A 115,343-nucleotide genomic window follows, 5' to 3' on the forward strand; every position below is an offset into this window, starting at 1 on the left:
GTCCATGAGAGGATCCTTTTTAGTGGATTTTGGACAGTAACTACCTGACCATTCCATTATAAAGGATTTTTTTTGTTGTCTCTTAAATCTCAATATTCTGAATTTATTTATGCAACGCTAGTGGCATCGTATAAAAGAATTTGATCCCGCCTGATCTGAACTCCTCTTCCAGCTCCTGCAGATCCACCCCGTTCACCGTACGGGTGATGCCGCGAACCGGTATGCCCTCTTTCTCGAGAAACCGCAAATACATATCATAGCCCGGCTGTTCGACCAGGATGACCGAGTGGTTATTCGGAAACGGCATTCTCGCCAATCGTTCCAGCGCCGGCTGCACGCCCGAAGTCACAACAATCCGTTCCGCCTTCGCGAATACCTGATACCCGGCCAGATGGGAAGCAAGGGTATGGCGCAGCGACTCCAGCCCTAACGCATCCCCATAGGTGAAGAGTTGGTGTTTATATCGATCGATCGCCTTGTTCAGGCAATGCTGGAAATCCAGATAAGGAAACACCTCAACATCCGGCAGCACCGAAGCGAAGTCAATGGTGCCGCTTTCGCCCGGAACCGGATCATACATCGGTCTCTCGACTACGTAATACCCGCTTTGCGGGATCGAGTAAATGACGTGCCGCTTTTCGAGCTCCCCGTAGGCATGGATGACCGTACTGATGCTGCATCCGTACTGCTGCGCGGCGCTGCGGATGGAAGGCAGCTTGTGGCCCGGACGGTATTGTCCTTCCGCGATGCTCTCCTCGATACCGGCAACGATAGACATATATTTATTCATACGGCCCCCCACTTCCCATCTACCTTCATCTCCCTTCATTGTACATGAGTAAGCAGACTGTAACGGTACAGTTGTTCGAATCCGTCCTTGTTCGCGCCGCCATTCCGCCCTATCATAAAAGAACGGATCAATGGCCGCCAATACGAATGAGGAGGTATGATTTATGAGTGAGCTGAGCGCTTTATTTCGCCGGAGACTGGATCTTCCGGTGAACGGAACGATACATTTCGAAGACTTGAATCAGGTACTGTCCCGAATGGCCAAGACCATTCCTTTTGAAAATTTATGTATTATCGGCGGTACAACCAGCGCGATTACCAAAGAACATCTGGTCGACAAGATCTTAGTCCGCCGGGAAGGCGGGCTTTGTTACGAAATCAACCCGCTTCTCTATCTCTTCTTACTTGACAATGGGTTCGATGTCGTCCTAACGCGGGGGATTGTCTATAGCCATCAGCTTCAGGCGTATCCCGCCTCGGGGAGAACTCATATCACCATTCTTCTCACGCACAAGGAACAAACCTATATCGTCGATTCGGGCTTTGGAGGGAATTTACCTTTACTCCCTGTCCCCTTATCAGGCGAAACCGTTAGCTCCAGCAATGGCGAATTCCGGATTCGGAGAGAAAACAGCGAGCATGGCGACCATGTTCTCCAAATGAAATTGAAGCATAAAGACACCGAGTGGAAGACCGGATACGCTTTTTATTCCCATACCCCGCTGACCGGCCTATTGGAATGCAATGACGTCCAAACCATCATCGCAGAACACCCGGATTCCCCTTTTAATAAAGATCCGTTAATCACCAGACTGACCGATCGCGGCAATATCACTCTTACTCACACTTCGTTTACGCAGTGGCAGGATGGCATCGTAACCAAGGAGAATGTTACCCCTGCGCGTTACAAGGAGTTGTTGAAGCGGTATTTCGGGAGGTAAGCCCGGCGCCCATTCGCTATGGAAGTATATTATCCAAACCCCAGGCTGGCTGGTTTCCGCTGGAGCCTGAGGAATAACAGAGCCGGCTTCTGCTTTTTTGTCATCCGGGTGCTTTTACTTTAGATAAAGCTCCTTGGCCGTCTGAATGAACAGCTTAACGGCAATGGAAGCCTCGCTTATCGAGGGAACCGCCAAGTTGATTTGTCTGACCGGCTGCGGCTCCAGCGTACGCATACGAACACTCCGCGGCAGCGTCGATAAGGTCAGGGAGATCCGGGATACGATCGATATGCCCAGCCCCTCCTGGATCATGCTCAGAGCCGTATTGATGTTATGAACATCGTACTTGGTCCGCAGGTCGGCCCCATGCTGCTCGAACAGCTCATAGATCGGCGTTTCGAAGCCGCCCTTGCAAAGAATCATGGGCTCCCCGCTCAAATCGGCGATATGCACCTGAGGAAGGTCCGCCAGAGCGTGATCGTCCCGAATCAGCAGGCACAAGGGATCTTCGTAAAATGGGATGATGCTAAATTCATCGTTCGGCGGAATAATCCAACCGATATCAATCATGCGGGAGGTCAACCATTCTTTGATCTCGGTAATGGTCCCCTCATAGAGTTCAAATTGTACCCCGGGATATCGCTCTCCCATCACCCGCAGAATGGCCGGCAGGAAATTCGTGCTGATGATGGGGAAAGATCCAACGCGGACCGTCCCGATTTCCCCGCCCTTCTCTGCGGTCACCTCCTGCTCGACCTTCTCATAACCATTCAGAATCTCCCGGAAGAGAACGAGCAGACGCCGGCCGATGTCCGTAAGAATCATCCCTTTCTTCCTGTCGCGAAGAAGGAGGGTGACCCCAAGCTCGGATTCCAGCGTCGAGATGGCACGGCTGACGGCAGGCTGGGTCATATTGAGCTCCTGCCCGGCTCTGGTGAAGCTGCCGTTTTCTGCAATTTTGACGAACAGTGAAAGTTGGGATGGTGTCATAACAGTTGCGTTATACCCCCTATGATAAACATGCATTTTATTTATTCCAGTTGATATTGTATCATGAGAACAATTCAACAACAACTGGAGTGAATGAGGATGGAACACCAACCATTATCACGTATGCGCACTGCCCTTTATCTCTTGTTTCTCGTCACGGTATGGGGAGTGAATTGGCCGTTATCCAAATATGCACTGGGCTTCTCCCCTCCCTTGCTCTTTGCTGGTCTTAGAATCTTCATGGGTGGAGTGCTCCTTGTTCTGTTTGCCCTTCCGCATTATAAGAAGCTCCGTTTGCAGGCAACATGGCACATCTATCTCCTATCTTCCCTGCTGAATGTTATTTTGTTTTATGTGCTGCAAACGTACGGCTTGAATGTGCTGCCGGCCGGCATGTTCTCGGCCATTGTGTTCCTGCAGCCTGTGCTGCTTGGGATCGGGGCTTGGATCTGGCTGGGAGAGGATATGTTCCCCATGAAGATCATCGGCCTTGTTCTCGGGTTTCTAGGCGTCGCGGCCATCTCCTTCCATGGTCAATCGGGCTCCTTCTCCACGGCCGGTGTCCTGCTAGGCATAGGCAGCGCGGTTAGCTGGGCGTTAGGTACACTCTATATGAAGAGGACGGCTTCCCAGGTAGATGCGCTCTGGGGGATTGCGCTTCAGATGTTCATCGGCGGAGCCTTCCTGCTCATTCTGGGCTCTTCCGCTGAAAGCTGGCACGATATCGCATGGAATGTGCCGTTTCTTTCAACCCTTCTGTTTATTTCGATCTTCGTCACGGCCCTTGGCTGGCTCGTCTTCTTTCGTCTTGTCGCATCGGGCGAAGCAAGCAAGGTGGGCTCCTTTACCTTTCTGATCCCGCTCACTGCGCTGGTGATCAGCGTCCTCTTCCTGGGGGAGACCGTGTCGTATCATCTGCTCGCGGGATTGGTTCTGATTCTTGCCAGTATCCTCCTTGTGAATGCCAAGCCGAAGTCTATGCGTGCCGGTCAACGCGCCTATGCCAACAGCCGTTATCGTTATTCCAAGGATTGACTCCATCTCACGTTAGCGTTGAGCGGGCTGGCGGTATGATATCGGGTCGTACAGCGTGACACTCACCAAGAGGTAAGTACCTGTAATAAAGGTGCATACTTACCTGATCAGTGGTGATCGCTATATACTCAAGGAGAAGATCATACCGAAGGAGGCCCGCACCGTTGAAAACCCTTGTTATCGTCACACATCCGAGCATGGAGACATCCGTTATCAATAAACGATGGGTAGAAGAACTCAGAGCATACCCGGAAAAGTATACCGTCCACGAACTGCATAAGGCTTACCCGGACGGAACGATCGATGCGGTCAAAGAACAGCAGCTTATTGAATCGCATAGCAGCCTTGTGCTGCAGTTCCCTATCTTTTGGTTCAATTGTCCTCCTCTCCTCAAAACATGGCTTGACGAGGTGCTGGCATACGGCTGGGCTTATGGCTCTAAAGGAGGCGATAAATTAAAAAACCGCAAAGTGGCTCTGGCTGTATCTGCGGGGATTAGTAAAGAAGATTATAGTGCAGAGGGAAGATACCGCTATACGCTCCGGCATTTATTATCTCCTTTTGAAACGACCTTCCTCTACTGCCACGCGGATTATCGTTCGTTCTATGCGTATTATGGTCAAGAGAAAGAGCCGGGGGAGAATGTGCCCGGTGCCGAGAACGGGGCGCTTGCAAGCGAATTAGAAACAAGCGTTCAACACTATTTGGCGTTTCTGGGCAGCCTGTAATCGGCAGCTTCCATTCCATAGCTATATAAAAAGAAGTATCTCCTTGGGTAGGAGATACTTCTTTTGGTTAAGAGGCACTTGTATGGGACGTAAAACCAAACTCGGGGATATAAAACCAAACCGCTGGGCCTACCCCTGCACGGGCGCCAGAGCCGGTACGCCGTTTTTCTCTCCCCACTCGCACATCAGATGCAGCAATGGAATGAGAGTAAGACCGCGTTCCGTCAAAGAATACTCCACCTTCGGAGGGACTTGCGGAAACTCCTCGCGCAGGATCAGGCCATCTGCTTCCAGCTCTTTTAACATGATGCTCAGCGTCTTAAAGGGGATGGTGCCGATGCTTCGCTTCAATTCATTAAACCGCATCACCTTATGTTCAGACAGCCAATACAAAATGATCATTTTATATTTGCCGTCCAGTACGGACAGCGTATATCCGAAGCCCGTATCTTGAAGCTTCACACCGGTCGGAACACAGGTTTCGCTCACAAGCCGCACTCTCCTTCGGGTTGTTCATTACCTTCAATCCCAAACCCTTGGCCGCTCCAATCCGGCTGTTCTCAAATAATCTAGAAGCTGGCCTGAGTGGACGGCTTCATGGTATGCAATTCTCATAAGCATATCGCCTAACGATCGGATGTACCCGACGTCGCTTCGATCGATCTGAATTCGCGTTAGATCCTCTTGTGCGTATGATGTTACCGTATTCATGAAGGCATTGCGATACTTTTCTGAAAAGCGGAGCTCCTCTTGAAGCGTTGTAAAAGCACGCGTCTCGTACGGGGATTCATAGGCACTCAGACTTCCTTCATTCAGCAGGGCAAGGTGGTAATAGTGTTCACTATCCAGGACATGGCGGATCATCTCTTTCATGCTCATCGCCTCCGAATCCGGTCTCCAGTCCAAAAATTCGTCAGGGATGCTCTCCCAAATCTTGATGCTTCTGCGCCGGACTTCACTCAAATTGTGAACAATAGCTTCGATTGCGTTCATAACAGCTTCCTTTCGCTTTCCATTTATTGCTTTATTATATCAGAACCTACGTTCGTTAAACAGTTGTTTTATTCTCTCATCCTGTATATTTGTTTATTCTCCATAATCCTCAGAGGCTGCGTCCACTCTTCCGAATCAGGCATCGAATCGAGCGCATCCTCAACAGCCTGAAGCTTTGCATCCAGCGTATCGATATAATGCAGCGCAACAGCCTCGGGTATTTGCGGCTGCACCGGGCTTCCCCATTCGCCGAGATTGTGATGGGAAAGAACCAAGTGCTGGAGTATAACGACTTTCTCACTCGAGATATCCATCCCCAGAGCGATAGCCCCTTCCATAATCCAGTTTGCCGCAAGCGAAATATGCCCCAGCAGCTTTCCTTTAAAGCTATAATCCGTTACAATCCCGAGCTCTGCATTCATCTCCTCAGGCTTCGCTATATCGTGAAGGATAATCCCGGCTTTGATCAGATCAAGATTCAGGAAAGGACGCTGCTTGGCCACAAATTCACCGAGTTCAAGCATCCGGCAAATATGATAAGCCAGCCCCGCATAGTAAGCATGATGCATACCCTTCGCCGCCGGATAATGCAGAAGCCTTTCTTCTACCTTGGAGATACAGAACTCGACGACGTTTCGATATTCGCTATCTTGAATACTTGAGGCCGTTTGTTTGATGATATGTACTAGATCCACCGGTTGAACCGGTGCTGATCTGATAAAGTCCGTCAGCGTATACCCGTCCTCTTCCGTAACCTTCCGAATTCGATTAATCTTCATCTGAGGCTTTTCGCGATACATTTGAATAAGTCCGTGTACCTTCACCAACATCATCGGGAAGTAGGTCTCTTTATCTGCAGGAGAAACATCCCAGAGCTTCGCTGGAATTTCGCCACTGCGATCAGCCAAGACAAAGTCAAAGTAATCTTTCGGATTTGTCGAATTCGTTTGCTTGATATCCGCTTTCTTCAGCAAATAAAATCCGATGATTTCGTCGCCTTCTGTGAAAGTTCGAATTAAAGTCATTGCGTTGTCGCTCCTAAACTGTGTGATATATGAGTTATTCGACAACATACGCCTTATTGCCTTCTATTCACACCGCGGAAATCCGGCGGGATTACTCCCGCGAACAGTCGGTCTGCAGGGTACCCATTCAACGGAACGGGAGAAACCGGCCATGCGGCATCCTTGGGCTGAGATCCGGTCAGGAGATTATTTCTTGTGCTTCCACTTCTCCCACTATATGATAACTACCATACGACCATACGGGGGATGAGAGTGATCGCGTGAATACGGAATTTTTGAAGGGATTTATGGAAACGGCCCGGACCAAAAGCATCTCCAAAGCAAGCGAGGCTCTGCATATCTCGCATACCGCGCTCAGCAAACAGCTCCGAAGCTTGGAGCAGCAGTTTGATGTCCAGCTGTTTGCCCGTTCCTCGCAAGGCGTTGAATTGACCGATGCCGGGAAGGTCTTGTACGACTCCTCCCAGCTCCTGCTCGATCAGCTGGCTGTACTAACAAGGTCTCTTGAGCCCTATAAGGGATGGCGGCATATTCGAATTGGAACGATTCCGGATATTGCTTCCCAGTATCTACTCGCTTCGCTGCACAAATTAGAAGAACATGGCCATGAAGTGGAGTTGGTATGCCGGCAATCCACACCTGAGATCTACAAGATGCTGTTGAATGGAGAGGTGGATGTGCTCGTTGCCGAACGAATCTCCATGCATCCATCGATATGGATGGGTGATCTGCATCAGGAGCCTTTATTGGTGGTAATGCGCACAGATCATCCATTCGCAGCCAAACCGGCTGTTACCCTGGCTGAATTAAGCAGCCAGCCCCTCGTCCTGTACGCGGAAGGATGTACGATCCGCGCCAAATTGACGGATTTATTCGCAGCGGTGAATTATCCTATGCATATAAAAACCGAGGTTAACTTCAAAGAAGTTATCCTCGGTTATGTGGGCAATGGCGGGGGACTCACCGTGCTGCCTGAGCCCTACCTTGCACAGCTGCCTACCGACCGGTTAGTCAGCGTGCCGTTGCATCATCCGGATGCGAAGCGGACGATCGCCGTGTTCAGCACCAACCGGGCGAAAGGCCAGAAGATCTTCCGGCTGCTGAGTTAACGGGCAAGAGCCGCTTCCTTGGTTTTCACCACTTTGGGTTTCGGCATGGGGATTGAACCGCCTTGGCCGCAGTATCCATTCATCCTTATGGCGGTTTATTCGCAGAAGAGGAGCAGGTGCCGTGGTGGCAGCCTGCTCCTTCGACACTTACGCCTAATTCACAATCTTAAAGGTTGCATCCTGTTTGTCCTGATCGGTGCTGAGGGGATCCAGTTTCAACAGATAGCCGCTGTGCCGGATGTACCGGGCCGGGAAATTATAGGATTGGAACGAGGACCAGGCGGCATCCTTCAGACCGGGAACCTTCTTGAACGTCGCATCGGCCTTAAAGGCTGCCGTGCCGTCATCCTTGGCCAGCACAAAGTCATAATCGGAGTGCCGGAGATAGTAACCGGGGTAGTAGACGGACTGGAAGGACACATACTCCGACCCTCCGTTAGCAAGTCCTGGAACGATCTTCCAATACTGGTCGTTCGCCGGCGAGACGTTCGCGTCAATTTTGACATCAAAGCTGGCATGCCGGACGAACATATTCTGGAAATTATAGGACTGCAGCCGCTTCTTCTCCCCATTCACGCCGGTAGAGGTCTGAACCAGCGTGGGAATGGTGCCGTCGGCGTTGTACGAGAACTTCTCGACCGCCACCGACCGTCTGTAATCTCCTCCAGTCGGCAGTGCCCCCGTATGATAAATGAATACGGCTGACCCTTAAATTCGATGATGGATTGGTGGTTCGTTCCGCTTGTGCCGGTCGGCGCCATAATGACCCCCCGATACGTCCAAGGGCCGGCCGGGCTCGTGCTGGTGGAGTAAGAGATCGCCTCCGGCCAGCCGGAAGCGTACGACAAGTAGTAGAGTCCATTGCGCTTGTGGAGCCAAGGCGCCTCGGTAAACTGCGTAGGGCCGATCGAAGCTTGCGTCAAGGGGACATTATTAATGGAACCGCTGTACGATATCATATCGCTGTTGAGCTTGACATACATCAGGGCAGTGTTCCCCCAGTACAAGTAGGCCTGCCCGTTATCATCGACAAACACGGTCGGATCGATATCATCCCAGGAGTTGCCCGAGAACTTCGTCATATTGTTCGTGATCAAGGCGTGGCCGAGCGCATCCCGGAACGGACCTGTCGGGCTGTCTGATACCGCTACCCCGATGGCTTTGCCCGGAAGGGTCTTATGCTCGGCGCAGATATACCAATAGAATTTGCCGTTGCGCTCGATGACCTGGCCAGCCCAGGCATCTCTCTTCGCCCAACTGAATGCGCTTACAGCCATAGGCGTACCTCGATCCGTCCAGTTCACCATGTCCGTGGAAGAGTAGACCTTCCAATCCCGCATGACATACCCTGTGCCGGGTGCGGAAGCCTCGTCGTGTCCGGTGTACAAATACACCGTATTGTTATACACCAAAGCCGCCGGGTCGGCCGTAAAGGTGCTGCGAACTACCGGGTTGTCCGCGAAGCATGCAGCTGCAGACATCCACAACAGAAAGCGATGGATAAAGGTCTCCATAGGTTTGTCATATCATCGTCGCCTCCATTACTGATTCATTCAAGTCCATATCCTGCTGTCGTGCCCACAAATAGATTAATTTGAGTAAAACGTGTGATTTCGTTATGAGAAACCGAGGCTGCCCTGTGGTGATCGCAGATAAACTCATCTCCCCATAAAGATGACAGGTTCGAGCCCTGGCGAGATATGAATTCTTAGGTATGGCAAAGAGCCGCTGTACCGCAGCGGCTCTTCCTGTAGAATCCTCTTAGGTGTGCTCCCCTTCAGGCTGGAACGGACTTTATGAAATGAGCCGGAGCCACAGATACAGTCCCGATAAGGTAATGAACAGGGTCGGAAGGGTAAGCAGAATACCGATCTTGAGATAGTAGCCCCAGGTGATCGTAATCCCTTTGCGGGATAGCACATGCAGCCACAGCAAGGTCGCCAGCGAGCCGATCGGTGTAATTTTGGGGCCAAGATCGCACCCGATCACGTTAGCGTAGACCAGCGCTTCCCGGATGACGCCCTCGGTTGCCGTTCCTTGGATGGCCAAGGCATTGATCATCACCGTAGGCATATTGTTCATGATCGACGACAGGATGGCTGCGATGAAGCCCATGCCTGCCGCAGCCGCGAACAATCCATGATCGGCGACCGATTCAATGAGGCTGCCCAGATAATCCGTTAACCCGGCGTTCCGAAGTCCGTACACGACCACATACATCCCGATGGAGAACACAACGACGGCCCAAGGCGCTTCTTTGATAATCCGCTTCGTTTCGATGGCCGGACTCCGCCGGGCAGCCAGAAGGAAGAAGACCGCCACCACCCCGGCGACCATAGAGACCGGGAGGGATGTGAATTCGCTCATGAGATACGCAGCAAGGAGAACGCCGAGAATAACCCAGGATAAACGGAACAGCCGGAGGTCTTTGATCACTTCCTTTGGCTGCTTCAGCTGCCCGACATCATATTGCCTTGGGATTCCCCTGCGGAAAAATAAATACAGCACAAGAATACTCGCGGCCAGGGAGAAGAAATTCGGCACAACCATACGGCTGGCATACTCGACGAATCCGATATCAAAATAATCCGCCGAAACGATATTGACCAGGTTGCTTACGACGAGCGGCAGCGAAGCGGTATCGGCAATAAACCCGCTAGCCATAATAAAGGGCAGGATCATCCGTTCCTGGAATTGCAGGGCCCGTACCATCGCAAGCACAATAGGGGTGAGAATCAGGGCGGCGCCGTCATTGGCGAACAGTCCGGAGACCGCAGCGCCCAAGAGGATGACATACACGAACATCGATACTCCGTTCCCTCCGGCGAGCCGGGCCATATGCAGCGCCGACCATTCGAAGAGGCCGATCTCGTCCAATAGCAGAGAGATCAGGATAATCGCCACAAAAGCAAGCGTGGCATTCCAGACAATGAGCGTCACATCTTTGACATCCGCAAAGCTGACCACACCCAGCAGCAGCGCAAGAACAGCGCCGCCCATAGCAGACCAGCCTATGTTCAGGCCCTTGGGCTGCCATATGACCAGAGCCAGTGTAATTAGAAAAATGAGACTTGCAGTATAAACCATATGTACCCCCTGCCCATTCAGCTGCAGCATCCATCCGGTATACAGCCCATCGTGTCCCGCTACGTACAACGATCTCTCCTGGAGAAGGAACCTCAACCAGTATATTATTATATAGCTATTCGCTTATATGTAAAGTCGTATATGATTCGATGTCCATCGAATGATCCATGGTATATAATTACGGTAACAAGGATAGAGGTGATACGATGGGATCGAATCCGGATATAGCCCAGGTGGCAGCGCTGATCGCAGACCCTTCCCGCTCGGCCGGACAAGTAGGGATTGCGCTGACGGAACACTGGATCGCGCTCGGCTGGCTGGAAGCAAGGGAAGGCGATTTCCATTTGACTCCCCAAGGGATGGAAGGATTCGGAGCTTGGGGTCTGGAGACCCGGCGGTTGACAACCGGAAGAAGGCACGTCGCGAGGAAGTGCCTGGACTGGAGCGAGAGAAAGTATCATGTAGCCGGGAAGCTGGGAGAAGCCGTGGCTCATAAGCTCTTCGAGCTGGGCTGGATCCAGAGAAAGCCTAAGGGGCGGGCTGTAACCGTAACGGAGCAGGGCTGGCTGGGGTTGTTCGAGGTGTTCGGTCTGGAGCCATGGGACAGAGAACATGAAGGGTGGATGTGATTCAGCCGCATCAAATCAATTAATGTCAGTGGCCACCTTAAGCACCGCAGTCACCCGGTCATCCTGGAATACCGGCATATAGGTCGCTTCAAGCCAGATCAGGCGGCTATCCTTGGTCAGACGCTGGATCTTCTCTTGAAATTGAATGCCTTGGCGCAAATTATTCCAAAGAACTGTATATTCCGGACTCTCCGCGTAGTCCTTGGTACAGAACTGACGGTGCTTCATTCCCTTGATCTCGCTGACCGAATACCCCACGGCGTCGGCAAAATTCCGGTTCGCCCATAGCACGTTGCCTTGAGCATCGAATTCAATCATGGCCAGGGTGTGCTCCATAGCTCCAAGTACTGCCTCGCTGTCTAAGACCTGTGTACTCCGGTTCGGATTCGTCATGTTGTGCCCTCCAAGATATCAATGGAATCAAGATTGCTCTTGAAGCGGGAAGTCTCCATCCAAGGTTACGCGCCAAGGCTTACGTGTACATTAATTATCCATCCCTTCCTAATGTAATCTACACAGCCGGGCAGTATACGATACTATTCCCTTGGAACACGCTTGTACCGGCACCGGGATTAGATGAGATCCACTTAGCCGGAGCCCCATCACTTGGAGGAAGTTAATAATCCCACTCGAGCAGATCCTGCAGCAGTTCCCGGGAGAATGCCAGCTGTTCGGGCGTATATTTGTCCAGAAAGCGCAGGAACTTCTCTTCCATCTTCCGGTGCAGCCGGCGGTGGATTTCGTGCAGCCGCGCTCCCCTGTCCGTTAACCGGAAGTATACTTCCTTCTTGTTATCCGGAAGCTGTTGTCTTAGAATCAGCTCCAGCTTCAGCAGTTTTTTGCTGATCCGCGTCACCGATCCCTTCGTCAGGCCGGTCTTCTCCGAGAGGGCTGTGACATTGACCGATCCGCAGTCGCCGATGCAGGCGATCAGGTGGATTTCGGATAAATTCAGATCAAGCTGGAAGCCCAGTTCCGTCTCCATCTTCCTCTTCTCTTCCTCGAAACGGACGGAAAAGGTGCCCTCCCTCATCTCCTGTTGAGTGAGAAGCTGCAGGAACAGCTGATATACCCGCTGCTTGGATTGCTCTTTTTTCGGCATAGACTTGCGCTCCCCTTCTTGTGCCACTCCCCCTATTATACAATAATGGTTTCGTAGAAAACCATTCGCTGTGTCTGCCGGAGCCGCCTCGGTCCGTCTGCTGCCACGTACCTTTGCCAAAACCTGCGCCGGAGGCGGACCAAGCCTCCGGCATCGCTGATTTTGTTTCGAGAAAAACAATATAGTTATAATGTTCTCAATCGTTATACAGTTACCGGTTCCCCGCACCAGCGGGCCAATCCCTGCCTGACCGCCTCCCACGGCTCCGGTGCCGAGCGGCATACCGCCCACGCGATATATCCGTCCGGACGGATCAAGGCCGTATGGACCCCGTCCCAATCCGGCGCCGCCGCAGCGGCCGAGGCACGCACGACCCGGAGATGACGGTCACGCCATCCTTGCGCGAAGCGCTCCAGCCGCTCATCCGCAGCCAGATGGAGCAGGACGAAGCGCCCCGGATGAAACAGCTCGTAAGCCATCCGCAGGGTGCCGTCCTCCAGCCGAAGCTTCAGCTCCGTGAACCGGCGGCCGTTCAAGGCATGCGGCATTGCCGCAGGGTCCGGCGCATACCGGATATGGAACGCCGAGATTCCGCCCGCAAGCTGCGCGTTAGCCTCCGGGATCTGCAGAAGGCTGGAGAGCATGGAACGCAGTTCCTGCATGCGGGGCGAGAATTCGGAGCCCATCAGCATCGTCTGCACGCCGGTGTTGCGCAGCAGTTCCGTATTGACCGGGAAGCGCTCCTCGTGATAGCTGTCGAGGAGCCACGCCGGCGCCCGCCCCTGTAGTTCGGCAGCCAGCTTCCAGCCCAGATTCATCGCTTCCTGCAAGCCCACGTTCAACCCCTGCCCGCCGGCAGGGAAATGAATATGCGCCGCATCGCCCGCCAAAAAGAGCCGCCGGCTCCGGTACTGCGCTGCCTGGCGTGCCGCATTGCCGAAGCGGGACAGCCAGTAAGGCCGGCACATGCCGAGATCGCTGCCGAGGATGCGGATGAGCGCGGCACGCAGCTCCTCAAGTGTCACCGGCTCCCCCTTGGGGACGCCCGTACGCTCCGGGTCGATCACCACTACACGGTGCATGCCGTCCGGCAAGGGCACGATCATCGCCAGCCCCTGCTCGGTATAGCGGGACAACACGCCCGGGCCGGATCGCTCCGCCAGCACCACATCGCCCAGCATGGCGGTCAGGGTGTCCCCCGTCCCTTCGAACGCGATCCCCGCCTGCTTGCGGACGAGGCTTCCTGCCCCATCGGCTCCCACCGCATAAGCGGCCGAGAGGCTGAAGGGTCCCTCCGCGCTGACGGCACCAATCTCCATCCCCTGCTCATGCTGTTGTACCGATACCACCTCCACCCCCCGGCGGATGTCCGCGCCCAGTTCTCTCGCCTTCTCTTCCAGCACCCGCTCCGTGGCATGCTGCGGAATGAAGAGGCTGAAGTTCGATGCGGAATCCAAGGCCGAGAAATCCAGCCGGGTTTCGAGCGCCGCAAAATGGCCGGTATGGACAGGCTGCCCCAGATTCATCAAATCGGCCTTCCAGCCGCGCATATCCAGAAGCTCGAGGCTGCGGGGATGCAAGGTGAGCGCGCGCGAATACGGCGTCGTCTCCTTCAAGCGTTCCAGCACGCAGACCCTAACTTCCGCCAAGGCCAGCTCCGCAGCCAGCAGCATCCCGACCGGTCCGCCTCCGACAATCACCACTTCATAATCCATTTGTATCTCTCCTTTGGGCTCGGATGAAGGACTCAGGTCCGCCGGTGCTTGACATCCATCCCCCTTATTTTGTTTTGAGAAAAACAATATAGGATTAATATTGTTTTGTACGAAACAATATTAACGTATCATATCTCCCTCCCCTGTTCAAGCAAAAGCTGGAGGGCACAGTAGAGCGGCAGCCCCCAGCCCCGGCGGCTGGGAAAAGGATTGACAAATTCAGGATTCGGTACTACCATACAGGGATTGTCAATTCAAGCTTGACCCATCATTCTATATCCTCATCCGATATACTGAAAGGAGATTCGTTAGATGCAAGATCCTCAAATCGATTCGGCTGCCCCTGCGGCCGAAAACCGTCTTCCTCTGCACTCGGACTGCGAAAGCTGCTTCGGCCTCTGCTGTGTGGCGCTGCCCTTCGCCGCTACGGCCGACTTCGCCATAGATAAAGACGCCGGACAGCCCTGTCCCAATCTGCGGACGGACTTCCGGTGCGGAGTTCACAGCAATCTGAGAGGGCTCGGTTTCCGCGGCTGCACGGTATTTGACTGCTTCGGCGCCGGACAAAAAGTTTCGCAGGTTACCTACGGCGGGCGCGACTGGCGGCAGGCCCCCGAAACCGCGAAGCCCATGTTCGAGGTATTCCCGATCATGCGGCAGCTCCACGAACTGCTGTGGTATCTGTCCGAAGCGCTGACGCTGCCGGCGGCACGTCCGATCCACGAAGAGCTGCGCCTTGCGCTCGGCAAGACGGAACGCTTCACGCATCTCGGCCCCGACGCCTTGCTGGAGCTCGACGCTGCCGGTCACCGGGCCGAGGTCAACGAGCTGCTTCTGCGGACCAGCGAGCTTGTGCGGGAGGATGCCCGCCGCCGGCAGAAGGGGCCCACCGGCCGGCAGAAGAGCTACGGCCGGGGAGCGGATCTCATCGGTGCCAAGCTGAGAGGCGCCGATCTGCGGTGCGCCAACCTCCGGGGCGCTTATCTCATTGCGGCCGACCTCCGCGGAGCCGATCTGCGAACGGCCGACCTCATTGGGGCGGACTTCCGGGATGCGGATCTTCGAGGAGCGGACCTTACCGGCAGCCTCTTCCTCACGCAGGCCCAGCTCAACGCGGCGAAGGGCGATGCCGGCACGAAGCTGCCGCCTTCTCTCACCCGCCCGCTCCACTGGTCATCCTAAGGAAAACCTATAGAAGCCAAATGAAGCGCTGTCGTCCTTGGAAGGACAACAGCGCTTCTGTCTTGTGGCAGCCTGGTACATGTCAGCCACTATGCAGAATAACGATCCGCTGTTTTGTGACAGCGCTCTCAGTGACCAGCTTCCCCGGGCAGACCTGCGGATACGCCAACATGTTCGCCCAGCCACGCGCCCTGCTCCACGAGCAGCCGCTGCAGCTCAGCAACCTCAATGCTCCGCGAGGAAGCCGATGCGCTAAGGGCAAGGGCAGCAGCCGTGCCGGAAGCCTGCCCCATGGCGAAGCAGTTCGGCATCACCCGCAGCGAGCCTTGCACGACGCGGTCCGAAGAGGCCGCACGTCCGGGTACCCACAGGTTGTCGATCCCGGCAGGAAGCAGAATGCGGTAAGGTACGCCGTGGGACTGGCCCGGCGGCAGGTGGGTAACCGTCATGCCCCCTTTGCTGTTCGCCATATGGATATCAATATAGTAGGCATTGCGGGCGATATCATCCGGGAAAGACCTCGCCCCCATGAAGTCTTCGGCGGTGAGCACATAATCCCCTTGGATGCGGCGGGTCTCCCGGATGCCGATCTGCTCTCCAGTAGCCACCACCTGGGCTTTCCCGAAACCCGGCACACGCGTCCGGAAGAACTCGACCTGACGCGCAGCCAGCCGGCGTCCTTCGATGGCGCCGCGGGTCAAATCCTCGGCCTTCGTGCCGTCAATACCGAAAATATGGCCGAAGTTGACCCCGACGAGATCATCGTCCAGCCAGGCAAGCCCGGAGACCGAGGTACGCCCTTCCGGCAGCACGCCGTCCGCGATGGCCTTCGCTACGGTACGGTGCAGCTGGGCGGTATCGCCGGATTCCGCCAAGAACCGCTGGAATGCCTGTCGGTCGACTTTGGCAAGCAGATAACACATGCTCCCCGGCTGCAGTTCTCCCTCTTCCCCTCCCTTCTGGAACGGAACACCCGCCATCGCGGCAAGATCCGCATCTCCGGTAGCATCGATCACATAGCGGCAGCGGACCGCCGACCGTCCTGATTTGTTCACGATGACGAGGCCCTCGATGGTCTTCCGGTCCTCCGCGAGAAGCACCTCGCTGACCACCGTGTGATACAGGAGGCGTACTCCGCTCTCGGCTGCGGCGTCGTCATACACCCGCTTCAGCACTTCCGGATCGATCGGCACCCAGTCCAGCGACCGTTCGTACATCTGCCGATACTCTGCGCTGCAGGCCGACTTCATCCGCTCCATAAGCTCCAGCCCGATCCCGCGGACAACCGGCTTCACTTTGTCCGTGAACGGACAAAAAGCGGGCACCAGCGAGACGGTACCCATCCCGCCGAGGAAGCCTCTCTGCTCCAAGAGCAGAGTGTCCGCTCCGTTCTTCGAGGCGCTGATCGCCGCTGCGATACCCGAGGCGCCGCCTCCGACCACGACCACATCGACATCATAAGAGACAGGAATGCGGCGTGACGGCAGCGTCACTTCGTTCCGATGGTTCTCCATCCTTCCACTCCCTTTCCAGACAGGCGAATACTATATCAAAGTCTATTCGTCATCGTCTGATCACAGTATTCTCGCTGGTTAACAAGACCACTCGGCAGGAACAATACGCGGGTGATCCGCATAGAAGTGAACGCATTATGTGAAGGCATCATGTTAGACGGGTCCGTGCAGCGGGTAATTTCCAGTTGAGCTTGTAAATTTTTACAGGGAAAGGAGCAGCGCCCATGTCCTAACGGCCATCCCTATCGGACTCTGGCACGTGCACGCTGTCCAGGGCTGCCGCTGAGTTAAGCTTCGCAGTGTCCTCGCCAGTTCCGAATCGCTTGGCGGAACGGGCCCGGGCCTTCTCCAGCTCCACTTCCCGGCTGCGGGGTTCGGCTTGGGTGACCAGCGAGTCCATGAGCTTCCCGGCGATCGCCGCCACTTCGTCCACCGCGAGCCGGAAGGCTTCCGCATTGGCCTTGGATGGCTCTTGGAACCCCGAGATTTTCCGGACGAATTGAAGCGAGGCGCTGCGGATCTCCTCTTCCGTTGCCGGAGGATCAAAGTTAAACAAGGTTTTGATATTGCGGCACATAGCATGCATCCCCTTTGTGATTGAAAATGGTCCGGCTCCGCCGCCTGAATGCGTAGGTGCGACGATCACCCTGGACGCGCAGGCCATAGCTTACAAGCCGCCGCAGAGCTGCTGCAAATGCTGGTCGATGATGCGTTCGATCCGGTCGGCAGGCAACCGTCCGGGGCGCAGCAGCTGGTGTATGGCCAGCCCGTCCACAAGCGCATAGAGCTTCTCCGTCTCGAGTTCGGGGTCGAGTCCGCTCCTGGAGAGCCCGTGCTCCTGGAGGGTATGCACCACCAGTTTGGAAGCCTGGAAGAGCTCGTCCTGCATCTCTTCGCTGAGCGCTTTGAGTTCCGGATGGACCAGCGTCTTGGCGTTGAAGGACAGCCACACCTCCATCTCCTTGCGCCGGTCTTCATCCACCGGCAGGAACTGCAGAAGCAGCTCCTTCACATCATGCAGAACCGGCCCCTTGTTATCCATGAGACCGATCCGGCGCTCGATTCTGCTCCGGAACAGGTTCATGCAGAAGGCGAACAGTTCCGCCTGGGTAGAGAAATAATGCCTCATGGAACCTACGGACAGACCCGCTTCCGTAGCTATGTTGCGTACCGTAGCGTGCTCGAGTCCATACTTGTGGATCAAACGCAGCGCCGCTTCGGCCACCAGATGTCTTTGTTTTTTATGATCTACAATTTTTGGCATAGCCCCATTATAACCGCTTTGCTTTTTTGAATACAGTGTGCTATATTGCTCTTGTATTAGTACAGTGTATTAAATAAACAAAGGGGGCGAATGACTACTCCAGCATGAAAGGACAGGTTTCCCGATGATACCTACGAATAAAAGTGAACATCAGCGGCCGTTAAGACGAACCTGGACGAAGATCGTCTTCGCCGTGCTGTCTATCCTGTTAGCCATCCTCATCTCTGGATCCACATACGAATGGTCCGCCGCCAAGCGGGCACGGGAGAACTTCCCTCCCCCCGGCAAGCTGGTGGATGCGGGGGGCTTCCGGCTCCATCTGCATAAGCTCGGCAGCGGCTCCCCCACGATTCTGCTCGAATCGGGAAGCGGGGAAAGCAGCTTGTCCTGGAGAGAAATTCCGGAGAAGCTGAGCTCCTTCGCCACCGTGGTCGCTTATGACCGGGCAGGCTATGCGTGGAGCGAAGCTTCGCCGAATCCGCGAACGGGGGAGAACATCGTCCGCGAGCTGCACACCGCATTGAAGAATGCGGGGATCAAGGGACCGTATCTCCTGGCCGGCCATTCCCTTGGAGGCATGTATTCCCGGCTGTTCGCCCAGACCTACCCGGAGGAAGTCGCAGGGATGGTCCTCATCGACGCCAGGCCCGAGAACGACGCCCGCCGTACGGAACCGATCTATGCCCGGGAGAAGCCGAAGAGCAATCCTTCTCCGAACATCTCGATCCTGCTCAAGGAATCCGGCGCTTTCCGGCTCCTCCCGAACTTCCTGCTGACCGGACGGGTAGATAAGCAGGACCGTTCAACGTTTGTCAATGTCGTCGCATCCCCCAAGTACTTCCAGGCCGTATCCGAGGAAGGCAGCCTCGCGCACACCACGGAGGATGCGATCCGCGGACAGAATCTGGGCGATCTTCCCGTCCGGGTCATCGCACGGGGCGTCCGGCAGGACCTTACGCGCTTTGGCATCAGCCAAACCGCGAATGAAGAGATCGAGCAGAGCTGGCAGACCGGCCAGCGGGAGGCACTCGCCATCTCGACCAACAGCCGCCTCATTGTGGCCGAGAAGAGCGGCCACTACGTGATCCATGACCAGCCCGAACTGGTGATCCAAGTGATCCGCGATTTGATTTCGGAGCTTCACCCATAACCAGCGAGCTTGTGATCCAAGTGATACCCGATTTGATTTCCGATATGAATCCATGATCAGCCCGAGCTGGTGATCCAAGCGATCTACGATTTGATTTCTGATCTGAATCCATGACCAGCCGGAGCTGGTGATCCAAGTGACCCGCGATTTGGTGTCCGATATGAATCTATGACAGGCCCGAGTTTGATTTCCAATATCGGCTCCACTAGCCGGCCGCTTCCGAGACAAGGCACATGAGAATAAGGTGTCTTGTTTGTTTTTGCATGGGACTATTTTTACATTTCATTCTATATGAGGTGAATATTTCATGATATCGAGGCATTTGAAACGGTTAGCGATTCCTATGACCGCCAGCGCCCTGCTTGCCGGAAGCACGATGCCTTCGGCATACGCCCTGTCTTCCGCTGAAGTGCAGGCCCCATCGGTTCAGGATCATAACGGCTCTCCCTCCCGCTTGACCGCCGAATCCGTTGCGGCCCCTGTTCTCTCCCTGGAGGACGACACGGAGGATACATCCGTTGAGTCGGCTGCTTATCATCCTTCGCGCTTCCTCACCTTGTTCGAGCCGGACCGGATCGTACGCAACTTCCGTTCTATGAAGAAGGTATTCCCGAGCCACCGGATTCACCCGAACAAGCGCGGAATCTACACATTCAAGCAGGCTCCGCGTTCCCTTCCCGAGTTCAATTACACGTTCGGCGGGGAGTCCCTGTCCTTCCAGGAGCTGCTGGAGCGCACCGGCACGACCAGCCTCCTGGTGCTCAGCGACGATACGCTCTGGGTCGAGAAGTATTTTCGGGGCAACACCCGCGATTCCTTGGCTACGTCCTGGTCGATCTCCAAATCGTTCACTTCGGCGCTCATCGGTATCGCTATAGACGAGGGATATATCGGCAGCATCGAAGATCCGATCACGAAGTACCTGCCGGATTTGTTGGGCTCGGGGTATGACGGCGTGCCGATCAAACATATTCTCAACATGACCTCCGGCGTGGATTATCCCGTGTACCAAGAGCCGTACATCAGCCAGTGGTACCGGGAGCTCTTCGTGGAAGGCCGATCGTTCAACAAGAAGATGACGACTCTCACTTCCGCAGCCCCTCCGGGAACCTTCGTCTACAAAGGCTCCGACACCCAGGTGCTCGGGATGCTGCTCAAGAAAACGACAGGCCGGCAGCCGTCGCAGTATCTGGAGGAAAAGCTGTGGAAGCCGCTCGGCATGGAGAGTCACGCCTTCTGGAATACGGACCTGCACGGGGATGATATGACCTTCGCCTATCTGAACGCCACATCGCGGGATTATGCCAAGTTCGGCCGCCTGTATCTGCATAACGGGAATTGGAACGGCAAACAGCTCATTCCCGAAGCTTGGGTAAAGGAAACGTATACGGGCAGCGAGGGAGCGCCGTTCTATAAGAATCAATGGTGGATTCCCGCGGACGGTCTCAACACCAACGAGATTTTTGCCAGCGGCATCTACGGCCAGACGATCTATGTGAACCAGAAGGAGAACATCGTCATCGTCAAAACCAGCGTGGCTACGAAAGAAACCGAAACGTATGAGGAAATTGTGGCATTCCGTGAGGCCATCCGCCAGTTGAAATCCGCCCCGGCTTACTGATCGCTGCCTGACCTGACCCCTCCCGGGTCTCTCACCCCATGTCCGTGGTGTCTGGATGCCGCCGGTCGGAGGTACAACAAGGCCGCTTCCTTGGCAGAATGTCTGCCAAGGAAGCGGCCTTGGGGCGCGCGCTGATGCTTCTTCGGTCAAACCAACCAAACAAGGGATGCCCCTCCGTCATCAATGATGACTAGGAAGGGCATTCCTTCAGCTTGCGGTGTTATTGAAAGTAGTACTGCAGGTTGTTGAGCGTCAGAGCGGGACCCCCGACGATGATCTTGTATGTACCATAAGGCAGATTGGATACGGTACCGTTGATCGTTCCGGTTCCGCCGGAAGCGGAGAATGCACGGTTGCCTACAACTTGTCCGCTCTGGTTGATGACGACATACTCAGCCGTGCTTCCGATGAAAGTTCCCTTAATCACAAGCGTACCTTGACCCGTAATCTGGACGTTCGTCGCTGCCGATGCGCTCGAAACCGGAAGCAGGGCGAACAAGGCGAAGCAGATAAAGAGGAGAGCTGCCATTCTGTTTTTCATATAACACACAACCTTTCTATAATTTATATTACAATATTTAAATTATCATAAAATATTCACGCTGTAAATCTTTATCTTTGCTGCATGGACCGATGATCCAAATTATCCATTAACCCTTGATACTAAAGGAAATTTTAATGATATAGAGCAATATTATTATTATATAACAAATGTGATCAGCTACACTCCTCTTTCTTACTGATACAGACTTCTAACCTATGATACTAGACGAGATAACGGCTTTTCCGTCCTTTAAGGACGATGCCCGTTTATAAGTTATATAAGATTACAGGATCGGGCCCTGGCGAGATATAAATTCTTAGATATCAAGAAAAACGTCTCTCCGTGTCCTTTTGATCCCACCAAAAAAAGAAGACATCCGTCCTAAAACTAAGAACGAATGTCTTTTTTGCGGGTTGTCCGTGCTACCGAAGAAAAAATGCAAGTTGCTCAGAGGCCCGGTATACACCGGCGTACCCTCTTTCACCTCTTTATACGATCCCGTACCCTCTTCCTTCGATGGCATCCCGGATCGAGTTCATGCTTACACGGTCTTCATCATATTCGACCCGTACGGTCTGACCTGCCAGATCCACGTGCCCCTCAGCCCCGGCGCTCCGCAGGGCACCTTCTACGGAATCCGCACAGCTGCCGCAGGTCATGCCCGCGACCCACTGGGTTACGCTCCTATTGTTTTGTTTCTTGTGCCTATACCAAAAAACAGGTGGAACCAGCGCTGCAGCCCGCCCTCTCACTCCCGCGCCCGCTTCAAACGCACAGTGAACACCGTCCGCTCGTGAGGAACGGAATTCACCTCAATCGTTCCCTGCTGCCGCTGCACTAGACGCCTTACGATGGCCAGACCCAGTCCGCTTCCCCGCCGGGTACGGGTCCGGGAAGGATCGGACGTGTACAGCCGCTCGAAGATGAAGGGCAGCTCGCTCTGCGGAATCCCGGGTCCCCGGTCCCACACGGTGAAGCCATAATGTTCCTCTTCCTCCCGGATGCAGACGCCGACCGCCCCTCCCGAAGCACCGTACCGGAGCGCATTGGATAACAGATTCGCAGCCACCCGTCCCATCAGACCCGGCTCTGCCCAAACCAGGGCGGGCATAGAGGGCAGCTCCACCTCAGGCTCCAGGCCGATCCGCTCGAATTCAGGATACAGCGTGAGCAGCCACTCCGGCAGCAGTTCCGCCAGGTCTACGGCCTGCAGCCGGATCGGCGTGTCGTCGGACTCCAGCTTCGAGAGCTCGAAGAAGCTGAGCAGCATCGCGGACAGCTCCCGTCCCTTGCGCGAGGCAATGTCCAGATAACGGACGCGCTGCTCTTCCGTGAGCCGCGAATCCTCCCGGACGGATTCGATATACCCGAGCATACCGGCCAAGGGCGTCTGGATATCGTGCGCCAGATTGGCCAGCATCCGTCTCCGGGATTCATCGAGCCGTCCAGCCCGCACGGACGCTTCCCTCCAGCGGTCGGCGAGCAGGCCGCACTCGGCCCTCAGGCCTTCCAGGTCCCGGTCCCCCACGGCAACGCGCAGCTGCCGGCGGTCTTCTTCTAGCCTCATCAGCTTCAACCCCGCCGTCAAGGCACGGATCTCCCGCTTCAGCCGCAGCCATAAGCAGAACAGGAGGCCTGCCGCCGCCATGCTTAGAATCATAAGCCAGATCAAACGCGAGGTCCCTCCCCGCAGCCGCCCAGCTTGTAGCCGATGCCCCATACCGTCTGAATATATTGGGGCTGGGACGGCTCCGGCTCGATCTTGGATCTCAGCCTCCGGATATGCACCATGACCGTATTCTCGTCATAGAGATAAGCCTGCTGCCAGACCGCTCGGAAGAGCTGGGCCTTGGAGAAGACGCGTTTGGGCTGGCTCATAAGCACCTTCAGAATCTCGAATTCCTTCGCGGTTAACGCGACCTCGCTGCCGCCTACGAAGACTTCGTACGTCTCGGTGTTCAGGCGGATCCCATGCTGCTCCAGCCATGGATTCGGCTGCTGCGGAGCGCCGAAATCCAGATACCTGCGCAGCATGGCGTTCACCCGGGCGGAGAACTCCCCAAGCCCGAACGGCTTCGCCAGATAGTCGTCGGCCCCCATCCGCAGGCCGACGATCTTGTCCGTTTCTTCCCCGCGGCAGGACACCATCAGCACCGGAAGGCCGCCGGCCTGGCGGATGATACGCAGGAGCTCCAGTCCGTCCGCCCCCGGCAGCATGAGATCCAGCACGGCCAGATCAAATCCGCCCGTGCCGCCCCTACTGCCCGTAAGCCACTGCTTGGCCTCGGTTCCATCCCGGCACCACCGGACCTGCAGTCCGTCCCTTTCCAGCCCGTCTCGCATCAAGGCCCCCAGATCCTCGTCGTCTTCGACGAGAAGTATGCTTTTCTCCCGCTCCCCATACCGCATTCCCTGTTCCACTCCCATATCCCGAAGCAGGTCCTCCGCACAGCCTGAGGACCTGTCCAATTATTGGGTTTATTGTATCATGCTGTTCGATTCGGCGTCATCTCTGGGCCGTTACCCTTCATGCGCATGAATATCCATCCGCGACAGCTTCCTGAGGCTCGCCGCGAGGAACACGGCGAAGATCACCAGCAACCCCAAGGCTCCTTGCAGGAGCCCGGCGCTCCCGGCGGTCCGCGATGGAATATCGAGCAGGCTGCCGACAAGGATGCCGGGATACGTGAAGGGGAACCGCACGGCGATATCCAGCATATCCCACACGACTTCACCGGCCACCGCTGCGAAAGTGCCCGCCGCCATGTTCGCGATATAACTCCGGTAGGCGAGCGAGATCCAGGCGAATAAGGGAACGAAGGCGAACGAAATGAGGATGAGCAGCAGCCCGCATTCCGCATAGCGCAGCCACATCGTCCACGGAACCGGCGGCAGTCCGAACAGCAGCCCGCCCGCCGCCTTCATTCCAAAGTCAAGTCCGTACACCAGGACGGTCAGCACGAAGACCGCCGCATACTTGCCCAGAAGAAAGGTGCTGCGCCGGATCGGATAAGTCAGCATCCCGGTCACCGTATTGTGCTGAAACTCCCCGATGAGCACATACCCCACCATGAGGCCGGAGATGATCGGCATCAGGCCGAGGGCGAACTGGCGGTAATGCGTATAATACGTCCAGCTCCAAGTCAGCCGTGAAGGAGAAAAGGCCAGATCCTGGTAATAGACAGTGAACTCAATGACATGTTTGACCAGCAAAATAAACAGCAGCAGCCACAGTCCCTTAGACCTGCGCAGCTTCAGCCACTCGGCATATCCTACGCCCCTCATGCCCCTTGCCCCCCGATCAGCCGCAGGTAGTAATCCTCCAGGGAGTCATGCCGCACCTTGAGCTCCATGAGCTCCATCCCTTCCATCACCAGCACGCGGGCGATCTCGGCTGACTGCCCGGACTTCCCATACACCCGGACCGTCCGGTTGTCCCGCAGCTCATAATCGATCATCCCAAGCTTCTGCTCCAATATCACGAGCGCCTGCTCGAGCGGCTCCACCCGGAGCTCGATACAGCTTCGGAGCGTCCGCTGCAGATCGGCGGCGTCCCGCTGCTCCAGCAGCCGGCCATCGTGCATAATGCCGATCCGGTCCGCGATCTGCTGCACCTCGCCCAGCAGATGGCTCGAGAGCAGCACCGCCATGCCGCGCTGCTTGGCCAGGTCCAGCAGCAGCTGGCGCAGCTGGTGCAGCCCCGCAGGGTCGACCCCGTTGGTCGGCTCATCGAGGACGAGCAGCTCCGGACCGTGGGCTATAGCGCGGGCAAGACCCAGCCGTTGGCGCAGGCCCAGAGACAGCCGTCCGGCCCGGACATCCCTGACTTCGCCCAGCCCGAGCAGGCGCAGCGTCTCCTCCGTTCGTTCAGGCCCCGCATAGCCGGTAAGCCGGCTGTGCAGCCGCAGATGTTCGGCTGCCGTCAGCTGCGGATAATGCCCCGGCACCTCCGGCAGGAAGCCGATCCTGGCGAAGCCTTCACCTCCGCCGGTGAGCCTCCTGCCGAACAGCTCCACCTCCCCGCTGGTCGGCAGCACCAGACCCATAATCATGCGCAGCGTCGTCGTTTTCCCCGCCCCGTTCTGGCCGAGAAATCCGTAGATCTCCCCCGGCGCCACTTCAAGCGAGACATCTTCCACGGCAGGCTTCTGCCGGTTCGCATAGCGTTTGGTCAGTCCATTGGTTCTTAGCACCCAGCTCACAACGCATCCCCTCCTGCTCTTCATTATAAGAAGGAAAGTGCGCTCCCCGGCTTACGGAATTCTTACAAAAGTCTTACATCCCGCCAGAAAAAAGATCATCCTGCTCCCCCGCCTTGTCTCTAAGAGCGAGTTCCATCGCGTTGGCATCCTCATTGTCCCATACGACCCGCCCTTTCCTATCTCCTGCGAGCCTTGGGGATCTCTCCACCGGCTCCAGCGGGGAGGCGATATGGCTCTTACCTCGACGGGACTTGCACCGGCTCGTTGTGTCCCACCTGATCAGGCGAGCTGTGTCTATAATAAAGAAAGGGTTGTCCCACCGTCATCTGCGATGACCTGAGGGACAACCCTACTGGCATTCGGCGGGATCCGCCGTGTCAGCTTATTCCATTGCTCACTTAAGACAATACGGCTTTGCTGTGCGGCTGACTCTCCAGGATCGTACGGAGGATCTGCTTCAGCACCTTCGCGTTCTCCCCGACATAACCTGCGTCGAGCAGCACATCGTGTGTGCCGATCACCTCATATTCCTCGTACCCGCCGAGCGCCGGCTGCTGCCAGAGCAGCTTGTCGGACGGCGTCTGCGCAGGACCTGCGGAAGCGCCCTCCGCGACCAGCGCGTGAATGGCGGCCCGAACTTCACCCGAGTTCACGAGTTCGTTGCGGTAGAGGGAGTAGACGAGCATTTTGTTCTTGACCCGCTGTCTGTCGTCCGGTTCGGCCAGGAAAGCCTTGTACTGGTCCGCAATGCTGTCCAGTACCGCTTCCGCCACTTCTTCGAGCTGCTCCGGCGTCGACTCGTCCCGGGCTGTTTTCCGGAGGGCATCCACCATAATCAGATCGCTGACGCGGTGTCCGCGGCTCTCCATCGCCTTGGCTACCTCGAATGCTAAGTTGCCGCCGAGCGAGTAGCCCAGGAAGACGTATGGCCCTTCACCCTGCAAGCCGGTGATCGCCTCCACATAGCGGTCCAGCATCTCCTGCCCCTGGAACCGGTCACCGATGAATTCGAGTCCGATCACTTCGGCCAAGCCTTCCAGCTCACGTGCCATCTCATAGTAGCCGAGCGCATAGCCGACCCGCGGCGGGAAGCAGAACACCTTGAGGTTTCCTCCTCCAGGGAAGCGGAGAATCTCCATATCTTCCCCATTCGCGTCCTGCTCGGCCTGCAGCTTGGAAACCTCGAAAGCCATCTCTTCCACAGTAGGCCGGTTGAACACGGTCTGAAGCGGAAGCTGCACACCCATTACCGATTGGACCTTCTGGATGAGACCCAGCACCTTCAGCGAATGGCCGCCGAGCTCGAAGAACGAATCCTTGACGCCGAGCTCCTGCACCCCGAGCACTTCGGACCAGATGCCCGCCAGCTGCGCTTCGGCCGGCGTGCGCGGCGCCACATAGTCCGCCCCGCTCCGCAGCAGGCTCTCCGGTGCCGGCAGCGCCTTGCGGTCGAGCTTGCCGTTCGGGTTCAGCGGCATCTGCGCCAGCTGGACGAAGGCGGTCGGGATCATGTATCCCGGCAGTCCGCCCGTCAGCGCCCCGCGCAGCTCGCCGGCAGCCAGCTCCCGTTCGGCTGTGAAGTACGCGCAGAGCTGATGGTGGCCGGCAGCGTCAGGCAGCGCCAGGACGACAGCCTCTTGGACGGCTGGCACCTTGAGGATCTGCGCTTCCACCTCGCCGAGTTCGATCCGGTAGCCACGGATCTTGACCTGGTGGTCGATCCGGCCGAGATACTCGATGTTGCCGTCCGGCAGCCACCGGGCAAGGTCGCCCGTGCGGTAGATCCGCTGTCCGGGCTTGTACGGATGGGCGATGAACTTCTCTGCCGTGAGGTCCGGACGGCCGTAGTAGCCCCGGGCCACCCCTTCGCCGGCGATGCAGAGCTCGCCCGGCACGCCGACCGGGGCGATACGTGAAGCCCCGTCCATCATCCACACCTGGACATTGGCATACGGCTTGCCGATCGGCACGTGCGTCAGGGACGCCGTTGCGCGGGTCGTCGTATACCGGGTCGCATAGACGGCTGCTTCCGTCGGTCCGTAGATGTTCTCGAGCACGGCGTTCGGCGATACCTGGTAGTACGCTTCGACCAGCTTCGCCGGCAGCGTCTCCCCGCAGGCGAACAAGTATTTCAGGGTGGTGAAGCCTTCGATACCCGAGTCCTTCAGATGCTGTACGAGTACGCTAAGCATGGACGGCACGAGGTTGAGATGCGTAATGCGTCCCGCATCCACCGCGGCGAGCAGCGCCGCCGGATCTTTGTCCGCGCCCTGCGGCAGGATGACCAGTGTTCCCTGCCCGAAGAACCAGCAGAAGAGCTCCGGTACCGAGAAGTCGAAGGTGAACGTCGTCTTGAGCAGGAAGCGGTCGCCCGCCAGCATCGGGTATTCGGCTTCGAGCTGGCTCAGCGTATGCACCGCCGCCCGGTGCTCAATCATGACGCCCTTCGGCCGTCCCGTCGATCCCGAGGTGTAGATGATATACGCCAGGTGCTCCGGCCCCGCCGCCGGCTGCAGATCCGAGCCGTCCGGATCATAGGCCTGCGGATCGTCCAGGAGCACAAGCGCGCCTTCGAACGGGAAGCGGTCCTGCAAGCCGGCCTTCGTCAGGAGCAGCTTCGCCCCCGAGTCTTCCAGCATGTAGCGGATACGGTCCTCCGGGAATTCGGGATCGATCGGCACATAAGCGCCGCCCGCTTTGAGGATGGCATGGATGCCGACGATCATCTCCGGCGACCGTTCGACCATGATGCCGACCGGCTGATCCGGTACGACGCCTTGGGCGCGCAGCGTGCGGGCCAGTCGGTTCGCCCGGCGGTGAAGCTCGCCGTATGTCATCTCCTGCTCCCCGTAGACGAGGGCTGTACGGTCAGGCGTGCGCGAGGCCTGGGCCTCGAACATGCCGTGGATGGTCACCTCCCTCGGATACGGCGCCGCCGTATCTCCCCATACGTCCATAATCTGATCTTTCTCCTCCGGCGTGATCAGTTCGAGTTCGTCGACGCGTATGCCCGGATCCGCCGCCACGCCTTCCAGAATTTGCGCCAAGTGCCCTTGGATCCGCTCCACGCTCTCCCGCTCGTAGACCCGGGCGTTATAGCGGTACAGCACTTGCATGTTCGCACCCGGAAGCACGATCAGGTTGAAGTCGTAATTCGTCTGCTCGAACATCTGCACATCGGTTATCTCGAATTCGGCGCCGTCGCCGGCTCCTTTTTCCTCCAGGTGTTCTTCCACCGGATAATTCTCGAACACCATGATATGCGAGAGCAGATCCTGCTTCTGCTCGCTCTGCGCCTGAATCTCGTAGATCGGATAGGAATCGTGCGCATGGCCTCCGAGGAAAAGCTCCTGCTGCCTCCTCATGACCTCGGCGAACGTATCCCCCGCCTCGGTGCGCACCCGGACCGGCACGGTGTTGATGAAGAGGCCGACCATGCTCTCAATGCCCGGGATCTCCGCAGGCCTTCCGGATACGACGCTGCCGAAGACGACGTCCCTGCTGCCGTTGTAGCGCTGGAGCACGAGACCCCAGGCCGTCTGCATCAAGGTGTTCACCGTCACCTGGTACCGCTTCGCGGCGGCTTCCAGGCCGCGGGTCAGCTCCGAACCCAGCGTGAAGACCAGCTTCTCGGAGAGATACTCCCCTGCCGTTCCCGGCGTCTGCGGCAGCGCTTGAGGCAGCTTCGTCTGCTGCTCATAGCCTTCCAGATAGCCTCTCCAGTAAGCCGAAGCCGCCTCGTCGTCCTGTGCCTCCAGCCACTCGATATACCGGCTGTACGGCACCGCCGCAGGGAGTTCCGGCACACGCTGCTCCCGGAGAGCCGCGTAAGTCTCGAACACTTCCTGGATCACGAGCGGCATGCACCAGCCGTCCATGATGATGTGGTGGAAGCTCCAGAGCAGCAGGTATTCCTCGTCCGCCGTCCGCAGTACCGCCACTCGCAGCAGCGGATCCTCGGCGAGATCGAAGCCCTGCTTCTTATCCTGGAGGGCGAACGCTTCGATCTTCGCCTCCTTCTCTGCCTCGCCCAGACCGCGGAGGTCTTGGGTGAGGAAGCCGACCGGGCGTTCGCGGAAGACGGCCTGTACGGGGTGTTCGCCCCAGCCGGCGAAGAAATTCGTGCGGAGCACGGCATGACGCCGGGTCAGCTCCCCGAAGCTCCTCTCGAAATCCGCCGCGTAGAAGCTGCCCTTGATCTCGAAGCGCGCCTGCTCGAAGTAAGCTTCGGAGCCGGGCTCCAGGAGGCTGTGAAACAGCATGCCCTTCTGCATCGGCGTCAGCTTGTAGATGTTCTCGATGGCGCCGATATGCCGTGTCCGCTCCTCCAGCTCGATGAGCTTCTCTTGCGTAACTTCGCGGAGCAGCACGTCGCTTGGGGTCAGCTCCGTCCGCTCTTGGCGTACGCAGTGGCCGATCACCTCGCTCAGGGCTTGTTGAAGCAGCCCCGCGAACCGGTCTGCCGTCTCGCGGAAGAACTGCCGGTTGTTGTAGCTTACCGAGAGCTGCAGCTCGCCGTCCGCGATGAGGCCGTTGATGCTAAGAGCCTGGTGCTGCTGCGTCCGGCCGCTGACGTCGGAGCCTGTAGGGTAAGGGGATACCTGCAGACCGCTGCCGGCCAGATCCTGGTCGAACTGCCCCAGGTAGTTGAAGGTAATCTCCGGCTCGGCCTGGCCGAAGGAATCCCCGGCGGCTCCGCTTAGATACTTCAGAATGCCGTACCCGACGCCCTTATTCGGGATGCGGCGCAGCCCTTCCTTCACCCGCTTGATGCGGTCGCCGATCGGGAGTCCTGCCTCCATGTCCAGCACGACAGGGTATTGGCTTGTGAACCAGCCTACCGTGCGAGAGATGTCCAGCTCCGGCACGACCGGTTCCCGCCCGTGCCCTTCAAGGGTCACGCCTACGCGGCTGCTGCCGGTCCATGCCTGCACCGCCATGCCGAGCGCGGTCAGCAAGAGATCGTTCGCTTCCGTCGTATAAGCGCGGTGCGCGCCTCTTAAGAACTGCTCCGTCTCTTCGCGGCTCAGACGTACCGTGACGGCCTCGCTGTCCTGTACGAGCCGCTCGCCGTCAGGTCGATCCTTCGGCAGAGGCTCGAAGCCTTCGCCCAGGGCGCTCTCCCAGAACGTCCGCTCAGCTTCCGCTTCCGGACGGGACGCATACCGCACAAGCCCTTCAGCCCAGGCTTGGTACGAATCGGTCTTCGGCGGCAGCGACACCGGCTCACCCCGCAGAGCTTGCCCATAGCCTTCGGCGAGATCCTCGAAGAGAATCCGCCACGACACGCCGTCGACCGCCAAGTGATGGATGACGATGAGCAGGTGGTCCCCGTCATGGCAGCGGAACAGACCAAGCTTGAGAAGCGGCCCTTCTTCAAGGGAGATGCTCCGCTGGATCGCATCAGCATAGGCGGAGACCGCCGCCCCCGGATCTTCCTCCGTCCGCAGATCATAAGACGCGAGGCTGTAGAATTCGCCCTCGGCAAGGCCGCGGTTCCACGCTTCATAGCCGTGCTCCCCTTGCCGGAGCACAAGACGCAGGGCGTCATGATGTTCGGCAAGCTTCCGGAGCACCGCAGCCAGCGCTTCGGCGTCGAAGCCATCAGGGCTGTACAGCATCACCGATTGGTTGAAGTGATGCGGCTCGGCCGGTGCTTGGTCCAAGAACCAGCGCTGTGCCGGCGTCAAGGTCACTTCCCCGCTCACCGGGCCTTGGTCGGCGATCCGGAGGACGGCTTGAACCCGCGGAGCGAGCTCCGCGACCGTCGGATGGGCGAACAGATCCTTCATCTCCAGCTTGTAGCCGGCCTGCAGCAGCCGGGAGGAGACTTGAATCGACTTGATCGAATCGCCGCCGAGCTCGAAGAAATTGTCATGGATGCCGATCTGCGCCGCGCCGAGCACGCCCTGCCATACGGCGGCCAGGATACGCTCGGGCTCTGTACGAGGAGCGGTGTAAGCCGCCCCGGATCTTACGCCCGCGCTCGGCGCCGGAAGCGCCTTGCGGTCCAGCTTGCCGTTCGGCGTCAGCGGCATGGCTTCCAGCTGCACGAAGTACGACGGGATCATATAGCCGGGGAGTTCGCCGGCCAGCCGGCTTCTCAGCTCGCTGACGGCCAGTTCCCGGCCGGCCGTGAAGTAGGCGCAGAGCGCCTTCTGTCCGGCTTCGTCTTCCCAAGCGACGGCGACCGCTTCTTCCACGAGCGGAAGCTCCAGCAGCTTCGCCTCGACCTCGCCGAGCTCGATCCGGTAACCGCGGATCTTGACCTGGTGGTCGATCCGCCCCAGGTATTCGATCGTGCCGTCCGGCAGACGCCGGGCCAAGTCGCCCGTGCGGTACATGCGGGTTCCCGGCGAGAACGGATTCGGTACGAACTTCTCCTCCGTGAGCTCAGGCCGGTTCCAGTAGCCGCGGGCTACGCCATCGCCGCCGATATACATCTCTCCGGCCACGCCCGCCGGCACGAGGCGGCGCTGCGCGTCCAGGATGTGGATGTCCACGTTGGCGGCAGGCACACCGATCGGCACAGACTCCCGCGTATCGGCCTGGGGATCGTAGCGGTGAATCATGCAGCCGACGACCGTCTCGGTCGGGCCGTATTCGTTGTAGATCTCGACATGGCCGCCGAAGAGCTCCGTGACCGTCCGCGACAGATGCGTCGTCAGGTTCTCCCCGCCCACGATCAGCTTGCGGATGCGCGGGGCTGCCGGCAGGCTCATCTCCTTGAGCAGGCCCAGATGGGTCGGCGTCAGCTTGAGGATGTCGACGGCATTCTCCCGCACGATATGCTGGACGATCTCCGCCTTGTCGATGCCTTCGTAGATCCGCACCGTTCCTCCGCTGAGCAGCGGAGTGAAAATCGAAGTCACCGTCAGGTCGAACGAGATCGATGAGTAGAGCGGGAACGTCAGCGGCTCACCGCCGGTGTAGGCATCCATCGCCCACCAGATGTAATTCACGAGGCCCTGATGGGTGATCATGGTGCCTTTGGGCCGGCCTGTCGTACCCGAAGTATAGATCAGATACACCAGATCGTCCGGCTTCACCTCGGCCTCTGGGCTTACCGCCTCGCCGACGTACATCTGCGGATCGTCGAGCTCCAGACGGACTCCGTCGAATGGGGCCAGTCCCGCCAGATGGCTCTGGGTCAGCAGAATCCGGGCGCCGCAATCCTCCAGGATATACTGGATCCGATCCTGCGGGTATTCCGGATCGATCGGTACATAGGCTCCTCCTGCTTTGAGCACGCCGAGTATGGCGACGAGCAGCTCCAGGGAACGGTCCGCGAGCAGGCCGACGGCCTGTTCGCTCCGCAGACCTTGGGCCCGCAGCGCAGTGGCCAGCCGATTCGCCTGTTCGTCGAGCTCGCGGTAGGTCATTCGTCCGCTTCCGCTGACGGCGGCAAGGGCATCCGGCGTCCGGCGCGCCTGCGCTTCGAACAGACGGTGAATCGCCTGCTCCCGCGGGTAGGCCGCACGGGCTCCCGAAGCGAGGCCGAACAGCTGCGCGCGCTCCTCAGCAGTGACGAGCTCGAGCTCGCCCACCGGACGCTCCGGCCGTGCCGCCGTCTGTTCCAGCATATGCAGCAGATGCCCACCGATCCGCTCGATGGCCGCCGGCTCGTAGGCAAGCGCATTGTACCGGATGCATACCCGGATGTCCCCGCCCGGGATGACGATCAGGTTGAAGTCGTAGTTCGTCTGCTCGAACATGCGGAAGTCTGCTACCTCCAGCGACTCGCTGTCCGCGCCGCCTTGCTCCACCTGCTCTTCCAGCGGGTAATTTTCAAAGATCATGATATGCGACAGCAGATCCTGCTTCTGGGCGGTCCTGCCTTGAATCTCGTAGAGCGGATGCGTGTCGTAAGCGCGGCCCGCCAGGGACTGGGCTTGCACGCGCCGGAGCACGTCGGCGAAGGCTTCGTCTTCCGAGGCCTGTACGCGGACCGGCACCGTGTTGATGAAGAGGCCGACCATGCTTTCGATGCCCGGGATCTCCGCCGGTCTGCCCGACACCACGCTGCCGAAGACGACATCCGTGCTGTCGTTATACCGCTGGAGGATGATCCCCCAAGCCGTCTGCATGAGCGTGTTGACGGTCACCCCGTGCCGCTTCGCGGCAAGCTCGAGTCTGCCCGTCAGTTCCTCGCCGAGACCGATGGCATGCTCCTGCAGATCATAGCTCTGAGAACCGGCCTGCGCCGCCTTGGCACTCCCTGCCGGCAGCGCCGTCTGTCCTTCGTAGCCTTCGAGATAGCGGCTCCAGTACGATGCCGCTTCTTCGCTGTCCTGCGCCTCCAGCCATTCGATATACCGGCTGTACGGATGGGCCGCAGGCAGGGCGGGCTGTCTGTTCTGACGCAGCGCGGAGTAGTGCTCGAAGAGCTCCTGCGTGATGATCGGAATGCACCAGCCGTCGACGATGATGTGGTGGAAGCTCCACAGCACGCGGCAGCGGTCGTCCGCCGTCTGCACAACCGCCACCCGCATCAGCGGGTCTTCGTCCAGCCGGAAGCCGCGGGCCATATCGTCCGCCGCATAGGCGGCGAAGGCCGCTTCCTGCTCCTGCGGAGTCTGCCCGCGCAGATCCAAGACCGTCTGCGGGATCGGGCGCTCCTTGAATACCACTTGCAAGGACTGATCCCCGAACCCGCTGAAGAAATTCGTCCGCAGGACGGCATGTCTGCATGCCAGCGCCTGGAAGCTCTCCGCGAACGTCTGCGCATCGAAGGCGCCGTGAAGCTCGAACGAAGCCTGCTCGAAGTACGAGGAAGAACCCGGATGAAGCAGGCTGTGGAACAGCATGCCCTGCTGCATCGGCGTCAGCTTGTACACATCCTCGATCTCGCCGAGATGGGCCGTCTCTGCGGTCAACCGCTCCAGCTCGCCGATCGACAAGCCCCGGAAGAGAACATCGCTCGGCGTCAGCTGCGGCTGCTCCTGCGCCGCGCAGTGGCGGATCACCTCGCTGAGACTCGACTGCAGCAGGGATGCCAGCGACTCCACCGTCTCCCTGCGGTATTGCTTGCTGCTGTAGGTGATCGACAGCGAGAGCTCCCCGCCGGCGATCATGCCGTTGAGATCCAAGGCATAATGCAGCGGCGTCTGATCTCCCAGCGCTTGGCCTGCGGAGTAAGGAGAAAGCTGCAGGGCATTGCCGTCGAGATCCTGGTCGAACTGTCCGAGATAGTTGAAGGAGATCTCCGGCTCGGCCGTGAAGCCTGCATCGCCGGTTCCCGGTGCGGCCAAGTACTTCAGAAGCCCGTAGCCGATGCCTTTGTTCGGTACCGCCCGCAGCCCTTCTTTCACCTGCTTGATGGTGGCGGAGAGCTCCCCGGCATGCCCGAGGTCCAGCAGGACCGGATACTGGGTGGTGAACCAGCCGACGGTACGGGTGGTGTCGAGCCCCGGAACGATCGGCTCGCGTCCGTGTCCCTCGAGATTCACGAGCACCCGCTGGAGGCCCGACCACTCCCGGACCGCCATGCCGAGCGCGGTCAGGAGCAGGTCGTTCGTCTCCGTATGGTACGCCCGGTTCGCCCGGCGCAAGAGCAGCTCGGTCTCTTCCGCGGACCATGCGACCGTCACCGCATCACTGTCACGGATCGTCCCCGCTTCCTCCGCCGTATCCTTCGGCAGCGGGGCAAGCTCTGCCTTCTCCGTGGTGCTCCAGAAGGCCCGCTCCCGGTCAAGCGCCTCGCCAGCGGCATACTGTGCCGCCTGCTGCGACCACAGCAAGAACGAATCGGTCTTGTGCGGAAGCGCAATCTCCTTCCCGGCCAGCGCCTGCTCGTAACCCGCCGCGAGATCCTCGAAGAGAATGCGCCAGGAGACGCCGTCGACGACCAGGTGATGAATAGCGATCAGCAGATGGTCGCCGTCCGCGGCGCGGAACAGACCCAGCTTCAGCAGCGGCCCCTTCTCCAGATGGAAGCCCCTCTGGATCTCGTCCGCCTTGGCTTCCACGGCGGCTGCGGCATCCTCGCAACCGCGTACGTCGGTCACCTCCAGGGTATAGAGCTCCCCTTCGGCCGCTCCCCGGTTCCATGCCTCGTACCCGCCGTCCACGGCGCGGAACGACATGCGCAGCGCGTCATGATGCCAGGCAAGCTTCGTCATCGTCTGCCGGAGCGCCGCTTCGTCGAACCCGTCCGTCCGGTGCAGCATGACGGCATGGTTGTAATGGTGCGGCTGCGCCGTGTGGCGCTCGAAGAACCACCGCTGGATCGGCATGAGCTCCGCCTTGCCCTGGATCTCGCCCTGCTCTGCCATGCGGCCTGCCGCCTGAAGGAACGGGCTCAGCTCCGCAATCGTCGGATATTTGAAGAGATCCTTCATCTCCAGCTTGTATCCGGCCTGGAACAGCCGGGAAGACACCTGGATCGCCTTGATGGAATCCCCGCCGAGATCGAAGAAGTGGTCGTGGATCCCGACCTGCCGCACTCCGAGCACACTCTGCCATACGGCTGCCAGCGCTTCTTCGGCCGCCGTCCCGGGCGGCGCGTAAGCCGCGCCTGTCGCGAGGCCGGCGCTAGGGGCCGGCAGCGCCCTGCGGTCCAGCTTGCCGTTCGGCGTCAGAGGCATCTGCTCCATCTGCACGAAGTAAGATGGAATCATATATCCCGGCAGCTCGGCTGCCAAGGCTTGCCTCAGCTCGGCCGGCGTCAATGCCCGCTCCGCCGTGAAGTAGGCAGCGAGCGCCTTCTGTCCGCTGCCGTCTTCGGCCGCCAGCACGACGGCTTCCCTGACCGCCGGGGCGCGGAGCAGCTTCGCTTCCACTTCGCCCAGCTCGATCCGGTAGCCCCGGATTTTGACTTGCTGGTCGATCCGGCCCAGGTATTCGATCGTGCCGTCCGGCAGCCACCGCGCCAGGTCTCCGGAACGGTATACCCGCTCACCCGCCGCCAGCGGATGATCGGTGAACTTCTCGCTCGTCAGCTCCGGCCGGTTCAGGTAGCCGCGCGCCAGGCCGTCACCGGCGATATAGAGCTCTCCCGGGATGCCGACCGGCTGCGGACGCCGCTGTCCGTCGAGAATGTACGCCTGCAGCGTCGGAATCGCGGTCCCGATATTGCTGCGTCCCGCCGCGATCTCGGCTTCCGTGATTTCTTTGTAGGTGACGTGCACGGTCGTTTCGGTAATCCCATACATGTTGATGAGCTGCACATGCGGGTACTTCGCTCTCCAATCCCGCAGCAGGGCCGGGCTCAGCGCCTCCCCGCCGAAGACGATCATGCGCAGGCCGAGCTCGGCTGTGCCGCGGCCCAGTTCCTCCTGCATGAGCTGGTAGAAGTACGTAGGTGTCTGGTTGAGGATCGTGACCTTCTGCTCCTGAAGCAGACGACGGAACCCTTCGGGGCTCTTCGCGGTCATGGCCGGCACGATCACGAGACGGCCGCCGTTCAGCAGCGCGCCGTACATCTCCCAGACGGAGAAGTCGAAGCAGAACGAGTGGAACAGCGTCCACGTGTCCTCCGGACCAAAATCGAACAGATTGCGGTCGTTGAAGAGCAGCCGCACCACGTTGCGGTGTTCGATCAGCGTCCCCTTCGGCCTTCCCGTCGTGCCGGACGTGTAGATAACATACGCCAGGTTCTCCGGTCCGGCCGCCACTTCCAGGTTCTCTGCCTCCGGGCCTTCGGACACCGTGCCGGACAGATCCAGGATGGTCCCGGTGAAGAAGGACACAAGGTCCGCCTGATGAGGCTGCGCCAGCAGCAGTCCGGCCCCCGAATCTTCGAGCATGAAGCGGATGCGGTCTTCCGGATAGTCCGGATCGACCGGAACATAGGCCCCGCCGGCCTTCAGAATAGCCAGAATGCCGACGACCGTCTCCACGGACCTCTCCGCAAGAATCCCGACGAGTCCGTCCGGCTGGAGGCCGTGTTCCTTCAGCCTGCGGGCCAATACGTTCGCCCGTCCGCTCAGCTCGCCGTAGGTTAACGACACTTCTTCGCAGACGACCGCCACCGCCTGCGGCGTACGGGCGGCCTGTTCCTCGAACAGCCCGTGGATCGTCTTCTCCCGCGGATAATCTGCCGGAGCGGCGCTCCAGAATTCGGCCAACCGCGCTTTCTCCTGCGGTGTGACGATATCGATGGCCGCCAGCGTTCCTTGCGGATTCGCTGCCGCGGTACGGAGCAGCTGTGCAAAGTGGCCGGCCATCCGCTCGGCCGTCTCCCGCTTGAAGATGGCGGTCGCATATTCGATTGTGCACTCCAGAGCATCCCCGGCTTCGGTGACGGTGAGCGTCAGATCGAACTTCGCCGCCGGATGGCTATTGCCGTAAGGCGTGAAGCGCAGCCCCTCGATCTCCTGTTCGCCCTGCTCCGTATTCTGGAGCACGAGCATCGTATCGAAGAGCGGATTGCGGCTGAGGTCCCGCTGCAGCTGCAGCTTCTCCACGAGCTCCTCTAACGGGTAATCCCCGTTCTCGAAGGCCTTCAGCGCCGTTTCTTTCACTTCCTGCAGATAGGCGGCGAAGGACTTGTCCCCTTCTGGATACGTACGCAGCGCGAGCGTGCCGACGAACATCCCGATGAGCCCCTGCAGATCCGCATGGGACCGGCCGGCTACCGGCGAACCCACGATAATGTCGTCCTGGCCGGTGTACTTGTGCAGCAGCGCCGTATACGCGGCGAGCAGCACCATGTACAGGGTGGAGCCGGATGCCGCGGCAAGCTCCTGCAGCGAACGGCTCAGTTCGGAGTCGAGGCGGAAGGCGATCCGGTCGCCCGCGAAGCTGCGTACGGCCGGCCGCACTTCATCCCCCGGCAGATCCAGCACCGGCAGGCTGCCGCGGAAGGCTTCGAGCCAGTAGGCCTGCTGCGACTGAAGTCGCCCGCTGCCGAGCTGCTCCTGCTGCCATACCGCATAATCCTTGTATTGGATCCGCAGCGGCGGCAGCTCCTCCCCTTGATAGAGGCGGATGAATTCTTCCACAAGCAGGTTCATCGAGACGCCGTCGGAGACGATATGATGCATATCGAACAAGAGCAGGTGGCGCTCCGCCGAGAGCCGGATGAGTCCGGCGCGCAGCAGCGGGGCTGTGCCCAAGTCGAAGGCTTGCACGAACCCGCGGACCGCGCTTTGCGCCTCCTCCTCGCCAAGCTCCTCGTAATTCAGGGTGAACGGCACCTCCGCCAGCACCTGCTGCACCGGCTCCCCGTTCACAGTGAGGAAACGGGTGCGCAGCGAGTCGTGGCGGCGGATCAGCGCACGGAACGCTTCTTCCATCCGTCCGCGGTCCAAGGCTCCTTCCACTTGAAGCACGCCCGGCATATTATAGCTGAGCTCCCCGCCTTCGAGCTGGCTCAGAATGAACAGCCGCTTCTGGGCTGAGGACACAGGATAATACTCCCTGGCGCCAGCGGCCGGTATATCGGAGGCCGCCTCGGCATCCCGCTGTTCCAGCACCCCGGCCAGCGCTTCGATCGTAGGCGACTGGAATACCTCTCGCAGACTGACCTCGCGGTTCAGCTCCTTACGGATTCGCGTGACGAGCAGGGCTGCCCGCAGCGAATGCCCGCCGAGGTCGAAGAAATTATCCTGCACCCCGATGTTCTTCACGCCGAGAACCTCCTGCCAGAGGACGGCCAGCTCACGCTCGGCCGCCGTTCTAGGGGCGGTAAAGGCTTCTTCGGCAGACGCGCGGTCTACAGGCGAAGGCAGCGCCCTGCGGTCGACTTTGCCGTTCGGCGTCAGCGGCATGCCCCCGAGCTGAACGAAGTACGTCGGGATCATATACCCCGGCACGGCGTCCGCGAGCGCTTCCCGCAGCTCGCCTGCGGCGAGTTGGCGCTCTGCCACGAAGTAAGCGCAGAGGTCCTTCTGCCCGTCAGGGTCTTGGTGAGCCGTAACCACAGCTTCCTTGACCGACGGCAGCCGGAGCAGCTGTGCTTCCACCTCGCCGAGTTCAATCCGGTAACCCCGGATTTTGACTTGTTGGTCGATGCGGCCGAGGTATTCGATCGTCCCGTCCGGAAGCCATCGGGCCAGATCCCCGGTCCGGTACATGCGCTCGCCGGCTGCGAACGGATTCGCTGCGAACTTCTCCGCCGTCAGGTCAGGGCGCTCGTGGTAGCCTCTTGCGAGTCCGATCCCGGCCACGCAGAGCTCGCCGGCTGCGCCGACGGGCTGCAAGCTGCCGCGCTCATCGACGATATACACGCGGTGGTTGGCAACAGGACGGCCGATCGTAACGACCTCCACAGCCGACTCGTCGTCCGGGGCGGACCATACCGTGGTGCAGATGGAGTCTTCGGTCGGCCCGTAAGCGTTGAAGTAACGCACATGTCCCTTCCACTTCCCGATCAGCTCAGGAGAAGCGGCCGAGCCCGCCGTGAGCAGGCATCTCAGCGACGGCAGACGCTGCGGCTCCAGGTAGGTCGCATAGGCCGGCGGCAGGGTCGCGACGGTGATGCCGTTGTCCGTCAGGAACGACTCGAAGGAAGCATAGTTCAAGATGACCTCCGGCAGCGGAATATACAAGGCCGCTCCGCTGCTCAGCGTCATGAGCAGTTCCGAAGCCGAAGCGTCGAACGACAGGCTCGCGAACTGCACGACGCGGTCCTGCTCCGTCAAGCCGAAGAGCTCCCGGTACACCTGGGCTGCATTGCACAGGCCGCGGTGTTCGACCTCTACGCCCTTCGGACGGCCGGTTGTACCCGACGTATAGATGATATAAGCGAGATCGTCCGGCCCGGCTCCGTCCGCCGGTGTGGAAGTATCGTCACTGTACGACGAAGCTTCGTCGAGGAACAGGTGCGGGCCCTGCCATCCGGCACGCTCCCGCAGACCGCTCTGCGTCAGGAGCAGCTTCGCTCCCGAATCGCCGAGCATGTAGGCGATCCGCTCTTCCGGATACTCGGGATCGATCGGCACGTACGCGCCGCCGGCCTTCAGGATGCCGTAGACGCCGACCACCATCTCGAGCGACCGCCCTACGAGCAATCCGACCGGATCGCCGGTCTTCACGCCCAGGGAGCGGAGCTTGTGCGCCAGCCTGTTGGCCCTCTCTTGGAGCTCGCCGTAGGTCAGGCTGTGCTGACCGCAGATCACCGCTGCGGCATCCGGCGTACGCGCGGCCTGCTCCTCGAAGAGGCCGTGGTAGGTGGTGCGGTCCGGATAGCCGGCCGCCGTAGCTCCCCACACGTCCAGGATGAGCTCCCGCTCCTGCGGCGTAATCAGCTCCAGGTCATCCACCCGGATGCCCGGGTCTGCTGCGATCTGTTCGAGAAGATGGACCAGATGGCCCCGGATGCGGTCGACATCCTTCCGGTCGTAGACGAGCGCGTTGTATTGGAAATGCAGCGCCATGTCTTCTCCGGGCAGCACGATCAGGTTGAAATCGTAGTTGGACTGCTCGAGCAGCGCGGCGTCCCGAATCTCGAAGAGGTCTTCGCCTCCGCCGAGCCGCTCGACTTCTTCTTCGACCGGATAGTTCTCGAACACCATAATGTGCGAGATGAGATCCTGCTTCTGCTCGGTCTGCGCCTGAATCTCGAACAGCGGGTACGTCCCGTGGGCATGGGACGCCAGATAGCGTTCCTGCTGCCGCTTCACCAGCTCGGAGAAGCTGAGGTTCTCCTCAGTCGTTACGCGCACCGGTGTCGTGTTGATGAAGAGACCGATCATGCGCTCGACGCCCGGAATCTCTGCAGGTCTTCCCGAGACGACGCTGCCGAAGACCACATCCCTGCTGCGGTTATAGCGCTGAAGCGCGATGCCCCAGACGGATTGCAGCAGCGTGTTCACGGTGACGTGCGACGACTTAGCCGCCTGCTCCAACTGTCCCGTCAAGGACGGCCCAAGCGTGCACACCAGCTTCTCCGCCGTATAACCGGCTTGGCGGCCGGCGGCACGCGTCAGCGGAAGCACCGTCTGCTGCTCGTAGCCTGCCAGATAGCCTCTCCAATAGTCGGCCGCGGCATCTTGGTCCTGCCCGTCCAGCCATTCGATGTAACGGCTGTATGGCGTCACTTCAGCCAGGCGCGGGTCTCTGCCTTCCAGTCCGGCGTAATAATGCTCGAACACTTCCTGCGTGATCAGCGGGATGCACCAGCCGTCCATCACGATATGATGGAAGCTCCAGATGAGACGGTAGTCTTCTTCTCCCGTGCGGAGGATCGAGACGCGCAGCAGGGCATCCTCGGCAAGGTCGAAGCCCCGGGACTGGTCTTCGGCGGCGAAGGCCGACAGGTAGGCGTCGCGCTGGGCGTCATTCATCCCTCTCAGATCCTCGTAGACGAATTCGGCTCGCTTGTCCCGGAAGACGACCTGCAGCGGCCCGCCGGCCCACCCGCTGTAGAAGTTCGTGCGGAGAATCGCATGTCGCCGCACGAGCGCATTCAGACTGCGGCCGAACAGGTCCGGCTGGAAGCTTCCGACGAGATCGAAAGCCGCCTGCTCGAAGTACGCTCCCGTGCCCGGCTCAAGCTCGGCATGGAACAGCATCCCCTTCTGCATCGGGGTGAGGCCGTAGACGTTCTCCACATCCCCGAGGTGGGCGGTCCGCTGGACCAGCTCCTCGAGCTCGGCAATGCCGAGTCCCTTCGCCAGCACATCGCTTGGCGTCAATACGGCATGTTCTCTTGTGACGCAGTGACGCAGTACCTCGCGCAGGCTCTCTTCCAAATGCCGCGCCAGCCCTTCCATCGTGGCGGTACGGTACTGTCTGCCGTTGTAGGTGATCGTAAGCGACAGCTCGCCGCCCGTGATCATGCCGTTGATATCGAGGGCATAAGCCGGAGCCGCGGCTCCGCTCTGCGCGCTGCCGGTGCCGTACGCCGACATCTGCAGCGCGCTCTCTTGCAGATCCTGGTCGAACTGCCCCAGATAGTTGAACGAAATCTCGGGGCGCAGGCCGCCTCCGAAGCGTTCTGCCTCCGAAGAGGATCGGAGCAGGCCGTACCCCATTCCTTTGTCCGGGATGCGCCGCAGGCTCTCCTTCACCTGCTTGATGAGCGAGCCCGTTCCCCCGGCTTCGCCTTCCAATACATCCAGAATCACCGGATATTGGCTGGTGAACCAGCCTACCGTACGGGTTATATCGAGATCCGGGACGATCGGCTCGCGGCCGTGCCCCTCGAGATTGACCGCCAGGCGGTGGATGCCCGACCACTTGGAGACGGCGAGTCCGAGCGCCGTCAGAAGCAGATCGTTCGTCTCCGTCCGGTAAGCGCGGTGCGCATGCTTCAGAAGCTGTTCCGTCTCTTCGGCGCTCCACTGCACGGTGACCGACTCGCTGTCCTGCAGCAGCAGGCTTGCGGGAGCCTCATCCTTCGGCAGAGGCTGCAGGCGCTCCTCTTCCAGCGCCCGCCAGTAAGCCCGGTGCTTCTCCATCTCCGGGCTCTCCGCGTAGCGGTGCAGGGCTTCGCCCCAAGCCACGAAGGAGTCGGTCTTCGGCGGGAAGGCGACCGCTTCCCCGCGGACCGCCTGTTCGTAGCCGGCCGCGAAGTCTTCAAAGAGGATCCGCCAGGAGACCCCGTCGACTGCCAAGTGGTGAATGACTAGAAGCAGATGGTCCCCTTCCGGGCAGCGGAACAGGCCGAGCTTGAACAGCGGCCCCTCCTCCAGATCGATGCTGCGCTGGATCCCGTCCGCCAGCCGTTCGACAGCCGCGGCGGGATCCGCTTCCTCCCGCAGATCGGCCATACGCAGCTCGTAGAGTTCGCCTTCGCCAAGACCGCGGTTCCATGCTTCGACACCTTGTTCCGTCTGACGGAACACCAGCCGGAGGGCATCATGATGCTCCGCGAGCTTAGCCGCCACTTGGCGCAGCGCCTCTTCTTCGAAGCCTTGCCCGCTGAACAGCATGACCGCCTGGTTGAAGTGGTGCGAATCCTGCTGTTCCGGGCGGAAGAACCAGCGCTGAATCGGAATCATCCGGAGCGCCCCGCTTACCGGTCCTTGGTCCGCCTGCCTGCCGGCCGGCTTCACCTTGAGACCGAGGCCGGCAATCGTAGGCGCCTGGAAGAGCTCCTTCATCTCGAGCCGGTAGCCCGCCTGCAGGAGGCGCGATGAGACCTGGATCGCCTTGATGGAATCGCCGCCGAGCTCGAAGAAATGGTCGTGGATCCCGACCCGCTCCGCGCCCAGCACACTCTCCCAGACGGAGGCCAGGGCCGCTTCCTCCGGTGTCCGTGGAGCGGTATAGGTACGGCCCGTGTCGGCACCGGCCTTCGGTGCCGGGAGCGCCCTGCGGTTCACCTTGCCGTTGGCCGTCAGCGGCATCCGCTCGAGCTGTACGAAGTACGAAGGCAGCATATAGGCGGGAAGCGCCTGTGCCATCGCCAAGCGGATCTCGCCCGCCGTGAGCGCCCGGTCGGCCACATAGTACGCGCAGAGCTGCTTCTGTCCAGGCTCGTCCTCGCGGACGACCACCGCTGCTTCGCGTACGCCCGGCGTCCGGGCGAGTTCAGCCTCGACCTCGGGCAGCTCGATCCGGTACCCGCGGATTTTGACCTGTTCGTCGATCCGACCCTTGTACTCCAGCGTGCCGTCGGCGAGCCAGCGCACGAGGTCCCCGGTCCGGTAGCAGCGTTCGCCTTCCCGCACGGGACTCGGGATGAACTTCTCCGCCGTGAGGTCCGGCCGGTTCAAGTATCCGCGAGCGACACCGTCGCCGCCCACGAGCAGTTCGCCCCAAGCGCCGACCGGCTGCAGGCGCAGCGAGCCGTCGACCACGTACGCGACCGAGTTGTGGATCGGCCGGCCGATCGGCACGGAGCCTTCCACCCGCTCCGTAACCTTGTGGGTCGTGGAGAACGTCGTGTTCTCCGTCGGACCGTACCCGTTGACGATGACCAGCCCCGGATGCGCATCCAGCACCCGGTTGATATGCGGCACCGAGAGCACGTCGCCGCCGACGAGCAGCGTCTTCAGACCGCCGAACAGATGCTCATCCTGCTGCGAGAGCTGGTTGAAGAGCGGCGAAGTCAGCCACAGCGTCGTGATGCCGTAGGATGCGATCGCTTCCTTCAGCTTCTCGGCGATGAGAATCACCTCGTTGTCCACGAGATAGAGCTGTCCGCCGTTCAGCAGGGCCCCCCAGATCTCGAAGGTGGACGCATCGAATACAACCGCGCCGGTTTGCAGAATCCGCGTGGATTCGTTGAAGTCGGCATAATTCGTCTCTTTGACGAGCCGCACGACGTTGCGGTGTTCGACCATCACCCCTTTCGGGCGGCCGGTCGTACCTGACGTATACATAACATAAGCCAGGCTTTGCGGTCCGCCGGCAGGAGTCCCTGCGGGTTCCGCCTTAGCCCCGCCGGCTTCATAAGCCTCTTCTGCGCTGAGGTCGACCAGCGCTATGCCGTAGTCAGCGGTAACGAGCCCGCTGTGCTGCACAAGCATCAGCTTCGCGCCGGAATCCTCGAGCATGAAGCGGACCCGCTCCTCCGGATACTCCGGATCGACCGGTACGTAGGCACCGCCCGCCTGGAGCACCGCGAGCATGCCGATGACCATCTCGGCGCTCCGTCCGCCCATCACGGCGACCGGCTGCTCAGGCTGCGTGCCGAGCTGCCGCAGCGTCTGCGCAAGCCGACCGGCCCGCTCCGCCAACTCGCGGTAGGTGAGCCGCACGTCGCCGCATACGAGCGCCGTCTTCTCCGGCGAGCGCTCGACTTGCTCCGCGAAGAGCGCGTGGATCGTGCTGCTTGCCGGATACGGTACTGCCGTAGCGTTGAAGACATCGACAATCTGCGCCTTCTCGTGCGGCGTGATCATCTCGATCTCCGAGAGCAGCACCTCCGGATTCTCGGAGACCGCCTCCAGAATCCGCAGCAGATGCATAGCCAGCCTCTCTATGGTCTCCCGGCGGTACAGCGCCGTCGCATACTCGAATCCGAAGACCAGCTCCGAATCCTTCTCGGCCGCATGAAGCGACAAGTCGAACTTGGCCGTGGCCGTATCCAGCTCATACGGCGTGAAGGTCAATCCGCCGATCTCCTGCTCGCCCTGCTCCGTATTCTGCAGTACGAACAAGGTGTCGAAGAGTGGATTGCGGGACGGATCGCGGTCCAGCACCAGCTTATCGACCAGCTCTTCGAACGGATATTCCTGGTGCTGGAGAGCCCCGAGCGATGTCTCTTTGATTTCTTGGAGATACGCCCCGAACGACTTGGCGCCGGACGGCCGGCTGCGCAGAGCCAGCGTGTTCACGAACATCCCGAGGGTGCCGCCGAGATCCGCATGGTTCCTTCCCGCCACAGGCGAGCCGACGATGAGATCCTCCTGGCCCGTATATTGGTGAAGCAGTACGGAGTAGGCCGCCAGCAGCACCATGTAGAGCGTAGTGCCGGTGCGGGCTGCCAGCTCGTGGAGCGCCTGCCTTACAGACTCGTCCAATGGGAAATCGATCCGGCTGCCGGCGAAGCTCCGGACGGCAGGGCGCGGTTTGTCGGCAGGCAGGTCCAGAACCGGCAGCTCGCCGTCCAATGCCTGCAGCCAATACGCTTCCTGTTCCTTCAGCCGGCCGCCCGTAAGCTCCCCGCGCTGCCAGACAGCGTAATCCTTGTAATGGAGCCGCAGCTCCGGCAGAGCCTCTCCACGGTACAGGCGGGTGAATTCATCGATCAGGATCGCGATCGATACCCCGTCCGAGATGATATGATGCATATCGAAGAGCAGCAGGTGGCGGTCTTCGCGCAGGCGGACCAAGCCTACACGCAGCAGCGGTGCCTGGCTAAGATCGAAGGCACGCACGAAGCGCTGGATATGGGATGGTATGTCCGCCTCGGCCTCCTCGGTGAAATCGACTGCGAACGGCACCTCGGCATGAACGCGCTGGAGGGGCTCCCCATCCGATAGATGGAAGCTCGTTCTCAGCGATTCGTGGCGCGCGATGAGGCTGCGGAACGCTGCCTCCAGACGGTCGCGGTCGAGGGCTCCGTCCACCATCAAGGCTCCCGGCATGTTGTAGCTGAGCTCGCCGCCGTCCATCTGGCTCAGTACGTACAAGCGCTTCTGTGCCGAGGACACCGGATAGGCATCGCCCTGCTCCGCAGGCTCAATGGAGACATAAGCGGACGGCGTACGCTCCGCTATGAGGCGGGCCAAACCTTCCACGGTCGGCAACTGGAACACTTCGCGCAGCGAGAGGCTGCAGTTCAATTCCTTATGCACCCGCGAGACGAGCAGCGTCGCCCGCAGGGAGTGGCCGCCGATCTCGAAGAAATTGTCCCGGACGCCGACGCTTGCCACGCCGAGCAGCTCCTGCCAGATTTGCGCGAGCTTGGCTTCTTCGGCGGTTCTCGGCGCCACGTAGGCCTCGCCGGACTGCTGGCTGCCTTCCGGTGCCGGTAGCGCCCGGCGGTCCAGCTTGCCGTTCGGTGTAAGCGGCATGGCTTCCAGACGGACAAAATAAGAGGGGATCATGTAGGACGGCAGCTCGCCGGCCAGCATCCCGCGAAGCTCGCCCGGCGTCAGCTCGCCGGACGCCACATAGTAGGCGCAGAGCAGCTTCTGCCCGAACTCGTCCTCGCGTGCGAGGACGATCGTCTCCCGCACATCCGGCGCTTTGAGGATCTGGGCCTCCACTTCGCCGAGCTCGATGCGGTACCCGCGGATTTTGACTTGATGGTCGATCCGGCCGAGGTACTCGATATTGCCGTCCGGCAGCCAGCGGGCCAGGTCCCCTGTCCGGTACATCCGTTCGCCGTCACGGTACGGGTGCGCCACGAATTTCTCGTCCGTCAGCTCGGGACGGTTCAGATAACCCCGCGCCAGTCCGTCGCCCGCCACATAGAGCTCACCCGGCACCCCGACAGGCAGCAGACGCCGCTGCTCGTCGAGAATGTAGGCGCTGAGCGTCGGGATCGTCGTGCCGATATTGCTTTTGCCTGCAGCGATTTCTCTCTCTGTGATCTCTTTGTAGGTTACATGGACGGTAGTCTCGGTAATCCCGTACATGTTGATGAGCTGGACCTGCGGATACTGGACATGCCAGTCCTTCAGCAGGGCGGGACTCAGCGCTTCGCCGCCGAAGATCACTTTGCGCAGGCTGAGCTCGGCCGACGGATGCCTCAAGGCTTCCTGCAGCAGCTGATAGAAATACGTCGGCGTCTGATTGAGAATCGTGACCCGGCTGTGCTGCAGCAGTTCCAGGAAGGCTTCCGGGCTCTTCGCGGTCAGCGGGGGAACGATGACGAGCCGCCCGCCGTACAGCAGCGCCCCGTACATCTCCCATACGGAGAAATCGAAGCAGAACGAATGGAAGAGCGTCCACGTATCCTGCGGGCCAAAATCGAACAGGTTCTTCTCGTTGAAGAGCAGGCGCACCACGTTCTTGTGCTCGATCAGCGTACCCTTCGGCTTGCCGGTCGTTCCGGAGGTGTAGATGACGTAAGCCAAATGCTCCGCACCGGAGACGGATTCGAGGTTCGAGCCGTCCTCCGCATAGGAGGCGCTGTCGCCGAGATCCAGAATCGTGCCGCCGAACGCCGCACGCGCCACGAGGTGGCTCTGCGTAAGCAGCAGGCGCACGCCCGAATCCCCGAGCATATAGCCGATGCGCTCTTCCGGGTATTCGGGATCGACCGGCACGTAAGCGCCGCCCGCCTTCAGAATCGCGAGAATGCCGACGACCATCTCGAGGGAACGCTCTGCCATAATGCCGACCAGCGTGTCGGCGCCGACGCCCTCTTCCCTCAGACGGCGTGCCAACCGGTTCGCCCGGTCATTCAATGCTTGATATGTAAGATGCTGCTCACCCAGCTCGACGGCCACATGGTCCGGCGTGCGCTGAGCCTGTTCCTCGAAGAGTCCGTGGATGGTCTTCTCGCGCGGATATCCGGCGGCCGTCCCTTCGGAGAGGGCGAGGATGGACTGCTGCTCGGACTCGCTTACCAGCGTAATGTCCCCCACCGTAAGCTGCGGCGACCTCATTACCTGCTCTGCGATCGTCAGCAGCTGGGACACCATGCCGTCCACTTCGCTGCGCTCGAAGAGCTCCGAACGGTAATCGACATGGAGCACGAGCTCGCCTTCGTCGAGCATCTCCACGATATGGAGCACGGCATCGTTCACTTCATCGCCGCAGAAGTCGTAATCCGTGAGAATCCGAACGCCGTCCACATCGACCCAGCTTACGGGGCGGTACTCGATCGAGACGCCGAAGAGACGCTGAATATCCCGGTTGCGGTGCGTCTCGCGCAGCTCCTGGATCAGGCGGTTATACGGATATTTCTGATGGCGGAGAATCGACATCTGATCTTTGGCCACGCCCTGCAGGAAGCCCAGCAGCACTGCATCCTTATCGACATGGGCCCGGGCAGCGGCCGTGCTGACGAACATGCCCATCGTCTGCTTTTCTTTTTTGCTTCCCCGGTTCGCCAGCGACGTACCGATGACCACATCCGGCTGGTTCGTGACTTTGTGCATATAGATATACATAGCGCCCATAAAGAATTGGAACAGCGAGATGCGGTGTTCCCGGCAGAATGCCTGCAGTTCGTTATACAACCCCTCAGGTACCGTATAATGCTCCCGCACGGCAGCCGTGCTGAGCGTCAGCGGGTTATAGGCTTTCCAGCCGGTCAATTCGGGAAGATCGGCGAATTTATCCATCCAGTAGGCCTTGTCTTTGCGGTAACGGTCAGAGAGCTCATACGTCTGTTCTGCAGCGATATAGTCGATATACGAGCAATCCCCCGCGATCGCCGGCTCGTTCCCCTGGATCAGCTCGATGTAATACTCTGTCAGCTGATTGCCGAAGAGCACCATCGAGATGCCGTCCGAGATGATATGATGGACCTTCGTATTGAGCCAGTATTCGTCTTCGCTGATCTTCACAAAGAGAAACTGGAACAGCTCGGCGTCGAACAAAGGCAGCGTCTTGCGCTTGTGGTCTTCGAGCCATGCTTCTGCCTCGGAGACGCTGCCAAAGTGAGTCAAGTCGATGCACTCGAACTGCTTCTCCTGGTACGGCACCACATACTGCCGGGGCTCGCCGTCCACTGAGGTGATGCGGAGGCGGAAGGCGTCGTACTGCTCGATAACCATATTGATGGACTTCATGAAAGCGGTGATGTCGAGCCGGCCCTTCATCTTCACGGTACCGGAGAGCTGGGATACCGACGTCTCCGGATAGAGCAGCTCGGTATACCAAATCCGCTGCTGCGCGTTCGTTAATGGATAATACTGCATGTCAGACATTCCGTTCACTCCTATTCACCCGCCGTCTTATGGGCTTGCTGTATTCCCCTGCCGGAAGGCAGGGACTTCAGGGGACAGACCGGGGACAGAACGGACCTATGCCGCTCTGCCCCGCTCCCGCTTGTCGCCGGTCAATCTGCTTGAAGCTCACTGCCTATTCCGCCGCCGTCTGCTCTTGGCGCCGTTCCCCCCGCTTCGCGTCGGTCCGAGACTGGTCGAAGGAGACGATCTCCTCCGCCTCCAGCACCAGACGATCGCCTACCGAAGCCCTGCCCCGGCCGAGGACATACCCCCGCCGGCGCTTCGTCACCTCGAATATCAGGTCGAGACGGTCGCCTGGCTTCGCCTGGCTGTGAACCTCGACCCCCTTCAACGTGGTCAGGAAGGAGATGCCCTTCTCGTCGATCGTTGCGAATGCTGCCAGCTGCGCGATCGCTTCGAGAACTAGCGTAGAGGGCATGTGGGGCTCAGGCCCCGTGATGAACCATTCGTTCCAGGTGACGAGCTTGTAGCCCTTAGCCCACTTCGACGTCTCGTAGCCGGTAACGCCGTCGACCAGCAGGAACGGGAACCTGTGGGGCAGCACGTCCGGAATATGGATCGATTGGATCGTTTGGATCGCTTGATCCACTTGGTCCGCTTCCATCGGTTCTATGCTCATGGCCTAGACTCCCTGCCACTTGCGGAGGGAGAGGCACACGTTGTGACCGCCGAAGCCGAACGAATTGCTGATCGCCGCACGGACTTCCCGTTCCTGGCTTACATGCGGTACGAAGTTCAGCTCAGGCGCCTCCGGATTATCGCAGTTCAGCGTCGGCGGAACTTTGCTGTGGATCATGCTCTGCACGGTCGCGATCAGTTCTACCGCCCCCGCCCCGCCCATCATGTGTCCGGTCATGGATTTGATCGAGGAGATCGCCAGCTTCGGCGCATGCTCCCCGAATACCGTGCGGACCGCGTTGATCTCCATCCGGTCGTTGAACGGCGTACTCGTGCCGTGAGCGTTGACATAGTCGATCTCCTCCGGCGTCAAGCCTCCGTCGCGCAGCGCGATACGGATCGCTTCCGCCGGCCCGGAGCCCGACGGATCCGGCGCCGTGATGTGATACGCATCGGTGGTGCAGCCGTAGCCCGCCACCTCGGCGAGAATCGTCGCTCCGCGGTTCAGCGCGTGCTCGAGCTCTTCGAGCACGACCACCCCGGCACCGCCGCCGATGACGAAGCCGTCTCGGTCGACATCGAACGGCCGGCAGGCCTTCTGCGGTTCTTCATTGCGCCTCGAGAGCGCATGAATGTTAGCGAAGCCAGCGAGGTCGAGCTGGCTGAAGTTCGCCTCGGCTCCTCCGGCCACCACGACATCCGCCGTGCCGTACTGGATCGTGCGAAGCGCTTCACCGATCGCATTGCTGCCCGTAGCGCAGGCCGTGACGACAGCGAACGACGGCCCCTTCGCCCCGATGGCGATGGAGATCTCGCCCGGTGCGGAGTTGATCATCATCGCGGAGACAAAATAAGGAGACACGCGCTTCGGACCCAGCTCCGTCAGCTTCTTGTAATTCTCTTCTACCACGTCGAGCCCGCCGGCTCCCGAACCGACGACGACGCCGACGCGCGAGGCGTTGCGCTCGTCGATCACCAGCCCCGACTGATCCACCGCCTGCCGGGCGGCTGCCAGCGCGAACTGGGTGAACTGCGCGACCTTGTTCGCTTCCTTGCGGCTCATATACTGCAGCGGGTCGAAGCCCGTCACCTGCGCGCCAATCTTCGTCGGAATGTCGGCCGTATCGAATACGGTCACCGGACCGATCCCGCTGCGTCCTTCTACAAGCGAAGTCCAGAAATCCTGGAGGTTATGCCCTACCGGAGTGACCACTCCCTGTCCCGTTACCACAACACGTCTTTTCACGATAACACGTCCTTCGGCCTCATTATTTTGCTGATACGAGCTGCTCGTAGAGGGGGAAATCCCCGTATACATGCCGGATCTTCTCATGCACATCGGACAGGTCCGCCTGCACTTCGACCACGACCAGCTTGTTCTCCCGGTACGCTGCGAAAGCCCGGCGGATTCCCTCGGCCACCTCTTCCCTGCTGCGGATGACGAGGGTCTCGACGAAGTCGTAAGCGGGAATGCCGAGACCCGCCTTGGCTTCCTCCGAAACGAAGGGATACGTCCGGTCCCCGTCCGGCTGGTAATTGTACTGATTCTGGAGCCAGCCGTAGCCGCCGTTGTTCATCACGAGATAGATCAGCGGAATGCGGTACTGCACCGCCGTGATCAAGTCCGAGCGGAACAGGTTGAACGCCCCGTCGCCGACCATCGCCACGACCGGACGAACGCCGGCCGCACCGGCGCCGAGGGCGGCAGCCGCCCCGAACCCGAGACTCGTCTGGTCGCTCGGCACAATGGAGAGCGCGCCTCGAGGGAAGCGGTAGTAAGGATAAAAGTACGACCACATATCCTGGAGGCCGTTCTCCTGCACGAGCACCAAGTCTTCCGGAGCTTCGGCCTGCAGCCTCTCCAGCAGTTCCGGGATGTGAACGCCTGGCGAGTTGCGCAGCTCCGCCATCGCTTCCGACCGGTGGAGGAACGCCTTCTCCTTGCGGCTGCGGATCGTCTCCAGCCACGCTCCACCCGGTGCCGGCTCGATCTGCCCGAGCCAGTGCTCCACCGCCTGATAGCCGTCGCCAAGCACCTTCACGCCCCGGTATTGATGGGCAAAATCCTCCAGCTCCACATTCACCTGAATGAGTGGCGTTCCGCTGAGGAGGACGTCCCACTCGAAGGTAGCCGTCTCTTCGAGCCGGCTGCCGAGCGAGAGCACCACATCGGCTTCCTCCCAGATCCGCCGCAGACGGATATCCGTATACAGCCCGGCTACACCGCAGAACAGCCCATGGTCTTCGTCGATCACTCCCCGCCCCGATGCGGTGGAGAACAAGGCGGCTCCGATCGATTCGGCGAATCGCTCAAGCACCTCGCCGCTTCCCGGTTTCATCCCGCCTCCGACTAGAATCAGAGGCTTCCGGGCGCTGCGCAGCACCTGCCCAGCCGCTTCGAGCTCACGCCGGGAAGGTGAAGTGGTGAGTCTGACGGGAGGCACGAACGGAAGCTCCACCGGCACAGGCTGGTCGGCCAAGTGCTCGGGCAGTTCCACGTAGACGGGTCCGGGTGCCCCGTTGACCGCCAGGAAGGCCGCCCGCTCGAGCGCCCATACGAGCCGGTCGCCGTGCTCGACGCGGTACGCCCACTTCACCAGCGGTTTGACGAGCGAGATCTGGTCGGTTTCCTGGAATGCCCGCGTACCCAGCTTGTCCCCGGCGGTGCCAAGCGCAAGCAGCAGCAGAGGCACGCCGAGACTTTTCGCTTCGAGCAGCCCGGTAAGCGTATTGCTGAGCGCCGGTCCTTTGCCGACGACGCACACCGCCAGCGAATTCGTGGTCAGCGCATAGCCCGACGCCATGAATACGCTGTTGCGCTGATCTTTGCATATGATGAGCTCGAGCCCCGACGATGGCAGCGAACCGAGCAGCTTGAGGTCGTCGCTCGGCAGGCCGAAGAGGTGCCGGACCCCGGCGGATTGGAGGTAGCCGGTGATGGCATCCCAAGGTGACAAACTGGTGGTCATACCATAGCCCTCTTTTCCGACAGGTACTCCGCGACAATCTCCGAGATCAGGATCGGCTTCGAGACGAGCTGGTTGTCGTGGAAGATGTAGTTGGACATCGTGCCGTAGCCGCCGAACGCCTTGTTCCCCTGATCCACGTCCTCAAGCGTCTGGTTGATCGTCAGCGTGTGCTTCTTGCGCAGGGTATCCGCCAGATGCGCAGAGCCGTACAGGCTGCAGCCCATCGCCCGCTCGCTGAAGTAAGAGGAGGAGATGCGCTTCACGAGCTGCTCGTCGTCCCGGTAGCTGACCACGTTGAACACCGGAGAGAAGTACTCGATAATCTCCAGATTCTGGTCCATCTCGCTGAACAGGATGGTCGGCTCCATCTTTTTCGTGCGGAAGTCGATGCCGCCCCCGTAGATGATGTATTTGTCGTTCGTATTGAAATATTCGGACACCGCGTAGAGCGTATCCTTATAGAAAATAGGCGAGTAATGCGCGTCTGGATCATTGTTGGCGCCGAAGGTCAGCTGTTCGACCCGCTCGATCAGCAGGCTCTTGAAGAACTCCGCGACGTCTTGATGAACGAGAATGATGTCTGGGCCGAGGCAGTCTTGACCCGAGTTGAACAGTCTCATGCGGATCACGTCGGCCACTGCCAGCTCCATGTCCGCATCCGGACCGATGATGAACGGATTCAGCCCTTGTCCGAAGAATACGTAGAGCTGATCCTTGCGGATCTGCTTCTTGATCTGCTCGGCATTGGTGTAGCTGCCCGTGAACACCACGATATTAGCCTGCTTCACGGAGTTCTCCATGAATACCTTCTGGCTGACCTTGCGGTTGACGATCGGCAGTCCGTGGACGGCATGCAGCTTGTCATGCAGCATGCCGACATATTCGGCTACGTGGGACGAAGGGCGGAAGTCGATGCTCTCCACGTACAAGGACGGAATCAAGAGATACAGCGCGTAGGAATACAAGATGACGTTCGAGGGCATGAAGACGGCCATAGATTGCTGCCAGTCCGGCTGGTGTGTGCGAACTTCCTCCAAGGCGCCCTGCAGCGTCAGGATCGTGGAGTCGATCTCGGCGTTGGCTGCGCGGTAGCACGAAATATGGGAGAGAATGTCCAGCACTTCCTGCCGTTGGTTGGTCAAATAATCCAGGCACTTCACTATGGCCCCGTGTCTCTCCATAAATAACGCTTCCCTTGTCAGTTCCAGGTTCATACTCATCGTGACTTCATCCCTTCTTCTATAGATTAGGTTGGGTAAAAGGTTTCACCTCTCGGACATCTGAACGCGCAACGCTTCTTGTCCGGACCGTTGTCATTAGATTCCCTTCGGCAGCGACGCCCTCTGGCGTGCGATCCGTTCCATCTCGAGCCGGTCCACTTTCCCGTTGCGGTTCAAGGGGAAGCTCGGCAGCGACAGCAGCAAGTCGGGGTACATGTAGGTGGGCAGCAGCCTGCTGAGTTCCTTGCGCAGTGCAGGCAGTGACTGCGGAGATTCGCTTTCGACGAAGGCCACGAGCAGGGTGCCCTTCGCCTCATCTTCGAGGGCCACCACGGACGAGCGCTGCCCCAGCTTGCCGATCCGGTCTTCGATATAGACCGGCGAGACCATGTAGCCCATCCGGTTCACGGTCTTCCCGCTGCGTCCGATCACATGCAGCATTCCATGGTTCAAGCAGCCGAGGTCGCCGGTCTTGAACCATCCGTCCTGAAGGACGGAGGCCGTCAGTTCCGGCCGGTTCAAATAGCCTTCCATGCAGCCTTCCGTCCGGATCCACACCTCGCCGACGCTGCCTTCCTCCTGCTCGATACCGGCGGAATCCAGGATACGCAGCTCCACGCCCGGAAGCGGATAGCCGCAGCCTTCGGGATGCTCCAGCGTGCCAAGCGTCACATTGCCCAGCTCGGAGAGTCCGTAGCCGTTCAGCAGAGGCTGACCGAACACCGCCGTGAATTGGTCCTCGAGATCTTGGGTCAGCGGGGAGCCGCCGACGCACCACATCCGGACGGGAGCCTTCTTCACGATCTCCAGCTGTTCGGGCTTGCGGTGCAGCATGCGAAGCAGTGTGTAATATGCGGAAGGGTTGGCGTCGACGACGGTCGCCCCGTCCTTGGCGATGCTGGCGATGACGCTCCAGAGATTCTTGGGGTTGCAAATGACAAAGCTGCAGGAAGTCAGCCACCAGGAGAAGATGAGGGAGATGCCGTAGAAGTGGGAGAATGGGACGACCGGCAGCATGCAGTCGGCCGGCACATAGTTCATTGCGGTGATCGAGTAACGGATGTTGTCCATGAAAGCCGCTCCGGCCTTCACGATTCCCTTCGGTTGGCCTGTCGTACCGGAGGAGTACAGGATCAGGGCGTCTGGCCTCGCGCACCACCGGGTGAAGTCGATGCCGCTTCCCTCCCCTTCTCCGCCCGGAGATGGGGCTGCCTCCAGCTCCCTCAGGATATCCCCGATGAGAAGAACGGACGCCTGCGGCTCTTCAGGAGCTCTGTCGGTCAGAAGCCAACTTGCACCGGTTTCTTCGCAGATCTGGGCGACTTCGTCGGCAACCGTCTGCTCGTCCAGCACCGTGACCGAGACGGCAAGGGAGCAGAGGGAGAACAAGGCAACGATGAAACCGTAGGAGTTGGCCGATTTCAGGATAACCCGGTCATCCCGGGTGACACCCAGAAGTGCAAGCATCCGGGTGAATCTTGCGGTATCCTCTTCCAGCCGCTCGCGGGCGATGATCCCCTCCGGCGTAATCAGGCGGCATTGCGTTTGCGTGATGAGCAAGCGGGCTTCCTCCTTACATAGCCGTAATATGGTATCCAGCATCCACATGGATGACTTCTCCCGTGATGCCTCTGGACAGACGGGACATCAGGAACAGAGCCGTGTCCCCTACTTCGGAGGTGTCGACGGTTTTGCGAAGCGGGGTAATTTCTTCGATTTGCTTCAGCATCGCGTTAAAGTCCTTGATGCCATAAGCAGCGAGGGTACGGATCGGGCCGGCCGATATCGCATTGACGCGGATCCCGTAATCGCCCAGGTCGTTGGCCAGATAACGCACGCTGGCTTCCAGCGCAGCTTTGGCCACGCCCATGACATTGTAATACTTAATCGCGCGTTCAGCCCCGATGTACGTCAGGGTGGCGATGCTGCCTCCCTCGGTCATCAGCGGATAGATGCGCCGGGACACCGAAGCAAGCGAGTAAGCGCTGATCTCTTGAGCCAGCGTATAGCCCTCCCGGCTCGTGTCGACGTACAAGCCATCCAGGTCCTCCGGCCTAGCGTACGCGATACTGTGCACATAACCGTGAAGCACCCCGACCTTCTCCTTCAGGAAGACGGCCAGCGAGTCCAGCTCTTCCTCACTCTGCACATTGCATGGGCAGGCGATGGCGCCCGGGATCGTATCCACCAATTTCAGCACCCGCTCCGCCACTCTCTCATTCTCGTATGTAAATATCAGCTGCGCTCCTTCGGATGCCAGAGATTGGGCCGCTCCCCATGCAATGCTGCGGTTGTTGGCTACGCCCATAATCAGGATATTCTTACCTGTCAACAATGCGGACGACACAAGAAACCACCTTTCTGGATCTACCGAATATTCACTTTAACAGACCAATTAGAACACATATTGCATGAATTTACTTAATTAATCACCATGTCCTAATATTTCCCATAATACGATAACTTTCACTTTTTGAAAACAGGTAACAGACGTTTTTTTTGGAGAAATCCCTTCAGATTTTGTAAAGTTTTAGGAGATGAAGGCGCAATCCCGCTCCAGGAGCGGCCTGCGGCCTGCCAACAGAGACTCTGCCGATCAATTCACCATCGGATGATTCAGTGATATCCGCTCGCGAAGCCGGCAGCACGTCCGCTCCTACTAGTTCAAATAAGCAGCACGGCGGCCGGAGAAATACGGGTATCGGTAACCGTGCCTGGAAGAAGGAGCTGGGTTCCTGCGTTGATGTCTGTGTACGGGTCGGAAGGGATTCCGGGCGAGTGGGATCGCCGGGAGGCAAGACGAGGCGCCCTCGAGGGCTGGCGAAGTAAGGATCCGGAAGGATGGGTGTACGGCGGTTCCGACGACCGGTTCCGCGTTGAGAAACAAGAATATAAGATGACAGGATCGAGCCCTAGTGAGATATAAAATTCTAATCGTCGGACATAAGCCGGAACGGCCGCCGGTATCCCCCTCGCCCCTGCGGGCATGAAAGTCCAGCGCGGCGGCCGCCCCTTCGATTCCTATGCCTTGCGCTTCTTCGGAAACAAAGTATAGCTGAAGGCGATGATGAAATCGATGGCGAGTACGACTGCCCAAACGGTCATTAGGCCCGTAAGAGGGAGAGTGCGCTGCGGATCGCCCACATAGTAGATCATGGCCAGTAGCAGCGCATTGCCGATCGCCCACCCTAACAGGTGCAGCAGCCAGCTGATCCGCTCCTCCCTCGCATGTTCGGATCCATACTTGCGTTCGGGCTTGGGTCCTTTGGCGAACCAATAGGAGAAACGCAAGTCCGCCCACCGAATCAACCGGTGGCCAAATGCGACTGTGATCCCGATATAGCAGGCCGCCAAGCCCGTGGCGGTTGTAATCTCCGCCCCGCTGCGCAGGCTGATGAAGACCAGCAACAAGAGCAGCAGGTCAATGACGGGAGTACACAACAGAAAAAGTGCGCCCAGTTTCTTCATACGGAATACGTATCTTGCGATTAATCCGGCGGCAACAAAGACCCAGAACAAGATTTCGGCGCTGATAATAAACCAATGCATAACGAATGATTCCTTTCGGGTAAGTCATCGGCCTGCCAGTTTCGGCCGGGCCGAATCGGATTCGTGGCTTCCTGCGACAACAAGATCGGTTATTCCCGGCGTTCTTCCTTCATGACATCGCTCCTTTACGTTCGCATTCATGGGGACCGCAGTCTGCACAGCGCTTTTCGGCAATGCCGTGCAACCCGCTTACTATTATACATTATCATACATTAAATTACTAATTTTCCCTTATTTCAAAACGTGGCTCCCCTGCCGGCCTGCCGCGGACGAACACCTCCCTGCCCTTGCGCTGCATGACCAGGCATGGGAAAGAGGAGCTGCCAGCAGGCCAGCTCCTTCATCCTTGGAAACGACGGCACAAGCGTCCGTCAGCCCTTTAGACCCGCGGCCCGCTTTCGGCCTCCCAGGCCGATATGTCTTGGCGGACCCGCGGCGCCACTTCGGTACCGAGCAGCTCGATGGCCTTCATGACGTCCTTATGCGCCATCGTGCCCACGGGAACATGCAGCAAAAAGCGCGTGATGCCCACCTGCTTGCGCAAGGCAATGATTTTGCGGGCCACCGTCTCCGGATCCCCGACGTATAGCGCTCCTTCGAAGCTGCGGGCCGCGTCGAAGGTTGCACGGCTGTAAGGTCCCCAGCCCCGTTCTTTGCCGAGGACATTCATAGCCTGCTGCGTGGGCGGGAAGAAGGTATCGGCGGCAAGCTCGGTATCTTCCGCAATGAACCCGTGGGAGTGGGATGCCACCGGCAGCTGCGATGGATCGTGCCCGGCATGGGCGGCCGCTTTCTTATAGAGCTCCACGAGCGGGGCGAACTGCATTGGAGAGCCGCCGATGATTGCCAGCACCAGCGGCAGACCCAGCAGGCCGGCACGGATCACGGATTCCGAGTTCCCTCCGCTGCCGATCCACACCGGCAGCGGATGCTGCACGGGGCGCGGATAGACGCCGAGATTCTCGATCGCCGGCCGGTGCCCCCCGCGCCACGTTACCTTCTCAGACTCGCGCAGCTTCAGCAGCAGCTCCAGCTTCTCATCGAACAGCTCGTCATAATGATCCAGCTCATAGCCGAACAGCGGGAAGGACTCGATGAACGAGCCCCTGCCCGCCATAATCTCCGCACGGCCGTTCGAGATGCCGTCCAGTGTGGCAAAGTCCTGGAATACGCGCACCGGGTCGGCGGAAGACAGCACCGTGACTGCGCTGGTCAGCCGGATCCGTGCGGTCCGGGAGGCGGCCGCAGCCAGAACGACCGCAGGCGAGGATGCTGCGTAGTCCCTCCGGTGATGCTCACCCACGCCGTATACGTCCAAGCCCACCTCATCGGCAAGAACGATCTCCTCGACTACTTCGCGCAGGCGCTCCGCATGACTGATTACTTTGCCGGTCGCTACGTCCGGCGTCGTTTCTACGAAAGTGCTTATCCCTATTTCCACTGTCGGTTCCTCCTGTTTCGATAGATGGGATAGTTGTCCTCATCTTTTATCCTATTCTACCGCATTACAGCGGATTCAACCGCTCGTATCCCAGAAGGTCCCGTTGAAATCACAAGGGGATTTCATTTATAATATTAAGAATCCAGGAGGTGGTAATCCATGGCAAATCCGCTTGCCGGAGCTGGAACGACTCATGCAAAGCCCATTATTGGAGGCGATCCTTTGCATGGGGCGGACGTACCAATCTGAATCGCCCGACATAGCCGGCATCGTTTCTAATACTTGGCTTTGCACCTTATTCTTTTATCCACACCAAAAATAAGGGGCTGACATGCCATGAGCGCACCATTTATTAGAAACCATCACTATAATTGGATCAAGAAACAAATCGGTCACCTGCAGCACGCCTGCCAATCCGTCTCCGATCCGAGAGTCGTCGAATCCGTACGGGGCAGCACGGAATCCAGGATCTTAGAGCTTCTCCCGGACACGGCAGATGGCCTGCAGCATCCATTAGCGGGCATCTCCGCCTTGCGCAAATCAGAAGATTTTCAGCTCTATCTCCGTTCGGTAGAATCGTACATGACGGAGTTTCCGCAGATCACAGAAAAGCAGATCCGGAAGCTGTTCCCCAAAGCCAAGAAGCTGCCGATGCCCGATCTCGCGGTGGACTTTCGCTATCTTACCTACCTCGGATGGGTCGATATCTCGTCCAACAAGCTGTTCATCGTCTATCCGCTGAACGGCCAACTTGCCGGGATCGAAGGCAGATATACCCCCACGAACAAAAAAGGCATCTGCTTTCTCTGCGGCAAGCATGGGGAATCCGCCTTGTATACAGCGGTCTCCAAAGCAAGACCGGCCCATGCTTCGTCCGATTACTATAAAGCGGTCGGCAACTATATGTGCTTGGACAGCCGGGAATGCAACAAGAACATTACCGACGTTGCGCCGCTGGAACGATTTTGCCATGAGGTCTTAGGCTAAGCGAAAAGGGAGCTGCTCCGGCAGCTCCCTTTTGGGTTCGCCCCTTATCCCTGTTCCTTCTTGAACAACTGCCAATCGGACTCTGTATAATTGCCCATATACCATAACGAAACGCCTTTGAGTCCGTAATATTTCGCGAGCCACAGCTTCTTGCCGATACTTGATGCGTCTTCATAGAACACTTCATGCGCGCCCCGTTCATCCTGAAACTCGAGCCGTCTCAGCCCATACGGATAACTCAAATACTGGGTAACGCCGGGAGCGGCCAGACGTTTCTCCACCTCGGCGATCTCGGGATTATACGACTGCGTCTGACCGGCGGAGGCCACCCATTGGTTGGCCTGCTTGGAGATGCCAAGAACGAGCTTCTCTTTGGGCACGTAGGCCAGCGTCCGCTTCACCGTATCGGCTACCAGCGGAAGCGGGGCCGACGGCAAGCGGCTGCTGTCGTGCGTAAAATTATAGGCCATGAGAATCACCGTATCCGCCAGTCTGCCGATTTCTTTGAGGTCATAGCCCTTATAGTAATAATCAGGCTGCACGGCAACCGTAAGCGCGGTCTTCGGGAGATGTTCTTTGAGCCGTGTCAGAAAGCGCACATAATCCGCCGCGCTGGCAGGCTCCAGCAGTCCCTCCAAATCCATACATATCCCGTCAAAGCCGTACCGCTCATCGGCGGCCACCTTCTTCAATGATTCGATAAAAGAACCCTGGGCGGCCTCATCCCTCAGGAATTCCTTCAGGTTCGAGTCTCCGTAATACACCATGAGCTCCTTGTGTAGGCGGGCGTCATCAGCCGCCTTCACGGCTTCCTCCCACCCGCTCGGAATCTTGTATTCCGTCGTCTCCGTATTGAGCTTCGCGACTCCGGGAGCGGAATATTCCAGATGCGACCATCCGAAGGTTACCTGGTCGAGCAAGGGCATCCGCTGAAGTGCCGGATAGGAGCGAATGGCGTAGAATCCGGTCTTCGCAAGCTTCTGCTTCGCGAGCTGCGCGTCAAGTAAGCGGTAGACGATTGCAGCCGCTTCCTTGCGGGTCAGGGGCTGCTTGGGATGGAAACCCGCCTGATCGCCTTCCATGACCCCCTTGTTCACCGCATAGTAGATATACGGTGCCAGGCTCCCGTTCAGTGCGCCGCTATCCGGATAAGCGCGACTTCCCTGCTCTTCTTTCCACCGCTCCTCCAGCCACAGGCTGCGTTCCTCTGCAGGCTCGGCGCCGAGCAGGGCTTTGCCGGCAACCGCAGCCACCTCTTCCCTCGTAATGACCCGCTCCGGATCTACGGTCTTGCTGTCATCGAGCATAAAATCGATCCATTGCCGCTCGTAGGCGGCAGCGACATAAGCGTAGGACCACCGGTCCTTCTTCACATCCGAAGGAGCTGCGGCCGGCAATGCCGCGAGATCCACGCGCTGCGCGCTCACGAATAACTTGAGAAAAGCTTCCCGCGTAAGCATGCCATCGGGGCGGTAAGTTCCATCCGGATATCCGTCGATCATCCCCAGTGCCGACAGCGAATACACCTCGTCTTGAAACCACGCTTCATTCGTTATGTCGCCAAAAGGCTGCAGTGGAACGTCATACGCTAACGCGCAGTCGGTCGAAACCAACATGAATAAAGCAGCGGCCAACGCTGTTCTGCGGAGCACGGACAACAATGCGGTTCTCTCCCCTCGTTTTTTGCTTTTTATGTTAGCCAGGCCCCGCTGGAACGGGCTAGCTTATACTGAATCCACTCCAGCAGCATCCGGCTTCCCTTCTGCTCCTTCCAGGAACCGTTCAGTACCAGATCCGCATACCACCGGGTGGGCTCCACGTAGAGATCGTGCCGGTATCGGACCAGATCCAGATACTCCCGTACCACCTCTTCCGCGGAATACCGCTCCCCGCTGAACTTCCCGAGTCTTCTGGCAAGTCTCTCATCCGACTGGCAGTCCATGTATACCTTATAATCCATCCGCTCTCTCAGCTGCGGATAATGGAACGCCAAGAATCCTTCTACGATCACCACATCTTCGCCGGTGTCCGCGTGCTGCAAGTCCTCAAGCACCCGGTCTATATTCACAGCCAGAGGATCATTATAATCCTCATAGGTCTTCCCGGAGAACGCCGCCGCAGTTACCGGTCTACGTTCATGATAATACTTGTCCATATGGATAACCTTCACTGTGTATCCGTCCAGCCCCTGCGCCAGAACATGACTCAAGGTGGTTTTGCCGCTGCCTGTTCCACCTGCAATGCCGATCGTTAAGGGCCGCCTGTGCATCCTTGTCCTCCCTCAGCTTGTCATGGCAGCTGGCAATCCGGGGTCCAACGAACCTCCTCGCCTCTGCCCCATCCAGATTACCATATTCCGGAAGAAACCTCTATCATAGCCCCCTATTTCTACCAAAAAAAGAAAGAATCCGCCGCAGCAGATCCTTTCTTCGCATGGTCCAGCAGTACCGTTATGGCGTATGACTGCCCATATACTGATAAGTGCCCTTAGGGAAGGCATTCCATTCTCCGGCGGCCGAGAAGGCCCCGGAACCGGTGGAGATGCCGGACTTTCGTACGATCGTTCCGCCTTTTGGCAGCAATGGCACCTTCGACGATGGATTCCCCAGCACATCGATGATGCGGCCGTCTTTTTTGAGCACTAGCGCAACGGTATCGTATTGGGCCGGATTGTACATCGGCAGTTCTTCGTTGTAGTACCAAATGTTCATGATATCAAAGGCGTCATAGAATATCGAATCGATAAAAATATAAGGCATATTCACTTGAATCGCAGGTATCGGCTTCGATGTAACTTGATACCGGTTCGTCTGCTTCATCCATTGGTGCATCTCGAGCTCGTAGCCTTCTATCTTGCCTGCCGCCTCTCCGCTGCCGTTGTAGTAGATCTGGAAGGCAATCCGCCCGTCTCCTCCATCCAGATACTGGGCGAAGTAAGGTGTCGGGCTGCCCTGCGCCTCGGCGGTGACTTCAAAAATAGCCGCATATCCGTTAGCGCCGACAACCCATACGATGGCATTGGCTGCCGGGAGCGTCAAGATCTTCCCGCTGAGCTCCTCAGGGCCGGTCCATGTGGCTCCCGGATTCCCCTTATACACGACGAAGGACGATTGATTCGGGAAGAGCTCCCCGAGATCATAGCTGATGCCGGATACGCCCAGCTTGGTCCGGATGGGGATCAATCCGTTAGGAACTAGCGGAGCTGTCCTTACGTTGAACGTATAGGCCGCTCTTCCCCCGCGGCCGTCCTCAGCCGTCACGGTAACGAAGCCGCGCCCCAGCATGTTCCCCGGCGTAACGGTCAGCTGGCTGCCTTGCACCGAGGCATTTACCGTATTGGTAGAGCTCACTTCAGCCGAATAACGCAAGGCATCCCCGTCCCCATCGCGGAACAGCGCAGCCAAGTCGAAAGTGCGCGGGATCGTGTATCCCGGCGTGAGCACCTGCTCGTTCATGGCGCCGATGACTTCAGGCTTTTGATTGGGATGCTGTACCTCGACGGCAAAACTTGACGAAGCGGTGCCTCCCCGCCCATCGTCCGCCGTGACAACGATACTCGTGTGTCCGGGGCCAACCGGTGTCACCGTGAGAACCTTCCCGGCCAGGGTGACTACAGCGATTGCCGGATCATAGGAGACGGCAGACATCGTAAGGTCATCGCCGTCCATATCAAACATATAGGGTGCGAGATCCATTTCACCCGCGCTCCCGCCTGTCTCCAGACGCTGGGCCGGCAGCTGAAGGATCGTCGGCTCATGATTGACCGGTACAGGCGTTGGATCAGGCACAGGCGCCGGTTCCGGGTCGGGCACCGGTGTTGGCGTTGGGTCCGGGTCGGGCGCCGGGGTTGGCGACGGGTCCGGGTCGGGCACTGGGGTCGGCGTTGGGTCCGGGTCAGGCACCGGTGTTGGCGACGGGTCCGGGTCAGGCAGCGGGGTTGGCGCCGGATTCGGGTCAGGCACCGGGGTCGGCGCCGGATTCGGGTCAGGCACCGGGGTTGGCGCCGGATTCGGGTCAGGCACCGGTGTTGGTGACGGGTCCGGGTCAGGCACCGGTGTTGGCGACGGGTCCGGGTCAGGCACCGGTGTTGGCGACGGTTCCGGGTCGGGCACCGGTGTTGGCGACGGGTCCGGGTCGGGCACCGGTGTTGGCGTTGGTTCCGGGTCGGGCACCGGTGTTGGCGACGGATTCGGGTCAGGCACCGGTGTTGGCGACGGGTCCGGGTCAGGCGCCGGGGTCGGCGTCGGCATTGGGGCTGCCACTTTAACCGCGAAGGATTGGGTCACTTGGCTGCTTTTTTGTACGGCAGTTACCGCGACGTTGACAGTGCCGGGTATGGCCGGCGACACCGTGACCAGACTCCCCGACAGGCTGACGGAAGCGGCACCTGGACGGTCCTGAGTGACGCTATACTCCAGACCTCCATCCGCATTCTCGAAGTAGTCATCCAGGTTGACCTGGACGTCTCCCGCGCCGAAGAGGATGCTCTGTTCGGGAACCGGCGCATGAACCTTCAAGCCGAACGCAGCACTCGCCTTCTTCCCCTTCAAATCGTCCGCCACCACGGCAACCTTGGCCGTCCCTTTGGCAAGCGGGGTGAGAGTCAGCAGATTGCCTGCAACGGAAGCCTTCGCAGCCTTGTTCGATAACGGGATGTTAGCGTCGATCTTGATCACGGACTGCTCGTCATCCTTAAAGTAACTGTTCAGGTCTAGGCCTAAGCCTCCGTCGCTGAGCAGAATCATCAGCGGATCCGCGAATGGCGCGACGAGTTTGGGCGCCGTATTCTGCGTCCCCGAGCTGCCGGAGGAAGACGTGGACGAGGAAGATGAGCTGCTGCCGGATGAACTGCTGCCGCCTCCCGCTGAGGCTGAGGGAGCTGCGACAGTGGAAGTGGGAGCCGCAACAGCGGAAGAGGGTACCCCGGCAGCCAAGGCAACCTTGCCTACAGCGGCGGAAGTCTCTACCGTCACTTGCGCAGCAGGGTTGTTGACTTCCAGCATTCCGACCGTAACGGAGCCCCCGAGCGTCAAGGCTCCGCTCCCGTTCACGGTGATTCTGGCGATACCGGCTTTCCCCTCCAGCTTCGAAGGGTCGGAGCCGGCGATCACGATATCTCCGATGGTCCCCTCCAAGCTTACGGTCTGCGCCCCACTTCCGAGCGTGATCTGGCCGATCTTGGCTGCAGCGCCCGATTCGATGACGGCATCCGTATGGACCTCCATACGGCCAACCGTTGTAGAGCCGGAGGACAAGACACGAACGTCCGGTTTATTTACGGTTACGTCCACCAGCTGGGAATCTTCGAAGACCACGGTGTTCCGGTCTCCGCCGTCAACGCTTGCACTCCCCTTCACAATAAGATCGCGGGCCCAAAAATCGTTGAGCAGCTCCCGCCCAATCCCCAGATCCCGAGCTACAGTGAGGCCGGTGACAGTGATGTAGTTGGCCGCTATGATCAAATCGCCATCGAGGACGCTTCCCTGCCCGTCCAATGAAAGATTGGCGCTGAACTCCGCCTCCCCGTCTAGGGGAGCGGTGCCGCTTGCCTTAAGCTCCAGCCGGGTTATGCGTTCGATGGTCCGCCCCTTGAATTCGAATCCGATCCGGGCACCGGCAAGAGCCGCCTGGTTCCCCTCTCTCAGAATCCCTTTGACATGATCCGATACCTCATACCCGATCCCATTGATCTGTACTCGTCCGCCGTCTATCGATTGGATTACCGAGAGGCGGCCCGCCGGGAAGAAGGCCTCCACAATCATGCCGGCCGCTGCTTCGCGGGTGACGGCGGCTTGAGGCTTGAACTCACCGCCGTCCAAGGCATCCGCGATCTCTTCCTCCAGGGCCGTACGTACCGCGTCGCGCGCCCAAGGAGCCACGTGCGCCCAGTCGGCAGCGGGGGCGGCTGCGCCTTCGCCCTTATGCAGCGCCAGCCGCGATGCCCGTAGCAGCGTAACGGCCAGCTCCTCGCGGGTGACGACCCCCTTCGGACGGAACAAGCCCTGCCCGTCCCCTTCCATGATGCCGGACACCCGCAGCGCTTCGATCGACGGATGGCTCCAAGCCGTCGCATCGACATCCGAATAAGCGGATGGGGATTGCTGCAGAGGCAGCCCGAGTGCCCTGGCCAAAATGGCGGCCAGCTCCTGCCTTGTCAAAGGAGCTTCGGGATGGAATCGACCCTCGGCGTCCCCTTCGAACAACCCCAGCTCCCTGCTGCGCCGGATCGTCGATAGCAGTGCCGGGGACACCGACTGAATATCCAGGAAGGAGCCAGGGTTCATGCCGGCTTCCGCTGCAGCTGCGCCTTGTACGCCCGATGGGACCATCAAGGAGCCGGCGAGCAGGGCCGTCATCCACCTGCGGTTCACCCAATGTTTGTTCGTCATACCCTTCCGTCCCCCTTTATTCGATCTCTTGCGCAGCGTACTGGCCGAGGCCTCCCGTGTAGTTGTCCGGCTCCTCGAACCACTGGTCGCCATCATAAGATTGCGTGCTTCCTTGGACCGTTCCACTCTTGCGGCCGAGTGATTTGTAAGGTTGGAAGAACGCGATGTCCATTAATTGATTGTCGTAATATAAGCGCAGCTCCACCGGCCCGGAAGTATTGTCATTATAGAACCCCATCATGGTATTGTAATCCACTGGGATGTCTTCGCCTGAATAAAAGGATTCGACGATCGTAAACGCGGCCCCGCTTGGAATGGTTCCATTATCGATTTGGATCGGCTCCCCGCCGTTGATCCGCTCAATCCGGATTTTGCTGGCATCCATCGCTTGCCCTGTCGGGTTATACAGCTCGATGGCCTGGAGAAAATCGTCTTGCACGCCCCATACCAACTCCGAGAAAAACAGGCCGGTTGCCGCGTTGAATGTCACATTGAACTGGGTCTGCGCCGTACCGCCTTTGCCGTCGCTCGCCGTCACTATAATGGCTGCCGTACCGGCATTCGCCGGAATGAGGATCAGGTCGGTTCCCTGCAGGGCCACGCTGACTGCGCCGGCATTCGAAGACAGTGCTTCGTATGTCAAAACATCTCCGTCGATATCCGCAAATACATTCGTGAGCGAGACCGTTTGGACTCCGTCCATGACATGGGCTTCCACATCGCTGATGCTGTTCTGCAGCTTCGGGGCATGGTTAACCGGTACCGGCGTTGGCTCTGGATCCGGCGTTGGCTCAGGATCCGGCGTCGGTTCTGGATCCGGTGTTGGCTCAGGATCCGGTGTTGGCTCAGGATCCGGCGTTGGCTCGGGATCGGGCGTTGGCTCAGGATCCGGTGTTGGCTCCGGATCTGGCGTTGGCTCTGGATCTGGCGTTGGCTCTGGATCCGGCGTTGGCTCTGGATCTGGCGTCGGCTCGGGATCCGGCGTCGGTTCTGGATCTGGCGTTGGCTCGGGATCCGGCGTTGGCTCCGGATCCGGCGTCGGTTCTGGATCTGGCGTTGGCTCTGGATCCGGTGTTGGCTCAGGATCCGGTGTTGGCTCAGGATCCGGCGTTGGCTCGGGATCCGGCGTTGGCTCAGGATCCGGTGTTGGCTCGGGATCTGGCGTTGGCTCTGGATCTGGCGTCGGCTCGGGATCCGGCGTTGGCTCTGGATCTGGCGTTGGCTCAGGATCCGGTGTTGGCTCGGGATCTGGAGTCGGTTCTGGATCTGGCGTTGGCTCCGGATCCGGCGTTGGCTCGGGATCCGGCGTTGGCTCGGGATCCGGCGTTGGCTCTGGATCCGGCGTTGGCCCAGGATCTGGCGTTGGCTCGGGATCCGGCGTTGGCTCTGGATCTGGCGTCGGCTCAGGATCCGGCGTTGGCTCTGGATCTGGAGTCGGTTCTGGATCTGGCGTCGGCTCGGGATCTGGCGTCGGTTCTGGATCCGGCACCGGTACCGTTGGAATCGGGCTTGAAGTATGGTCCGAGCCCGTGTCGTCGCTTGAGGAGGAATCATCGCTGCCCGAAGAGACGGCCGGTGCGCTGGACTGCGTCCCGGCCGGTTGAACCGTAATCCGGCCCTTGATTTGATCATAGTTCGCAATGACTTGGGAAGCCGGTATGCCGTCCGGCATGTCCAGCTCGCCGATCGTGAGCCCGCCGCCCAGACGGAGCCGGGCCTTCCCGGTGGCGAATTCCAGCTTCCCGAAGCTACCGTTCCCGGTAAGCTCAAGAGGACTCTCCGTCTTTACCGTCACTCGGTCCGCTTTCACATTCAGTTCCAGCGCTCCGGCGCCTTGTTCCAGCTGTATGCGGGCGAGCGTATCACCCGTTATGCGGATCCGGCCGGCACTGATTTTGAGCAGTCCGTGAAATGGCGTTCCCGTGAAATTGAGGACGGACGGCTGTGATTCCGATCCGCTTCGGGTAAGCTCCAGCTCCGTCAGTTGATCCAGGCTTTTGTTGGTGGATTTGAAGTTCAGTACGGCACCTTGGAGAGCGTCCACATTCTGATCACCGAAGAGTGTGCGGAGCTGCTCTCCGATCAGGAACGGCTTGCCATCGATGAAGACGACGTCTCCGTCAATCTTCGTGATCGTCGCCCTCCGTTCTTTGGATTCGAAGATATCGATCAAAAAACCGGCGATATCCTGGCGCTCCAGCTGCTGATTCGGAGCAAACTTCTCCTCCTCGGCAGACATAAGTCCCAGCCGGAGGGCCGCATGGACCGCACCGTCCGCCCAGGGGCTGACCTGCCCGCCGTCACGGAGCGCCGGGCTCTCGCCGCCTTGTGCATCCGTGCCGCCGACCGCCCGGACGAATACGGCCGCCAGCTCCTCGCGGGTCACCGGCTCGCTCGGGCGGAACCGGCTGTCCGTGTCCCCATCCATGAGCCCCGCCACGCGGACAGCTTCGATGTAGGGAGCCGCCCAGCTGCCCGCCGTGTCCCCGAAAGCGAAGGCGCCCTTCTGCGCCGGCTGCAGCTGCAGGGCCCGGGTCAACAGGACGGCTAGCTCTTGCCGGGTCAGCGGTTGATTCGGCTTGAACGTGTTGTCGGGATAGCCTGACAACAGTCCGCGCCGGACCGCTTCCTGTACGGCATCCGCGTTCTTCGCATCTATGGTCGATCCGTCGGTGAATACCGTCGAGATTTGGACGGGAACGGAAGGGGCCGCACTGGCCCGGGGCGAATCCAAGTTCCAGGCTGCGCTGATGATCATTGAGGCCAATAGCCACTTGCTCCATTCTTCGTGTAACATAGTACCCTCCTGCTTATCCTTGGTGTGTGTGGCAGTTCATTTTCTATTGCATTGGCCATGCCGTTATGATTCATTCCAAGTACTTCCATTTATATATCGACATATTACGCCAAATTTTTTACTATCTTTTTACTAAGAGAACATAGCCGGCCCCAACTGCCTGCCCTCATGGAGATGCCCCCCGCCCCAAAAAACACAAAAAAATACCGCCTGTCTTAGGCGGTACCGATAGTGCTGCTATGAACAGGTCTATTCTACAACGAACCAGTCCTCTCCCTTTGCAAAGACTTCATTCCTTCCCCGTCTCCAAAAACATCTGAACCGGGAGAATATTCACTCCCCCAAGCAGCCGGTCCACGATCTGATGCAGCGCCTCGAACTTCCTGGACAGCTCTTCATCCGTCCATCCGAAAATGCCCCGGTCAAATAAAAAGGAGATGCCGACAAGCAGAAACTCCGTTACCTCTCTGGGATCGTCAAGATGAAACACATCCTCTGCGATTCCCTGCTGTACGATCTCCGTGAGATACGGCGTAAAAGCGGCAATCTTGGCGACCAGCCATTTTTGGTGAAGAATGCTGTTGCTCTCCTCATGCAAGTAATCCAATATGGCTTGGTCCGACTTGGGAGCAGGAAAGCCTTCGAGCAGCACTTTACGCAGTTTGTCGATGGCGGGCAGCCCCGTATCCGCGAGGATGCTCCGGACGAAGTCCAGCCGTGCGGCCAAAGAGCGCTCATGCGCCGCATTCGCGATCTCCTCCTTGGACCGAAAATAGTAATAGAACGTTCCCTGCGCAACCCCTACCTTCTTGACGATGTCACTGACCGACGTATGTTCATAGCCTTTGTCCCGAAATAATGCCATGGCGGCGTCGATAATTTCGTTGCGCCTCTCTTGCGGATCTTTGACGATGCGCGGCATAGTTACAGCCCCTTTGCGATACGTTTCCCTAATGCTAAATATAAAGGTTGACTGATCGTCAGTCAAAACGTTAGAATCAAATTGTTAACTGACTGACTATCAGTCAGTATCAATCCAACGAAGGATGTGTCACTGGAATGAAGTCCAAAACGCTCTTGTTGTATGTGCTTGGTCTATGCGCGGCCATCGTATCCTTGGCCCAGAACCTGTACGTCCCTCTTCTTCCCCAGCTGCAGCATGATTTGCACACCACGTTTTATATGGTGAATATGACGGTCTCCGCCTTCACCATCGCGCTGGCGGTATTGCAGATCGTGCTGGGGCCGCTGATTGACCGCAAGGGGCGCAGAGCCGTGCTGCTGCCCGGAATGGCCGTCTATGCGCTGGCGTCCATCGGCTGCGCCTTGTCCGGCTCGGTCGAAGTCCTGATCGGCTTCCGCATCCTGCAGGGAATCGGTGCAGCGGCGGTTCCGCTGGCTGCCGCCACGATGATCGGCGATGTATTCGAAGGCAAGGAACGGGCCAAGAACATGGCTACCTACCAGATGATCTTGGGGATTGCCCCGGCGCTCGGTCCGCTCATCGGCGGGATCATCGGCAGCGCCGCCGGTTACGCGGGGACATTCGGCTTCTTATCGCTGACATCCATTCTCATGCTGATCACAGCCGTGCTTGTGCTGCCCGAAACGAAGCCAGCCTCCCCGGCTTCCGGGGCCAAGAGCTTCACCCTGCAATCGTTCTTAATCGTTGCCAAGCATAAGACCGGCGCTGCCGTTCTGCTGACCGGCTTTACCTTATATTACATGTTTTATAATTTCATCGTGTTCCTGCCCGATATCCTGACCGCGAACTATCAGCTGGACGCCAAGCAGATCGGACTCACCTTTCTCATGCTCATGTCTTTCAGCTTTGTAGGCAGCAAGATCAGCGGGAAACTGCAGGAGCGCATGGGAACGGTCAAAAGCCTGCTCATCACTTGCTCCGCCGCCTTATCCGCTCTTGTTCTCTTCCTGCTCCTGGCAAAGCTTACGCTGATCGGACTTCTACTGTCTCTGGCGGTCGTCGGCTTCACGGCAGGCCTCACCATGTCCGTGCCTCCCACCCTGCTCTCCGAGACATTCCTGCAGGAACGCGCGACGGCCATCGGATTGTACAACTTCATCCGGTATGCCGGCATGGCAACCGCCCCTCTCATCGGGAGTTTGCTCTATCAGGGAGGCGGTATCGCCCTCTTGTTCGGCTGCACCGCCGCGCTGATGCTGGCAACCCTCTTGTTCGCCAAACTGAAGCTGGGTGTGCGGCCCGGGAGCCCGTCCGGCGTGACTTCTTGATAATGACTTCTTGATAATGACTTCTTGATAAGGCAGAGGACGCATGCCCCCAGGTGCGTCATGCCTACCCATACCTTTGCTCAACAAAAAAGCCGCGAATCCGCGGCTTATTTCAAATCTTCGACTTCAAAACCGGCTGCCTTCCAAGCGGCCGTTCCCCCGTCGATATAGGCAACATCTTCGAATCCCATCTGCTTCAGCAGGTACGCCCCAAGGGCAGCTTGTCCGCCGGCGCCGCAGGTGACCAGCACCGGACGGCTTCGATCGGCAAGCTCCGGCTCGCGGAAGCTCTCCGGCAGCTCCAGATCCGCCCGGATCGGCAGCATCCCCAGCGAGATGTTCAAAGAGCTCGGAATGAGACCGCAGGCGCCTGCGGCATCCTTATCCTGTACATCGATGACCAGCGTGTCCGGCTTGGACTGAATCTTCTCGCGGGCTTCCGCCGAGCTCACGCCCGGTACACCAGCGCGGGCCTGTGCCACCATTTGTTTGAATGTAACGGCCATATCACTCATCCTCCTAAAGCTGCAGCTTGTCTTTCACGGCTTATATTACCACAACTTGCCATGCGCGCACCAACCGGCGCCTTCTCATCGTGCAGCAAACCTGTCCAGCGGTGTTCCACTTGCCGTCGATCACTTCTCAGCTTGAACGATGGAGCCGCCACGGGGACGAGTTAGAAGTTTTCGATACTCCAATACCGGAAGGCGACCGGCAGCAGCGATGCTTCAACGAAGCAGGTTCTCCTGGCGCAACCGGTCCCATAGGAGACGGGCAACCGGAGATACCCGGTCCACTTCCCGGTAGGTTAACCATGCCAATTCATCGATCTCCGAAGACGGCTTCAATTCCCCTTCATAGTCCGCATAATAGCAGGCCATCCGTACCAGCTCTCCATCCGCCCGGCCGTGAGCCTGGGCTTCGAAGGTTCCATAGTGCCGGATCGTTTCGGGCTTCAGGCGGACGGACACTTCCTCCTGCACTTCGCGCACAAGCGTGTCGGCATCGCTCTCGCCGGGATCCCTTTTTCCGCCGGGCACATAATACGTATCTTTCCCCTTGGAACGCGCGCTCAATATTCGGCCATCCCGCAGGCAGATCCATGCAATCTTATCGATTACTACAGTCATGGGTTATCCTCCGTTTTTCTTTTTACCCAAGGATTATAACACAGCAGCGAAAGGGGAATCGCCCGGTGAGTTCCCGCCCGCGTCCTCGGATGGAAGATGGGGCTCAGCCTTTTGGGTGTTCGTACAGACGATCCTCGATCAGACGGGCAGCGAATCGCAACACAAAAACACCGCAGATTCGGGCCGATTCGGCGGTGTTTTTGATTCCTTTATGTATGGTAACCGGTAACCCAAGCCTTAAAAGAGAGACTGCAGCTTCGCTTCGGTCTGCGCAAGCATCTCCTTGCGTGCCGCGTCATCCACATCCCCCACGCTGCCGAAGAACAGATGCTCCTGCGTGGCGATTCCGCAGAATTCGAGGATGCCCGTGTCCGAGGTCATCTTCAGCGCCTGATGCATGCCGGAAGACGCATACCAGTCGCTTGGTGCGCCATGGGTAGAGATCAATAGGCCCTTCTTGCCGGTGAGGAGCGCCTCGATATTCCCATCCGCTCCATAAGCGTATGCGAAACCGTAGGCGAAGACCCGGTCGATATACCCCTTGAGTATGGCGGGCAGACCGGCCCACCAGACCGGGTAGATGAAGATCAAGGAGTCGGCCGCCCGGATGGCCTCCTGTTCGGCGAGCAGGTCGGCGGGTGTCTCGCCCGAGCGGATCGCGCCCAGGTCCCCGCCGGTCAGCACCGGATTGAAACCGAGGGCATACAAATCGCGGACGGCAACCTCATGTCCCTTGTCCTGCAGTGTCCGGACTGCAGTCTCCAGAATGGCATGGTTAAAGGATGCGAGATCGGGATGGGCGTATACAATAAGATGTTTCATAGAGATGACAGCCTCCTTGGTTTGAAGTGAATGGGCCACTCCCCGTGAATTGCGCACGGGTACTTCCTAGTATAAGGGGGCTCCCCTGACAACAGTATGTCAGCATTAAGGTCGCAGCTTTCACATTACAAGCAAGCAGCCGTCGTGAAGCTTTTTCCTCCTAACCCTCCTAGAGGCCGCCGATCTGCCCACCGATGACAGGATCTGCTAATAGAACCAGATATCGAAAAAATCGATCCATCCGTACGAATTGATCTTCACTCCGTGGACGGATTGGTGATAAGCCGCGTTCGTCGTCTTATGTACGAGGAACACGATGTCATGTGACTGCCGTACCCGCCTCTCCAGGGCCGCAAGTCCCGCCCTCCGTCCGCTCTCCTCCGGTTCCCGGAGAATGGCCGCCGTCTCCCGCCGTATCTCCTCCGCGCTCCGGCTGTCCCACAAGGAAGCAAAGTAATTACGCTGCAGGTACAGCCCCAGCTCGCGGACTTCGTCGCTCCCCAGCACGATGCCGTACAATTGGCAATCCGCCGGGGGCAGCGAAGCGTGGTCCGCCCACTCGGCCGTGCTCCGGATCACGACCTCCACACTCACGCCGAAGGAAGCGGCCCGTGCCTGGATCCAGCGGGCATCGGCCTCGTGATACGGGTAGGTGGCGAGCTCCAGGGTCTCCCCCTGGCAGCCGCTTCTCTCCAGCAGCGACAGGATGTCCCTGCGGGTCTTCGGGCTCCCGCCGCTTAGGGGCTTCCCGGCATACGCGCCCTCATCCTGCGCATGGAAGCCTTCCGCCGGGCAGATCCGGTCCCCTCCGAGGTCATCGATCAGCGCTTCGCGGTCCAAGAGGTACCGGAAGGCTTCGCGGAACAACGGATCCCGCTGCGGACCGCTCTTCGCTTGATTGAAGACGAGCAGGGAGCAGCAGGAGAACCGCGTCTCCATGTGCTGCCACTGGTCCCCTTCCTGGCGCAGCGCCTCCCGCTGCGCGCCGGAGGTCTCCCCATGCGACGTCATGATCGACGTCCAGTCCGGCTCCTTCAAGCGGCCGGCAGCCGCCTCGGGGAAGATCAGCACCTCGACCCGGTCCAGGTGGGGCCGGCCGCGGAAGTGCGGCGGGAAGGCCTCCAAGACGCCTAACCCGTCGGTGCGGCGGACCCACCGGAAGGGGCCTGTGCCCACGGGCATCCGTGCGAATTGCGCCTCATCCCGGCATACGGCATCTTCCGGAACGATCGCGGCACCAATCGTGCTCAGAAACTTCAAGAACAAGTAATTCGGCTGCCCCAGGGAGATCCGGACCGTCTTGCGGTCCCGCGCTTCCAGCTGTTCGATGTCCCGGAACATCCAGCCGGCCGCATAGCGCTGGGCATTCAGACGGAGCCGGTTCAAGGTGAACAGGACATCGGCGGAAGTCAGCTCCCGCCCGTGATGGAAGAGAACGTTCTTCCTTAGGTGGAACGTCCACTCCCTGGCCCCGGAGCGGCATTCCCAGGCATGGGCAATGCCCGGAACGATCGTGCGCCGCTCTTCGTCGTACTCGACAAGGGTATTGAACACCTGCCTTGCCAAATGGCAGTCGAAAGCGTAATACACCAGCGCCGGATCCTGCGTGAGAATCGAACGGTAGACGGGCAGCCGCAGCGTCTCCTGCAGCGAGTCCGAGACCTCGCGGGTGGAGAAACCGATGCCTTCCGACATCCACTCCATGAACCGGTCTTTGACGGCGGGGCCGCCGAACCGGCCCAGAAGCTCCATCGCTTCCTTCACCTCGCCCTGCTCCATCCGCTGCTTCACTTCGCCGAGGAGCAGCTCGTCCGTGTCTTTCCGCAGAGTCAGCAAGGACTTGTGCCCGCGGCCCCGGCCGGCCTGCCACTCAATCCAGCCTTCGCGGCACAGGCTGCGGACAATCAGCTTCGCGTACCGGGGCGAGCAGTACCAGACGCCTGCCAGCTCATCGACCGTGACGGAGAAGGGAATGCCTGTCTCCTGGTCCCCGAAGAACCGCCGGAGCTCGAGCCCATACAGCACCGTCTGCATACAGTCCCCCCATTCTTATGTAAAAGGTGAACCCATTTCACCCAATCTTACACTTTTCATCCCCTTTTGTGTAGCTATACTGAAGATAACGATAACCAAGAAAAGAAGGTAGCTGCGATGAGTACAAACGCAAGAAGATTCAAACGAATCCGGATTCCCGCCTTTCATCCGGACGCCTGGGGAGTTGTCATCGGCACCTTCCTGTCCCGGACCGGTTTCTTCATGACCATCCCGTTCCTCGGGATTTATCTCGGCAAGGTGAAGGGCCTCGATCCGGCGACGATCGGCGCGATCCTGGCGGTGAGCTTATTCGTCGGGACACTCGGCAGCTTCGCGGGAGGGGCGCTGTCGGACCGGCTCGGACGCTATCCGGTGATGATCTCCGCGATGTCCGCGTGGAGCCTGGTGTTCGTAGGCTTCGCCTTTGCCGATGCGACGTGGCTGTTCTTCATCCTCAGCGCCTTGAACGGCCTCTTCCGCAATGTGTTCGAGCCCGTTGCGAGGGCTCTGCTGGCCGATGTGACGCCGGCGGAGAGCCGTGCCGAGGTGTTCAGCGCCAGGTATTTTGCCATTAATATCGGCGGGGCTGTAGGTCCCCTGATCGGCTTGAAGCTCGGGATTGGAGGAACCTCATCCCTGCTCCCCTTCCTCGTCAGCGCGGGCGTCTATGCCTTCTATGCCGTGCTGCTCGTCTTCTTCATGTTCACCTTCCGGCATCTGCTCCAGAGCAGGGAGCCTTCCGGCACGTCGATGAACGGGATGGTGAAGATCGTGTTCACCGACAAGGTGTTCCTGTATCTGCTGCTCGGCAATTTCTTCGTAGCCGGCGCCTATTCGCACCTGGACACCACCCTGTCGCAGTATATAGGCCATGACCGGGTCGCCGTCTATTCGAGCCTCTTCGTAATCAATACGCTGTCCGTGCTGCTGCTTCAATATCCGCTGACGGCATTCATGAAGCGCTACACCTCCCTGACGGCCCTGAAGGCAGGCTGCTTTTTGTTCGGGATCGGGCTCTTCGGGTTCGGCGTCTTCGACCATATCCTCCTGCTTGCCTTATCGATGGTCTTGTTCACCATGGGGGAGATTCTCTGCTTCGTGATCGGGGATGTGCTCATCGGGGAGATCGCTCCGGCACCTCTGCGGGGAGCTTATTACGGAGCAAGCGGCTTCGCCTTCCTGGGCCAGAGCCTCTGTGCCTGGATCGGCGGGCTGCTGCTGCAGGGCCTCGGGTTCGACCGGGGACCGGTGATCTTCGGGATTCTGACGCTGCTGACCTTCGCCGCCTTCCCGTTCTTCCACCGGGGCCAGAGGCTGCGCGAGCAGCAGGCCTTACCGGAGAAGGCGGAGCTGCCCGGCGCTTGTTGACAAGGCTTGTGCATCCGGTTCGCGGATACGCTGGTCCGTCAGGTCTGCGAAGCCGGCCGGAATAAGCCCTGCCTGGACGCGGACGACAAAAGGCTGCATACGGCAGCCTTTTTGGCTTGGAGCAGAACGTTCAGCTGCAGCAGAGCCCCGCTGACTAGCCTCCTGGTTGATGACAGCGGGGGATTTCAGGCACTCCAAGAAGGGGATTTGACAAATGCCGCGATCTGCCTATAATAAAGATCAGGAAAGATCAAAGTCAGACAAAGTCAAAATCAATAAAGGTCAAACAAAATACAAATAAACTTATTGGAGGTAGAACATATGCGCTGTCAACATTGCCAAAGCCGGGAGGCCGCCGTGTCACTGAATCTGCAGGTGAATCACCGAATAGAGAAGCTTGTGCTCTGCCGGGAGTGCTATGCCACGCTGGGGAGCGGGATTCCGTTTCCTGCAGGCTTCGGACCGGTGCAGCCTCCGAAGCCGCAGGAAAACCAATCCGTTCCCCCATCCGTCCGCAGCAGGGACGGGATTCTAGACAGGCATGGACGCAATCTGAACCATGCGGCCAAGGCCGGCCTGATCGACGCCGTCATCGGGCGGGAGCAAGAAATCGAGCGGGTGATCGAGATTCTGAACCGCCGTACGAAGAACAATCCGGTCCTGATCGGGGAACCCGGTGTCGGGAAGACAGCCATTGCCGAAGGCTTGGCTCTGCGGATCACCGAAGGGAAGGTGCCTGCCAAGCTGCTTCACAAGGAGGTATACTCCCTGGATACCGCTTCGCTTGTTGCGGGAACGGGGATCCGCGGCCAGTTCGAAGAAAAAATGAAGGGCCTGATCGCCGAGCTGCAGCAGCGTAAGAACGTGATTCTGTTTATCGACGAGATCCATACGCTGGTCGGTGCCGGTTCTGCGGAGGGTTCCATGGATGCCGGGAATATTCTGAAGCCCGCCCTGGCCCGCGGCGAGCTCCAAGTCGTCGGCGCCACTACCCTGAAGGAATACCGCGGTATCGAAAAGGACGCCGCGCTGGAGCGCCGATTCCAGCCGGTGACCGTCGCAGAGCCGACAGCCGAGGAAGCCTACGTGATTCTGAAGGGCCTGCGGCCAAAGTATGAGGAATACCATGGCGTGCGGTATCCGGATGAGACTCTTCGGGCCTGCGTGCAGCTCTCCCACCGGTATATCCAGGACCGGTTCCTACCGGACAAAGCCATCGATCTCCTCGACGAATCGGGCGCCAAGCTCAATCTCCTGGCTTCGGCCGGCGACGAAGGCCCTCTGCGCACACGGCTCGCCGCTCTCCTGGAAGAGAAAGAGCAAGCTGCGCGGACGGAGAATTACGAACGGGCCGCGCAGCTCCGTGACGAAGAGACGGCCCTGCTGCAGAAGCTCGATGAACAAGGTCCGAAGCAGATCGGCGAGGTGCGCGTAGAGCACATCCACGCGATCATCGAGCGCAAGACCGGCATCCCTGTCGGCAAGCTGCAGCTCGATGAGCAGGCGAAGCTGAAGGACCTGGCTCAGCGTCTCGGTGCCAAGGTCATCGGGCAGCCCGAGGCCGTCAGCCAGGTTGCCCGGGCGGTCCGCCGCAGCCGGGCGGGGCTTGCGCCGAAGAACAAGCCGATCGCTTCCTTCCTGTTCGTAGGCCCGACCGGCGTCGGCAAGACGGAGTTGTCCAAAGCGCTCGCCGAAGAAATGTTCGGGCATGCCGAAGCCATGATCCGGCTCGATATGAGCGAATATATGGAGAAGCACTCCGTGTCCAAGCTGATCGGTTCGCCCCCGGGGTATGTCGGCCACGAGGAAGCCGGCCAATTGACGGAGCGCGTACGCCGGAATCCTTACAGCATCCTGCTGCTGGATGAGATCGAGAAAGCGCACCCGGACGTGCAGCATATGTTCCTGCAGGTGCTGGAAGACGGCCGTCTCACGGACAGCCAGGGACGCACGGTCAGCTTCAAGGATACCGTCATTATTATGACGTCCAATGCCGGGGTTACGGAGAAGAAGATAACCGTAGGTTTCTCCGCTGCCGCTGGCGTGCAGGCAAGCACGGTGCTCGAATCGCTCGGCTCCTCCTTCCGACCCGAGTTTCTTAACCGGTTCGATGCCATCATCCCCTTCGCTTCGTTGCAGGAGACCCATCTGATCCAGATCGTCGAGAAGATGCTGGCGGAGGTGACAATCCGGCTGGAGGAGCAGCAGATCCGGCTGGACGTTACCGAGGATGCGAAGCGCAAGCTCGCCGGGCTCGGCTATCATTCCTCCTTCGGCGCGCGCCCTCTGCGCCGCGTGATCCAGCAGCAAGTCGAAGATGGGATCGCGGACCTCATCTTGGATCACGAGAAGGTAGAGGCGATCCGGGTCGATGTCCTCGGGGACAAGATCGCCGTGCACCCCTTCACTTCCTAACCCGCCCGCACAGCCGGGGCTACACCCCAAAAAGCGACTTGTCCGCATATACGGACAAGTCGCTTTTTGAGGGCGGCGGGTGAAATCACCTAGAGAATAGGCATCGGGATTATGGCTTTCTTTTATTGAAAGAAGCTCCGGCAGCGACTCCCAGGGCAACACCGACTGCAATGCCGGCGGCAAGATTGTCAAAGAGCGAACCGAACGCGACCCCCAGCGCAATACCAAGCGCCAACCCAATGCCTGTGTTTTTGTTCCCGGAATTTCCCATCGCTTGCTTCACTCCTTCTTTGGTTGTTATTGGATATTTATGTTATTTCATACGCAATCAATGGCGGAGAAGTTTCGAATAATCCCTTCCTACTACACCTTGTGCTATTACGAATGCGTCTCCCCTCCCAAGTGATTTGGAGTATGATGGTCTAAGCAAGATCTGGCATGAGCCTTACCCGGCAGAGTGGACACCAATCGATCTTGCGCGTACCTCGAAGACTAGTGCGGATGGAGGAGTAATCTCTTGACAGACAGGAAATCGTTGGTGCTCGCGCCGCTGCCCGGCTGTGAACCGGAAATTGGCCGATGGCTGCGGGCAATGGAGGATGTTCGGCACTCGCTGAAATCGAAGCTGGAGGGAACAAGCCAGCGCTTATTGGATTGGAAAATGGACGGGAGAGAATCCATCGGCAATCTGCTGTACCATATCGCCTTCGTCGAGGCGGATTGGTTGTACGTGGATATTCTTCAATCCGAGTGGGCACCCGGCATCCGGGCCCTGTTTCCTTATGAGGAGCGCAATACCCAAGGTTCGTTGACTCAGGTGCAAGGTGAAAGCCTGGAGACGCATCTGCACCGTCTTGACCAAGTTCGTGCAGCTTTTCTATCCCATCTCCGGCCCATGGATCTGCCCGATTGGCGACAACCGAGGGTACTGGAGAAGTACGATGTGACCCCCGAGTGGGTTGTCTATCATCTGATCGAACACGAATCTCACCATTAGAGGCCAAATCTTTCAATTCTTACAATATCTGCGTACGCTTGCATGAAGCGCATCTGTATCCGGAAGGAATACCGGCCGTCCTTTCGTCGCAGAACAAGCCTTCCTCATCGCTTTACGGTTTGGTGGAATCGTGCATCCGGCTAACCCAATCGAGCAGAAACACTGCACCTCCGGATACTGCCATCATTCTAAGATTGGCGGCTGCAAAGGCTCCTACCCGCGGCAGGTCACCGAGAATGAAAAGCAGGAACGGAATATAGCCCATAATGATCGTTGCCACCAGGAATCGAAAGCGCGTCTTTTCTTTCAGAACGGGGAACATGCCGAGCCCCATCATGGATACCAGTGCCAATAGGGTGTAAAAGTGCGGATAGAACGCAGAATCGCATAGTTTGTCTATAAGTCCCATGAAGTTCTTCTCATCCTTTCCGTCTGCTGCCGATCGGTATCGTGCTGTACAGGCCTTACTTAACCGATATTCACCGCCGCCAATCTCGGGAGGAACACAGCCGCCCTGCAGCATCTTGGAACGAAGAACACACAAGATAAACGCGCATCGTCCTCTAAAGGACGATGCGCGTTTATAAGAAATACAAGATTACGGGATCGAGCTCTGGCGAGATATAAATTCTAGTATTTCGAAGAAAACGAGCCCGGACACAGAGATGTGCCCGGGCTCGTTTTTTTGCTGGGGAATGCCTATTTCGAACAGTACGATATGATGAGAACGACCAGTCAAGCGGCCTTCTTCCCGGGATGCGCCAGCTTGGAGCTTCTGAACGTGACAATCGAATACACAATAAGAGCAATCCAGATCAACGTAAAGCTGAACAGCTTGCCTGTCGAAAACGATTCGTGGAAAACAAAAATCGCCAGCAGCAAGCTTGTCGTCGGTGCAAGATACTGGATGAAGCCTACCATGGAAAGCGGGAGCCTCTTGGTCGCATTGGCGAAAAAGAACAGGGGCAGCGCCGTGGCCGCTCCGGACAAAAGCAGCATGATCATCGTAACGGGGGACAGCAAGAAGAAGGTTCCCGTTCCGTTGGTATGGATGTACCCCAGATAAATGACCGATAGAGGGAGTACGATTAACGTTTCCCAGAGTAATCCGAGGAGGACGTCGAGATTAGCCTGTTTTTTGGCCAAGCCATACAGGGCGAAGGAAATTGCCAGCATCAGCGCCACCCAAGGAATCTCCCCGTACTGCAGTGCCATGAGCAGGACGCCCGCACCTGCCAGCAGAATCGAGACCCATTGTCCCGGCAGAAGCCGTTCCTTTAGAAATAGGACGGCAAACAGAACACTGATCAGCGGGTTCATGTAATACCCCAAGCTGGTTTCGATGACGCGGTCATGATTCACGGCCCAGATGAATAGAACCCAGTTCAGACTGATCGTAATCGAGCATAGAATCACCGAAATTCGGCTTGTCCTGGTGGACACGACGCTGAGAAGCTGCTTCCACCGCTTCGCTGCGAAAGCCAGCATAGCTACAAATACAAAGGACCAGACCACACGATGGGCCAATATTTCCCACGCGGTCATCGTCTCGAACAAGCGCCAGTACAGCGGCAGCAGCCCCCACATCAAGTAGCAGAGTATGCCATACACGATCCCTTTCTTCATGCGGTGTCTCCTCTTCCCCAAAGTTACCTGCAGTTTAGCTATTATATACCTAAACGCTATGAGGGTCTACCGCGGGGGATGCTGCCTTGACGGATGCCGGATAGGAAATAAACGTCTATGCCCTGCCGGGTATGGTTACGGCTGCGTACCCCAGACGAGGCTGCCGCCCTGGTACAGGGTTACTTTGTTCCAATCGGCGTAGGCGGTCTTCGATGCATCGAACGAGTAATCCCCGGCTTCATTGAAGGCCGACCAGTCGGACTTCGCGATGCGCAGCTGGATGTCGCCTGTCTGCCCTCCCGCCGGGATGGAGCCCGCTGCGTCCGCGAAGCTCAGCTCCACGTAAGTGTCGGCCCCCTTGCCGTCCGCCGTAACGAAGGTCCGCTGCACATGGGCGGAGCCGATCTGCGCCCAGTCGACCCAGGAATTCAGCGGCTGGCTGCCGTCCTTCGTGAAGTAGTAGCGGACCTTGAGGCCGCTCAGCTTTACGGCTGTCGTGCCGGTGTTCTTGATATTCAAATGCGGCGCGATCGTATTGTCAGCCGGGTTCGTGTTCCCCGCGCGGTACTGCACGACCAGGCTGCCTGTAGGCTGCGGTGCCGTCCCGGCCGGCGTCACGCTTACCGGTGCCGTGCTTGGGCTGGAGCCTGCTTCATTCACCGCCGTGACGACATAATAGTACGTCGTGCCGTTGGTCAGGCCCGTGTCGGTGTAGCTTGTGCCTGTGACACCGGCGGCCACGGTCGTGTACGGCCCGCCGCTTGTCGCCGCACGCTTCACTGTGTAGCTCGCAGCTCCCGCCGATGCGCTCCAGCTCAAGCTGGCCTGGGCATTGCCAGCCGAGGCAGTCAGGCCTGCCGGCGCCGGCGGCGCCTGGGGGACGGACGTGCCGACGATCGCCCAGTAGGCGGATTTGGCTTGCAGGCGCTCGTCGAAGAGCAGCGGCCAATCATTGCGGCTGACCGGGAAGGAGCGCAGCCACGTGTTGCCGTCGTCCTTGCCCCACAGCGTGACGTTCGTAATCAGGTTTTTCCGCTTGCGCAGCAGGTCGAACAGCGCTTTGTATTTGTCCGCCTGCTGTTTCTTGAGCGCGTCGGAGAAGGAATCCAGCCGGTCCGTATCGTTAGAATACACCCCCATATCGAGCTCGGTGATGTGCTGCTCCACCCCGAGAGCGGCGAACTTGAGCAGCGAATTGTCGATATCCTGGATGGAGGGGAACGCGATGCGGATATGCGTCTGGTGCCCTACCCCGTCGACCGGCACCCCTTTGGCCTTCAGCCGCTGGACCAAGTTGTAGAGGGCCTGGCTCTTCGCCGGCTCATGCGTGTTATAGTCGTTGATGAACAGCTTCGCATCGGGATCGGCCTGGCGGGCGAATTCGAACGCCTTCTCGATGTACTCTTCCCCGGCGATGGCATACCACTCGCTGCGCCGTAGGCCGTCGGGCTGGGAAGCGTCGATGACTTCGTTAACGACGTCCCAGGTATCGACCGCATCCTTGTAGCGGCCCATGACCGTCTCGATATGCCGCCGCATCCGCTCGTAGAGCAGCTCCTTCGATGCCCGGTTCCCGCTCGCGTCCCGGAATACCCAGCTCGGCGTCTGGCTGTGCCAGACGAGGGTATGCCCCCGCACCTTCTGTCCGTTCTTCACGCCAAAGTCTACCGCCGCATCGGAATCGGCGAGATCGAATACGCCTTCCTGCGGCTCCGTGCTGTCCCACTTCAGCACATTCCCCGGCGTGACGGTGCCGAAGTGTTTGGCGATCAGCTTCTTGTCGGCATCCTGGTTCATCTCGAAGTTCTCGAATGCGGTCCCTACCGTGAAGTCGCCGGAGAAGACATCCTTCAGGGACGGGATATTCTCTTCGATCGTCACCGGCCCGGGGTCCGGCAGCTGCTCGATCCGGAAGTCATCGAGGAGGATGGACTGCGCCGGGAAGTCCGGCGCTTCGAAGTAGACCGTGAGCTTATCCGCCGCTTCCCGGAGCTTATACTGCGCTTCGATCTTCACCCAGGAAGCTGCGGTCACGGCCGCAGAGGTGATCTGCTCATACTGCTCGCCGGATGCCAGCGAATGCTGCAGGGACAGGAAGACCTTCCCATTCGGCGAGCCGGCGGGGAACTTCAGCCAGCCGGAGAGAGCATAGGTCTGGCCTGCCTTCAGGAGCGGCGTCACATCCTGCGCCGGGCCATGCCATCCATTGGTCCGGCCGTCCACCTGCAGGCCGGATCCCCCGCTGTGGGCGGCTTCGGGCGTGGCGGTCAAGATCTCCACCCCGCCGCGCCCCGCCCAGCCCTGCACTGTCCCCTCCTCAAAGTCATTCTGCAGGAGCAGCGTATTGGCCGCAGAGACCGGGGCTGCCGACAGCAGCGCCAAAGCTAATCCGAGACTCGCGATCCGGTATGTCTTCCTGCTTGCCGAGCTATTCTTCATACGGTCACATCCTTCCCGTTACAGTAAGAATTGAGCTTCTCTTCTCTTCATGATCCGTACCGCATTCTCATGCTGTCAGAATAAAAGCGGCCCCCTGCCCCGGTAGAGCGGGACTGTGGAAGCCGCCGGATTCTCTTACGGCTGCGTGCCCCATACCAGGGTGCCGCCTTGGTACAGCGTGACTTTGCTCCAGTCGGCATAGGCGGTCTTCGACGGATCGAAGGAGTAGTCGCCCGCTTCGTTGAAGCTCGACCAGTCAGACTTCGCGATGCGCAGCTGGATATCGCCGGTCTGGCCGCCCGCCGGGATGGAGCCTGCCGTGTCCGCGAAGCTCAGCTCCACGTAGGTGTCCGCTCCCGTGCCCGCTGCCGTACCGAAGGTCCGGTTCACGTTGCCCGAGCCGATCTGCGCCCAGTCGACCCAGGAGCTCAGCGCCTGGCTGCCGTCCTTCGTGAAGTAGTAGCGGACCTTCAGGTCGCTCAGCTTCACGGCTGTCGTGCCCGTGTTCTTGATGTTCACATGCGGCGCGATCGTGTTATCTGCCGGGTTCGTGTTCCCCGCGCGGTACTGCACGACCAGGCTGCCTGTAGGCTGCGGTGCCGTCCCGGCCGGCGTCACGCTTGCCTGTGCCGAGTTGGCGCTGGAGCCCGCGGTATTCACTGCGGTGACCACATAGTAGTATGTCGTGCCGTTGCTCAGGCCGGTATCCGTATAGGAGGTGCCTGTGACGCCGGCCGCCACGGTCGTGTACGGCCCGCCGCTTGTCGCCGCACGCTTCACCGTGTAGCTCACCGCGCCGGCTGATGCGTTCCAGCTCAAGCCGGCCTGGGCATTGCCGGCTGAGGCCGTCAGGCCTGCCGGCGCCGCCGGCGCGGTCGTGCCTCCGTTATTCGCCTCCGGCGGGAAGTTCGGCAGCGGCAGCTGGCCCTGCCCGTACTGCCCATACAGGCCTGCGAGCGCACCGACCAGCCCGGCATTGTAATCGATCGCGACTTCGTTCTGCACATAGTCGGTGATCAGATCGTTGTGCTTGTCGCTTCCATCGGGGCCGCCGACAAGGGCGCCCCACAAGACATGCCGGTTCGTGGCGGGATCGCTCAGGTTGTTCGTGGTCGATCCGTGCGCCGCCCGGTGGTGCGGGTGCTTGGCGGCGAGTTCGGGCGACGGGAAACCGACGATATACGAGTAGCCCATCGGGTTGCGGCCCATGAGATACTCCATCTGGCCCTTGGCCCACTCGGTGAATGCCGTGCCGCCTTGGTGCTTCTCATAGATCAGCCCCAGCATCTGGGCGGACGCATTGTAGCGTGCCGAGCCCCAGACCGTCGCGAAGGAGAATCCGGCCGGCGTCCGGGCAATGTATGCGCTGTCGCCCGCACCGGTGTGCGGCACCTTCCCGCCGGACCAGTATTCCAGGTTCCAGCGCGCCGAGTCGGTGTACTGGCTATTGGCCGGGAAGAGCTCCGCCAGCCTTAGGACCACACCGCTCCAGACCGTATCCCAGCTGTGAGTCCACGTATACTTCCACGTACCGGTAGTGGAGCTCATAATCTTCTTGAGGTACCCGGTGTAGCTTGTGCCAGATACCCCGGTCACATCCTGGAGATAGTGATTCTCTCCGGTGGCCGAATACAGCCATACCGCCGCCCATGCCAGTTCGTCATCGTCTGCGCTGGAGTTATAGAAGCCGTCGCTGTTCCCAAGGCCCCTGTACTGCTGCGCGAACCGGTAGAGAGCCGCCGCCGTATCCAGGCAGCGGGCGGCATAGGCGGCATCGCTGCCCTTCACGTTCAGCGACATGATCGCCAGCGCCGCTGCCGCTCCGGCTGCCTGGTCGCTGGCCGGCTTCTCGGCTGTGGCGAACGTGGCCGGACGGGGATACTTCACCGGGTCCTGGAGCTCCGGAGGACCCCAGTACGAGTGGTCCGCCCCGCCGTCACCTACCATATAGCTGAAGGCCGCCACATTCCCCTGCGCATCGCGGAAGGTGGAGCGGAGGAAGTAGTCGCTGAACCATCTCAGCACCTCGAGCATATGCTCCTCCTGCCCGCTGCTTCTGAAGGCGTCGCGGAATTCATAGAAGCCCCAGCCGAGGGTGGACGCGGCATAGGACTGCGGAAGGCCGAACTTCACATGGTCACCCGCGTCATGGAAGCCCCCGCTCACATCCACCGAGCCGTTCCCATCCGGGTCGAGGATGGACAGATTCCGGGCGATGAAGCCTTCGGACAGGTTGGTCATATTCTTCGCCGTGCCGTTCACCCCAAGCGGCACCCGGACATCCGAGAGCTGCGAATCGCCTCTCCACGGCAGCCTTCCGCCGGTGACGCCCGGTCCGGATTTCTCCGCATCGTAGAAATAAATGGACTTCTGCAGCGCTTCCGCATAGTTATAGGGCTCTGCCGCCTGGGAGGGCGCCAAAGGCAGCGCCCCCAGCACGACCGCTCCCGTGAGCACCGACGCTCCCAGCACCCGCATCCAGCTTGATTTTGCCTTCGACCGTTCGTTCGAGTTCAAGGACTCCCCACCTCCATGGTTCATTCGTTCTGCTGCCCTGCACAGGCTCCATCTCGTCCGGACGTCTTAGTTCGGCGCGGACCCCCATACCACCGTGCCATTCAGATGCAGCGTCACCTTATTCCAGTCGGCATAGCCGGTCTTCGACGCATCGAACGAGTAATCGCCCGCTTCGTTGAAATTCGACCAGTCTGACTTCGAGATGCGCAGCTGGATGTCGCCCGTCTGTCCGCCTGCCGGGATAGAGCCTGCCGAATCGGTGAAGCTCAGCTCGACATAGGTATCCGCGCCGGAGCCGGAAGCTGTGCCGAAAGAACGGTTCACATTGCCCGAGCCGATCTGTGCCCAGTCCACCCACGAGTTCAAGGTCTGGCTGCCGTCCTTGGTGAAGTAGTAGCGGAGCTTCAGGTCGCTGAGCTTGACGGCGGCCGTCCCGGTGTTCTTGATCGTAAAATGCGGGGAGATCGTGTTGTCGGCGGCGTTCGTGTTCCCTGCACGGTATTGAACCTTCAACGTGCCGGCCGGCGTCGTTGGGGCGGCTGCCGGAAGGGCGCTCACCTGCGCGGAGTCCGCACTCTCTCCCGCGCTGTTCACCGCGCTAACCACGTAGTAATATGCCGTGCCATTCGTCAGGCCCGTATCCGTGTAACCCGTGCCCGTCACCCCGGCGGCCACGGTCGTGTACGGTCCGCCACTGGCCGCCGCACGCTTCACCGTATAACTCGCTGCGCCAGCCGAAGCGCTCCAGGATAGCACGGCCTGCTTGTCGCCCGGGACGGCTTTGAGCCCCGCCGGAACCGCCGGAACGACCACCCCGCCTCCGTTTCCGCTCCCGTAGGTTTTGAGATTCGGCAGCTCATCGAGGGTCAGCACATTCGCGTGGTTATAGACCTCCTTGAGATGCGCGAGCGAATTGGTATTGCCGTCGGTCAGGAAGCTGCCTTCCCACGTGCAGAACCAGCTCCAGTCGGTATGGTAGATGTCCATGAGATCCGGATCGGGGATAGAGCCGTTCTCCGTCATCGCGATCAGCTTGCGGTTCTTGCTAAGAGCGACCAGCTGGTCGTACTGGCTCACCTGGGGACTGTAATCCCCTGCCGCCGGGTAGGAGTCGAAGCTGACGACATCGACCACATCGTCGCCGGGATACCACTGCGGTGAGATGGAGTTCCATACCCAGATGAGATTGTGCAGGTTGTGGACGCCGGTGAGCCGCTCATAGAGCAGCCGGTAGAGGGCCTTGCAGGGCTCCGCCCCTTTGGCGCCCCACCAGAACCATCCGCCTTCCGCCTCGTGGAGAGGACGGAACAACACCGGGACCTTCGCGTCCTGCAGCTTCTTCAGCTGCACGGCAATGGCGTCAATGTCCCGCAGGATCAGCTTGTATTCCTGGGATTCAGGATGGCTCATCGTATAAGCAATATCGAAGGTCGTAGAGTCGGTATAGAAGCCACGCCACCACTCCTTGCCCGGCTGGTCAATGAGCCCCGTCGGCGCGTTCCAGTGCCATGCGAAGGTGACCGCGCCGCCTTGGCGGTCCCACTCGATTGCTTTTTCCGTTTCCGTCGATGTAGAGCCATGCTCGACGCGGGAGGGCGAGTATTCGATGAGATCGAATCCGACGAGCGCCGGCTTTTTGCCGACATTCGTCTCGAGCCAGCTCACGTTATTGTAACCCTGCTGCCCCGAGAGCATCTTGCTGCCATACGTGTCCACGAGGAAGCTCATGAGCGACTTGGCTTCCGGCGTTACGAGCGGGTCCACCAGTGCTTTGGTGATCTGATGCGGAGCGGGAGCCGGTGCAGGCCCCACCTTGAGATAGTCGATCTCGAACCATCCCCAGCCGCGGTCAATGCGGATCGTGTTGGCTCCTGCGTTCAGCAGCGCCTTGGTGGCTGTGATTTCCTTGAAGCCCGTGGTGCTGTTCAAAGCGATCTCTCCGGCAGGCTGACCGTTCACGATAAGATTCGTACGCTTGTCTCCATAGGGCCCGTTATAGCCCAGATTGATCTGATAGAGCCCTTGTACGGGCACGTTCACGGTGAAGGTAAGCGAATCGGCTGCATCGTCGAAGCTTGTGACATACCCGGTCCCGGAATAGCCCAGCGACGCCGTGCCGACCGTCGTACCCGATAGAACGCCATCCTCGGCTTCGTAGATGATGGAGGTTCCCGCATCGGCCGCCGATACAGCTGCCGCCAGAGGTATGCCCGCCAGCAGGTTCAGTGCCACCCATCCGTTGAACACCTTTCGTTTCATTCCGATTCTTCCCATTCCGATTCCTCCCATTATAATGCCTCTCTCCTTTCATCCTCTGCGTTACATCCCGCCCCCCGCTTTGGGGGTCTTGATGACAACCGGGTTACCAGCCGCTCACCTCCCTCTCTCGTAACAGCTCCCTCAAAGTCCAGCCACTCCCGCTCATGGAGTCATGCTTATTATAATTTCGACCCTATTCAATTTTCTAACACTTATGTAAGTTTTTGCTTAACAGTATGGTGACTTCTTATAAATGGAGGAGTGCCCGGACCCGGAATCCAAGTGCCTGCCTTAGGAGCAGGGGCGCCAGTGCCTCTGAAGGGGCGATACAAATGGGTGTTCCCTTGACTTCTAAGCGCCCTGACCGCAGCACAAGCCGGTACCCCATGGGATACCGGCTTGCGAGCGCTCCCGAATGGATCTTCCCCGTTCTCTTCCTCTTATGCAGGACTTTAAATCAACCCGCCATTAACCCGGATCGTTTGGCCTGTGATCCATTGCGATTGTTCGCTTACGAGGAATTCGATCACATTCGCAATATCCTCCGGTTCACCGATCCTGCCGAGGGCAATGGACCTCTTCAGCCCCTCGATCTGCACCTCCGTCTTGCCTTCCAAGAACAGCTCGGTGTTCACCGGACCCGGAGCCACCGCATTGATTGTGATCTGCTTGACGGCGAATTCCTTGGCCAGCTGGCGGGTGAACTGCTCGACCGCTCCTTTGGTCCCCGCATACACGCTGTAGTCAGGGAACATGTGCCCCGTGACTGAGGTGGAAAAGTTAATAATTCTCCCCCTCTCCTCCATATGCTTCATCGCCTGCTGGCACGCAAAAAACGTCCCTTTGGCATTCAGCAGAAACTGCTTGTCAAAATCCTCCTCCGTCACCTCCTGAAGGGGTTGAATCTTCAGCATACCAGCATTATTGACGAGGATATCCACTTGGCCAAAATGCTCCAGCGCTGCGGCGAACAAGGCTTCCACCTCGGCGGGCCTGCTGAGATCCGCCTGAACGGCTGCGGCTTCCCCGCCGTTGTGCTTGATGGCCTGAACCACCTCCGCCGCCTTGTGAGGACTGTTCGCATAATTGATGACCACCCGGGCCCCCAGCCCGGCGAGCTGCTCGGCGATCGTCCGTCCGATCCCTCTCGAGGATCCTGTAACAATAGCGGTTTTTCCTTGTAGATTAGGCATAGTGATCATCCCTGCTTTCTTATTCCTATTGACCGTTGTTCGTCTGCCGGCCTCTAATTACAGTATAGGGAATGCTCGAAGGAACCCGGTAGACTGTTCCTGTTCGCTCCTTGCCTGATCCTCTTCGGATTCAGTACAATGGGATTATTATCCTTGCTCTAACAAAGGAGCGCGAACCATGAACCCCATCGATACTTCCGCTGACCTCTCCCCTTACCAGCAAGAGCTGGTTCTGAGGATTCAGCGTCATACTCCGTCGGAGGGCCTGCACGAGACAGCAGTGCCCGGTCTTCGATTCATGCGCGCCTCTCAGGTATCGGAGCCGATGCCTGCGGTCTATGCCCCTTCTCTCTGCATGGTCGCGCAGGGCTCCAAGACGGCCGCGCTGGGAGAGGAGCTGTACCGGTACGATCCGGCAGCCTATCTCGTCACTTCCGTTCACCTTCCCATTATCGGGAAGGTTGCTGAAGCCTCAGCGCAGCTCCCCTACTTGAGCCTTCAATTGGATTTTCGTGCAGATGTCATCGTGGACATCGTCAAGGACGCAGGTGTCCCAGGCACCAGCAGAACGGACAGCCTACGCGGCATAGCGTTGAACCGTCCCACCGCTTCGCTGCTGGATGCCGTACTCCGTCTTGTTAGGCTCCTGCACGCTCCCGCGGATATTCCCACCCTTGCGCCGCTCTTCGTCCGTGAAGTGCTGTACCGGGTACTGCAGGGCGAGCAGGGCGCGCTCATCCGGCAGTTCGCGGTTATCGGCAGCCATGCGCACAGCATCTCCAAGGCCATCCAGCTCCTTCACCGCGATTATTCCAAGGCGCTGCATATGGAAGAACTGGCGAAGGAAGTCAGTCTGAGCCCCTCTGCCTTGTTCAAGCATTTCAAGAAGGTCACGGCATTGAGTCCTCTGCAGTATCAGAAAGCGATCCGGCTGCAGGAAGCTCGCCGGCTGCTGCTTACGGAGCGTCTGGATGCCGCCGAGGCGGGATTCCGCGTCGGCTACGAGAGCCCTTCCCAGTTCAGCCGGGAATATGCCCGCCTGTTCGGACGCCCGCCGATCAGCGATGTGCTGCACGTGCGCGAGTCCGCTCTACCCCAAGAATCCTCGTCCCTTTGAAAGGGATGAGGATTTTTACATTACAGGGCCCGTATACTCCCTATTCAACTTCACAGACAGCCGGTAGTCCCGGTCGATATGCTGTATTCAACTCCACTATGCCGGATTTAACCAGCGTTAGGCCAATCCTCTTCTGCGTGGACGAAGTGACCGCAATCACATGTCAGGCTTATTGACGGCCATTCTAGATACCGCTTACATTGGACGTATCCGGCACACTTGGAACAACATAGATCGGGTGTTCCAGCCGTACGGGTCTATCGCAAGCATGCCTCAACTCAGGCCTCCATGAAAGGAAGTGATTCCTGAAGCCTGACGACAAGGGTTTCCCGACAGCTTAGGTTCAGTCACAGACGGGCGACCAGACCCGCAACCATTCCACTGCCGAAAGGAACGATGTTAATGACAACTTCCAGCACAATGAAACGCCTATGGACCTCCTTCACCGCCATCTCGGTACTCTCCTCCGTCCTCTTCGTGATGCCTGCAGCGCAGGCGGCAACCCCGTATGCGGATTCGCAGCTCGGCGTCAGTGACGGATGGGGATCCCGTACGGGCTCCGGCACGACGGCATTCACGCTGAACGGCGGCAAGTCTACGTCCTCCACAGCGACCCCTGTGACGGTGGTCACGACACGCGACCAGCTCAAAACAGCGGTAGCCGGCACGACCAAAGCAGTGATCCTCGTGCGGGGAACCATTGACCTGAACGCCGGCAATACGGAATCTACATACGCCTCCGGCACGGGCTACAGCCTGGCCACCTACCAGAATGCTTATTATAATAACGACTCGGCCGTGATCAGCACGCAGGAAACCGCCCGGGCGGCGGCGGCGGCCAAGCAGAAGAGCCAGGTTGTCATCAGCGTCGGCTCGAACAAAACGATCATCGGCGAGTCCAGCACCTCGATCATTAAGGGCGGCAGCCTGTACCTGAAGAGCTCGAATAATGTTATTATCCGGAACATCCAATTCCAGGATGCGCTGGACTTCTTCCCGCAGTGGGACCCGTCCGACAGCGGGGGCAACTGGAACTCCGCTTATGACAGCATGACGCTGGACGGCGCAACGAACATCTGGATCGATCATTGCACGTTCGCGGATAAAGTGACGGATACGAACTCGGGGATGATCCTCAAGAACTCCAAGACCGGCGAGCTGAAACCCTTTGTCCGCCACGACGGCCTGCTCGATGCAAAGAACGGCTCCAACTTCGTCACGATCTCCTATAACATGTTCCAGGATCATTACAAAACGTCCCTGATCGGCTCCAGCGACAGCACGACCTCGGATGACGGCAAGCTGAAGCTGACGTACCACCACAATTATTTCTCGAACTCCAAGCAGAGAAGCCCGCGGGTGCGCTACGGGATGGTTCACGTCTATAACAACTACTATACAGGGCATGCGGATCAGGTCTACGGCATCGGCTACTCCGCCAAGGTATACTCCCAGAACAACTACATCAATGTCGATACAGCCACGTCGAAGCTCGCCGGCTATTCCGGAAGCGAGTCCGTGAAGGGCAAGCTGTATGACACCGGCACGATCTACAAAGCCTACGGCAGCTCCACCGAGCAGTCCATCAACATCGCTACCGCTTCGTCGCCGCAGGTGGGCACCGATGTAGGCTGGGCGCCGACATCGTACTATTCGTTCAAGGCCGATGCGACAGCCCATGTTCCGAACATCGTATCGACCTACGCAGGTGCCGGCAAGCCGGTCCGTTAAGGGCTGCTTCGAAGCACTGTCACGGATACAACCGTCTGCTGCTTTGGGCGTCCGGGCCAACCCGGCGGCCGGAGCGGCAGGCTTCTTGCTGTATTGGGCTCTGGCATACAGCCAACCGAATAAATGCTTGATGATGGCAGGCTTCTCAACGATAACGGCCTTCATCTATTCATTCAAGTAGGTCGTCGTCCGGTTCTGGATCAGCTTCGCGACTTCCTCCGCGGACTTCTGGCCGCTGAAGAACGCTTCGGACTCCTCATACACGATGGACAGCACTTTAATATCCAGCTCTTCATACCGATCGGCCGACTGAAGGAACTGTTTGAATTGGACAAAATCTTCATCGGGTACCTGAACCGCTTTTCCCGACGCAAGCTTATACGTTCCGCTTTTGACTTGGCTCTGAATCTCGCCGAGTTTCTTCTCGTTCACAGAGGTAAGAAGCGAGAAGCCTTCCCTGTCTGGAAGCGACTGCGCTTCTTCCGATAGCAAGAAGGCCACAAACTTCCAAGCTTCCTCTTTGACCGCAGATTGGGCTTGTATCGCGAGCTCAGCAGAGGGAAGGATCCGGATCCCGCCGGATTTCCCTTCCGGATGCGGTTTTTGCAGCAGCTTCGGGTTCGAGAACTGCCCATAGGTTTCCTCTATCCAATCGGCAGGCGAGAACAACCGCGCGGAGTGGAACAGGTGCTTCCCGTTGTCCGCCGGTTCGGCAGTCATGATTTTATCATCGTACATTTTTTTGATTTGCCGCAGCATGTCCGCGAACGGGGGTGTATCGAATTTGGCCTTCCGGGTCGCGCGGTCGACGAACTCTCCATAGCTGTCCACTACCCATTCCTGGAGAATGACTTCAGGCGGGTCATTCTCCAAGGCATAGAGACGGTCCTTACCGCTCGCTGTCTTCTGCACGAGCTGTCTGGCTGTCACTTCGAACTGCTTCCAGTTCCAGCTTTTGTCGTCGAATTTCGCATCCGCCCTCTTCAGAGCATCCCCATCTCCTACGAATGCTCTCAGGAAGAAACCGGCAGGCATCGAATACAAGGCGCCATTGACCCTCAAAGCGTTGAGAACGTTCGTTTGCAACTGGCTCTTATTCAACGTCTGGTCCTGTTCCAGCATCGGGTTCATATCCAGCAGAAGCTCCTTATTCACATTTTTGGCGACAGGCAGGTCGGTCACTTCGATCAGATCTGCGCCTTTGCCCGACAGCAATGCCGTGTTCGTCGTCTTTACATATTTTTCGAGATCGCCTGCGCCCCATTTTTCTCCCGGCTGCTTGAAGCTTTGGATTTGCAGGTCGATATCCGGATGCTGCTCCTTGAATTTCTTCACAGCCGCTTCATAGTAGGGCTTCGGCGTTTTTAGAGATAAGGTAACAACCGTCTTTCCTTCTTTCGATTTCGGCTTTTCCTTACTTGCCGCCTCTCCGCTGCCTCCAGCTTGGCATGCGGTTGTCACCGTCAGCAGAATGCTGGTGAATACAAGCCCTAACTTTTGTTTCATCGTATGATTTCCTCTCTTCTATCGAATGATTGATATTCGTGAGTAACTACTGCAGCCGTACCCGGCTGCCATCCTGCAGAGGCTCGCTGCTTGCCAGAATAACCCGTTCGTTCTCATACAAGCTTTCCGCTGGGACCACCGTTTCTTTACCGTTGGTTTCCGCGGAGGGAATCCGCACCTTTCGTGCGATAAAGACATTGCCGAGAGCGCCCTTATGCTCTTCCACTTTATAGATGAATACGCCATCGCGATCCTGATGGACGGCCTCGTTCGAAATCAGATGACCTTCCAGCCGCGAGGGTTTGGCGATGGTGGCATGGGCTTGCTCACCTCCTTTCAGCCCGGAACCCGCTACGTTCACGCGCACTGCTTTTTGTGCGGTCACTGCGGCGGTATCGCCCGCTTGGCCTGGCGCGTTGTCCGTGCGCGGCGCTGCGTCCGCAAATTCGGCGATGGTGCCGTCCAGGATTCTCGTCTGCCGATCCTCTGCGGTCTGGACTTCGACCTGTATCTTGTCATCCGGTACAATGCCCAGGGCGGTCAACAACGGCGCGCCGGCCACGAATTCGAACCGGTACCCCCGGCTTTCGTTGGCGATTACAATGTCCGGTTCAACTATGGAAGCCAATCCTGCGACTGCATTTACTTTCGTAACGACTCCATCGAACGGAGCGGTGAGTTCCTTTTGATTCGACAGACGGTCTGCCAAATGCTTGATTTTGCGATTTTGAATGTCCAAATCGATTTTGCTTTTTTCGATATCGCGGCTGGCGCTCCGCTTCTTTAGTTCATCCCCTTCCTGTGCCGACCCGATGAAACGGTCCTGCATACTTTGCAGATCGATTTTTAGTTTTTCCCCTTGCGCCGTTTCATCTTGCAGTTCCCGTTCGGCGGAGGAGCTGTCATAAGCGATCAGAAGCTGCCCTTTCTTCACCCGGTCCCCTTCTTTCACCCCAACCGCTTTGACCTTCCAGCCGGCAGGATTCGTTAATTGGGCCTCCGCTATCGGCTTCAGGATCCCGCTTCCTTCCAGCGTATGGGACAGACTTCCCTGAGCCGGTTTTTCCGTTGTCGCCTTCGGCAAAGTCAACGACTGAAGGGTGTTGCCGAATAATGTCAACACCCCCAGCAGCCCCATAAACATGCCGAAGACCGTTTTGATTGTTCTTTGGCGGCTGCGCTGTTCAGGCTCTCCGTTCGGTCCCATGCCCGCGTCCCCTGCCTCCTCTCTCAAACCTATCTATCCCTTGATGCCTGACAGCTGGATGCCTTCGATGAAGTAAGTTTCCGCATACAAAAACAACAGTACCATGGGGGTCATATAGAGCATCGATGCAGCGAAAGCAATCCCCCGTTCTCCTTGGTTCACTCTCGATAAATAAACGGACAGCGGCTGCTTGAACGGATCGTCCAGGAAAATTAGCGGCTGCTCCACCATGTTCCAATAGTCGGCGAACAGCAGGACGACGAGGGCGGCCAGCCCCGGCTTCATCATCGGGACAATGACGGTACAGAATATCCTGACATGTCCCGCACCATCCATCTGGGCTGCTTCGATATAGGATGATGGAATAGGCAGGGCGAACTGCCTGAGCATAAAAACGCCGAATGCCGCGAACACCCCGGGCCATATGACCGCAGACGGACAGTTCAGCAGCCCCAGCAGATCGGCCATCATATAATTCGGCACCAGCGTCACTTGGAACGGCATGAGCATCGTCAAGACATAGACGAGAAACAACGCGTCCCGCCCCCGAAACTGCAGCTTAGAGAAGGCATACGCCGCCAGCGCGCTCACGAGCGTCTGTCCTGCGATGATCGGCACCACCAGGAATACGGAGTTCCAGAACATCCGGAGGTAGGTGGAGCTCAGTACAAGCAGCCCCGTATACTGCTCCAGCGATACCTGATCCGGCAGCAGCTTGATATTCACGAACCGGTTCGTATCCCCTGCAGCGGCTTCGTTCATCTGCCCGATCAGCCCATAGTTAATCTCAATTTCCTTCTCCGTCATGAGCGAATTGGTGAAAGTAATCAGGATCGGCAATAGCAGCACCGCCGCGATGACGGCCATGATGATCGTGATCGTCCACTTTTGCCACACGCCTGAATATTGCAACCGGCTCCCTCCTTCCGCTATTCCATGAACCGCCGGAAGCGGCGTTCGAGTGCAAACAGCCCGAGAACCACAAGCAGAATGCCCCCCGCCATCATCGCCGCCGCCGCGGTCAGTTTCTGAATATCGAGCGACATGAACATATTGTTCATATAGTGCTGCAGCATATAGATGCTGTCATGCGGATAATCGCCTGCGATCAAATACGTTTCGCGGAATACTTTAAACGAGTTAACGACCGACATGATGACGACAAAAAACAGCGTCGGCGTTAAATAAACAAGCGTAATGCTGCGGAACTGCCTGAAGCGTCCGGCGCCTTCCATATGTGCGGTTTCGTAATAGTCCTTTGGAATTTGCTGAAGTCCCGCCAAAAATAAAATCATGCTGTAGCCCGTGTTTTTCCATAAATAAACGCCGATCACCACATACCGGGCTCCCTCGGTCTTCATCCAATCCACACGGGCGAATCCGAAATCACTGAGCCACGCGTTCAGCGAGCCGTTCCAATCGAGCAGAATCTGCCAGATGAGCACAATCGAGGCTACAGGAACGACCAGCGGCAGCACGTAAGCCGTCCTCAGCCCGCTGCGCCAGAACAGATTCCGGTTCAGCCCCATCGCCAGTCCTAAAGAAAGCCCTGCCAAGACCGGAACGCCGACCACCGTAAAATAGAACGTATTGGATGCCGCTTGACGAAAGGAGCCGCTCGCCAGCAGCTCGCGGTAATTCGTCATTCCAACGAACTCGCTGTCGGCCGGGCTATTCATGAAGGAGTAATAGACAACCATGGCGAACGGAATCAGGTAGAACACCCCAAAGCCGATCCCGCTCGGTGCAAGAAACAGCAGAGCCGCCGCTGCATCGCTCCGGTCCCTCAGCATCTTCCTTCCCAGCTTCTTCACGAAGCGGCAATCGCCGCTTGACCATCACCGCCTAACTGCACCCGCACCGCGGCGTTCCTGCTGTTCACCGTTTCCGTCTGAAGGCGTCTGCCCATCGGATCATCCCTGCTTTCTGTTCATAGTCATGGCCTGGCGGTCAAGGAAGACAAACAAAAATACCCTCCTTCCTCATCCCCCGTATTTCCACCCCTTCCATTCATAGGATAGAAAAAACGGTTTAATAAGAAGTAGGGTAAACTTAAAATTTCTCTTAACTCTTCGCTTGAACGTTATCGGAAGGAGGATCATGAGATACCTGAAAATGGGGCAATCGCACTTCAAAGACTGTATGCCTCAAGCTGCTGTGGGCTGTAACCGTTCCTTCATGCTTCATCACTATATTCTTCGTAATGAAAAGCCCAAGACCCGTGCCACCCTCTTGATGCGTGCGTGCCTTGTCGCCGGTATAGAACATATCAAAGATATGCGGCAGCTCCTCGGGCTGTATAGGATCTCCATAATTGATGACTTGAACCACAACCGCATCCCCATCCGGATAAGCATTCATATCGATGAACAGGCCGTCTTTGCCATAGCGGACCGCATTGGTCAACAGATTCTCAAAGACGCGGGCGAGCAGATCCCCGTCACCGGACACGAGCAGACCCGGAATCACGTTCAATCGGGCCGTCGACTGATGCTTCTCAAAGATAGGGTACATTTCTTCGCCCAGCTGGATCAGCAGCTCGCTTAGATCGATTGGTTTTTTTTCGAAGGCAAGCATGCCATAATTCATTCGGACGATTTCGAAGAGCTCGTCGACAAGCTTGCCCAGACGCTGGGACTTCTGGTAAGCAATCATCGCATACTGTCTGACTTGCTCTTGGGTCAGCTGTTCGTCGTTCAGAATAAAGTCCAAATACCCTATAACGGAAGTCAGCGGCGTACGCAAATCATGAGCCAAATTCAAGACCAGCTGATCCTTGCTGCTCTCCGCAAAGTCTCCTCTGGCAACGGCTTGCTGCAATTTTTCGCCCGCCAGATTAATGTCTGTCGCAATATCCTCGAATTCGTCTCCGGATGAAATGGATACGCGCTGCTTGAAGTCGCCATTGGCGAGATGACGAATTCCCCCCGAAATTTCATTGAAATAGGTGGCATAGGGCTTCGTAAGAATAAAGAAGAACAACGCCGCCAGCGGGATAAAAAAGAGCAAAAAGAAGTTAATATCCCCGACAATATTGATGAACAGACGGACATAAGCCAGCGGATCCTCAAACTTCACAAACGTACGATAATAAAGCTGAAGCACTTTATAGAGCAAAAACGTAATGAGGCCCGAGAGCAGCATGCTCAGCCCCATGATGACAAGCATTCTGGACCGGAAGCTTCTTACCATGCTAGCCATTGAATGTATATCCCACTCCCCATACGGTTTTAATCAGCTTGTTTTTACGGTCATCTTCTTCCAGCTTCTTCCTGAGCTTCCGAATATGCACCATGACCGTATTGCCGCCTTCATAGTAGTCTTCGCCCCATACCTGGTGAAAAATATTCTCAGCGCTGAACACCTTCTTGGGATAGCTGGCCAGCAGATACAAAATATCGAACTCCTTGGGGGTCAGCTCAACCGGTTCGCCGTATAAGGTGACGGTGCGCTGATCGGGGAAAATCGCGAGGCCGCCCGCTTCCAGTACAGGCCTGTTGTCGGACGACAAAGGACTGGACAGCAGGGAACGCCGCAGCTGCGCATTCACGCGGGCGATCAATTCCATGGGGTTGAACGGTTTGGTCATATAATCGTCTGCGCCCCTCACCAGCCCCGCGATCTTATCCAGATCGGATGTTTTGGCGCTCAAAAAAATAATAGGCATGTGATTCGATTCCCGGATTTGCCGGGTCACTTCATAGCCGTCCAGTTTGGGCATCATAATATCCAGTATGGCCAAATCGATAGAATTCGTCTGAACGGCCTGAATCGCTTCCTGTCCGTCCGATGCTTTCATGACATGATAACCCTCTTTGGTTAAATGCAGGCCGATAAGATCGGCGATTTCCTTCTCGTCATCCGCTACTAAAATCGTGATACGCTTCATCGTATCTCTCCTCTGCATGAAGTGGCTGATTCTATTGTACAAGGTTTCAGGCTCCTGGATACAAAAAATCCCGTTATGGAAACACCGTTACAATGACGCCATCCATGTTGTTTCCCGATAGTTCGTACCTGCGGCCGGCCGGCACTTGAATGGCCGTATTTCCGGCAACCGGATAATAAGCGATCTCGTATGATTTACCTTCTATTGTCGCCGATATCCTCTTCTGTGCTTTCAGGAAATCCAAGTATTGTTCCAACGTAAAATCGTTCTCCTGCATGATCGCACTGTGCGGCAAACCGACATAGCGAAAATGCCACGGTTCGTACTGAATGCCTGTAATCTCCGTTTTGTCCTTGGGGTAACGTAAAATAAACCCGTAGGCCCAAGCGTTGCGTGCCAGCCACTTTCCTTCGGGCGCACGATTCATCTCCATTTGGGTCGATCCGATATCCAGCGATAGGCCTAAGTTGTGTTCGCTGTACCCCGCGGGCAAAGCATAATCGGCCCCCATTTGCCGATAAAGGCGGTCCTGTTCTTCGGCATCCCGGTAACCGCTGTTGATTACAAAATGACGAACCCCCTCCCGGGCAGCGGCATCGACCATCTCCGAAAAGGGTTGCGCTACACTTTGCGACAAACGGATCGTGTTATCCAGCAAACCGTATCCCTTCACCAATGCTTTACGCTGAGACAGGTTGACCACATCGGATTTCACACCCTCTTGGTGCACCGGATACTCTTTATTTACCAATAGGAGATTCCCTTGGTATACCTGTTTTTTTCCTACTTTTATCGTCCGGCCGTTCCTTGGAGGGGTCCCCTCTTGAGTTTGGTCGTCCTCCGCTTTGCTGAGTTCATCGGTTGCGGCCCACGGTTTCTGTACAACGGCTCCATAACCTGCCAGCAAAAGGATGACGGCAAGCCCCCAAAACCACTTCTTCATCTCCGTTTCCTCCCTACCCGTTCCTTGTGAAATGATAAGGAAAACCGTTTAAAAAGAAGTGGGCCAAACTTAAAGTTTTTCTTAATTTCAAAGCCCCTTCGCAGGCGGCGGCATATAGGCCCATGGATGAATCGTCATGTACACAAAAATCCCCTCCCGCCCGAAGCATGGATCGAACCCGGAAGTTCGGCCCTGCTTCGAATGGAAGGGGATGAGTAAAGTCTGTGCCTGCTTACGCCTGGCTTCCCGCCACTTTATCGGCGACGTACTGCACATCCAGACGGTCCACGGTGCGGTCGCCGTTGATATCGAAGCGGGCGTCGAAGCCCGGTTCCCCGTCCGAGGTACCGCTGTGCCTGGAGATCAACACGAGGTCGCTGAGCCCGATGCGCCCGTCTCCGTCCAGGTCGGCGCTCCCTGCCGTCAGCGTCAGTCTCACCGGCCCGGTCAACCACGCTTCCCTGCCGCTGCTGTCCGCCAGGCTTGTTCCCGGGTTCAGCACGATATCGGCGCTTCCCTTAGCCGTGAGCGTGAACCTCAGCACGACCGTCTTCACATCGCCGGTGCGTCCCGGCGCGTCTCCGAGCAGACTGCCTGTAATGGCCGCGCGGCCCGGGCCCGACGTGTTCTTGCCGAAGACGGCGCTCTCGCCCTCCACGCCGAACTCCTTGCTGAGCAGGATCTGGTTGAGACGCAGCTTCGTGCGGTCATAGCCTACTTGGAGCAGGAATCCGTAGAGATCCTCTGCCGACTTGGCCCGCACGTACACTTCCACCGTCGAGCCGACTTCGTAGAAGCCCGGCTTCGCTTCGAGAGAGAGCAGCGCTGCGCCCGGTTCCTGTGAATAGACGGCGGTGGTCACCGTAAGAGCAGGACTTGGCTGGCTTGCATGGCCCAATGGATCCAGGGCGATCAGGTGGAAGCTATAACGGCTCGACGGATTCAGCCCGGTCACCTTGTACGTGGTCCCGGTCACGGTGGCGAGCAGCTCCCGGTCCTGGTACAAACGGTACTCGCTCACAGCCGTGTCGTCCGATGCCTGCTGCCAAGCAAGCACCGCACTGCTGTAGGTAACATCCGAGACGCTCAGCACCTCTCCCGCGGGCCAGACCGGCCCCTCGGTGTCGGCAGGTGGTTCCTTCGGCGTGGTGACCGTCACTTTCGGGTTCCCGTTGCTGATATTCCCTGCCGCGTCCCGTGCGCGGACGGAGAACCGGTAGGTTGCCTCAGGGACCAAGCTCTGCGTCGTATAAGTGTACACGCTGCCGGATACGCTGCTCCTTAGAGTACCATTTTGATATATGTCGTAGAATGTCACGCCTTCGTTGTCGTCAGCCGGCTGCCACTCAAGCACAGCGGAACGGTAGGTCACGCCGCTCACACTCAGCGAAGCCGTAGAAGGCCACACGGGAGCTATATGGTCTGAAGCCTGCTCCAAATCGTATCGGTACACTTTGCCGCCGGCAATCTTGTACCAGCGGTCGCCTTTGCGGATGACCCCTTTGCCGGGAACGCCCCCCAGAAGAAGATCCTCCCCGCCTGCAGGGCGGTGCATGTACAGTTGATTCTTATAGGAATAATAGACCGTCCCATCCTGATCCAGATAGTACAGCGAGGCAGCCTCATTGTAGTAGGTTAGCCGGGTTTCCTCCCCCTGCGGGCTGCGAAGGAACAGCTGATGGATGTTGTTCACGGGTTTGCGGTAGGCGACCCACCCGTTATTCAACGCATAGCTCTCGAGTTGGTCTGGAGTGAAACCGACGAGTGTCGTCTTCTGATCACCTTCCTGCAGCACTAAAGTGGACTCGTGGCTATACATATATTGATACAGATACCGCTGTCCGTCCGTAAACGGGTTGGAAAAATGAAAGTAGCGGTTATTCATAAGCAGTTCCGTTTCCCCGCCCGGCTTATAGCTGTATAAATGGTCGTATTGGGCCAGCGGCGGGGCGATTCTCTCTCCGTCAGCCCAGGGCTCTGCCGATCCGCCGGATGCCCTCCTCTATCTCCTCCCCGGAGAGATGGCCGTACCCGAGTAGCAGCCGCCTGCCGGGCAGCGCAGCCGCTTGCACCTGCGCACCGGTCAGCCTGCGCTCCCAGTCTTCCGGGAGGGGGGCGGCGAATTCCACGACCAGATGCATCCCGGCCGGACGCCCGCAGATCCGGTAACCGCGCCCCATATGCCTGGCTAAGGCTTCCAGCAAAGCGTCCCGGCGCTGGCGGTACAGCTTCTTCATCCGGTGCACATGGGCCGTAAGATGGCCTTCGGACATAAACCGAACCAGCGCCAGCTGTTCGATGATCGGCGTCTGGTAATCGGCCAGCCGCTTGAGCTTCCTGCAGGGCTCCACCAGCGGCCCCGGCAGAACCATGTATCCGACCCGCAGGGCAGGGAACAGCGTCTTGCTGAAGGTGCCCACATAGATAACCCGCTCGGGGCACAGACTTTGCAGCGATTGAAGGGGAGGCCCATCATAGCGGAATTCGCTGTCGTAATCGTCTTCCACAAGGTAGCCGCCGCACCTGCGCGCATATTCCATGAGGGCAATGCGCCGCTGGATCGGCAGTATGCCGCCGAGCGGGAATTGGTGGGACGGCGTGACATAGACCAGCTTCGGACTTCCGCCTGCCGGGAGATGATCCGTGAGGAGACCGGCATCGTCAACCGGGATCTCCCGGAGCTCCGCTCCCGTGGAAGTCAGCACGAGCTTCAGATCTTCATTGCTTGGACTCTCCACGAACACTTCGTCCCCGCCGGCCACCAGCACCTTCACGACGATCTGGAGCGCCTGCAGCGCCCCGTTCGTAATCACGATATGATCCGGATGGCAGAGGACGCCCCGCGACTTCCACAGATGCTCTGCCAAGACAGAGCGAAGCTCGGGGCTTCCGGCCGGATCGCCGTAACCAAGTTCCGCAGGCGCCGCCTCCAGGCACACGCTCTGCAGGGCGGAAGCCCACGCTTTGAGCGGCAACTGGTCGAGCGCAGGCGCCCCCGTCCGGAACGAGATAGCCCCCGCCCTCTCGGCCCTCAGCATAACCGGGCTCTCCACCGGCGGTCCGGACTGCGGCGGTGTCTTGTATCCGGGCAGCCGGGTTCCCTCGGCTACATAGGTTCCCGCACCGGAGCGGCCCTCGATATAGCCTTCGGCCATCAAGAGCTCGTAGGCCTCCAGGATGACGTTGCGCGAGACATGGAGTTCCGCAGATAGCTCCCTCGTCGAGGGAAGCTTGCAACCTGCCGCCAGCGCTCCGGATAAGATGGCCCCCCGGCAGGCTTCGAACACCTGCCGGAACATCGGCACTTTACTCTGCCGGTCGATCGTAAACCACATGGATATCTCCCTCCCACGGATCGTGGTACTGCTGAAATAGTAATGTTGAAATAGTAATGTTGAATTCGTATTGCTGAAGTGGTACTGCTGATTCGGCCCCGGAATGGCACTACAGTGAGCCGCTTCCAATCTGGTACAGTATACACCAATACCTATAGTAAGGAGAGGCTTGAAATGATCGCTGCTCGAAACACCGCTTATTGGGAGCTCGCCGGTGCGTCGGTTCTCGTGGGAAGCTCGGTCGTGGCCGGCAAGATCGCCACGATGCACATGCCCGTATTCTTGTCCCAGGCGGCAACCCTTGCCATAGCTCTGCTCCTGCTGGTTCCTCTCGCATGGCGGAAGTGCAGACAGGAGCTCCGGCTGGATAAAAAAGATGTGCTGTTCCTGCTGTTGCAGTCCTTTCTCGGCATGTTCCTCTTCCGTGTGCTGATGCTGTACGGCCTCAAGACGGTATCGGCCGCCGAAGCCGGCATCCTGACGAGCTTCACCCCCGCTGCCGTCGCCGTGCTCTCGTTCCTGCTCTTGAAGGAAGCCATCACCGTCCGGCTCGGGGCCGGCATCCTCTGCTCGGTCGCGGGCGTCCTCTGTATCGGGGCTGCCGGCTGGTTCGCCATAGGACCGGCCGTTCAAGCACCTCCCTCCGTCTTCGGCCTTCTGCTGATTCTGTCGGCTGTGCTCGGGGAAGCAGCGCTCACCGTTCTACGCAAGCTGACGTCGAGCCGGGTGTCTTCCTTGGCGGCGACAACCTATGTTACATTCTTCTCTTTCCTGATGTTCCTGCCCTTCTCGCTGGTGGAGGCAAGCCGGTTCGATTGGGCGCTGCTCGGGGCCCGGGATCTCGGTCTGCTGCTGTACTACGGCCTCTTCGTTACGGCGCTCGCCTACCTCTTGTGGTTCCGGGGCGTGACCAAGGTACCCGCCGCAACCGCAGCCGTTTTCACCGGCTGCATCCCCATCAGCACTGTCCTGCTGTCTTATGTCCTGCTGCACGAGCCCTTCGCTTGGGCGCATCTGGCCGGAGGCGCCTTCGTCTTCGCGGGCATCTGGCTGGTGTCCGCGCCAACCGGCGTAAGCGCTCCGGCAGGTTCCACGGCTCGCAGCACTTCCCCACGCTCGCCGTCCGCAGGATAACCCGCGCAGCCAAGAGGCCCGCATGTTGTCCATGGAGCCGGACAGCATGCGGGCCTCTTCTTTGACTTCCCTTTTGGATGAACCTGGCTGCTAGGATCTCTCGAATGTCAAGGCATACCGGTTGTACCAGGCATAACAGCCGAACAGGTACAGCGCGGAGACGAGATAGAACATCACGCCGAGAATGTTGAACCGGTCATAATACGTGTCGCTGAGGTAATATCCGATCGCTGCTGCGATGAAGGAGAGGTATCCGGCCAGGAACAGGACGGAGGCCATGCGAATCTTGGAGCGGAGAGTTCGGTAAGGGCACCAGAATAACAAGGCCCCGATGACGGCAAGCAGCAATGAAAACACACCCCTGGCATTCTATGTAATGAGTCGATATCTTACCTATCGGCAGTTTCCCTGCGAGAGTGTAGAGCCAGTTTGGACTATGCACATAAAAAACGGGCAAGAAAAAAGCGCACAAGGCGCTTATTCCATTCTTATCCGGGGCTGGCTCCCGTACATTATTTGTTTGTCCGTGCGTCTTTGCGGGCCATCTGAATGGTTGTCGCAGCGAAGGCTGCTAATCAAGAGCCCTTAGGCTGCCCCGCCGCTTACCGCAGCGGCTCCAGGAAGGCTTCCCCTTCGGCTTGCAGCTGCCGCAGCGCTTCCTCTACGCTTAATCTGCCTTCCAGTACCTCATTCAGTCGATCCGTGAACCTGCCTTCGAATTCCGCGTAGAAGGGCAGATAGGGAAGCACGTCATCCATATTGTAACTATGCACCGTAAACCGGTTGTCATACAGCGTCTGCTCATAGAACGGACTCAGTTCGCTGCCATACTGGTCGTTGACCATGCGCTCAAGCGTGCTCACGAAGGGTACAGGGATGTTCACACGCTTCGGTGTTCGGGTCAGCCTGCCCAGTCCTTGGGTACGGGCACCTTCGGCCGCTTCGAGGCTGTTGACGTATTTGACGATCTCCCAGGCTTGTTCGCTCTTGGAAGTCCCTGCGCGGACCGCAAATATGGGTCCGGGCTGCAAGGTGGTGTGGATGGCGGGGGCAGACGGATCGACGGGGGCCATAACGATCCCATAGTCAAATGCCGCATCCTTCAGCCTCTCCCGTAGTTCTATCGATTCCAGCGTGAGGGCCGCTTTCCCTTCATAGAAGTAATCGGGGGCCAACTGCACTTCGTTTCCATCAGCAGGGTTCCCGCTGACACGCATCGGAACCGTCCCTGTGCGGTAAGCGTCCAAGGCGAGCTGCCATACTTTCTTCCACTCCGGCGTATCCATCGTTACCCGGGTATGTGCGGAATCGGTATAATGCAAACCATAAGAATGAGCCAATTGCCGCACGAAAACGGACTCATACAGCAGGGCGTCCTTCTCGCTGTATCCGTAGATCTTGGATTCTCCCGTGCCCCTGCTGAACTTGCGGGCCAGCTCCAGCACTTCTTCCCATGTCATGCCGTTCACAGGGTAGGGAATGCCGAATTCGTCGAACAGCTTCTTGTTGTAGTACAGCGCCTTCGCCTCGAAGGCTGGAGCCAATCCGTACAGTTTGCCGCCCCCGGCCCCCTTCAAGGCTTCCATGACGGCGGGTACGCGGGTCTCAGCCTCCAAGCGGTCACGTCCGAACAACGGGGTGAGGTCAGCCAGCTTGCCGTGCTGCGCAAGCATCTTGTAGAGAGGGAACGAATCCAGGACGATCACATCCGGAAGCTCTTCGTCCACCATCCTCTCGAAAGTCCGGAGGTAGCCGCCTCCTCCCTCTTCCACCGGCTTCTGTTTGCTGAAGATAATCTCAAGCTCTGGGAATTTCTCGCGGATGAGTTCACCGTAACGCTTCCTGAATTCTTCTTCATCGCCAAGGGAGAAGCGTACGGTCCCCTTCATGGGGATGGACACGGCGGGAGCCTGCTGCCCGGCTTCCGGCGCGGGGGCCGCGGTCCTGAGGGCGCCTCCTCCCGTGGACATCTGCCATACCAAGAACGTGCCGAAGGCCGCCGCCGTCACGGTAAGCATGGCAGCCGAAGTTCTTCTCCGCAGCGCACCGCTTCGGCCCGGCACGGCTTCGGCTTCGGCTGCGAGCCGTCCGATGAGCCGCCGCCTGCCTTCCTGTGCCCGCTCCCGGGAGAACGGCGGGTCCGCCTTCAACTTCTTTTCCCAAGGTGCCTGCGTCATCTTGCATTCCCCTCCTTCATCTTCTGGTTCATCCTCTCCCTTGCCCTGTGCAGCCGCGACTTGACGGTGCCTGCCGAGATGCCGAGCAGGCCTGCGATGTCCTGGAGCGGCATCTCGTAATGCACGTGCAGAAGCAGAACTTCCCGGTGCCGGGCCGGCAGCGCGAAGAGATCCTTCCACACTTCTTCGCGTTCGAAGGCACGAATCGCCTCTTCCTCGGCCGACCTGGCCTCCTGCTCCGGCGGCTTATAGCCGAAGAGAACGATTCGTTTCACCCAGTGCGACTTCCAGTAGTCCTTGGCCGCATTGCGGGTGATGGAGAACAGCCAGGTTTTGACCGCCGATTCTCCCCGGAACGTGTAGAGGCGGCGATATACCTTCAGGAACACCTCCTGCATCAGATCGTCCGCCACATCCGCCCGCAGCGTCAGAAAGTAAGCGTACTTCCACACCTCTTGCCCATACGTCTCCATCAGTTCCGTCAACACTTGATCCTTGTCGAGTCCTTCGGCCGTGTACTGCAAATATTCGAAAGACAACTCATTCACCTCACTCCACCATAGGACGACGAATACAAGAAAAGGTTCCATAGTATGGTAAAAAAGGAAGTCCGATAGACAGGAAGCCTAGCCGCGACCGAGCAGACAACGGGGAATGAAGTCAGAATACCAACTTCCATTTCTCTTTATTTTTACATAGATTATGGTAATATCAGGGGTATAAAGGAGGGTGATACAATTGATGTCGAATGGTCTTTTATATGCCATGGGCGGGATCATGGCCATATCGCTCGTGGTTCGCTGCCTGAACGCTGCGGACCGCAGCAAGGGGACACGCCGCCTCCCTTCCTTGTGCAGCTGGGACTAGTGCCTCTGCTGACCCTCTTCCTCCTGATCCCCATCGCGGCACTCGCTGTCCTGTACAGCCTCTTCTTCGGAGGGGCAGGGGCGGCGGGCGGCTATCTGGCCTGGGAGACCGCCCCGGATCTCTTCACCTATGCTCTGCTTCTCCTCGCACTGCTCTTGACTGCGGATTCCATTATCCATCCGGCCTTGTTCAATATGTGGAGATACGGATTGAACCGTACCCTGCCCGGCTATGCCAAACAAGCGGTGAAGATCCTCGTAGACAGCGGGCTGATCTATGGGGCGGCCCATACCGTCGGCGGAGTTCATCTGCAGGGTTACGTCTCCGCCCTTTCTTTGGCGGTCCTGTATCATGGCGTCCTATGGATGGGGAGCGGAATGGTTGCGAGAATCAACAAGAAGACGGCATAATCCATGTCACTCTGTGATGAAGATAGTGGGAGCCATGGAGCGCCCACGGGCGGAACAAGCATTCCTACTGAATAGAACATGAGAAGATGATAAGCAAAAAGAAACGGCCTCCGTCCGGTGGAATCCAGGACCAAGGCCGCTTCAACATGTTAATTATGGTCGGTCGCATGAAGAGGAAGGCACGGAGCGCGAATGCCGGCTTCCCTGCGCACCACGCCGCACCGTGCCGCATCCGGTAACGCAGCGTTATTTCATGCGGAGATCTTTCATAATCTTCTTGCCCGTCGGGGTCTGGGCCAGCCCGCCGCCGGCCGTCTCCCGGTGCTTCTCCGGCATGCTGGAGCCGACCTCCAGCATGACCTGGATCACCTCGTCGGACGGAATGACGCTGCGGACGCCGGCCAGCGCCATATCCGCCGCGGCGAGAGCCGTCACGGCCCCGAAGCCGTTGCGGACGATGCAGGGGACTTCGACCAACCCGCCGACGGGATCGCAGATCAGCCCCAGCGAATTCTTCAGGGCGAGTCCCACCGCATGCATCGCCTGGGCCGGCGTGCCGCCGCGGAGCTCGGTGAGGGCGCCGGCCGCCATGCCGATCGCCGAGCCGACCTCAGCCTGGCATCCTCCCTCGGCTCCCGAGACGAACGAGTTGTTCGCGATCACATAGCCGATGGCTCCTGCGGCGAACAAGCCGTAGACCATATGGTTGTCGTCCCAGCCGAAGCGCTTCTGGCAGGAGAGGAAGACGCCGGGGATAATGCCGCAGGAGCCGGCCGTCGGCGTTGCGATGATCCGGCCCATCGAGGCATTCACCTCCGAGACCGCCAGCGCATAAGCCATGGCTTCGCCCGCCGACTGACCGAGGTTCAATTCGTGCTCCGCTCCGAAGGCCATCACGCGCTGGGCGTCACGCCCGGTAAGTCCGCTGCGCGAGGTCGTATCCTCGGTCAATCCGCGTTCGACCGCCTCCTTCATCATCCCATAATAGGCCGACATCGTAGCGAATTCCTGCTCGGGTCCGCGGCCCGATTCTTGGCTCTGCTGCTCCAGCATGTATTGACCTATGGTCAACTTGCCCTCTGCGCTCTGGGCGGCCAGCTCCTCCAAGGTGCGAAACTGCATGAATTTCCCTTCCTTCTCCTAGGACAAAATGGGTATCCGGCACGGGGTTCCGGCCTATAGCGATGGCTTCACCCGGCGTTGTTGTATCTGAAGGGTCCAGGTGCCCATCCCTGTCAGGCGGAGCTTTCCCTTGCGAGATCGACCATACGCACATGGCTGACGTGCTCCAGACGGTCCAGCTCGCCGATCAGCTCCGGCGACAGCGGACAATCCAGCTCAAGGGCGGTCAAGGCCTCCCCGCTCCTTCCCTTCCGGTCCACGGACATATGGGCGATATTGCAGCTGCTCTTGCGCAGCACATCCGATATCGCGGCCACCATCCCGGCCGTGTCGCGGTGCTGTACGACTACGGTAGGATAGGCTCCCGACAGCATCACGTGGAACCCGTCGATATCCGTGATCTCGATATTGCCGCCGCCGATGGAGGCGCCCGTCAGCGTCAATTCGCGGAGATCCGGCGGCTGTCCGGAGGAGAGCGCCAGCTTCACCGTATTGGGATGGGAATACAGGCCCATCCCCTGCCGGAACACGACGCTCATGCCATACTGCGGCGCAAGCGATTCGGCCTGCGGGATGCGCCCGTCGTCCGTCTGCCAATCGAGCAGCCCGCCGGTGATCGCAATGTCGGTACCGTGGCCCTTGTAGGTGGCGGCGAACGACCCGTAGAACATCACAGCCGCGCGTTCCGGCAGCGGACCGAACAGCTGGCGGGCGAACCGCCCGATCCGGACCGCCCCTGCCGTATGGGAGCTGGAGGGACCCACCATGGCGGGACCGATAATGGAAAAAACATCCTTAAATCGCATGAGCTCCTCCTAGATAGACCATGGATAGATAGGGCTTGATAAGGCGTAAAGGATACGGCGGCGCAGCGTCCCCCATCCGGTACAAGGTCCGCCTCCGGCAGAGGCAAGGCAGTGGACCCGCCAGCCGGAGTGTTATCGCCCTGCCGTGTGCTCTGCTGCACCGTCCGCCGAATGAACACGGGAACAACCCATTATATGGTTAAATAACCCGGCAGATGGTACCGGTTCCATTCCTTCTCAGTATATACCGCCAGCTCCAAAGCATTCAAGTAAGAGGCACGAATGCTGTACGTAGAGAAGATCAAGAATGGACTTCGCGGGGATGTCTTGGCGTCATGTCAAAAAAAAGCCGCACCAGCCAAATGCGCTGTGCGGCTTCAACGTGCGGCTAAGGGGCATCCGGCCCTACTTCGGCAGGGGTTAGCGGGTGTCTGGCGAAGCTGGAGGCTGAAGAGCGTTCATCTGCGCCCGCGTCGTTCACGGAACGGGCTTCCCCGTCCATGTCTTCGTTAACGAATGGATACGTACCTTTGGCGTAATTTACGGCAGGACTGCCGGACGAGAGGTTCTGCAGGCCGTTCACGGTCACGAACAAAGGATTGGTGTTCCAGATCTCGGCGGACGTCCGGCCGGACACATTCGTTAGCGTGCTGCCGTATCCTATGTTTCCTTCGAAGGCCGTATTTGTCGATACGACTTCATTATAGAGCGTTCCTTTCGTATTCCGGACGACATTGTTAGCGACCCGGCTGCCTTCGGGTGCGTAGGTCTTGCCGGAGCCGACCACGATGCCGGTCGTGGAGTTGACGATCGTGTTATTCACGACTTGCGCCCGGTATATTTTCCACTGCGCACGGAGGTCATCCGCGCTTGGATTCGCAGGATAGCCGCCGCTTCCGCCATCGTAATTGCCGTTATCCAGGATAATGGCCGCATTCGTGAGATTCTCCATGTAGTTGTTATAGATCTTGTGGTCATTGCCATAGATTCGGATCCCAGCCTGCTCCGGCTCTACCCCGTCCCCCAAGAAAAAGTTGCCATAGAACGAATTGTTATGTCCATGCCTGGAAGTAAGTCCCCCTTGGGAGGTTTTGAACGTGTTGTACCGGACCGTATTGCTGCCGCTTTTGACCGATACGATCTCCGGCTCCCCGTCCGCATTCTCGAACAGGTTGTGCTGGATCTTGTTGAAGCCGTCCGATAAGGAAATGCCGGAGAGGCCCAGACGGATCGTTTCCTTGCCGTTGTCTACCCAGGGACCGATATCGTGGAAGTAATTGTATTCGATCACATCGTACTGGGAGATATGCCCGTTCCCGTCGCCCTGGTAAGCGATCAGCGGGTCCGTGTCGCTCTTATGGCCAAAATCATTGTGATCGATCTGGTTATGATGGCTGTTCTGTCCGCTGACCTGCAGCCAAATCAAAGGACCGCCGGTTGCGGGCAGCGCAAACGTACTGCGTGTCACCCGGATGTTATTCGAGCCGTCCATCCACAGGGCCGTCTTCCCGGTGTTCGTGAACTTCACTCCCTCGACGACGGCATAGGAAGAGTTGCGGATCTGCAGAGCCGCCCCGCCTGTAATCACCGCCCGGCCCCGGTTGGCCGCCTTGATCGTAATGGGGCTGACCGCGGTGCCATTCTTGCCTTCGAGCAGGAACGGATCGGTATCGAAGTAAGTACCGTCGGCCAGGACGATCGTAGTACCCGCGGCAGCGGAGGCTAATGCCGTTCTCAGCCCGGCGGAATCCGAGACGGACACCGTACGGGAGGCCGCGTCGCCGTACACTTCCACTTCCGTATAGCTGTTCCACAGATTCGATGAGTTGCCGTGGCCCACCAGCCTCACATAGCGGACTGCCTCCACATCGGGAAAATCGAAGGTCTGAAGTCCTGCGCTCAATTGGCTTTTGACATTCGATCTCACGGTCTTGAAGGTGACATTGTCTGCGGAAGTCTGGATATCGAAAGTAGAGGTCCGGGTATCTCCGTTCAGGAAGGCGACTTTGAGATAGGCGAGCTTCTTATTCGAGCCCAGATCGAACTTGATCCATTGTCCGTCCCCGCTCGCAGACCAGCGGGTAGCAAGGCTGCCGTCCACCGTATTGGCCGGCACGTTCCCATCATGAGCGCTTGCCGAGACCAAGGACGGCGAGATGGCCAGCTTGCCGTCGGCGGCAAAGGCCGGGGCAGCAAACGCGGTTATACTCAAGCTCAGGCCGATGACAGCCGAACTTCTCCATACCATACGATTCATCGATTCATCCCATCCTTCGAATTGTATTGTAGATTGCAGTCGGTGATGCTGTCTTCCTGAAACAGCACAGCATGACCTTGCTCCAGCTTCAGGTTCATTGCGTTCCTTCCTCTTCATGCTGTTCGAACGGGAATCCGTACAGCCGCCAAGGCTTATGCCCCCCGTAGAAGCGATGGGGTCTGCCCGGCGCCTCGACCGGACGGATCGTCAGCTCCGGCCTTGGCGTCGATGCCGGGTAGAGCACCGCTTCCTCGCCCGGCCGCAGAGCCAGACGAAGATCCGCCGCAGGGCCGCCCAGCCGGACCAGGCGCGGGGAATCCCCGTCAGCCGGGCCGCAGCAGAGCACATCTCCCGTCCATCCGGTCCGGAGGACGCAGGGCTCTCCGGCCAGACTCTTGACCCGGATGAACCGGGTCTCCCCGCCTTGCCGGACTGCGCTCACGAGGAACGCCCCTTCGGTCCGAAGCTCGTGGAAGGCGGCATCGCTCCACTCCTGCGGGACGGCCGGGAATACCCGGATGATGCCGCCCCAGCTCTGCAGCAGCATATCGTGGATCGACTCCGCCGCGGCGAGCGGGGTTTCGATCACCGGCCCGGCCTCCCGGTACATCGTATTGGGCAGCAGACGCAGCAGCAGGGCATGCAGCAGGCGCAGTGCCTGGCTGCCCCGGCCCAGCACTGCGGCGATCGAAGCGGCGCCCGTCAGGCTGAAGCCCCGGAGGTCCCCTTCCAGGCCGAGCCAATGCCGCAGCGAGCGGGCAATCAGGCGGCGCTCCCCTTCGTCGTCGGTCCCGATCAGATGCAGCGGGAAGACGGCGAGCAGGTGGCTGAAGTGGCGGTGGCCATACGCCAGCGGCGTATCCCGGCCGATCATCAGGCCGCTCTCGTCCACCGGGAGGTCGGCGAGCCGGGCGAGGACCTCCTTCCACCTGGCCTCCTGCGCAGGATCCTCCCCACCCAGCCGGGCGCAGGCCTCCAGCAGCGTGACGCAGCCCCAGCGGAGCAGAGCCAGATCATAGCTGCAATCCCTGACCGTCGTGCGCAGGAAGGAACCGTATTCCGGGGAGACCGTCGGCGGAAGATGCAGCCGTCCGTCCTCCCCTTCTTCGAGCAGGTGGAGGTAATACTGCACGCTCGCGCGCAGGATCGGATAGAGCGCTTCCTTCAGCAGCCTTTCATCCATCGTATACCTGTACTGCCGCCACAGGTTGTGGCAGAGCCAGGTCAGGTTGCCGGTCTCATCCGCGACGTCGCTTCGGAGATCGAGACTGCTGCTGCGTCCGAGTCCCGCCGAATCGTGCCGGTAAGCCTCCGGGACATTGGCAGCCAATTGCTGGCGGTGGTCCGTCAGGGCACGCACGAGCGATTGGCCGATCTCCAGCCGGCCGGATGCGTAGAGAGGAGAATAACTCATCTGCACGTTCATGTTGAACCAGGCGCCCGCCCACGGCGTCGGCGCGAGCCAGGGACCCTGGTTGTCGATGAGCGGCGTATCCGCCCTGGCGGCCGAGGCGAGTTTGTACATTTGGATCCAGTACAAGCTCTCCAGCCGTCCATCCGGGATGGAGACGAAGCTTTGGCGGTAATACCCGTGCCACCACTTCCGGTGGGCATCCACCCATTCGCCGAAGTCCGTCCCCGAAGCCCGGCGGACCGCCCCGGCCGCCTGTTCCACCGCCTCGGGGCCCGTTCCTTTCGCGATGCTGATGTAGTATACCGACCGGCCATCCGCACCGCTTACTCGCTTCCAGGCGGTGACACAGCCTTCCCCGTCCGCCTCATACCGCTGGATGCAGACGGATAGGTCCCCAGTTTCCCGACGCTCAATAACCGCCGCGGGGATATACGGGTAGAGATGGCTGGCGTCCGCCCGGAGCAGCACCTCATCCGTCTCGGCGTGCGCATACCACGCCATACGGGCTTCCAGCTCTCCCGGGGACGGTTCCAGCTCGGCTGCCATCACCGGTTCTACCGCATGGGCCAGAGCGCGGAA

The 115,343-nt window shown here is 58.9% G+C and carries 79 protein-coding genes and 1 pseudogene (1 of these 80 running past the window's edge); 19 read left to right on the top strand and 61 right to left on the bottom strand.

Features of this window, described 5'->3' with window-relative positions; translation table 11 throughout:
* Positions 1-124: 124 nt before the first annotated feature.
* A pseudogene (locus O9H32_RS12355) lies at positions 125-790 on the bottom strand (aminotransferase-like domain-containing protein); the annotation flags it as partial.
* 163 nt (positions 791-953) lie between these two features.
* Here O9H32_RS12355 and O9H32_RS12360 point away from each other — a divergent pair.
* Positions 954-1,730, top strand: a complete 777-nt coding sequence (locus tag O9H32_RS12360; protein ID WP_269866407.1) for an arylamine N-acetyltransferase family protein — start codon at positions 954-956, stop codon at positions 1,728-1,730.
* 114 nt (positions 1,731-1,844) lie between these two features.
* Here O9H32_RS12360 and O9H32_RS12365 read toward each other — a convergent pair whose 3' ends face one another.
* Positions 1,845-2,720 carry a LysR family transcriptional regulator gene (locus tag O9H32_RS12365; RefSeq protein ID WP_269866408.1) on the bottom strand — a complete coding sequence of 292 codons (876 nt, stop codon included), beginning with the start codon at positions 2,718-2,720 and terminating at the stop codon, positions 1,845-1,847.
* Positions 2,721-2,819: 99 nt separating this feature from the next.
* On the opposite strand from O9H32_RS12365, the gene O9H32_RS12370 reads away from it, so the two are divergent.
* Positions 2,820-3,755: a DMT family transporter gene (locus O9H32_RS12370; RefSeq protein ID WP_269866409.1), complete on the top strand. Its 936-nt coding sequence runs from the start codon at positions 2,820-2,822 to the stop codon at positions 3,753-3,755.
* Positions 3,756-3,919: 164 nt separating this feature from the next.
* On the top strand, positions 3,920-4,483 hold the full coding sequence (locus tag O9H32_RS12375; protein ID WP_269866410.1) for an NAD(P)H-dependent oxidoreductase: 564 nt from the start codon (positions 3,920-3,922) through the stop codon (positions 4,481-4,483).
* 129 nt (positions 4,484-4,612) lie between these two features.
* Here O9H32_RS12375 and O9H32_RS12380 read toward each other — a convergent pair whose 3' ends face one another.
* The 3 genes from O9H32_RS12380 to O9H32_RS12390 all read right to left on the bottom strand — a co-directional run bounded on the left by O9H32_RS12380 (position 4,613) and on the right by O9H32_RS12390 (position 6,501).
* Positions 4,613-4,972 (bottom strand): winged helix-turn-helix transcriptional regulator, encoded by a 360-nt coding sequence (locus tag O9H32_RS12380; RefSeq protein ID WP_269866411.1) that lies wholly within the window; start codon positions 4,970-4,972, stop codon positions 4,613-4,615.
* A 33-nt stretch (positions 4,973-5,005) separates the two neighbouring features.
* Entirely contained in the window at positions 5,006-5,476 is a 471-nt protein-coding gene (locus tag O9H32_RS12385) for a DinB family protein (RefSeq protein WP_269866412.1), read from the bottom strand.
* Between the two features lie 68 nt (positions 5,477-5,544).
* On the bottom strand, positions 5,545-6,501 hold the full coding sequence (locus O9H32_RS12390) for a 3'-5' exoribonuclease YhaM family protein (protein WP_269866413.1): 957 nt from the start codon (positions 6,499-6,501) through the stop codon (positions 5,545-5,547).
* Positions 6,502-6,761: 260 nt separating this feature from the next.
* On the opposite strand from O9H32_RS12390, the gene O9H32_RS12395 reads away from it, so the two are divergent.
* Positions 6,762-7,610, top strand: coding sequence for a LysR family transcriptional regulator (locus O9H32_RS12395; RefSeq protein ID WP_269866414.1), 849 nt, complete (start codon positions 6,762-6,764; stop codon positions 7,608-7,610).
* A gap of 153 nt (positions 7,611-7,763) precedes the next feature.
* On the opposite strand, the gene O9H32_RS12400 is transcribed toward O9H32_RS12395, so the two are convergent.
* From O9H32_RS12400 to O9H32_RS12410, 3 genes are all read right to left on the bottom strand, one after another.
* Positions 7,764-8,255: an AbfB domain-containing protein gene (locus tag O9H32_RS12400; protein WP_269866415.1), complete on the bottom strand. Its 492-nt coding sequence runs from the start codon at positions 8,253-8,255 to the stop codon at positions 7,764-7,766.
* Positions 8,183-9,124 (bottom strand): glycoside hydrolase family 43 protein, encoded by a 942-nt coding sequence (locus tag O9H32_RS12405; RefSeq protein ID WP_269866416.1) that lies wholly within the window; start codon positions 9,122-9,124, stop codon positions 8,183-8,185. The genes O9H32_RS12400 and O9H32_RS12405 overlap by 73 nt, the downstream gene beginning before the upstream one ends.
* Positions 9,125-9,404: 280 nt before the next feature.
* Complete coding sequence (locus tag O9H32_RS12410) at positions 9,405-10,697, bottom strand: arsenic transporter (RefSeq protein ID WP_269866613.1); 1,293 nt, start codon at positions 10,695-10,697, stop codon at positions 9,405-9,407.
* A 206-nt stretch (positions 10,698-10,903) separates the two neighbouring features.
* Between O9H32_RS12410 and O9H32_RS12415 the strand changes: the two genes are divergently transcribed.
* Positions 10,904-11,326, top strand: a complete 423-nt coding sequence (locus O9H32_RS12415; protein WP_269866417.1) for a hypothetical protein — start codon at positions 10,904-10,906, stop codon at positions 11,324-11,326.
* A 15-nt stretch (positions 11,327-11,341) separates the two neighbouring features.
* Here the strand turns inward: O9H32_RS12415 and O9H32_RS12420 are convergent, their stop codons facing one another.
* The 3 genes from O9H32_RS12420 to O9H32_RS12430 form a co-directional block, all read right to left on the bottom strand.
* On the bottom strand, positions 11,342-11,719 hold the full coding sequence (locus tag O9H32_RS12420) for a PAS domain S-box protein (protein ID WP_269866418.1): 378 nt from the start codon (positions 11,717-11,719) through the stop codon (positions 11,342-11,344).
* A 223-nt stretch (positions 11,720-11,942) separates the two neighbouring features.
* Positions 11,943-12,428 carry a MarR family transcriptional regulator gene (locus O9H32_RS12425; protein WP_269866419.1) on the bottom strand — a complete coding sequence of 162 codons (486 nt, stop codon included), beginning with the start codon at positions 12,426-12,428 and terminating at the stop codon, positions 11,943-11,945.
* A 203-nt stretch (positions 12,429-12,631) separates the two neighbouring features.
* Entirely contained in the window at positions 12,632-14,143 is a 1,512-nt protein-coding gene (locus O9H32_RS12430; protein ID WP_269866420.1) for a monooxygenase, read from the bottom strand.
* A 312-nt stretch (positions 14,144-14,455) separates the two neighbouring features.
* Here O9H32_RS12430 and O9H32_RS12435 point away from each other — a divergent pair, with 312 nt between their 5' ends.
* Entirely contained in the window at positions 14,456-15,325 is an 870-nt protein-coding gene (locus O9H32_RS12435) for a pentapeptide repeat-containing protein (RefSeq protein ID WP_269866421.1), read from the top strand.
* A gap of 128 nt (positions 15,326-15,453) precedes the next feature.
* Here the strand turns inward: O9H32_RS12435 and O9H32_RS12440 are convergent, their stop codons facing one another.
* The 3 genes from O9H32_RS12440 to O9H32_RS12450 all read right to left on the bottom strand — a co-directional run bounded on the left by O9H32_RS12440 (position 15,454) and on the right by O9H32_RS12450 (position 18,103).
* Positions 15,454-16,839: an FAD-dependent oxidoreductase gene (locus O9H32_RS12440; RefSeq protein WP_269866422.1), complete on the bottom strand. Its 1,386-nt coding sequence runs from the start codon at positions 16,837-16,839 to the stop codon at positions 15,454-15,456.
* Between the two features lie 229 nt (positions 16,840-17,068).
* Positions 17,069-17,416 (bottom strand): DUF2277 domain-containing protein, encoded by a 348-nt coding sequence (locus tag O9H32_RS12445; protein ID WP_269866614.1) that lies wholly within the window; start codon positions 17,414-17,416, stop codon positions 17,069-17,071.
* A gap of 90 nt (positions 17,417-17,506) precedes the next feature.
* Positions 17,507-18,103, bottom strand: a complete 597-nt coding sequence (locus tag O9H32_RS12450; RefSeq protein ID WP_269866423.1) for a TetR/AcrR family transcriptional regulator — start codon at positions 18,101-18,103, stop codon at positions 17,507-17,509.
* 124 nt (positions 18,104-18,227) lie between these two features.
* Here O9H32_RS12450 and O9H32_RS12455 point away from each other — a divergent pair, with 124 nt between their 5' ends.
* Complete coding sequence (locus tag O9H32_RS12455) at positions 18,228-19,253, top strand: alpha/beta fold hydrolase (protein WP_269866424.1); 1,026 nt, start codon at positions 18,228-18,230, stop codon at positions 19,251-19,253.
* A 307-nt stretch (positions 19,254-19,560) separates the two neighbouring features.
* A complete protein-coding gene (locus tag O9H32_RS12460; RefSeq protein WP_269866425.1) occupies positions 19,561-20,874 on the top strand; it encodes a serine hydrolase domain-containing protein in 1,314 nt (437 codons plus the stop codon).
* 220 nt (positions 20,875-21,094) lie between these two features.
* Here the strand turns inward: O9H32_RS12460 and O9H32_RS12465 are convergent, their stop codons facing one another.
* The 15 genes from O9H32_RS12465 to O9H32_RS12535 form a co-directional block, all read right to left on the bottom strand.
* A complete protein-coding gene (locus O9H32_RS12465) occupies positions 21,095-21,415 on the bottom strand; it encodes a bactofilin family protein (RefSeq protein ID WP_269866426.1) in 321 nt (106 codons plus the stop codon).
* Between the two features lie 491 nt (positions 21,416-21,906).
* On the bottom strand, positions 21,907-22,077 hold the full coding sequence (locus tag O9H32_RS12470; protein WP_269866427.1) for a heavy-metal-associated domain-containing protein: 171 nt from the start codon (positions 22,075-22,077) through the stop codon (positions 21,907-21,909).
* 89 nt (positions 22,078-22,166) lie between these two features.
* Positions 22,167-23,090, bottom strand: a complete 924-nt coding sequence (locus O9H32_RS12475) for a sensor histidine kinase (protein WP_269866428.1) — start codon at positions 23,088-23,090, stop codon at positions 22,167-22,169.
* Positions 23,087-23,845 carry a response regulator transcription factor gene (locus O9H32_RS12480; RefSeq protein ID WP_269866429.1) on the bottom strand — a complete coding sequence of 253 codons (759 nt, stop codon included), beginning with the start codon at positions 23,843-23,845 and terminating at the stop codon, positions 23,087-23,089. Before O9H32_RS12480 ends, O9H32_RS12475 begins: the two co-directional genes overlap by 4 nt.
* A 93-nt stretch (positions 23,846-23,938) precedes the next feature.
* Positions 23,939-24,703, bottom strand: a complete 765-nt coding sequence (locus O9H32_RS12485; RefSeq protein WP_269866430.1) for an ABC transporter permease — start codon at positions 24,701-24,703, stop codon at positions 23,939-23,941.
* Complete coding sequence (locus O9H32_RS12490) at positions 24,700-25,620, bottom strand: ABC transporter ATP-binding protein (protein WP_269866431.1); 921 nt, start codon at positions 25,618-25,620, stop codon at positions 24,700-24,702. Before O9H32_RS12490 ends, O9H32_RS12485 begins: the two co-directional genes overlap by 4 nt.
* A gap of 398 nt (positions 25,621-26,018) precedes the next feature.
* Positions 26,019-49,784: a non-ribosomal peptide synthase/polyketide synthase gene (locus O9H32_RS12495; protein WP_269866432.1), complete on the bottom strand. Its 23,766-nt coding sequence runs from the start codon at positions 49,782-49,784 to the stop codon at positions 26,019-26,021.
* 154 nt (positions 49,785-49,938) lie between these two features.
* Entirely contained in the window at positions 49,939-50,445 is a 507-nt protein-coding gene (locus O9H32_RS12500; RefSeq protein ID WP_269866433.1) for a 3-hydroxyacyl-ACP dehydratase FabZ family protein, read from the bottom strand.
* Positions 50,446-50,448: 3 nt separating this feature from the next.
* Entirely contained in the window at positions 50,449-51,693 is a 1,245-nt protein-coding gene (gene fabF, locus O9H32_RS12505; RefSeq protein WP_269866615.1) for a beta-ketoacyl-ACP synthase II, read from the bottom strand.
* A 19-nt stretch (positions 51,694-51,712) separates the two neighbouring features.
* Entirely contained in the window at positions 51,713-53,413 is a 1,701-nt protein-coding gene (locus O9H32_RS12510; protein WP_269866434.1) for a thiamine pyrophosphate-binding protein, read from the bottom strand.
* Positions 53,410-54,633 (bottom strand): aldehyde dehydrogenase family protein, encoded by a 1,224-nt coding sequence (locus O9H32_RS12515; RefSeq protein WP_269866435.1) that lies wholly within the window; start codon positions 54,631-54,633, stop codon positions 53,410-53,412. The genes O9H32_RS12510 and O9H32_RS12515 overlap by 4 nt, the downstream gene beginning before the upstream one ends.
* Positions 54,634-54,729: 96 nt before the next feature.
* On the bottom strand, positions 54,730-56,193 hold the full coding sequence (locus tag O9H32_RS12520) for a class I adenylate-forming enzyme family protein (RefSeq protein WP_269866436.1): 1,464 nt from the start codon (positions 56,191-56,193) through the stop codon (positions 54,730-54,732).
* 13 nt (positions 56,194-56,206) lie between these two features.
* On the bottom strand, positions 56,207-56,941 hold the full coding sequence (locus tag O9H32_RS12525) for an enoyl-ACP reductase FabI (RefSeq protein WP_269866616.1): 735 nt from the start codon (positions 56,939-56,941) through the stop codon (positions 56,207-56,209).
* Between the two features lie 713 nt (positions 56,942-57,654).
* The gene (locus O9H32_RS12530; protein ID WP_269866437.1) at positions 57,655-58,182 is read right to left on the bottom strand and encodes a hypothetical protein; all 528 of its coding nucleotides are present in this window, start codon (positions 58,180-58,182) and stop codon (positions 57,655-57,657) included.
* A 379-nt stretch (positions 58,183-58,561) separates the two neighbouring features.
* A complete protein-coding gene (locus tag O9H32_RS12535; RefSeq protein ID WP_269866438.1) occupies positions 58,562-59,623 on the bottom strand; it encodes an LLM class flavin-dependent oxidoreductase in 1,062 nt (353 codons plus the stop codon).
* Between the two features lie 336 nt (positions 59,624-59,959).
* Between O9H32_RS12535 and O9H32_RS12540 the strand changes: the two genes are divergently transcribed.
* Positions 59,960-60,610, top strand: a complete 651-nt coding sequence (locus O9H32_RS12540; RefSeq protein ID WP_269866439.1) for a FusB/FusC family EF-G-binding protein — start codon at positions 59,960-59,962, stop codon at positions 60,608-60,610.
* A gap of 44 nt (positions 60,611-60,654) precedes the next feature.
* On the opposite strand, the gene O9H32_RS12545 is transcribed toward O9H32_RS12540, so the two are convergent.
* The 5 genes from O9H32_RS12545 to O9H32_RS12565 all read right to left on the bottom strand — a co-directional run bounded on the left by O9H32_RS12545 (position 60,655) and on the right by O9H32_RS12565 (position 70,718).
* On the bottom strand, positions 60,655-62,244 hold the full coding sequence (locus tag O9H32_RS12545; protein ID WP_269866440.1) for a glycosyl hydrolase family 18 protein: 1,590 nt from the start codon (positions 62,242-62,244) through the stop codon (positions 60,655-60,657).
* A 56-nt stretch (positions 62,245-62,300) separates the two neighbouring features.
* Positions 62,301-62,879, bottom strand: coding sequence for a uridine kinase family protein (locus tag O9H32_RS12550; protein WP_269866441.1), 579 nt, complete (start codon positions 62,877-62,879; stop codon positions 62,301-62,303).
* 181 nt (positions 62,880-63,060) lie between these two features.
* Entirely contained in the window at positions 63,061-66,999 is a 3,939-nt protein-coding gene (locus O9H32_RS12555; RefSeq protein WP_269866442.1) for an S-layer homology domain-containing protein, read from the bottom strand.
* A 16-nt stretch (positions 67,000-67,015) separates the two neighbouring features.
* The gene (locus O9H32_RS12560) at positions 67,016-69,796 is read right to left on the bottom strand and encodes an S-layer homology domain-containing protein (RefSeq protein WP_269866443.1); all 2,781 of its coding nucleotides are present in this window, start codon (positions 69,794-69,796) and stop codon (positions 67,016-67,018) included.
* A gap of 289 nt (positions 69,797-70,085) precedes the next feature.
* The gene (locus tag O9H32_RS12565) at positions 70,086-70,718 is read right to left on the bottom strand and encodes a TetR/AcrR family transcriptional regulator (protein WP_269866444.1); all 633 of its coding nucleotides are present in this window, start codon (positions 70,716-70,718) and stop codon (positions 70,086-70,088) included.
* A gap of 137 nt (positions 70,719-70,855) precedes the next feature.
* Between O9H32_RS12565 and O9H32_RS12570 the strand changes: the two genes are divergently transcribed.
* The gene (locus tag O9H32_RS12570; protein WP_269866445.1) at positions 70,856-72,049 is read left to right on the top strand and encodes an MFS transporter; all 1,194 of its coding nucleotides are present in this window, start codon (positions 70,856-70,858) and stop codon (positions 72,047-72,049) included.
* A 107-nt stretch (positions 72,050-72,156) separates the two neighbouring features.
* Here the strand turns inward: O9H32_RS12570 and O9H32_RS12575 are convergent, their stop codons facing one another.
* Together O9H32_RS12575 and O9H32_RS12580 are read right to left on the bottom strand one after the other, a co-directional pair.
* Positions 72,157-72,555 carry a rhodanese-like domain-containing protein gene (locus O9H32_RS12575; RefSeq protein ID WP_269866446.1) on the bottom strand — a complete coding sequence of 133 codons (399 nt, stop codon included), beginning with the start codon at positions 72,553-72,555 and terminating at the stop codon, positions 72,157-72,159.
* 222 nt (positions 72,556-72,777) lie between these two features.
* Positions 72,778-73,179 (bottom strand): NUDIX hydrolase, encoded by a 402-nt coding sequence (locus O9H32_RS12580; protein ID WP_269866447.1) that lies wholly within the window; start codon positions 73,177-73,179, stop codon positions 72,778-72,780.
* On the opposite strand from O9H32_RS12580, the gene O9H32_RS12585 reads away from it, so the two are divergent.
* Positions 73,178-73,408 (top strand): hypothetical protein, encoded by a 231-nt coding sequence (locus O9H32_RS12585; protein WP_269866448.1) that lies wholly within the window; start codon positions 73,178-73,180, stop codon positions 73,406-73,408. The two genes, O9H32_RS12580 and O9H32_RS12585, sit on opposite strands and share 2 nt — an antisense overlap.
* Before the next feature lie 8 nt (positions 73,409-73,416).
* Here O9H32_RS12585 and O9H32_RS12590 read toward each other — a convergent pair whose 3' ends face one another.
* Together O9H32_RS12590 and O9H32_RS12595 are read right to left on the bottom strand one after the other, a co-directional pair.
* Positions 73,417-74,001 (bottom strand): NAD(P)H-dependent oxidoreductase, encoded by a 585-nt coding sequence (locus tag O9H32_RS12590; protein ID WP_269866449.1) that lies wholly within the window; start codon positions 73,999-74,001, stop codon positions 73,417-73,419.
* Positions 74,002-74,208: 207 nt separating this feature from the next.
* Entirely contained in the window at positions 74,209-76,035 is a 1,827-nt protein-coding gene (locus tag O9H32_RS12595) for an SgrR family transcriptional regulator (RefSeq protein WP_269866450.1), read from the bottom strand.
* Between the two features lie 117 nt (positions 76,036-76,152).
* On the opposite strand from O9H32_RS12595, the gene O9H32_RS12600 reads away from it, so the two are divergent.
* Positions 76,153-77,403 (top strand): MDR family MFS transporter, encoded by a 1,251-nt coding sequence (locus tag O9H32_RS12600; RefSeq protein ID WP_269866451.1) that lies wholly within the window; start codon positions 76,153-76,155, stop codon positions 77,401-77,403.
* Positions 77,404-77,724: 321 nt separating this feature from the next.
* Complete coding sequence (locus O9H32_RS12605) at positions 77,725-79,818, top strand: ATP-dependent Clp protease ATP-binding subunit (protein ID WP_269866452.1); 2,094 nt, start codon at positions 77,725-77,727, stop codon at positions 79,816-79,818.
* A 109-nt stretch (positions 79,819-79,927) separates the two neighbouring features.
* Here the strand turns inward: O9H32_RS12605 and O9H32_RS12610 are convergent, their stop codons facing one another.
* The gene (locus tag O9H32_RS12610; protein ID WP_269866453.1) at positions 79,928-80,089 is read right to left on the bottom strand and encodes a hypothetical protein; all 162 of its coding nucleotides are present in this window, start codon (positions 80,087-80,089) and stop codon (positions 79,928-79,930) included.
* A gap of 246 nt (positions 80,090-80,335) precedes the next feature.
* Between O9H32_RS12610 and O9H32_RS12615 the strand changes: the two genes are divergently transcribed.
* The gene (locus O9H32_RS12615) at positions 80,336-80,815 is read left to right on the top strand and encodes a DinB family protein (protein ID WP_269866454.1); all 480 of its coding nucleotides are present in this window, start codon (positions 80,336-80,338) and stop codon (positions 80,813-80,815) included.
* 112 nt (positions 80,816-80,927) lie between these two features.
* Here O9H32_RS12615 and O9H32_RS12620 read toward each other — a convergent pair whose 3' ends face one another.
* The 6 genes from O9H32_RS12620 to O9H32_RS12645 all read right to left on the bottom strand — a co-directional run bounded on the left by O9H32_RS12620 (position 80,928) and on the right by O9H32_RS12645 (position 90,849).
* Positions 80,928-81,338: a hypothetical protein gene (locus O9H32_RS12620; protein ID WP_269866455.1), complete on the bottom strand. Its 411-nt coding sequence runs from the start codon at positions 81,336-81,338 to the stop codon at positions 80,928-80,930.
* 212 nt (positions 81,339-81,550) lie between these two features.
* Complete coding sequence (gene rarD, locus O9H32_RS12625) at positions 81,551-82,441, bottom strand: EamA family transporter RarD (protein WP_269866456.1); 891 nt, start codon at positions 82,439-82,441, stop codon at positions 81,551-81,553.
* 135 nt (positions 82,442-82,576) lie between these two features.
* Positions 82,577-84,880, bottom strand: coding sequence for an endo-1,4-beta-xylanase (locus O9H32_RS12630; protein WP_269866457.1), 2,304 nt, complete (start codon positions 84,878-84,880; stop codon positions 82,577-82,579).
* Between the two features lie 135 nt (positions 84,881-85,015).
* Positions 85,016-87,358, bottom strand: coding sequence for a glycoside hydrolase family 9 protein (locus O9H32_RS12635; RefSeq protein WP_269866617.1), 2,343 nt, complete (start codon positions 87,356-87,358; stop codon positions 85,016-85,018).
* 105 nt (positions 87,359-87,463) lie between these two features.
* Complete coding sequence (locus O9H32_RS12640; protein WP_269866458.1) at positions 87,464-89,671, bottom strand: glycosyl hydrolase; 2,208 nt, start codon at positions 89,669-89,671, stop codon at positions 87,464-87,466.
* Between the two features lie 437 nt (positions 89,672-90,108).
* On the bottom strand, positions 90,109-90,849 hold the full coding sequence (locus O9H32_RS12645) for an SDR family oxidoreductase (RefSeq protein WP_269866618.1): 741 nt from the start codon (positions 90,847-90,849) through the stop codon (positions 90,109-90,111).
* 178 nt (positions 90,850-91,027) lie between these two features.
* Between O9H32_RS12645 and O9H32_RS12650 the strand changes: the two genes are divergently transcribed.
* Complete coding sequence (locus O9H32_RS12650; RefSeq protein ID WP_269866459.1) at positions 91,028-91,966, top strand: AraC family transcriptional regulator; 939 nt, start codon at positions 91,028-91,030, stop codon at positions 91,964-91,966.
* Between the two features lie 420 nt (positions 91,967-92,386).
* The gene (locus O9H32_RS12655; protein WP_269866460.1) at positions 92,387-93,697 is read left to right on the top strand and encodes a pectate lyase family protein; all 1,311 of its coding nucleotides are present in this window, start codon (positions 92,387-92,389) and stop codon (positions 93,695-93,697) included.
* A 165-nt stretch (positions 93,698-93,862) separates the two neighbouring features.
* On the opposite strand, the gene O9H32_RS12660 is transcribed toward O9H32_RS12655, so the two are convergent.
* From O9H32_RS12660 to pdxR, 9 genes are all read right to left on the bottom strand, one after another.
* On the bottom strand, positions 93,863-95,203 hold the full coding sequence (locus O9H32_RS12660; protein ID WP_269866461.1) for an ABC transporter substrate-binding protein: 1,341 nt from the start codon (positions 95,201-95,203) through the stop codon (positions 93,863-93,865).
* Positions 95,204-95,249: 46 nt separating this feature from the next.
* Positions 95,250-96,410, bottom strand: a complete 1,161-nt coding sequence (locus O9H32_RS12665) for an efflux RND transporter periplasmic adaptor subunit (protein ID WP_269866462.1) — start codon at positions 96,408-96,410, stop codon at positions 95,250-95,252.
* 33 nt (positions 96,411-96,443) lie between these two features.
* Positions 96,444-97,277 carry a carbohydrate ABC transporter permease gene (locus tag O9H32_RS12670; protein WP_269866619.1) on the bottom strand — a complete coding sequence of 278 codons (834 nt, stop codon included), beginning with the start codon at positions 97,275-97,277 and terminating at the stop codon, positions 96,444-96,446.
* Between the two features lie 62 nt (positions 97,278-97,339).
* Positions 97,340-98,203, bottom strand: a complete 864-nt coding sequence (locus tag O9H32_RS12675) for a carbohydrate ABC transporter permease (RefSeq protein WP_269866620.1) — start codon at positions 98,201-98,203, stop codon at positions 97,340-97,342.
* A 271-nt stretch (positions 98,204-98,474) separates the two neighbouring features.
* Positions 98,475-99,611: a sensor histidine kinase gene (locus O9H32_RS12680; RefSeq protein WP_269866463.1), complete on the bottom strand. Its 1,137-nt coding sequence runs from the start codon at positions 99,609-99,611 to the stop codon at positions 98,475-98,477.
* Entirely contained in the window at positions 99,604-100,299 is a 696-nt protein-coding gene (locus O9H32_RS12685; RefSeq protein ID WP_269866621.1) for a response regulator transcription factor, read from the bottom strand. The genes O9H32_RS12680 and O9H32_RS12685 overlap by 8 nt, the downstream gene beginning before the upstream one ends.
* Before the next feature lie 73 nt (positions 100,300-100,372).
* Complete coding sequence (vanY, locus tag O9H32_RS12690) at positions 100,373-101,242, bottom strand: VanY-A/VanY-F/VanY-M family D-Ala-D-Ala carboxypeptidase (protein WP_269866464.1); 870 nt, start codon at positions 101,240-101,242, stop codon at positions 100,373-100,375.
* A gap of 232 nt (positions 101,243-101,474) precedes the next feature.
* Positions 101,475-103,127: a fibronectin type III domain-containing protein gene (locus tag O9H32_RS12695; protein ID WP_269866465.1), complete on the bottom strand. Its 1,653-nt coding sequence runs from the start codon at positions 103,125-103,127 to the stop codon at positions 101,475-101,477.
* 79 nt (positions 103,128-103,206) lie between these two features.
* The gene (pdxR, locus tag O9H32_RS12700) at positions 103,207-104,577 is read right to left on the bottom strand and encodes a MocR-like pyridoxine biosynthesis transcription factor PdxR (protein ID WP_269866466.1); all 1,371 of its coding nucleotides are present in this window, start codon (positions 104,575-104,577) and stop codon (positions 103,207-103,209) included.
* A 174-nt stretch (positions 104,578-104,751) separates the two neighbouring features.
* On the opposite strand from pdxR, the gene O9H32_RS12705 reads away from it, so the two are divergent.
* Positions 104,752-105,711 (top strand): DMT family transporter, encoded by a 960-nt coding sequence (locus tag O9H32_RS12705; RefSeq protein ID WP_269866467.1) that lies wholly within the window; start codon positions 104,752-104,754, stop codon positions 105,709-105,711.
* A gap of 90 nt (positions 105,712-105,801) precedes the next feature.
* On the opposite strand, the gene O9H32_RS12710 is transcribed toward O9H32_RS12705, so the two are convergent.
* From O9H32_RS12710 to O9H32_RS12720, 3 genes are all read right to left on the bottom strand, one after another.
* The gene (locus O9H32_RS12710) at positions 105,802-106,068 is read right to left on the bottom strand and encodes a hypothetical protein (protein WP_269866468.1); all 267 of its coding nucleotides are present in this window, start codon (positions 106,066-106,068) and stop codon (positions 105,802-105,804) included.
* Between the two features lie 245 nt (positions 106,069-106,313).
* Entirely contained in the window at positions 106,314-107,888 is a 1,575-nt protein-coding gene (locus O9H32_RS12715) for an ABC transporter substrate-binding protein (protein ID WP_269866469.1), read from the bottom strand.
* Positions 107,885-108,436, bottom strand: coding sequence for an RNA polymerase sigma factor (locus O9H32_RS12720; protein ID WP_269866470.1), 552 nt, complete (start codon positions 108,434-108,436; stop codon positions 107,885-107,887). Before O9H32_RS12720 ends, O9H32_RS12715 begins: the two co-directional genes overlap by 4 nt.
* A 193-nt stretch (positions 108,437-108,629) precedes the next feature.
* On the opposite strand from O9H32_RS12720, the gene O9H32_RS12725 reads away from it, so the two are divergent.
* Entirely contained in the window at positions 108,630-108,755 is a 126-nt protein-coding gene (locus O9H32_RS12725; protein ID WP_269866471.1) for a hypothetical protein, read from the top strand.
* A complete protein-coding gene (locus tag O9H32_RS12730; RefSeq protein WP_269866472.1) occupies positions 108,740-109,165 on the top strand; it encodes a hypothetical protein in 426 nt (141 codons plus the stop codon). The genes O9H32_RS12725 and O9H32_RS12730 overlap by 16 nt, the downstream gene beginning before the upstream one ends.
* 246 nt (positions 109,166-109,411) lie before the next feature.
* Here O9H32_RS12730 and sdaAA read toward each other — a convergent pair whose 3' ends face one another.
* From sdaAA to O9H32_RS12750, 4 genes are all read right to left on the bottom strand, one after another.
* On the bottom strand, positions 109,412-110,287 hold the full coding sequence (gene sdaAA / locus O9H32_RS12735; protein ID WP_269866473.1) for an L-serine ammonia-lyase, iron-sulfur-dependent, subunit alpha: 876 nt from the start codon (positions 110,285-110,287) through the stop codon (positions 109,412-109,414).
* 113 nt (positions 110,288-110,400) lie between these two features.
* The gene (gene sdaAB, locus O9H32_RS12740) at positions 110,401-111,093 is read right to left on the bottom strand and encodes an L-serine ammonia-lyase, iron-sulfur-dependent subunit beta (protein ID WP_269866474.1); all 693 of its coding nucleotides are present in this window, start codon (positions 111,091-111,093) and stop codon (positions 110,401-110,403) included.
* A gap of 388 nt (positions 111,094-111,481) precedes the next feature.
* Entirely contained in the window at positions 111,482-113,350 is a 1,869-nt protein-coding gene (locus O9H32_RS12745) for a chondroitinase-B domain-containing protein (RefSeq protein ID WP_269866475.1), read from the bottom strand.
* Between the two features lie 94 nt (positions 113,351-113,444).
* Positions 113,445-115,343 carry the 3' portion of a glycosyl hydrolase family 95 catalytic domain-containing protein gene (locus O9H32_RS12750; RefSeq protein WP_269866476.1) on the bottom strand. It continues 375 nt past the right edge of the window, so the window shows 1,899 of its 2,274 coding nt (coding positions 376-2,274); its start codon lies beyond the right edge, outside the window — the gene reads right to left on this strand; it ends in the stop codon at positions 113,445-113,447.

Source organism: Paenibacillus caseinilyticus (assembly GCF_027533645.1).
GTDB classification, from domain to species: Bacteria; Bacillota; Bacilli; order Paenibacillales; family NBRC-103111; genus Paenibacillus_G; species Paenibacillus_G caseinilyticus.

Coding starts and splice junctions, on each gene's coding strand:
- O9H32_RS12360 (WP_269866407.1), top strand. CDS start 954: ATGAGTGAGCTGAGCGCTTTATTTCGCCGGAGACTGGATCTTCCGGTG.
- O9H32_RS12365 (WP_269866408.1), bottom strand. CDS start 2,720: ATGACACCATCCCAACTTTCACTGTTCGTCAAAATTGCAGAAAACGGC.
- O9H32_RS12370 (WP_269866409.1), top strand. CDS start 2,820: ATGGAACACCAACCATTATCACGTATGCGCACTGCCCTTTATCTCTTG.
- O9H32_RS12385 (WP_269866412.1), bottom strand. CDS start 5,476: ATGAACGCAATCGAAGCTATTGTTCACAATTTGAGTGAAGTCCGGCGC.
- O9H32_RS12390 (WP_269866413.1), bottom strand. CDS start 6,501: ATGACTTTAATTCGAACTTTCACAGAAGGCGACGAAATCATCGGATTT.
- O9H32_RS12405 (WP_269866416.1), bottom strand. CDS start 9,124: ATGGAGACCTTTATCCATCGCTTTCTGTTGTGGATGTCTGCAGCTGCA.
- O9H32_RS12410 (WP_269866613.1), bottom strand. CDS start 10,697: ATGGTTTATACTGCAAGTCTCATTTTTCTAATTACACTGGCTCTGGTC.
- O9H32_RS12415 (WP_269866417.1), top strand. CDS start 10,904: ATGGGATCGAATCCGGATATAGCCCAGGTGGCAGCGCTGATCGCAGAC.
- O9H32_RS12420 (WP_269866418.1), bottom strand. CDS start 11,719: ATGACGAATCCGAACCGGAGTACACAGGTCTTAGACAGCGAGGCAGTA.
- O9H32_RS12425 (WP_269866419.1), bottom strand. CDS start 12,428: ATGCCGAAAAAAGAGCAATCCAAGCAGCGGGTATATCAGCTGTTCCTG.
- O9H32_RS12430 (WP_269866420.1), bottom strand. CDS start 14,143: ATGGATTATGAAGTGGTGATTGTCGGAGGCGGACCGGTCGGGATGCTG.
- O9H32_RS12435 (WP_269866421.1), top strand. CDS start 14,456: ATGCAAGATCCTCAAATCGATTCGGCTGCCCCTGCGGCCGAAAACCGT.
- O9H32_RS12440 (WP_269866422.1), bottom strand. CDS start 16,839: ATGGAGAACCATCGGAACGAAGTGACGCTGCCGTCACGCCGCATTCCT.
- O9H32_RS12445 (WP_269866614.1), bottom strand. CDS start 17,416: ATGTGCCGCAATATCAAAACCTTGTTTAACTTTGATCCTCCGGCAACG.
- O9H32_RS12450 (WP_269866423.1), bottom strand. CDS start 18,103: ATGCCAAAAATTGTAGATCATAAAAAACAAAGACATCTGGTGGCCGAA.
- O9H32_RS12455 (WP_269866424.1), top strand. CDS start 18,228: ATGATACCTACGAATAAAAGTGAACATCAGCGGCCGTTAAGACGAACC.
- O9H32_RS12460 (WP_269866425.1), top strand. CDS start 19,561: ATGATATCGAGGCATTTGAAACGGTTAGCGATTCCTATGACCGCCAGC.
- O9H32_RS12465 (WP_269866426.1), bottom strand. CDS start 21,415: ATGAAAAACAGAATGGCAGCTCTCCTCTTTATCTGCTTCGCCTTGTTC.
- O9H32_RS12470 (WP_269866427.1), bottom strand. CDS start 22,077: ATGACCTGCGGCAGCTGTGCGGATTCCGTAGAAGGTGCCCTGCGGAGC.
- O9H32_RS12480 (WP_269866429.1), bottom strand. CDS start 23,845: ATGGGAGTGGAACAGGGAATGCGGTATGGGGAGCGGGAGAAAAGCATA.
- O9H32_RS12485 (WP_269866430.1), bottom strand. CDS start 24,703: ATGAGGGGCGTAGGATATGCCGAGTGGCTGAAGCTGCGCAGGTCTAAG.
- O9H32_RS12495 (WP_269866432.1), bottom strand. CDS start 49,784: ATGTCTGACATGCAGTATTATCCATTAACGAACGCGCAGCAGCGGATT.
- O9H32_RS12500 (WP_269866433.1), bottom strand. CDS start 50,445: ATGAGCATAGAACCGATGGAAGCGGACCAAGTGGATCAAGCGATCCAA.
- O9H32_RS12510 (WP_269866434.1), bottom strand. CDS start 53,413: ATGACCACCAGTTTGTCACCTTGGGATGCCATCACCGGCTACCTCCAA.
- O9H32_RS12515 (WP_269866435.1), bottom strand. CDS start 54,633: ATGAGTATGAACCTGGAACTGACAAGGGAAGCGTTATTTATGGAGAGA.
- O9H32_RS12525 (WP_269866616.1), bottom strand. CDS start 56,941: ATGGGCGTAGCCAACAACCGCAGCATTGCATGGGGAGCGGCCCAATCT.
- O9H32_RS12530 (WP_269866437.1), bottom strand. CDS start 58,182: ATGCATTGGTTTATTATCAGCGCCGAAATCTTGTTCTGGGTCTTTGTT.
- O9H32_RS12540 (WP_269866439.1), top strand. CDS start 59,960: ATGAGCGCACCATTTATTAGAAACCATCACTATAATTGGATCAAGAAA.
- O9H32_RS12550 (WP_269866441.1), bottom strand. CDS start 62,879: ATGCACAGGCGGCCCTTAACGATCGGCATTGCAGGTGGAACAGGCAGC.
- O9H32_RS12555 (WP_269866442.1), bottom strand. CDS start 66,999: ATGACGAACAAACATTGGGTGAACCGCAGGTGGATGACGGCCCTGCTC.
- O9H32_RS12560 (WP_269866443.1), bottom strand. CDS start 69,796: ATGTTACACGAAGAATGGAGCAAGTGGCTATTGGCCTCAATGATCATC.
- O9H32_RS12565 (WP_269866444.1), bottom strand. CDS start 70,718: ATGCCGCGCATCGTCAAAGATCCGCAAGAGAGGCGCAACGAAATTATC.
- O9H32_RS12570 (WP_269866445.1), top strand. CDS start 70,856: ATGAAGTCCAAAACGCTCTTGTTGTATGTGCTTGGTCTATGCGCGGCC.
- O9H32_RS12575 (WP_269866446.1), bottom strand. CDS start 72,555: ATGGCCGTTACATTCAAACAAATGGTGGCACAGGCCCGCGCTGGTGTA.
- O9H32_RS12585 (WP_269866448.1), top strand. CDS start 73,178: ATGGGTTATCCTCCGTTTTTCTTTTTACCCAAGGATTATAACACAGCA.
- O9H32_RS12580 (WP_269866447.1), bottom strand. CDS start 73,179: ATGACTGTAGTAATCGATAAGATTGCATGGATCTGCCTGCGGGATGGC.
- O9H32_RS12590 (WP_269866449.1), bottom strand. CDS start 74,001: ATGAAACATCTTATTGTATACGCCCATCCCGATCTCGCATCCTTTAAC.
- O9H32_RS12595 (WP_269866450.1), bottom strand. CDS start 76,035: ATGCAGACGGTGCTGTATGGGCTCGAGCTCCGGCGGTTCTTCGGGGAC.
- O9H32_RS12600 (WP_269866451.1), top strand. CDS start 76,153: ATGAGTACAAACGCAAGAAGATTCAAACGAATCCGGATTCCCGCCTTT.
- O9H32_RS12605 (WP_269866452.1), top strand. CDS start 77,725: ATGCGCTGTCAACATTGCCAAAGCCGGGAGGCCGCCGTGTCACTGAAT.
- O9H32_RS12610 (WP_269866453.1), bottom strand. CDS start 80,089: ATGGGAAATTCCGGGAACAAAAACACAGGCATTGGGTTGGCGCTTGGT.
- O9H32_RS12620 (WP_269866455.1), bottom strand. CDS start 81,338: ATGCTGCAGGGCGGCTGTGTTCCTCCCGAGATTGGCGGCGGTGAATAT.
- rarD (WP_269866456.1), bottom strand. CDS start 82,441: ATGAAGAAAGGGATCGTGTATGGCATACTCTGCTACTTGATGTGGGGG.
- O9H32_RS12630 (WP_269866457.1), bottom strand. CDS start 84,880: ATGAAGAATAGCTCGGCAAGCAGGAAGACATACCGGATCGCGAGTCTC.
- O9H32_RS12635 (WP_269866617.1), bottom strand. CDS start 87,358: ATGCGGGTGCTGGGAGCGTCGGTGCTCACGGGAGCGGTCGTGCTGGGG.
- O9H32_RS12640 (WP_269866458.1), bottom strand. CDS start 89,671: ATGGGAAGAATCGGAATGAAACGAAAGGTGTTCAACGGATGGGTGGCA.
- O9H32_RS12645 (WP_269866618.1), bottom strand. CDS start 90,849: ATGCCTAATCTACAAGGAAAAACCGCTATTGTTACAGGATCCTCGAGA.
- O9H32_RS12650 (WP_269866459.1), top strand. CDS start 91,028: ATGAACCCCATCGATACTTCCGCTGACCTCTCCCCTTACCAGCAAGAG.
- O9H32_RS12655 (WP_269866460.1), top strand. CDS start 92,387: ATGAAACGCCTATGGACCTCCTTCACCGCCATCTCGGTACTCTCCTCC.
- O9H32_RS12660 (WP_269866461.1), bottom strand. CDS start 95,203: ATGAAACAAAAGTTAGGGCTTGTATTCACCAGCATTCTGCTGACGGTG.
- O9H32_RS12665 (WP_269866462.1), bottom strand. CDS start 96,410: ATGGGACCGAACGGAGAGCCTGAACAGCGCAGCCGCCAAAGAACAATC.
- O9H32_RS12670 (WP_269866619.1), bottom strand. CDS start 97,277: ATGGCCGTCATCGCGGCGGTGCTGCTATTGCCGATCCTGATTACTTTC.
- O9H32_RS12675 (WP_269866620.1), bottom strand. CDS start 98,203: ATGCTGAGGGACCGGAGCGATGCAGCGGCGGCTCTGCTGTTTCTTGCA.
- O9H32_RS12680 (WP_269866463.1), bottom strand. CDS start 99,611: ATGGCTAGCATGGTAAGAAGCTTCCGGTCCAGAATGCTTGTCATCATG.
- O9H32_RS12685 (WP_269866621.1), bottom strand. CDS start 100,299: ATGAAGCGTATCACGATTTTAGTAGCGGATGACGAGAAGGAAATCGCC.
- vanY (WP_269866464.1), bottom strand. CDS start 101,242: ATGAAGAAGTGGTTTTGGGGGCTTGCCGTCATCCTTTTGCTGGCAGGT.
- O9H32_RS12695 (WP_269866465.1), bottom strand. CDS start 103,127: ATGAATAACCGCTACTTTCATTTTTCCAACCCGTTTACGGACGGACAG.
- pdxR (WP_269866466.1), bottom strand. CDS start 104,577: ATGTGGTTTACGATCGACCGGCAGAGTAAAGTGCCGATGTTCCGGCAG.
- O9H32_RS12705 (WP_269866467.1), top strand. CDS start 104,752: ATGATCGCTGCTCGAAACACCGCTTATTGGGAGCTCGCCGGTGCGTCG.
- O9H32_RS12715 (WP_269866469.1), bottom strand. CDS start 107,888: ATGACGCAGGCACCTTGGGAAAAGAAGTTGAAGGCGGACCCGCCGTTC.
- O9H32_RS12725 (WP_269866471.1), top strand. CDS start 108,630: ATGTCGAATGGTCTTTTATATGCCATGGGCGGGATCATGGCCATATCG.
- sdaAA (WP_269866473.1), bottom strand. CDS start 110,287: ATGCAGTTTCGCACCTTGGAGGAGCTGGCCGCCCAGAGCGCAGAGGGC.
- sdaAB (WP_269866474.1), bottom strand. CDS start 111,093: ATGCGATTTAAGGATGTTTTTTCCATTATCGGTCCCGCCATGGTGGGT.
- O9H32_RS12745 (WP_269866475.1), bottom strand. CDS start 113,350: ATGAATCGTATGGTATGGAGAAGTTCGGCTGTCATCGGCCTGAGCTTG.